Raw genomic sequence first — 85296 nt, forward strand, 5'->3', positions numbered from 1 at the left:
CTTGTAGCCGCAATCGGCAGCCCACTTGGTGATCGCCGCAAACGAGTTGAACGGCGCCGCATCCCCGGCAAACTGCGCAAGAAACAGACCGGGGCCCTTAATCGTTTTCATCGCAAACATCCTCCTGATGATATGGCTACCGGCAGAGCCGGCCGGTTCGGCCAACGACAGGAAGAAGCGGACGAAAGCTTCATTTTCGCTGCAGCTGAAGCACCTGAAACGTTGCAGGCGCCGAAGCTAGCAGATTTTCTGTATGGAGCAACCGGTTGGGACGAGAATTTCGGGAGGCGTCCTCCTGCGTTCACAGGCGCCGAAATGCCAATCCGGAAACTGACTGCGGTGCGCCTCACCGGCACGACGAGGCACCAGTAAAAAAACCGGCCGCAGCGGCGGCCGGTTCTTCAATCAGCGTTGATCGCAGCCGCTCAGACGTAGCGGTTGACGACATTCTCCAGCAGCTCCTGCTTGCCGGACTTCGGTTGCGGGTTGAGGTCGGACTTCAGCACCCAAGCTTCGATCTCTTCCAGCGAGAAGCCACCCTCGAGCATCTTCTTGGCTTCCGGCACCTGCCAACCGGCGTAGCGCTGATCAAGCGGAGCCGACAGCGCCTTGTCTTCGATCATCTGGGCGGCCGCCTTGATGCCGCGGGCGCAGCAATCCATGCCGCCGATATGGCCGATCAAGAGGTCCTCGGGGTCGAGCGACTGGCGCCGCAGCTTCGCGTCGAAGTTGGTGCCGCCCGACTTGAAACCGCCGCCTGCCAGCACCTGATAGTAGGCGAGCGCCATTTCCGGCACGTTGTTGGGGAACTGGTCCGTATCCCAACCCGACTGGTAGTCGTTGCGGTTCATGTCGATCGAACCGAAGATGCCAAGCGCATTGGCAAGAGCCAGTTCGTGCTCGAAGGAATGGCCGGCGAGGATCGCATGGCCCTGCTCGATATTGACCTGGACTTCCTTCTCCAGACCGTACCTCTTGAGGAAGCCGTAGACCGTGGCGACGTCATAGTCATACTGGTGCTTGGTCGGCTCCTGCGGCTTCGGCTCGATCAGGATCGCGCCCTTGAAGCCGATCTTGTGCTTGTAGTCGACCACCAGATTGACGAAGCGGCCGAGCTGGTCGAGTTCTCGCGAAAGGTCGGTGTTGAGCAGCGTCTCGTAACCTTCGCGCCCGCCCCACAGCACGTAGTTCTCACCGCCGAGACGCTGGGTGGCATCTAGGCAGGTCTTTACCGTCGCGGCTGCAAAGGCAAACACATCCGGATCCGGATTGGTGGCGGCACCCGACATATAGCGGCGATTGGAGAAGAGGTTGGCGGTGCCCCAGAGCAGCTTGACGCCGGTGTCGGCCTGCTTCTTTGCGAAATAGTCGACGATCTCGTTGAGGTTCTTGGTGTTTTCGACGAAGTTCCGGCCCTCGGGGCGCACGTCGGCATCGTGGAAGCAGTAGTAGGGAACGCCGAGCAGCTGGAAGAATTCGAACGCAACATCCGCCTTCAGCTTGGCCGCATCCATCGTGTCCTTGAACCATGGGCGCTCGAACGTCTGGCCGCCAAAGGGGTCTCCGCCCGGCCAGACGAAGGTGTGCCAATAGGCAACCGCGAAGCGCAGGTGATCTTCCATGCGCTTGCCGAAAACGACCTCGTCCTTGTTGTAGTGGCGGAAGGCGAGCGGATTGCTGCTCTCCGGTCCCTCATACTTGATCTTAGCGATATCGCCGAAAAATCCCGTGCTCACGGTCTGGCTCCTCTCAAGGCTGGTGTGCCGGCGCCGCGACTGCAAAACGCCCGGTCATTACGTGGAAGGTAATTGGTTTCATTCCCTCGTGCGGCGATACCTGCGGCATCGAAACGCCAAGCCAAAGGAATAGTCAGATGAACGATTTCAACCGGATCGCCGAGGCCTACATCGCCGCCTGGAACGCAGAGGTCGGCAGCCGCAGCGTGTTGATCGAAGCGGCCTTTACCGTCGACGTCGCCTATCGCGACCCGATCATGCAGGGTGACGGGCATGCGGGCATCGGCGGCTTGATCGCCGGCGTTCAGGGCCAGTTTCCTGGTTTTCGCTTCACGCTCAAGGGCACGCCGGACGGCTTTGCCGACACGATCCGCTTCTCCTGGGCGCTTGGCCCAGATGGCGACGAATCCGTGATCGAGGGCACCGACGTCGGCCTCATCGAGAACGGCCGGCTGAAACAGGTCACCGGCTTTATCGACAAGGTGCCGGCGCAATAGGCCCGGTCGATCGAAAACAGCCATGGAGGGGCGCGGTGCGGTCACGTCGTCGCGCCCTTGATGGCGGGATAGAGACGCCGATAGCTCTGGTAGGCTTCGTCGTAGGCCGCCACAAAAGCCGCTTCGGGCGCGATCGTTTCCGCCGTTTTCGGTGCATGGCAAATCGCGACTGGGTCGGCGCCGGTCGCCGCGATCAGGCCGAGACGCGCAGCACCGAAGGCGGCGCCGAAATCGCCATCAGCAGGCAGATCGACCGGCAGGTCGAGCGCGGTCGCGATCGACTTCAGCCAGTAGCGCGAACGCGATCCACCACCGATCGCCGTCACCCGCGAAAGCGTCGTGCCGGCGGCACGCAAAGCTTCGAGGCTGTCACGGATGGCGAAGGAAACGCCTTCCATGACCGCCTGCGTCAGCACTACCCGGCTGCTCTCGTGGCCGAGCCCGGCAAATGCGCCGCGGATCGTTGCATCATTGTGGGGCGTGCGCTCGCCGGAGAGATAGGGAAGGAAGGTCACGCCGCTTGGCGCCTTCAGCGTATCGCCGAGCTCGGTGCTGAGGTCGGCGGCGCTGCGACCGGCGATTCCGGAATACCAGTTGAGCGCATCGGTCGCCGACAGAATGACACCCATCTGATGCCAGGTATTCGGCAGAGCGTGGCAGAAGGCGTGAACGGCGCTTTCCGGATTGGGCAGGTAGCTTGCATTGGCGGCAAACAGCACACCCGACGTGCCCAATGAAACGAAAGCATGGCCTTCGCCGACGGTGCCCATACCGCAGGCAGACGCCGCATTGTCGCCCGCCCCCCCGGCAACGACGACGCCGGCATCCATGCCCCAGCGTGACGCCAGCTCGGGCCGGAGCCCGCCCGCCCGATCCGTGCCTTCGACGAGATCCGGCATCTGCCGTTCCTCCATGCCGGTGGCCGAAAGCAGGCTTTCTGACCAGCGGCGCTTGGCCGTATCGAGCCAAGCCGTGCCGGCCGAATCCGACATCTCGGACATATGCTCACCCGTCAGCCACAGGCGCAGATAGTCCTTCGGCAACAGCACCCACCGCACCTTGGCAAAGAGATCCGGCTCGTTTTCACGCACCCATGCGAGTTTCGGCGCGGTGAATCCGGGGAAGACGATGTTGCCGGTGATGGCGCGGAATTGCGGCTCGGCATCGAGCGCCGCTGCCTCGCGAAAACTGCGGGTGTCGTTCCAGAGGATGCAGGGCCGCAGCACCTTGTCGTCGGCGTCAAGCAGCGTCGCGCCATGCATCTGGCCGGAAAGGCCGATGCCGCGCACGGCGGCAAGGGCTGAAGGATGTGCCGCCTTCAGGCCTGATATCGCCTCCTCGGTAGCCCTGATCCAAGCGGCCGGGTCCTGCTCCGACCAACCGGGATGCGGCCGCGAGACGTCGAGTGCGCCGGATGCCGAACCGACAATACGCTGATCGCCATCCATCAGCATCGCCTTGACGCCCGACGTGCCGAGATCCAGTCCAAGATACATGCGTGCCTCCATTGGGCAATTCCGGGGAAAGCGTGCAACGGTTTTCCGTCAGGAATTGTGTAAATTCAAAGCATTACACCGGTTCGACCGGCAGGTTGTCTTTGAGGAAAATGTCGATGCGGATGCGTTCCTGCGCCTCTATCATCGAGAGCCCATCGGCGCGGGCCTTCAGCACGCGAATGGCGCTGCGCACCTCGTGACCGGCATCCTGGTTGAGCAGCGCATCGATGGTACCCGAAACGAGTGCAGCACGACTGTACGGCGTCAATTCGTGCGCGATCGCGCAGATCTCGGACTGACGTCCGGCCTTCTCCAGCGCCGCGATCAGGCCGCGGTTGCCGGCGCCGAGGCTGTAGATGCCGGTAAGGTTCGGATGCGCGGCGAGCAGATCCTGCACCAGATTTTCGACTTCCGACGGGTCATCGTGGCCCTCGACCACGGGCAAAAGCTGCCGCTTGGCGGCACCTTCATTGACGGCAGCGCTGAAACCCTCAAGCCGATCCCGATGGTCTCGCACCAGCATCGATCCGGCGACGATGGCAACGGGCCCGTCGCGGCCGCCGACAAAACGCCGCATCAGACTGCCGGCCGTGCGTCCGGCGGCAATATTGTCGACGCCGGCGAAATGCTCGCGCTCGGAGCCGGTCAGGTCGGACACGAGGGTGACGACGGCAATGCCGTCCTCGCGAAGCCGCCCAACGGCCGCAACCACTTCAGGCGCTTCGACGGCAACGACGGCAACGCCGGCCGGTCCGCGTCGGCGCGCTTCGTCGAGCGCATCGGCCAGCGCCGATGCATCGAAGGCGGGAACGGAGAGGATGCTGACATCGGTCCGCTCGACGGCGGAGCGGGCCATTGCGGACTGGACCTCGGCCTCGAGCCCGCGCATGAAGGCGTTTTCGCCTTCGGGCAAAATGAAGATCAGCGGATAGCTGCGGCTCTTGGCAAGGTTGGCCGCCGCCACGTCCCTGATATAACCGAGCGTCGCGATCGCGCGCTCGACCTTGTCGCGCGTGACCGTCCGCACACCCGGGCGATTGTTCAAAACCCGGTCGACGGTCGCAAGGCTGACGCCTGCTTCTGCAGCGATGTCGTGGACTGTAGGGCGCATCATTTCCTCCCGCAAACTGCCTTAGAGGAATTTTTGATGTACGTAAATCAAAAACACGCAAGGAAAGACCGGCCGCTGTTTTCGCTGGCTAAAAACGCTTGCTGAATGCTTGCGTGAAAGTGACCTCGCCGTGGCCCTTCCCGGCCTCGGCAAGCACCACATCCATGAAGCCGTCGGTCACGCGCACGAGCGCGAAACCGCCCATATAGGCCGCCTTCGGCTTGAACAGATCCAGCCCTTCGCGGCGATAGATCATCGCGGTTTCGTGCTGATGGCCGTGAAAGAGACCGATGACATTATAGCCCTTGACGGCATCAACGAGCGCCTGCCGCTCGCCAGGACTCCACCAATGCGGCGGGCCATTGCCCTGGTCGTCGAAGGTCCTGGCGGCAGCGTCCCAGACCTCCGTCGAGAAGGCATCCCAGCCATAGTGCTGGAACAGGATCACCGGTCGGCCGTCAGCGGCATAGGTTGCCAGATCCTGCTTCAGCCACGGCAGCGCATCCACCGCACCCTTGCTGACGTCGCCACCGAAGCGTTGGAGCTGAACGAGATGCAGCCCGCCCCAATCCCAGGAATAGCAATCCGACAGCGGGTCGTAGTTCGTCACCGGCACCGGAGGCTTGTAGAACACCGACTGCCGATGATTGAGCTCGACATAGTCGCGCAGTTCGCGGCGATACCAGTCGACATGCGGCGGCGGCCCGTCCTGGTCGAGGTCATGGTTGCCGAGCCCGACATAGACGGGGAAGTGCACGCGGTCGGCACCCGGTCCTTCCTGATAGCGGCTCGAAAACTGCTGCAGCTGCCGTCCCTCACGCGGCTGGCGCACCTGTCCGCCGCCGTCATCGGTCACGTCGCCACCGAGCACAAGACCGAGCGGCCGGCCGATCCGCCGGCCGGTGCTGCCGAGCCCGCTTGACTGACCGCCGACGGTTTCCGGCCAGTGCATCGCCGGCAGGGCATTGAGCGCTGCCACGTGGCGAAGCAGATTCGCGTCGGTCTTGCCTTCGGCCGCACAGTTCGGCGCAAGGCCCTCGGTCGAGACGAGGCAGGCGTGGATATCGTTCGAAAACAGGAAGGTAGCATCGATGGGCGGGCGTCCGGCTGCGCGCATGGGCGTGGCCAACAGTGTCGCGCCGATGCCGGCGGCGGCGGCAAGGAAGGAGCGCCTGGAGATGCCGAAGTGTTGGTATGCCCGCATGAACGGCCCCGTTTCCAACCCGGCCAGGTGCCGGATCGTCGATCAGGGTTCGGCCGGACGTTGCTTTCCGGCCGGATTGTGCCGCAACACGAAGACGGCGTAAACCGCGCGTGGGCCTAGTGCCCGCCGCCGCTGGGTCCGACGCCCTGCGGTTTCTTGATCATCATCACACCCAGGATCAGCGACAGGAACAGCACGGTCAGGATGACGAAGATATCGCCGAACGACAGGATCATCGCCTGCTTCTGGGCCATCGCCGCAAGCTGCTTGATGGCGATCGAAGCACCATCGAGACCATGGGCGTTGAAGGTGGCGGCCATGTTGTTGAACCGCTCCATCGCCTCGGGGTTGCCCCACTGGATGTGTTCGGAGAGCCGGGCATAGTGCAGATCCTGGCGCTGGGTCAGGATGGTGTTGATCACCGCCAGGCCAACAGCGCCGCCAAGGTTGCGCGTCAGGTTGAAGAGGCCGGATGCGCCGCGCATGCGTGCCGGCGGCATGGTGCCGAGCGCGATGTTGTTGATCGGCACCATGCACAGCATCAGCCCGACGCCGCGCAGGATCTGCGGAATGAACAGCTCGTAGAAGTCCCAGTCAGCCGTCAGATGTCCCATGATCCAGGTGCCGCTGGCAAAGCTGGCAAAGCCGATGGTCATCAGCACGCGCGGATCGAGTTTGCCCGACAGGAAGCCGGCGACCGGCGCCGTGAAGAACATGGCTAGACCCGAGACAAACATCGTCTCGCCGATCATCAGTGAATCGTAGCCGCGGATGCGCCCGAGATAGAGCGGGTAGAGATAGGTGAGACCATAGAGCCCGATGCCCATGACAAAGGAGAACATCGAACCGAAGGCGAAATTTCGGTTTGAAAACGCCCTGAGGTCGACCACCGGGAATTCCACCTTGAAGGCCCGGTAGAAGAAAATCACCGCGGCGATCACGGTGGCGACGGCACCCATGACGATATGCTCGTCGTTGAACCAGTCGTTGGCGTTGCCTTCTTCCAGGACATATTCGAGCGAGCCGAGGAAGATCGCCATCGAGGCGAGCCCCCACCAGTCGAACTTCTTGAACAGACCAAGCTCCGGCTTGTCGAAATCGATGAAGGTCCAGGTCAGCGTCGCAACGATGATGCCGGGAATGACATTGACCAGGAACAGCCAGTGCCAGGAGAAGGCGTGGCTGAGGTAGCCGCCGACGGTCGGGCCGATGGTCGGCGCGAGCGTGGCGATCAGACCGATGATCGGCGAAACGATGTTGCGCTTCGACGGCGGAAAAATGGTGAAGGCAGCCGCAAAGACTGACGGAATCATGCCGCCACCGATGAAGCCCTGGATCGCCCGGTAGACGATCATCTGGTCGATATTGGTGGCTGTGGCGGCGAGCGCGCTTGCCGCGGTGAAACCCGCAGCCGATACCGAAAACAATACCCGCGTCGAGACGATACGCGCCAGCGTGCCCGAAAGCGGGATCATGATGACTTCGGCAATGAGGTAGGAGGTCTGCACCCAGCCGATTTCGTCGGAGCCGGCCGACAGGCCGGCCTGGATTTCGGCAAGCGATGCCGAAACGATCTGGATGTCGAGGATCGCCATGAACATGCCGACGACCATGGCGAAGAAGGCGATCAGCCTTCTCGGGTCCATATGTTCTTCGACCTTCGGTGCGGCTGCCGCCACCGAGCCTGCTGTTGCCGTTGCGGCCATCTGAGCCACTCCCTGCGTGTAAAGGCGCATCGGCGCGTTCAAAAGAACACGCCGGCGCGTCAGGCCCGATTACTTCGTGGCGGCGACCTTGGTCTCGTCGGGCGCCGTGCGCGTGTCGACATCGACGACGACGCTCAAGCCCGCCCGCAGATGGCCTTCCGCCAGCACATCGGCCGGCAGCGTGATGCGCACCGGCACACGCTGGATCACCTTGGTGAAGTTGCCGGTGGCGTTTTCCGCCGGCAGCAGCGAGAACACCGAGCCGGATGCCGGCGCGATCGAGGCAACCGTGCCTTCGACCGCGTGCTCGTCATAGGCGTCGATATGGACCTTGACCTTCGAGCCGGGGACCAGATGGGCGATCTGCGTCTCCTTGAAGTTGGCGTCGATATAGAGCTGGTCGACAGGCACGAGCGCGGCCAGTCGCTGGCCAGCGGAAACGAGGTCACCGACCTGGACGGCGACGTTGCCGATGACGCCGTCATAGGGCGCCTTCAAGACGGTGAAGCCGAGGTCGCGGTTGGCCTTGTCACGGGCAAGTTCGAGCGAGCGGATCTGGCTTTCCGCCTCTGAGCGCTGCGCCTGCAGCACGGTGATGTTGGCGTTCGCAGCCGCGATGTTGGCATCGGCGCCGGCAAGGTTCGCCCGAGCCTGATCCAGAGCCACGTCGGCATTGTCGCGCGAAGCAACGGTGCCGACGTCCTTGGACTGGAGGTCGCTCGCGCGCTTCTGCGCGAGTTCGGCGCCGCGCACCGTTGCTTCGAGAGCGTTCTTCTGGGCTTCGGCCTGGGCAAGGCTCGCCATCGCCCCTGCGATCTGCGCGTCGAAACGGCTGAGCGCCAGCTTCTGGGTGGCGATCTGGGCTTCGGTCTGCTCGGCCGCGATACGGTAGTCGCCGTCATCGAGCGTGACCATGGGATCGCCGGCCTTCACCTTCTGGTTGGCGACGACGTCGACCTTGGCGACATAGCCCGACACTTTCGGAGAGATCGTGGCAATGTCGCCTTCGATATAGGCGTCATCAGTCGAAACCATGAAGCGGCCATTGGTCCACCAGTCATAGCCATACCAGCCGGCGCCAGCGAGCGCGACAAGGCCGAGAACCGGCAAGATCGGGCTGCGCTTCTTCTTTTTCGAAGCGGCCTCGACAGCAGGCTCTTGCACCGCTGCCGGCGCCTCGGCAGTCGCCCCCTTGGCCTCGGGCTCGGCCTCATGGGTCTGCGGAACTTCAAAATCCTCGCCGACAGGGCGAACGCGAGCGGCGCTGGACGTTTTGGATGCGGACATGGATACCGGCCTGGTTAATGAGGGGTGACTGAACTGAACCGTTCGGTTCGATCGAAGCTTGACTTAGTCGCTTTGACGTCGCATATCAAGAGGGAATCGAACCGGGTAGTTCGATGGACGAGAATTAATGCGAACGGGACGGGTGCAGACGGCAATCATGGAACCAGCAAAGACCGAGCAAAACGAGACCTTCCGGCCTGATAACGGCGCGGACGACCAGCTTGGTCCCGGCAGCGGACGCCATGCGGCGGGTGAAGACCCTGCCAAGCGCCAACAGATTCTCGAGGGCGCGCGGCGGGTCTTCATGAGCCAGGGCTTCGACGCCGCCAGCATGAACGATATCACCCGCGAGGCCGGCGTCTCGAAGGGCACGCTCTACGTCTACTTCGAAAACAAGGAAGACCTGTTCAAGGCGCTGATCATCCAGGGCAAGACCCTGGTGATCCAGACCGCCAAGCATGCACTCAACGACCACGAAGACGTCGAGGAGGCGCTCTACGATTTCGGCGTCACCCTGACGAGCAGCATCACCTCCGAGGCCACGATCCGCTCCATGCGCATGGTGATCGGCGTGATCGACCGGATGCCGCATCTGGCGGAACGCTTCTTCAGCGAGGCGCCCGAAAACGGCTATACGGTCCTCAAGACCTATCTCGACCGGCAGGTTCCAACAGGCACGCTCGACATCGACAACACGGAAGTAGCGGCCAGGCAGTTCATCGAGATGGCCCAGGCCGGGCTGTTCAAGCACCGCCTGTTCGGCGGAATGTGCTCGGCGCCGCCGCGAGAGCAGATCGAGGGCACGGTTGCCGCGGCCGTCCGCGTCTTCATGGCCGCCTATGGACCGAAGAAGAAGACGGACTGAGCCAAGCCAAGGGGCTCATTCGTTCGGGCTAGCCTTCAATCCAGCAATTGCGATCAAGCACGCCTTGCGGCAAGACCCTATGAGCATGGGCTGTCTGCCACGGGAGTGAACATGAGTGCTATCGGAAGGGCGATCTGGTTCATCGAGAGCCATTTCGCCAGGGATATATCGCTGGAGGAGATCGCCGAGGCTGCCGGCCTTTCGCGCTTTCACCTGTCGCGCGTCTTCGGACTGGTGACCGGTCGCTCCATCAGCGCCTATATCCGTGCGCGGCGGCTGAGCGGCGCCGCACGAAACCTTGCCGACGGCTCGTCCAGCATTCTCGCGGTGGCCCTCGAAGCGGGCTACGGCTCGCACGAGGCTTTCACCCGTGCCTTTCGCGAGCAGTTCGGCGTCACGCCGGAGACCGTGCGCAAGCAAGGGCACCTCAGCAACATCGCACTGACGGAGCCTATCAGAATGGACGACACCCGCCTCCTCAAACTGGACCCACCGCGCTTCGAAGACAGCCCGCCTTTGCTTTTGGCCGGCCTTGCCGAAACCTACGCCTATGGCCGCACCGAAGGCATTCCCTCGCTGTGGCAGCGCTTCAATACCCACTTCGGCAACATCCCCGGACAGAAGGGCAACGTCGCCTACGGCGTCTGCAGCCAGAGCGATGGCGAAGCCGGGACATTTCGCTATATGGCGGCAGCAGAAGTCGACGACGCCGGCGCCCTGCCCGCCGGCTTTACCACCATGAAGCTGCCGAAGCAGCGTTACGCCGTGTTCCTGCACCGCGGCCATATCTCGTCGATCGCCACGACGGCGCACCATATCTTCGGCACCTGGCTGCCGGAGTCCGGTCTTCAGCATGGCCAAACGCCTGATCTCATCGAGCGTTATGATGATCGTTTCGACCCGCATTCGGGCATGGGGGTGGTCGAAATGTGGATTCCGATCCAAGCGTAAACGGTAAAGCGCCGCCGCAAATGGCCGGCGGCGCTTGTCACTTTCGCAATGTTGCTTAAATACTGCCGCGATTCTTGCGCGACGACGCGCCACCGAAAAAGGAAAGATCGCCGATGCAGGGGATAATGTCGCTTGCCCAGGACCCAGCCGCCTGGGTCGCCCTCATAACACTGGTTGTCATGGAGGTGGTTCTCGGCATCGACAACCTGATCTTCATCTCCATCCTCACCAACAAGCTGCCGGCCGAACACCGCGAGAGGGCCCGCCGCATCGGCATTACCCTGGCGCTCGTCATGCGCCTCGCCCTGCTCGGCACCGTCGCCTGGATCGTCAAGCTGACCACGCCGGTGTTCGAGGTCTTCGGACACGGCTTCTCGTGGAAGGACATGATCCTGATCGCCGGCGGTCTTTTCCTCGTCTGGAAGGCGACCAAGGAAATCCACCATAGCGTCGATCCGAGCGACCACGGCGAAGACTTCATCGCTTCTTCGGCGATCAACAGCTTCGGCGCGGCGATCGGCCAGATCCTGCTGCTCGACCTCGTCTTCTCGGTCGACAGCATCATTACCGCCGTCGGCATGACGCCGCATCTGCCGATCATGGTCGTCGCCGTCCTAGCCGCCGTCACCGTGATGCTCGTTGCCGCGACGCCGCTTGCCAACTTCATCGAGAAGAACCCGACGATCGTCATGCTGGCGCTCGCCTTCCTCTTGATGATCGGCACGACGCTGATCGCCGAAGGCATGGGCCTGCACGTGCCGAAGGGCTACATCTACGCCGCCATGGCCTTCTCGGCGCTGGTGGAGGTTCTCAACATGGTGGCGCGCAATGCGCGGCTGCGAAAGAAGGCCGCCGGCAAGCTGCACTGAGGCGTTGCCACGAACAAAACTGGAAAGGCGGGGCCACCAGCCCCGCCTTTTCGTTGCGCCGAAAAAAGACCTGCATCACAGGGGATGCAGGCCATCTTGCTGCGGGCGTTTGTGAGAACGCTACAGCGCCGCGCGTCTTACGAGACGCGCAAAGGTCGCTGTCGCGCTTTGAATTGCTGCATGTTTTGATGCTTATATCGAATAGCATTTAAGGAAACATGCAGTGGCGCTCGACTGCCGTTTCGTTGGCCACGGGAAGAAATCGGAAAAATTCCCGTGTTCTCCGCCTTCGTCATGTCCGATTGGCACAGCCCGCGCCTCTCGAACGGATAACGCCTCATCCGGTAAATCGTTCCGGTTGCTTCAGGCGTCGGGACGTTGCCCAATCTCCACGAGGATGTTGCCGGGTATGACCATATAGAAGACATAGGCGCCATGCCGCTCTTCCGGTTCGGTGATGCGGATGCCGCTCGGCAGGATGCGCCGATAGGCATCCTCGACTGCCAATCGCTCGGGCAGCAGGAAGCCGATATGGTAGGTCTGAAGACCGAGGCTGACCTGGTCGCCACCGCCAAGCTTGGCGATCGGCGGGCTGATCACCAGCACCATGCCGGCATCGTCTGCCAGGCGATAAAAGGCATCCTTGCCGCGCGTTTCGACAAGCGTGAAGCCAAGATGTTCGATGAAGAATGTCGCCGTTTCGGTAACGACGGGGCTGTGAAGGTCGAGATGGTTCAGTCGCATATGCAGTCTCCGTGTTTTGAGAAACGCGGCGGACTGCGTCTGATCTGGATACACCCCGCCGCGGACCGATGCGGATGCATCGGAACCACGCCGCGGGTTCGAACGATCAGGTTCGAGCAGAGCTTCGCAACCGCTCGTACGGTGACGAAGGGACCGGGCTTACCATATCCGGTCCTGCCTTTTTCGACACGGGATGTGTAGCGCAGCCAAGCTGCGCCAGCAAGATCGCTGAGATCAGTTTTTCCCGGCGTCCGGATCCACCTTCTGCAACTCCTGCAGATAGGCGTCGAGACGATCAAACTTCTCTTCCCAGAAGCGGCGGTAGCTGTCGAGCCAGCTGTTGACGTCGCGCAAGGGTGCCGCTTCGAGCCGGCAGGGGCGCCATTGCGCCTCGCGGCCGCGGCTGATCAGCCCGGCGCGCTCGAGAACTTTCAGATGTTTTGAAACCGCCGGCAGGCTCATCTCGAACGGCTCCGCCAGTTCGCCGACAGAGGCCTCGCCGAGAGAGAGCCGGGCGAGAATCGCCCGGCGCGTGGGGTCGGCAAGGGCTGAGAGCGTGGTCGACAGGCGATCTTCCGGCATTTCCTAAAAAACCTTTCAGTTAAATAACCTCACGGTTCAATATAACCAGCCATCGGCAGTGTCAACAAAAACCGGCGTGATCCACTTTCCGTTGACATGCTCCATGTTCTATGGTCTCACGCGAGCCGACTGGAATAGCCCGCCGATACCGCTGGTGCGGCACCCCTACGGGCCTTTCCTTCCCATAAAATGCGCGCCCGGCGGCCGGACTTGTCTTCCGGCAAGGGGCGAGAAGCACGTCAAACGGGCAAAGACCATGGCAGATTCAGCAGTTCGGGTACGCATCGCACCCTCCCCCACCGGCGAGCCGCATGTCGGCACCGCCTATATCGCACTGTTCAACTATCTCTTCGCAAAGAAGCACGGCGGCACCTTCATCCTTCGTATCGAGGATACCGACGCCACACGCTCGACGCCGGAGTTTGAGCAGAAGGTTCTGGATGCGCTGAAATGGTGCGGGCTCGAATGGTCGGAAGGCCCTGACGTCGGCGGCCCCTATGGCCCCTACCGCCAGAGCGACCGCAAGGACATCTATCTCGACTACGTTCGCCAGATCGAGAACAACGGCCACGGCTTCCGCTGTTTCTGCACACCGGAACGGCTCGAACAGATGCGCGAGGGCCAGCGCGCCGCCGGCAAGCAGCCGAAATATGACGGCCACTGCCTGAGCCTGACAGCCGAAGAAGTGACCCGCCGCGTCGATGCCGGCGAGCCGCATGTCGTGCGCATGAAGATCCCGACCGAGGGCTCCTGCAAGTTCACCGACGGCGTCTATGGCGACGTCGAGATCCCGTGGGATTCGGTCGACATGCAGGTGCTGCTCAAGGCCGACGGCATGCCGACCTACCACATGGCGAACGTCGTCGACGACTACCTGATGAAGATCACCCACGTCGCGCGCGGCGAGGAGTGGCTGGCCTCCGTGCCGAAGCACATCCTGATCTATCAGTATCTCGGCCTGACGCCGCCGGTGTTCATGCACCTGTCGCTGATGCGCAATGCCGACAAATCGAAGCTGTCGAAGCGCAAGAACCCGACGTCGATCTCCTACTACTCGGCGCTCGGCTACCTGCCGGAAGCGCTGATGAATTTCCTCGGCCTGTTCTTCATCCAGATCGCCGAAGGCGAGGAACTGATGACGATGGCCGAGCTTGCCGAAAAGTTCGACCCCGACAACCTGTCGAAGTCGGGCGCGATCTTCGACATCCAGAAGCTCGACTGGCTGAACGGCCGCTGGATCCGCGAGAAGCTGAGCGACGACGAATTCCTCGGCCGGGTGCTTGCCTGGGCGTCCGAGAACGATCGCCTGAAGCAGGGCCTGAAGCTGTCGCAGTCGCGCATCTCCAAGCTCGGCGAACTGCCGGCCCTTGCCGACTTCCTGTTGAAGTCCGACCTCGGCCTCGAGCCGGCGGCCTTCGCCAAGATCAAGTCGAGCCCGGAAGAACTGGTCGAGATCTTCAACACGGTACAGCCGGATCTGGAAAAGATCCTCGAATGGAACAAGGAAACGATCGAAGCGGAACTACGCGCGATCGCCGACCGCATGGGCAAGAAGCTCAAGGTCGTGCTGGCACCGCTGTTCGTGGCGGTTTCCGGTTCGTCGCGGTCGCTGCCGCTCTTCGACAGCATGGAACTGCTCGGCCGCTCGGTCGTGCGCCAGCGGTTGAAGATTGCAGGCCAGGTCGCCGCCTCGATGGCCGGCAGCGGAAAGTAAGGACAGGACGATGAACGACAAGACCGAAACAACAGCCCTCTCCTCCGATGTGACGGAAGTGCGCGCGCAGAAGCTGAAGCTGCTCCGCGAACAGATCGGCGACGTCTATCCGGCGCATTTCCACCGCACGATGACCAATGCCGAACTTGCGGCGAAGTACGAGAACCTGGAGCTGGACACCGAGACGCAGGACGTCGTCACCGTCGCCGGCCGCGTCTACTCGTCGCGCAACTCCGGCATGTTCATGGATATCCATGATGCCTCCGGCAAGATCCAGATCTTCAGCCACAAGGACACCACGCCTGAAGACGCACGCGCACTGCTGCCGATGATCGACATCGGCGACATCATCGGTGTCACCGGCGTCGTGCGCCGCACCAAGCGCGGCGAACTGACGATCAACGCGCAGACGATCACCATGCTGACGAAGTCGCTGCTGCCGATGCCCGAAAAATGGCATGGCTTGTCGGATATCGAGCTGCGCTACCGCAAGCGCCACCTCGACATCATGACCAACGAGGAATCGAAGCTGCGCTTCCAGCAGCGCAGCAAGATCGTTTCCGGCATCCGCCGCTTCATGGAAGACGACGGCTTCATGGAAGTCGAAACGCCGATGCTGCATTCGGTCTATGGCGGTGCGACGGCCGAGCCGTTCAAGACTCACCACAACACGCTGAAGCTCGACATGTTCCTGCGCATTGCGCCGGAACTGTATCTGAAGCGCACGCTGGTATCTGGCCTGACCGACAAGGTGTTCGAGATCAACCGCAACTTCCGCAACGAAGGCGTCTCGACCCGGCACAATCCCGAATTCACCATGATGGAATGCTACTGGGCCTATGCCGACTACGAGGACATCATGGACCTCGTCGAGCGGCTGTTTACCAAGCTCGCTCTGTCGATCCACGGCTCGACCGAATTCATGTTCGGCGACAAGGAAATCTCCTTCAAGGGTCCGTTCCGCCGCGTGCCGATGCCGGATGCCGTCAAGGAAGCGACCGGTATCGACTTCCTGGCGATGAAGACCGACGAGGAAGCCCGTGCGGCCGCCAAGGCTGCCGGGTTCGAAGTCGAGAAGGACTGGACCTGGGGCGAGTGCCTCGCCTTCATCTTCGAAGAAAAGGTCGAGCCGACGCTGATCCAGCCGGCCCACGTCACGCATTTCCCGAAGGACATCTCGCCTTTCGCCAAGGAAGTGCCGGGCGAGCCGCGCCTCGTCGAGCGTTTCGAGACCTATTGCAACACCTGGGAACTCGGCAACGCCTTCTCGGAGCTCAACGATCCGGAAGAGCAGCGCGCCCGCATGGTCGAGCAGCTGGAGCAGGCCCATGCCCGCGGCGAAAAGGCAAAGCAGCTCGATGACGAGTTCCTTGATGCCATCGACCAGGGCATGCCGCCGGCAGGCGGCCTCGGCATCGGCGTCGACCGCCTGATCATGCTTTTGACCAACGCGCCGTCGATCCGCGACATCATCCTGTTCCCGGCGCGCCGCAACAAGGCCGACTGATCAAAGTCATAACGGCACAAGACAAAGCCCGGCGCGATTGCGGCGGGCTTTTTTTCATTTTCAATGATGGAGTGACAGCGCGCTGCGCGAGAACGGCGCTTCAGTGGCCTGCAGGCGCTTCGGCGCTCTCGACCTTGTGCTCTTGCGCCGTGGCGTCCGGTGCCGCCTCGCCCTCGACGGCGACAGCATTCGGATCGATGCAGGGCGACCGATCGTCCATGCCGGCCATCATGCCGCGGATGTCACCCACGGAAAGATCGATGGTGTTGCCATGAAAGAAGCCGGCCGAGTTTGCCGTGCCGTCATTGTAGGACGCGCGGAACGGTTCATCCATACCGGGCACGCTCTGCGGGCCCGGTGCAAAGAGAACTTGCGCGCCGATCGCCGCACCCCGAACCTGGGCGCGCTCTTCCGGTCCGGCCGCATCGAGAACGACCACCTGGTAAAGCTCGGCATTTTCCGTCTTGGAGAGAGCACCGACCACGCGAAGCGCCGTGCGCATGCGCGCTTCGCCGTCGGCACGATCCGTCTTGATGTGCATGCGGACCCAGCGCTGACCGTGATGGCCGAGCTTGATGGTTCTGACCAGGGTGCATTCGAGGCCGGAGGTGGCGGGCTTGGAAATCCGCTCCATCAATGCGTCGCGGCCGACATAGACGGCGGCAGCACCTGAGGCAGCCGACACGCCGAACGCCGCGGCGAGGATGACGACCAGCCTCTTCGATGGGCGCAAGTTGCCGAGAATAGCCTTCACGAGAATGGCTCCGCTGTCATTTCAGGAACTGTAACAAAAGCCCGAAGGCGCCTTGCAAGGATAGGCGCTGCACCTTTCAGAAAGTTTAAGCGCCGCGCGCCATAGACGAACGGGAAGAACAGAGGAGCTCGCCCAAAAGACATCTTCAGCTTCGACATCGGGCGTGTTCGATAGGGATCGAAGGGTGATTGACTTTCGCAGGCATCTTGCCTCCATTGCGACCCGTCAAACGCAAGAAAAAGAAAAGAAGAACACATGCACAAGGTTATCTTTGATACGGATCCGGGCATCGACGATGCGATGGCCCTCCTCTTCCTCCACCGCCACCCGGATATCGACCTCATCGGCATTACGACGGTCTTCGGCAACGCCTCGGTCGAAACGACGACGCGCAATGCGCTGTTCCTGAAGCGCGAGTGGGGCATTAAGGCACCGGTCGCAAAAGGTCTCGACAAGACCTTCAATCCGGATCGGCCGCATGTCGGCTGGCCGACCTTTATTCATGGCGATGACGGCCTCGGCAACATCGACGTGCCCGAGACCATCGACCTGCCCGTCGATCCCCGCCCGGCGCACCGCTTCATCATCGACACCGTCCGCGCCAATCCCGGCGAAGTGACGCTGATTGCCGTCGGTCGCATGACCAACCTGGCGCTGGCACTGCGCGAAGATCCGGATTTTGCGCCGCTGGTGCGCGAAGTGGTGATCATGGGCGGCGCCTTCGACGTCAACGGCAACATCACGCCGGCCGCCGAAGCCAATATCCATGGCGACCCCGAGGCAGCCGACGTCGTCATGACGGCGCCGTGGCCGGTTACGGTCGTCGGTCTCGATGTCACCACCAAGACGGTGATGACCAAGGCCATGCTCGCCGACATCGCCGCACGCGGCGGAGCGCCGGCACAGCTGCTCTCCGACATCTCGCAGTTCTACATCACCTTCTACGAGCAGCATGTGCCTGACGGTATGGTGGTGCATGACAGCTGCGCCTGTGCCTATGTCGTGGCGCCGGACCTGTTCAAGGTGCGCAGCGGCGTCATCCGCGTCGTCTGCGGCGGCCTTGCCGATGGCCAGACGATCCAGAAGCCCGACAGCCGGCTGTTCCCGCCGAGCCCGTGGGACAACCTGCCGAGCCAGAAAGCTTGCATCGACATCGATGCAGCGAAAACCCTGAAGTTGATCGGCGACACGCTGGCGCTGCACGACTGATGTCACCCCGAACGGACCGGCTTGTCCAACCGTTCGAAAAACTTTGCTGCGATAGCTGGCGGACATGCGTTCGCCGGCTATCTTTATGGCCATGAAACCGGACGCCCTGCTCTATCCAGCCCCGAAAGGTCTCTATTGCGAGATCGGGGATTTCTACATCGACCCGGTGCAGCCGGTCGATCGCGCCCTGATCACCCATGGCCATTCCGACCACGCTCGCGCCGGCCACGGTCAGGTGCTCGCCACCCGCGAAACGCTCGATATCATGCGCATCCGCTATGGCGACGGTTTCTGCGGCACGAGCCAGGCCGTTGCCCTGGGCGAGACGATGGTCGTCAACGGCGTCGAGGTGCGTTTTCACCCCGCAGGCCATGTGCTCGGCTCGGCGCAGATTTCGGTGATGGCGAAGGGCACGCGCATCGTCGTCTCGGGCGATTACAAACGACGCCGCGACCCGACCTGCCTGTCGTTCGAACCGGTTCCATGCGACGTCTTCATCACCGAGGCCACCTTCGGCCTGCCGGTCTTCCACCACCCGGACGACCGCACCGAGATGCAGAAGCTGCTGACGTCGCTGAAGCAGTTTCCCGAGCGCACCCATGTGGTCGGCGCCTATGCGCTCGGCAAGGCGCAGAGGGTGATCGCCCTTCTGCGCGAGCAGGGCTACGACCAGCCGATCTACATCCACGGCGCCTTGCAGAAGCTCTGTGATTATTATCGTGGCGAAGGCATAGATCTCGGTGAAATCCGCCCGGCGACGCTTGCCGCCGACGAGAAGCAGGATTTTTCCGGCACCGTCGTCATCGGCCCGCCCGCAGCCTTCGCCGACCGCTGGGCGCGGCGCTTCGTCGATCCCCTGGCGATCTTCGCTTCAGGCTGGATGATGATCCGGCAACGGGCCAAGCAGCGCGGCGTCGAGCTGCCGCTGGTGATCTCCGACCACTGCGACTGGCCAGAACTGACGCAAACGATCCGTGAGATCGGCCCGGCGGAAGTCTGGGTTACCCATGGCCGCGAGGAGGCGCTGGTGCGCTGGTGCGAGCTCGAAGGCATCGCCGCGCGACCGCTGCATCTCGTCGGCTATGACGACGAGGGAGAGTGAGCGATGAAGGCCTTCGCCGAACTGCTCGACCGCCTCGTGCTCACCCCGCAGCGCAACGCCAAGATCCGGCTGCTGGCGGATTATTTCCGCACTACATCTGATCCGAGCCGCGGCTATGCGCTCGCCGCGATCGCCGGCACGCTCTCGCTTGCAACCGTCAAGCCGGCGATGATCCGTGACCTTCTGCTCGAACGCATGGACGAGGTGCTGTTCCGCTATTCCTACGATTATGTCGGTGACCTTGCCGAGACCGTGTCGCTGGTCTGGGAGCCGCCTGCAGGCGTGGTGCTCGACGACATTCCGCTCGGCGACGCGATCGAAAAGCTGCAGGCGACCGGCCGCGCCAATGTGCGCAGTGTCGTTCGCGACATGCTCGACCGGCTCGACACATCGGCGCGCTTCGCCTTCCTGAAACTCGTGACCGGCGGCCTGCGCATCGGCGTCTCCGCCAAGCTCGCAAAGCAGGCTCTGGCCGAGATGGGTGGAAAGGACGTCAGCGAAATCGAAACTCTCTGGCACGGGCTCGCTCCGCCCTATCTGCCGCTCTTCCAATGGCTGGCGGGAGAGGCGGAAAGGCCGGTGCTTTCGACGCCCGCCGTCTTCCATTCGGTGATGCTTGCCACTCCTGTCGGCGAAGGCGACCTCGACGGGCTCGACCCGAAGGATTTTGCCGCCGAATGGAAGTGGGACGGCATCCGCGTGCAGCTCGCCAATATCGGTGGGACCACACGGCTCTACTCGCGCAGCGGCGACGAAATCTCCGGTGCCTTCCCTGATGTGCTGGAGGCGGCCGACTTTTCCGGCATCATCGACGGCGAACTGCTGGTCGGAGGCACCGCCCGCACCAACCGTGCCACCCGGACCTTTTCTGACCTGCAGCAACGGCTGAACCGCAAGTCCGTCAGCCGCAAGATGCTGGACGAATACCCCGCCTTCATCCGCGCCTACGACGTGCTCTTTGCGGGCGAAACCGACGTTCGGGCGGAGGGTTTCCTGGCACGACGGGCGATATTGAGCGACCTTGTCGAACGGGCCTCGCCGCAGCATTTCGACCTGTCCCCGCTCGTGCCGTTTTCCTCCTGGGAGGAACTCGACCAGCTCCGATCCGATCCGCCCGATCCCGTCATCGAAGGCATCATGCTGAAGCGGCTGGATTCGCCCTATACCGCCGGCCGCGCCAAGGGTCCCTGGTTCAAATGGAAGCGCGCGCCCTTTAACGTCGATGCGGTGCTGATGTATGCGCAGCGCGGCCACGGCAAGCGCTCCAGCTACTATTCCGATTTCACCTTCGGCGTCTGGACTAAGATCGACGGCACGGAAACGCTGGTGCCGGTGGGCAAGGCCTATTTCGGCTTTACCGATGCCGAACTGGAAATTCTCGACCGCTTCGTCCGGGATAATACCATCGAGCGCTTCGGCCCGGTCCGGGCCGTGCGGGCCGAACCCGATTTCGGCTTCGTCGTCGAGGTCGCCTTCGAGGGGCTGAACCGGTCGACCCGGCACAAGTCGGGCGTTGCCATGCGCTTTCCCCGTATTGCACGGCTGCGTCAGGACAAGCTCCCGCATGAGGCCGACCGGCTGGAGACCTTGCAGGCGATGATCGATGGCAGATCGTGATCGACTGCATAATTCCTTAAATCGGATCCGGTTTAAGGATAAAATTATGTAGCAAATTTAAAGCGTTACAGCGTCCTTCGCGCGTCTTATTTGACGCACGGCGCTGTAAAGCGCGGAACCGGCGCGATCGATCGGCGTTTGAGCTATTCGAACGCACGCAAGGAGATGCGACATGCCTGCAAAATCCAAGGCACAGCAAAAGGCGGCCGGTGCAGCCCTTGCCGCCAAACGCGGAGACATGAAGAAATCCGAACTCAAGGGCGCGTCACGCGAAATGGAAAAATCCATGACCGAAAGCGAGCTTGAAGAACTTGCGGAAACCAAGCGCAAGAAACTGCCCGAGCGGAAGACGGCAAAATGACCTCCCGGCAAGCATAAAAGCCGGAACTAAAACACAATTGTTAATACCAATTTGGGATCATCCCGGTCGTTTCGTATCATTCGCACACCGCCGGGGTGATCTTGTGCTTGCCAGACATATCTTCCACCTCGGGAAGAAGAAACTTTCCAGAGTTCTGACGCCGAACTACCTTCCCGCGATCATCGCCTCTTTCGTTGTTCTCGCGGCCGGCATTCTTGCGGACAATCAGAACCAGGTGGTCTCCGAAGCCCGCATGCGATCTCAAGTCGCCGACGAGCTCAACCCGATCCGCTCCAAACTCGAGGCCAGCATCAACGGCAATATCCAGCTCGTACGGGGCCTGATCGGCACCATCGTGACCGAACCGGGTATGGACCAGGAGCGTTTTGCAGCTCTTTCGCGCAGCATCTTCACAGAGCGCTCGCAGCTGCGCAGCATCGCCGCGGCGCCGAACCTCATCGTGCGCATGGCCTATCCCTTGCAGGGCAATGAAAGGGCGATCGGGCTCGATTACCGCAAGAACGATGCCCAGCGCGCCGCCGTCATGAAGGTAAGGGACACCGGCAAGATGGTTCTCGCCGGCCCGGTGGATCTCGTGCAGGGCGGGCGCGGACTGATTGGCCGCTTCCCGGTATCGATCGATGCCGGCGGAGGCAGCAATCGCTTCTGGGGCATCGTCTCTGCCGTCATCGATGTCGATCGTCTCTACAATGACAGCGGTCTCCTCTCTTCCAAGCTGGGCATTGATATCGCGATGACCGGCCGCGACGGGACGGGCAGCAGTGGAACGGCCTTCTTCGGCGACCCCAAGGTTTTTGGTCAGGCGCCGGTTGATATGACCGTCCTGCTTCCCGGCGGCTCCTGGCACATCGCCGCCGTTCCCAAAGGCGGCTGGCCGCACACGCCCCGCAATGCCTGGTTCATCCGCGCGCTGATCGTTGCCGGCGGCCTGATGATCATCCTGCCGATGCTGCTGACGGGCCGGCTGATGAGCGAGCGGCAGAACAATATTCGCGCCCTCAGGCACAGCAAGGCGCAATTGCAGGAACTGTCGCACCGCCTGAAGATCGCGCTCGACAGCTCGCAGATCGGCATCTGGGAACTCGACATCGCCAGCGGCAAGCTGCTCTGGGACGAGCGGATGAAGGAGCTCTACGGAAAGACCGGATCGGTGCGCAAGGCCTATGACGACTGGAAGACGACCTTGCATCCCGACGACATTGACCGCGCGGAAGAGGAGTTCGCCGAAGCCCTTGCGGCGGGCAGCGCCTACAATTCCGAGTTTCGAATCCGGCTACCGGATGACACCATCCGGCATATCCGCGCCATCGGCTCGACCTATGACGGCGCCGATGGGCGCAAGAAGATCGTCGGCGTCAACTGGGACGTGACCGCCGACATCAAGACCCGCGCAACCCTGTCGGAAGCCAAGCGCCAGGCCGAGGCGCACAGCGCCGAACTGGAGGCCGCGCGCTACCGCATGGAGTTCAATGCCCTGCACGATCCGCTGACCGGCCTGCCGAACCGGCGCTTCCTCGACCAGGTACTCGCAGACAGAAGCCATCACTTCGAAGCGGAGGCAAGGCTCAGCATCTTTCATATGGATCTCGATCGCTTCAAACAGATCAACGACACGCTGGGGCATGCGGCCGGTGACGAAATCCTGCGGCATGCAGCCGAACTGCTGCGCACCAACGCCAAGGAGAAGGACTTTGTCGCTCGCATCGGCGGCGACGAATTCGTCCTCGTCCGCCCGGAGGACAGCGCCGAGCCCGACGCCCGGCTGGCGTCATGCATCATCGAGGCAATGAGCGTTCCGGTTCGCTACAAGGACCAGGAATGCCGCATTGGCGTCAGCATCGGCATCGCGGCGCAGACCAAGCCGACCGACGACCTGGCGCAGATCCTCGTCAATGCCGACATCGCCCTTTACGAGGCCAAGCGCCGCGGCCGCAATCGGCACGAGACCTTCACCGGCGACCTGAAGACTGCCGTGTTCAAGACCAAGCAGACCGCCGACGAGATCCTTCGCGGTCTGGAACACAAGGAATTCATCGCGCATTTCCAGCCGCAGTTCTGCCCGAACACGCTTGAGGTCATCGGCGTCGAGGCGCTTGCACGTTGGGACCACCCGACCAAGGGATTGCTGGGTCCCCACACCTTTCTCAAGACCGCCGAAGACATCAACGTCGTCGCCTCCATCGACCAGGCGATCCTGGAGCAGGCGCTGTTCCAGATCTATCGCTGGGAGGCCAATGGCATCCACATCCCGAAGATCTCGGTCAACCTCTCCTATGCCCGCCTGCACGACGAGGGGCTGATCGGCCGTCTCGAACAGCTGCAGATCCCGCGCGGCCGCCTGTCCTTCGAGTTGCTGGAATCGATCTCCTTCGACGAGAGCGACGTCACGGTGCTGTCCAACATTCGCCGGATCAAGGAACTCGGCATCGATATCGAGATCGACGATTTCGGCACCGGCTATGCCTCCATCCTCAGCCTGCTGAAGCTGACCCCGCGGCGCCTGAAAATCGATCGCCAGCTGATTTTGCCGATCCTGAACTCGCCGGCCGAAAGGCGCCTCGTCGAATCGATCATCGATATCGGCACCTCGCTCGGCATCGAGGTGATCGCCGAGGGCGTCGAAACGCTCGAGCACGCCCGCATTCTGCAGGAGCTCGGCTGCCACGGCCTTCAGGGCTATGCCTTTGCCCGGCCGATGAGCGCCAACGATCTTGCGACCTTTGTTTTCGAGCGTAGGTGGCAGGCCGCCTGACGCCACCTTCGGTCGGCTGCGACAGTTCGGCGCGCGCTCGAGCTGGCCAAAAATGACGCGATCTCACATTTTTCCCGCCATCGAGGCTTGGCAGCCCCCGGGAAAATCGTCATAAAAACATACGGCTGTTACCGCTATGCGGACCATGACGGCGTCGTCTGCGACCGTTGCGTCAGCGATGGTCCTTGAGGGGCTTCGGCACCCAATCTCCAATATGCCCAAGAGAAGGGAACGATACGATCGAATACGCGGGGAAATTGCTTTCTGTCTTCATCCTAGCCCCGTTTGCGGGGAGCCTCATTGCAATCTTCTTTCCGTCCGATCAACGCGGCGCAACGGCCTGGTTCGCAGGCGCGATCGCGCTGCTCTGCTTCCTCGTTGCGGTTTGCCTCTACCCCTTCGTCACCTCCGGCGGCGTTCTTCGCTATGAACTTGCCTGGATGCCCGAGCTCGGCCTCAACTTCACCTTGAGAATGGACGGCTTTGCCTGGTTGTTCACGGTGCTGGTGACCGCAATCGGCGTGCTCGTCGTGCTCTACGCCCGCTACTACATGGCGGCAGAGGATCCGGTACCGCGCTTCTTTGCCCTGTTTCTCGCCTTCATGGGGTCGATGCTGGGCGTCGTTCTCTCCGGCAATCTGATCCTGCTTGCGGTCTTCTGGGAGCTGACGAGCATCGTCTCCTTCCTGCTGATCGGCTATTGGCACCACAATGCCCACGCCCGCGACGGTGCGCGCATGGCGCTGACGATGACCGGCATGGGCGGGCTCTGCATGCTTGTCGGGCTTTTGATCATGGGCCGCGTCGTCGGCAGCTACGACCTCGACGTCGTGCTTGCCTCCGGCGATACGATCCGCAACCACCCACTCTATGTCACGATGCTGGTCCTGATCCTGCTCGGGGCCTTGACCAAGAGCGCGCAGTTCCCGTTCCATTTCTGGCTGCCGCACGCGATGGCAGCACCAACCCCCGTCTCCGCCTATCTGCATTCGGCGACGATGGTGAAGGCAGGCGTGTTCCTGCTCGTCCGGTTCTGGCCTGTGATGGCCGGCACCGAGGCCTGGTTCTGGATCGTCGGGCTCGCCGGCCTGACGACACTACTGCTCGGCGCTTACTTCGCCATCTTCCAGCAGGATCTGAAGGGGCTTCTGGCCTATTCGACCATCAGCCACCTGGGCCTGATCACGGTGCTGCTCAGCCTCGGAAGTCCGCTCGCGGCGGTCGCCGCCGTCTTCCACATCGTCAATCACGCGACCTTCAAGGCATCACTGTTCATGGCGGCCGGCATCATCGACCATGAGACCGGAACGCGCGACATGCGCAAGCTCGGCGGGCTCATACGCTACATGCCGGGAACCGCAATGCTCGCCATGGTCGCCAGCGCCGCGATGGCCGGCGTGCCGCTGTTGAACGGATTCATCTCCAAGGAAATGTTCTTCGCCGAAGCGATCGAGACGCACCAGGCCAATTTGCTCGATACGATGACGCCCTATGTCGCCACGCTCGCCGGCATGTTCGCGGTGACCTATTCGCTGCGCTTCATCCACAGCGTCTTCTTCGGCCCGACGCCGAGCGATCTGCCCAAGATCCCGCATGAGCCGCCGCGCTGGATGCGGGCGCCGATCGAGTTCCTGGTGCTGGCCTGCCTCGTCGTCGGCATTATCCCGGCCATCACCATCGGCCCGTTCCTGCACACAGCCGTCGTGTCTATCCTCGGTGCCAGCACCCCGCAGTACAACCTTTCGGTCTGGCACGGCTGGAACCTGCCGCTGATAATGAGCTTCGTGGCGCTTCTCGGTGGCATCGGCCTCTATTTCCTGATGGGGAACTATCTGGCGACCAGCACCGAAGGGCCGCCGGTCTTCCGCCTGCTGCACGGCCAGCGCATCTTCGAGCGGGTACTGGTGACCCTGTCGTGGAAGTGGGCGCGCTGGCTCGAACAGAGGCTCGGCACGCGCCGACTGCAGCCGCAGATGCGGTTCCTGGTCTTCGTCGCGATCGTCGCCGGCGCCCTGCCGCTGCTGCTCAATCATTTCGAACTGCCGCCGCTTCTGGTGCGCGGCATCGATCCGGCCTTCGCCCTGCTCTGGGCGATCGGCATCGCCTGCGCGGTTGGGGCCGCCTACCAGGCAAAGTTCCACCGGCTGGCGGCACTCGTGCTTCTCGGCGGCGCCGGTCTCGTCACCTGCATCACCTTCGTCTGGCTGTCGGCCCCCGATCTTGCGGTTACCCAGCTCCTCGTCGAGATCGTCACGACTGTGCTGATCCTGCTCGGCCTGCGCTGGCTGCCCAAGCGCATCGAGGACACGCAGGAATCAGAATTGCTGTCGCTGCGCGTCCGTCTGCGGCGCCTGCGCGACTTTCTGCTGGCCATTGTCGCAGGCGGCGGCGTGGCGCTGATCGCCTACACCGTGATGACCCGCCCAATGCCCGAAACCATCGCCAGCTATTTCCTCGAGCGTGCCCACAAGGAAGGCGGCGGCACCAATGTCGTCAACGTCATCCTCGTCGACTTCCGCGGCTTCGACACGCTCGGCGAAATCGCCGTGCTGGCGATCGTGGCCCTGACCGTCTTTGCACTGTTGCTGCGCTTCCGTCCTCAGGCAGACAGCCTTGAGGCGCCGGTACAGCAGCAGGTCCAAAATGCCTTCGACGACGATCATCCCGATCGCGCAAAGGGCGACAGCGTCGCCGAATATCTGTTCGTTCCATCTGTCATCATGCGCTGGATGTTCCCGGTCAGCGGCATGCTGGCCGCCTATCTCTTCCTGCGCGGCCACGACCTGCCGGGCGGCGGCTTTGCGGCCGGCATCGCCATGTCGATCGGCTTCATCCTGCAATACATGTCGGGCGGCACCCGCTGGGTCGAGGAGCGGCTGCGCATCCACCCGCTGCGCTGGATGAGCATCGGCATCATCGTCGCGGCGGCAACCGGCATCGGTTCGTGGCTGTTCGGCTATCCGTTCCTGACCTCGCACGCGCAATATGTCACCCTGCCGATCGTCGGCAAATTCCCGCTGGCAAGCGCAATCCTCTTCGACCTCGGCGTCTTCTCGCTGGTGGTCGGGGCAACCGTGCTCATCCTGATCGCGCTTGCGCACCAGTCGATCCGCGCTCCGCGTGCCCATGCCCGTGCCGTCCTTCGCGCCGGAAAGGAGGCGAAGTAATGGAGATCATCCTGTCTGCCGCCATCGGCGTCCTCACCGCCTCGGGCGTCTATCTCCTGCTCCGCCCACGCACCTACCAGGTGATCATCGGCCTGTCGCTGCTCTCCTATGCCGTCAATCTCTTCATCTTCAGCATGGGTCGGCTGCGCGTGAATGCGCCCCCCATTCTCGAGCCCGGCGGCGTCGGCGATCTCTCGCGCTACACCGATCCTGTGCCGCAGGCGCTGGTGCTGACCGCGATCGTCATCGGCTTTGCCATGACGGCGCTCTTCCTCGTCGTACTGCTCGCCTCGCGCGGCTTCACCGGCACCGACCATGTCGATGGAAGGGAGCAGCGCAGTGACTGATTGGCTGCACCACCTGATGATCCTGCCGATCCTCTTGCCGCTGATGGTCGGCGCGGCGATGATCCCGATCGACGAGCGCAACCGCATGGCCAAGGGCGTGATGGGCTTCGTCTCGACGCTCGCCCTCTTCGTGCTCTCGATGGTGCTGATGCGCGCTAGCGCCTCGACGGAAGGCTTTCTTGCGGGCACAAGCGTCTACCAGCTCGGCAACTGGCCGGCGCCGTTCGGCATCGTACTGGTGCTCGACCGGCTCTCCGCGCTGATGCTCTGCCTGACGAGCGGCCTGGCGCTCGCCGCCCAGGTCTATTCGATCGCCCGCTGGCACACCGCCGGCCATCACTTCCACTCGCTGTTCCAGCTGCTGATCGCCGGGCTCAACGGTGCCTTCCTGACGGGGGATCTGTTCAATCTCTTCGTCTTCTTCGAAATCATGCTCGCGGCCTCCTACGGCCTGCTGCTGCACGGCTCGGGCCCGCTGCGCGTCAAGGCCGGCCTGCATTATGTCGCGATCAACCTTGCCGCCTCGTCGCTGTTCCTGATCGGTGTCAGCCTGATCTATGGCGCGACCGGCACGCTCAACATGGCCGACCTCGCGGTCAAGCTTGCGACCATCTCGCCAGAGAACCGCCAGATGGTCGAAGTTGGCGCCGGCGTGCTCGGCGTCGCCTTTCTGGTCAAGGCCGGCATGTGGCCGTTGAGCTTCTGGTTGCCCACCGCCTATTCGGCGGCAACGCCACCGGTTGCGGCCGTCTTTGCGGTGCTGACCAAAGTCGGCATCTACGTCATCCTGCGGCTGTCGCTGCTCGTCTTTGGCGCCAATGCCGGGGTGTCCGCCGGCTTCGGCCAGACTCTGCTGGTGGTCGGCGGCATGCTGACCATCGCCTTCGGCGCCATCGGCGTACTCGCCTCGCAGGCGATGGCCCGGCTTGCCGCCTATTCGGTGCTCGTCTCTTCGGGCACGCTGATGGCGGCGATCGGCCTCGGGCATTCCAGCATGATTGCCGGTGCACTGTTCTACCTCGTCAGTTCGACGCTGACGATCTCGGCCTTCTTCCTGTTGATCGAACTGGTGGAGCGCGGCCGCGATGCCGGCGCCGACGTTCTGGCGGTGACGATGGAAGCCTATGGCGATGCCGACGAGGACGAGGAAGTCGATGAAGCGGGTGCCGCCATTCCCGGCACCATGGCCGTGCTCGGCCTCTGCTTCTGCCTCTGCGCGCTGCTGCTCGCCGGCCTGCCGCCGCTCTCGGGTTTCGTCGCCAAATTCGCGATCCTGAGCGGCCTCTTCGGCCTTTCCGGCCCCGAGGCCGCGCCGGCGATTTCTGCCGCCGACTGGACTTACGTCACATTGCTGATCCTGTCCGGCCTCTCCGCCATGATCGCCATGAACCGCGTCGGCATCCGCACCTTCTGGGCCTCGATCGAAAACACCGTGCCGCGCGTCTTCGTCATCGAGATTGCCCCCGTCGTCGTGCTGCTCGGCGCCTGCATCTTCCTGAGCCTGCAGGCCGGGCCGACGATGCACTACATGCAGGCAACGGCCGATTCCCTGCTCGACCCGTCGGGCTACACCCAGCGCGTCCTCAGGGCGCCACGTGCGGGAGGGCAGTAACCGATGCGCACCTGGTTCCCCTACCCGCTGCTGTCTGTCGGCCTGCTCATCATCTGGCTGCTTCTCAACCAGTCGGTCGCCCCCGGCACGATCGTCATGGGCACGATATTGAGCGTCGCGCTCGGCTGGGTGACGCTGAAGCTCAATCCCGCCCACTCGCATCCGCGCCGGATCCTGCGCACGCTGCGCTTCGGCGCCAGCGTCGTCGTCGACGTCATCCGCTCCAACATTGCCGTCATGCTAGTGATCCTGCGCGCCGGACGGCGGGCGCCGAACTCGGGCTTCCTGACGGTCGACCTCGATCTCGAAGACGAAAACGCGCTTGCTCTGCTCGCCTGCATCATGACGGCGACGCCGGGCACCGCGTGGCTCGAATACGACCGCCGCCGGAAGTCGCTGCTCTTCCACGTGCTCGACATGGAAAACGAGGAGATCTGGCTGCAGACGGTGAAGCGCTATGAGGCAGGTTTGAAGGAGATGTTCGGATGACTGAGCTTGCAATCATCTGGTCGATCCTGATCGCGCAGATCATGATCGGGCTTGCCATGGCCTTCGCGCTCTACCGCATGGTCAAGGGACCGCGGGCGCAGGATCGCATCCTCGGCCTCGATACGCTCTACATCAACGCCATGCTGATGCTGCTATCCTTCGGCATCCGCACCGCCAACAGCCTTTATTTCGAATCGGCGCTGATCGTCGCGCTGATCGGCTTCGTCTCGTCGATCGCCTTCGGCAAGTTCCTGATGCGCGGGGAGTTGATCGAATGAGCCATCTGACCGACCTTCCGACCTGGGCCGCCATTGTCGTCTGCGGGCTCGTTCTTCTCGGCGCGGCGATTGCGCTGATCGGCTCGCTCGGCCTGCTGAGGTTGCCGGATTTCTACACCCGCCTGCATGCGCCGACCCTTGCCACCAGCGGCGGCGTCATCCTCATCTGCACCGCCTCGATCATCTGTTTTGCCGTGCTGCAGAGCCGCTGGGTGTTCCACGAAGTGCTGATCATCGTCTTCGTCATCATGACCACGCCGGTGACGCTGATGCTGCTCGGCCAGGCAGCACTTTATCGCGACCGCGTCGAGCAACGCCGCGGCGTTCCGTTGAAACAGAAGCCGCTGCCCGAAGAGAGCGCAGAGTAGGCCTACTCGCGCCCGCGGAAGCGGCGCTGATAGGCGGGATCGTAGAGCGAGCTTTCGCGGAAATCCGACGCTTCCAGTCCCAGACCGACGAAGATCAGCGCGGTGCGCTCGATCGGCTCCTCGGCCACCTTGGCGGCGATGGTGCCAAGCGTGCCACGCACCACCCGTTCATCCGGCCACGACGCCTTGACGACGATCGCCACCGGGCATTCGGCGCCATAGAGCGGTGTCAGTTCCGCAACGACCTGGTCGAGCGCATGGATGGCGAGATGGATGGCAAGGGTCGAGCCGGTGGCGCCGAAGCCGGCAAGCGTCTCGGTGTTGGGCATCGGCGAGGCACGACCGGAAACCCGCGTCAGCACCAGGCTCTGGGCGACCGCCGGAATGGTCAGCTCGCGACCGAGCGTCGCGGCCGCGGCGGCAAAGGCCGGCACGCCGGGGGTCATGGTATAGCCGATGCCGTGCTTTTCCAGCCGGCGGATCTGCTCGGCAACCGCGCTCCAGACCGAGAGGTCCCCGGAATGAAGCCGGGCGACATCCTCGCCGACTTCCGCCGCGCGCACATATTCCGCCTCGATCTCGTCGAGCGACATCGGCGCGGTATCGACGATGCGGGCGCCGGGCGGACAATATTGCAGCAGTTCCGGCGAGACGATCGAGCCGGCATAAAGGCAGACCGGGCAGCGCCCGATCAGATCGCGGCCGCGAACCGTGATCAGGTCCGCCGCTCCCGGACCGGCGCCGATGAAGTGTACCGTCATGTGTCTCTCCGAATGTTTTGGAGCGTCCCCTTTGCACACAGCATCGTGGATCCACGCCATCTCATAATTGCGCAAGTCGGACGTAAAACGCTCCGCCCTTTTGCGCGAATGTTCTTTCGCGTGCCGTTGTCGCAAAACCGCGGTACACTTTTGCGCGACATGCTCTAGGCCTTGGTCCAGGACCATTGCGTCACCGGCATCGCCGGGCGCCATCCCGTCATGCCGCCGACCGGCGAGGCGCGGGCGATGTCGATGCGGATCAGCGATCCGCCGAGCCGCGCGTGGCGTTGAAGCAGCACCGCTTCCATTTCCGTCGTAACCGCGTTGGCGACAAGCCGGCCGCCGCTGCCAAGCGCCGCAACGGCTGCGTCCATGACGCCAGGCTCGCTGCCGCCACCGCCGATAAAGATTGCATCGGGACGCGACAGGCCTGAGAGAGCCGCCGGCGCCTTGCCTTCGACGACGGTAAGGCCGGGCACGCCGAATGCCTCGGCATTGCGGCCGACACGCGCCGCGCGCTCCGGCGAGGCCTCGATGGCGATCGCCCGCATGGCCGGATCGGCCAGCATCCATTCGATGCCGATCGAGCCGGAACCGGCGCCGATATCCCAGAGCAGCTCGCCCTTGCGCGGCGCCAGCGCCGAAAGGGTCAGCGCCCGCACCTCCCGCTTGGTGATCTGGCCGTCATGTTCGAACAGCGTGTCGTCGCGCCCGGCCGAAAGCGGCAGCACCCGTCCGCCCTGATCAGCGGCCACCTCGATGGCGCAGACGTTGAGCGGATGGACCAGACCCAGCATGAAGCGCGAGGCAATCTGCGTCGTCACGCGTTCGCCGGCGCCGCCAAGGGCCTCCAGAACCGTAAGCCTGGACTGACCGAAACCGCTTGTTGCGAGCAGCTCGGCGAGCGCCTTCGGTCCCGCCCCATCCGAGGTCAGAGCGAGCACCCTGTTGCCGGGCTGCAGGTGTGGCCGCACTAGATCGATCGGCCGGCCGTGCAGCGAAACGAGCGTTGCCTCCTGCAGTGCCCAGCCGAGACGTGAGGCGGCAAGGCTGAAGGAGGACGGTGCCGGAAGCGTGCGGATCTCAGGCGCGGCGACGCGGCGCGCAAGCGTGGCGCCGACGCCGAAGAAGAAGGGATCACCTGAGGCGAGCACGACCACCGGGCTGCCGCGACGCGCAACGATCTCCTCGACCGAGCGGCCGAACGGGCTTTGCCAGACGCGGCCCTCGCCCTTTATCAGCGAGTGCGTCAGCTCCATGTGGCGGGCACCGCCATAGACGACCGGCGCAGCGGCAATCAGCCGCTTGGCCTCGTCGCCGAGACCGGCTACACCATCCTCGCCTATGCCGATGATGGTCAACCAGGGGGAGACGATGGCCGGATCGCTGTTCGACACCTCAGCCATGGAAAAACCTCGCATTCTCATTCTTGGCGGGACGACCGAGGCCCGCGAACTGGCATCCCGCCTTGCCGGTGACATGCGTTACAACACCATGATCTCGCTTGCCGGCCGTACGGCCGATCCGCGCCCGCAGCCAGTCAAGACCCGCATCGGCGGTTTTGGCGGCGCCGAGGGGCTCGCAGCCTTCCTCAACGCCGAACAGATCGCGCTGGTCGTCGACGCGACACACCCCTTCGCCGCCCGGATTTCCCAAAACGCCGCCGCGGCGGTAAAGGCTGCGCGGGTGCGCCTGCTCGCCCTGCAGCGCCCGCAGTGGCAAGCGGAAGCCGGCGACAACTGGACCGGCGTCGGCACCGTTGCGGAGGCGGTCGTGGCCCTTGGCGACGCCCCGCGCCGTGTCTTTCTCGCCATCGGCCGGCAGGAGGCCTTTCATTTCGAGACTGCGCCGCAGCACAGCTACGTCATCCGCAGCGTCGACCCGGTGACCCCGCCCCTGAAACTGCCGGACGCGACGGCGATCCTTGCCACCGGCCCATTTGCCGAAACGGACGAGATCGATCTGCTTAGGGCTCATCGCATCGACGTCATCGTCGCCAAGAACAGTGGCGGAGCCGCAACTTATGGAAAGATCGCGGCTGCGCGCAGGCTGGGGATCGCGGTGATCATGGTCGAGCGCCGCAAGCCCACCGACGTGCTGTCGGTGAGCGACTGCGATGCCGCGCTCGAACGCATCGATCAATGGCTGTCTCCCGCATAGAAACGCGGCGTATAGACCAGATCCGGCTTGCCTTCGCGCGCAACGATGCGCGTTTCCGACGAACCGATGATGACGCATGTCGCCATGTCGGCGCGGCTGGCGTCGGCCTCGCCGAGCGGCATGACGGCGATGCGCTCATCCGGCCGGCCGGCGGCGCGACCGAAGATCACCGGCACTGTTGCCGGCAGCACGCCGCGCAGGATTTCGAAGGCCTCGCCGAGCTGCCAGGGCCGTGCCTTGCTGATCGGATTGTAGAGCGCGATCACCAGCCCGGCTTCCGCCGTGAGCTTCAGCCGCTTGGTGATGACCTCCCAGGGCTTCAGGTTGTCGGACAGCGAGATGGCGCAGAAATCATGGCCAAGCGGCGCGCCGATGCGCGCGGCAACCGCCAGCATCGCGGTGACGCCGGGCGTCACCACGAGATCGACGGACTTCCATTCCGCCGGTCCCTTGTCAATCGCTTCGCAGACAGCAGCCGCCATGGCAAAGACGCCGGGGTCGCCGCCCGATACCATGCAGACCTTGGCGCCGGCAGCAGCGCGCGTCAGTGCCGCCTGTGCGCGATCAAGCTCCTCGCGATTGTCCGACGCGATGCGCATCTGGTCGGGCCTGAGGTTGAGGCGATCGAGATAGGGGATGTAGCCGAAGAATTCCTGCGCGTTTGAGACCGCCTGCGCCGTCTCCGGCGTCATCTGCTCGGCATTGCCGGGGCCCGTGCCGACGACATAGAGCGTGCCGGTCATGGCCTGTCCTTCCACCCGGGAACGAGCACGAGCGAGAAGTATGGCGCCTCGTCATCGGGCTTTTCGGCAAGTGCCGTCATCGCCGCGTTCTTCATCGTGCCACGCTCGACATAGACGGCCTGGTCGAGCCGGCCGGAGGCGGCAAGCGCCCGGCGGATTTTCGGCAGGTTGCGCCCGACCTTCATGATGACGGCGGCCTCGGTATCGGCAAGGCGTCGTCCAAGCTCACCTTCCGCCATCGTGCCCGGCAGGACCGACAGGACGTCGTCGCCCTGGACCAGCGGCAAGCCGGCAAGCGACCAGCAGCCGGACATGGCGGTGATACCGGGGATGACTTCGACCGGGAAGCGCCCGGCAAGCCGCACATGCAGATGCATGTAGGAACCATAGAACAGCGGATCGCCCTCGCTCAGCACCGCAACGGTCCGCCCGACCTCGAGATGCCTGGCGACTGCGTCAGCAGAAGCGTTGTAGAAATCGGTGATCTGGCTCTTGTAGGCGCCGTCGTCCTTGTCGATCTCGGTGGTCACGGGATAGTAGAGCGGCAATTCGATGAGACCGGGCTTCAACAGCCCCTCGACAACAGCGCGGCCATTGCCGCTGCGGCCTGCCTTGGCGAAATAGGCAAGCACATCCGCCTCGCCCAGCGCCTTGACGGCCTTGACCGTCAGCAGCTCCGGATCGCCGGGGCCTGTGCCGACGCCGATCAACCGGCCCATGCCTGCCCCGCTCACAGGCCCGGCCTCGCTAGCGAATTGAGTGCTGCAGCCGTCATGGCGCTGCCGCCGAGGCGACCGCGCACGATGGCGAAGGGCACGCCATAGGAATTCTCGGCAAGCGCATCCTTCGATTCCGCAGCACCTACGAAACCGACCGGCATGCCGATGATCGCAGCCGGCTTCGGCGCGCCATCGCGCAGCATTTCGAGCAGATAGAAGAGCGCCGTCGGCGCGTTGCCGATCGCGACGACCGCACCAGCCATGTGCTCACCCCAGAGCTTCAGTGCCGCAGCCGACCGGGTATTGCCGATCTCGGCTGCCAGTTCCGCGGTGCGCGGATCGCGAAGCGTACAGATCACCTCGTTGCCTGCAGGCAGGCGCGCCCGCGTTACGCCCCGCGCCACCATCTCGGCGTCGCAGAGGATCGGCGCGCCGTTCTTCAGGGCGCCGCGGGCAGCGGTGACGAAATCGGGAGAGAACACGAATTGCTTCGACGCCTCGACGAGGCCGCAGGCATGAACCATGCGCACCGCGAGATCGGCTTCCTCCTCGGAGAAGGCGGAAAGGTCGGCTTCTGCCCGAATGATGGCGAAGGAACGCTCATAGATGGCGTTGCCATCCCGGATGTAATCATACTCAGGCATTTCTATCCCTGTTCGAACGCAGCCGAGACGCGCGCGGCACCCAGCCGTGTAAGACAGGACCGCGCCGATTCGCCAGCGTCTTTGTTTTCCCGCACCAGGCCAGCCAGCCGTTCCAGCGCGGATTTCATTCCATTTTCATCGGTGTAGGCATTCGCGCCATCCTTCGCCGCCCCATTTACGACAAGCGCATATCCTGATGGCGCACCCACCAGCGTCAACGCCGACGCCTTCGGACGGGCGCAGCCCTTGACGCAACCGGAGAGGTGCACCGTCAGCGAGCCGTCGAGCAGATCCGGCGCCGTTTCCACCCATAGCCGCGCCATCGCCTTGGTGTCCATCCATGCGGAAGCGCAGCCGGTGCTGCCGGCGCAGGTGGCAATGTGGTTTCGCGGGTCATCCGCTGCAATACGAAAGCCCTGCGCCAGCGCCAGCCGCTGGACGATTTCGGCCGCTTCCGGCTCCAGACCCAGCATGAAGAAACTGTGGCCGGGCGCAAGCCGGATTTCTCGCGCCCCAAGCTCCGCGGCTTGCCGCAGAAGGGCGATGAGGCTGATAGCGTCGATTTGGGCGAAGGCGAGCCCAAGGCCAAGGACAGCACCAGTCGAGCCGAGATCGTGGATACCGACGACCGGAGACACCGACATCGGAGCCGGAACGATCTCGACAAAGTCGGCGCCCACCGGACAGAGCATCTGCACCGCATCGATCTCGAGATCCCGGCCACGCGCAGCCGGCCCGATGTCGGTCAGCGCTGCAAGAATCCGGATAACGATCGGCACGACCGCCTCGGTTCGAAGCGCGCAAATGGGCTTCGCCGTTGCAGCGGTTCCCGCAAGCGATAGGTTCCACCAGACGTCCCCGCCGCGCCCGACAGCCTGCAGACGGAGATCGGCAACCGTATCGCCGAGGTGGAACCGGCCGCCGCCATCGACGATGATGGCGAGCTTCGGCGCCAGCCGCAGTGCAGCGCCTCGTGCGGCGATCTCTTTGCGCAGCACGGCAGCGAGGATCCGTGGGTCGATGATCTCTTCCGGATCGATGCCGGCAAGCGGTGGCGTCTCGATGGCAACTCCATCGGGGACCACGATCGCCGCTTCGCCGATCGCTTGGGCAAGGCCGGGAACGGTCGATGCCGTCAGCCTGCGGACCTGCAGATTGCCGCGCGCGGTAATTTCCAGGATGCCATTGCCGAACTGCCGGGCGGCCTCAGCGACATCAGAGAACTGGGAAAGCGTCAGGCTGCCGTCGAGCGGCCGCAGCCGCACCAGCAGGCCATCGCCGGTCGGCATCGGTGCTGCAAGCGACGGGCACGCACCCCGGCGCATAGAGGCGGCGGCATCCATTGTTTGCGATGTCGGCACGGCGCAACTGCTCATAGTCTTGTCTCGGTCGCTCCCAGCGGTCGCCCTCTCGTTGGGCTTTTTTTTTCACCAGACGCTATAGCACAGCCACCGACGTTGAGAGAGATCAAAGACGACGGGAAAAGCCTGGAGAAAGCAGGCACAACAGCGGCTATTCCTCGAAATCGGCACCCTTGCGCAAGAGGTAGATATCCATGATCCACCCCATGCGCTGGCGTTCCCTTGCGCGGGTCGCCAGGATCTCGTCCTTGACGTCGGCCAAGCGGCCGGAGATGACGATTTCGTCTGGCGTTCCGAGATAGGCGCCCCAGTAGATCTCGGCGTCCGGATCGTCGATCCGCTGGAATGCCTGCTCGCCATCGAGCATGACGACCGACGTCTGGCTGCGCTTCGGAAAACTTTCGGACAGGCGGCGCCCGGTGGTGATCTCGACCGGTTTGCCGACAAGGTTCAGCGGAATGCGGTGGCTGGCGCAAAGCGCCTGCAGGCTGGTGATGCCGGGAAGAACGTCATAGTCGAACGCGACCTTGCCACGCGCCTTCACCCGTTCGACGATGCGGATGGTGCTGTCATAGAGCATTGGGTCGCCCCAGACGAGAAAGGCGCCGGTTCCGTCTTCGGTCAGTTCGCCATCGATCAGGCGCTCGTAGATTTCGGCGATGCGGGCATGCCAGTCGTCGACGCTGCCATCATAGCTGACGCCCTCGGTGCGGCGGACCGGCACAGCGAATTCGACCGTGCGGCTGTCGGCGCGCGTGACGTAGCGCGCGCAGATCTCGCGGCGCACCTCCGCAAGCTCGGTCTTTTTCTCACCCTTGGTCGGGATGAACAGCACGTCGGCGCGGTTGAGCGCATTGATCGCCTGTACAGTCATATGCTCGGGGTTGCCGGAGCCGATGCCGATGATCAGAAGTTTTCGCACGCGGTCCTCGCCTTTGTTATCTGCAGCAGATCAAAGTGTTGCAGTGTCTTTGGCGGATTGCCGATTGAGACACAAGACCCGCCCGCGACACGCTCCCAGCCGTCGGCGTCATTGCTTGGCGCGCGCGCTTAAGGTGCCTCCGGATTTTCCGGCAGCGTCCAGTCGATCGGCTCAAAGCCTTTCGAGGCGAGGAAGGCATTGGCCTGGGAAAAGTGCCGGCAACCGAGAAAGCCGGAATGCGCCGAGAGCGGCGAGGGATGCGGCGCCCGCAAAACGAGATGGCGCGAGCGGTCGACGAAGGCGGCTTTCTTCTGCGCGTAGGAACCCCACAGCAGAAACACCACCGGGTGATCGGCCTCGTTGACGGCGCGGATGATCGCGTCGGTGAAGCGCTCCCAGCCCCGCCCTTGATGTGAAGCCGCCTGCCCGCGCTCGACCGTCAGCACGCTGTTGAGCAGCAACACGCCTTGTTTCGCCCAACTTTCGAGAAAGCCGTGACGAGCCGGTGGAATACCGAGGTCGGCGTTCAGTTCCTTGTAGATGTTGACGAGCGAAGGTGGCGTTCTGACGCCCGGACGCACGCTGAAGCAGAGCCCGTGCGCCTGGCCGTCACCGTGGTACGGGTCTTGCCCCAGGATGACGACGCGCACCTTGTCGAGCGGCGTCAGATCGAGCGCCCGAAAATATTCAGGTCCCCGCGGAAAGATCTGCCGTCCTTCGCTGCGCGCGCCGACCAGGAACTGCTTGAGTTCGCCCATATACGCGCTGGAAAATTCGGGCTCCAACGCCGCCTTCCAGCTTTCTTCGAGCTTCACTGCCGTTTCCATCACGCCTCCGGTCCGTTTCATCCGCTTGCCGCCCCGGAATTTAGAGCGATCACCCGCAGCCGCAAGCGCTAACCGCGCGACGAGCCGCTTGTTTCACGGCTTTTACTAGCGCTTTCGAGCAGCATTGTATTTCAATGGATACAACGCTAATCAGGATGAGATATCGTTATATCCTGAAAAATATCACGAACTTGATGGAGGCAAGACTGATGATGCAACGCAGACAATGGCTGAAGGGGCTGGTGCTCGCCCTTGGCGTCGCCTGGGCCGGCGCGACCTTCGCGCCAAGCGCCGCCATGGCCGAGGACAAGGTAACCGTTTTTGCTGCCGCGAGCCTGAAGAACGCGCTCGATGCGATCAATGCCGAATGGCAGAAAGAAAGCGGCAAGGAAACGACCGTCTCCTATGCGGCCAGCTCCGCGCTCGCCAAGCAGGTGGAACAGGGCGCACCGGCTGACGTCTTCATCTCCGCCGACCTCGCCTGGATGGACTATCTGGCCGAGAAGAAGCTGATCAAGGACGACACCCGTGCCAACCTGCTCGGCAACAGCATCGTTCTCATCTCGGGCAAGACAGACGCGCAGCCGGTCGACATCAAGCAGGGCTTCGATCTGGCAACGCTACTCGGTGACGGTCGCCTGGCGATGGGTGCAGTCGATTCCGTGCCGGCCGGCAAATACGGCAAGGCAGCGCTTGAAAAGCTCGGCGTCTGGTCGAGCGTCGAACAGAAGGTTGCGGGCGCCGAGAGCGTGCGCGCCGCACTGCTGCTCGTTTCGCGCGGGGAAGCGCCCTATGGCATTGTCTACCAGACCGACGCTGCAGCCGATCCGGGCGTCAAGATCGTCGGAACCTTCCCCGAGGACAGCCATCCGCCGATCATCTATCCGATCGCAGTCACCACGGACAGCAAGAACGCCGACGCGACCGCCTATGTCGACTTCATCAAGTCCGACAAGGCAGCGCCGCTCTTCGAAAAGCAGGGCTTTACTATCCTGAAATAGCGCGTGCGGCGCCTGTCCAGAAACGGGCGAAGCATCTATCTTTCTCCAGCGCCGCGCGGACATCGCGCGGCGCTGGGCATTTCGACCGGGAGTGGGATGACTTTGGATTGGTTGGAGTTGAGCGAGGCGGAATGGATGGCGATCCTGCTGAGCCTGCGCGTGGCGACGGTTGCGATGGTCTGCAGCCTGCCGTTTGCGCTTGGGGTCGCCATGCTGCTTGCCCGCGGACGCTTCTGGGGCAAGACGGCGCTAAACGGCCTCGTTCACATGCCCCTGATCCTGCCCCCCGTCGTCACCGGCTTCCTGCTGCTGCTGCTGTTCGGCCGTCGCGGACCGATCGGCGCCTTTCTCGCCGAGAATTTCGGCCTCGTCTTTTCCTTCCGCTGGACCGGCGCGGCACTCGCCTGCGCCGTCATGGCCTTCCCCTTGATGGTTCGCAGTATCCGGCTGTCGATCGAGGCGGTCGACCGCAAGCTCGAGGATGCCGCAACCACGCTCGGCGCCGGGCCGGTCTGGGTGTTCTTCACCATCACGCTGCCCTTGATCCTGCCAGGCATCATCGCCGGCATGATCCTCGCTTTCGCCAAGGCGATGGGCGAATTCGGCGCGACCATCACCTTCGTCTCCAACATCCCCGGCGAAACGCAGACGCTGTCGTCTGCGATCTACACCTTCACCCAGGTGCCGGGCGGCGATGCCGGCGCCATGCGCCTGACGATCATCTCGGTGATCATCTCCATGGCGGCGCTGATGCTCTCGGAGCTGCTGGCAAACGCCGCCGCCAAGCGAACGGTTGCCGCATGAGCCTTCTCGTTGAAGCCCGCCATCGGCTCGGGGATTTCTCCGTCGACGCCACCTTCACCTCCGACGGCGGCGTCACCGCGCTGTTCGGCCGCTCGGGCTCGGGCAAGACCTCGCTGATCAACATCATCGCCGGACTGATGAAGCCGGAAAGCGGCCGCGTGGTGCTGGACGGCGACATCATCGCCGACAGCGAACGACGGATCTTCACGCCGGTGCATCGCCGCCGCTTCGGCTATGTCTTCCAGGAAGCTCGGCTGTTCCCGCACTTAAGCGTCGGCAGCAACCTTGCCTATGGCCGCTGGTTTGCCGGCAGGTCAGGAAAGGCGGCCGACATGGCGCGTGTCGTCGACATGCTCGGCATCGGCCATCTGCTCGAGCGCAACCCCTCGGCGCTCTCGGGCGGCGAGCGGCAGCGCGTCGCCATCGGCCGCGCTTTGCTTGCCGCCCCCCGCCTGCTGCTCATGGACGAGCCGCTTGCCGCGCTCGACGATGCGCGTAAGGCCGAGATCCTGCCTTATCTCGAGCGATTGCGCGACGATGCGGGCGTGCCGATCGTCTATGTCAGCCACTCCGTGAGTGAGGTCGCGCGCCTGGCGCAACGGGTCGTCGTGCTGGAGAACGGCCGCGTAAAGGCATCGGGCGCCGCCGCCGAAGTGTTGAGCGCGCCGGCGGCGGCACTGGCAACCGGCCGGCGCGAAGCGGGCGTGTTGCTCGAAGGCGTGGTCGAGATGCACGACGCCACCCACGATCTGACAACCGTCCGGGTCGGCGACCGGCTGATCCGGGTGCAAAGGATCGACGTGGCGCCGGGGCACGCGCTGCGCCTGCATATTGCCGCACGCGACGTCATGCTGGCGACGGTTCGTCCTGAAGGCATCAGCGCTCTAAACGTGCTGGAGGGAACGATCGTCGACCTGACAGTGGGCGAAAACGGCAGTGTCGATGTGCGGGTGGACTGCGGAAGCGCGACGATCGCCGCCCGCATCACCACCTTTTCACGCGATGCGCTCCAGCTTTATCAGGGCAAGCCGGTCCACGCGATCATCAAGTCCGTGGCGATCGATCACTGACAGGCGCACTCGCCTGCTCCCGATCGCGGACTGCCTCCAGCCAGGCGAGATCATCGGCGATGGCGGCCTTCGCCTTCGCCTCCATTTCGCGATAACGGCGGATCAGCGTTTCGCCGAACGGTGTCAGCATCGCACCACCACCCTGTTTGCCGCCACGCTGGCTTTCGACCGACGGTTCCCGGAACATCCGGTTCAGCGCATCGACCAAAAGCCACGCCCGGCGGTAGGACATGTCCATAGCGCGGCCGGCAGCCGAGATCGATCCGGTCTCGCGGATGAGTTCCAAAAGCATGATCTTGCCGCGCCCAAGTCGGTCCCCTGGCGGAAAGTCGATGCGCAGAATAGGGCGAAGGTCGTCGGGTCGGTCACTCATGCGCGAAACATAGAAGTTTGCGCGCCAAATCGAAAGTCGGTCTGAAGCCAGGCCCGGCCGATTCCACATCGGCCGAACCGGGCAAAACATCAAGGGTGCAGAAAGGCTAGAATCCGGGCCTTGATCTGGCGATGCCGGCATGTACCGATGGCGCGTCCGCAAAACCCCGCCTGAAAGCTTGCCCTCATGCCCGGTCCCCCTCTCGATGCCGTCGAAACCGATCAGATCCAACCGGCGAAAGCCGATGTCGTCATCGTCGGTGGCGGCATCATCGGTGCCAGCACCGCACTGTTTCTCGCCGAACGCGGCATCGATGTTGTGCTCTGCGAAAAGGGTGTGCCCGGAGCGGAACAGTCGAGCCGCAACTGGGGTTGGGTGCGCGTCATGGGCCGTGACGAACGGGAGATACCGCTGGCGATCGAAGCGCTGAAGATCTGGGATACGCTCGATGCCCGCGTTGCAGGCGAAACCGGCTTTCGCCGCAGCGGCATCCTCTACATCTCCGAAAACGATGCCGATATCGCCAACCGCGATGCGTGGCTTGCCATGGCAAGACCCTATGGCGTCGACAGCCGGCAGATCGGGGCCGAAGAAACACAAGACCTGATGCCGGGCGCAGGCATCCGCTACTGGGGCGCGCTGCACACGCCGAGCGACGGCAGGGCCGAACCGCAAAAGGCGGTACCGGCAATCGTTGCCGGAGCCAGGCGCGCCGGCGCCCGCGTTCTGTCCGGCTGTGCCGTCCGCGGTGTCGAGAGGACGGCCGGCCGGATCAGTGCCGTCGTCACCGAGAAGGGCCGGATCGAAACCGCGACCGTGGTCGTGGCCGGGGGCGCCTGGTCACGCCTCTTCCTCAAGGGGCTCGGCATCCGGCTGCCGCAACTGAAAGTGCGCAACACAGTGCTCCGGACCAGTGCGGTATCGGGCGGCCCCGAGGGCGCGGGCGCGACGGGCAGCTACGCCTATCGCAAACGCCTCGACGGCGGCTACACGATTGCCGACGGTGGCGCCAATCTGCACCCCGTTGTGCCTGATAGTGTCGCCTTTTTCCGCGATTTCCAACCGGCGCGGAAGGCCGAGGGCGATTCCGTCCAGGTCGGCCTCAGTGCCCAGAGCTGGCGCGAACTCTTCGAGATCGGTTCCGTTCCACTCAACCGCCCAGGCGCCTTCGAGCGGCACCGGGTGCTGGATCCGCAACCCGATCAGCATTCCGCGCTGCGCGCATTCGATGAAGCAAAAAAGGCATTGCCGTCCCTCCGCGACGCTCGCGTACAGCAGGTCTGGGCCGGCCTGATCGACGTCACGCCCGACGCCGTGCCGGTGATTTCTACGGTCGAAAGCCTGCCCGGCCTGGTCGTCGCCGCAGGATTTTCCGGCCATGGCTTCGGCATCGGCCCAGGGGCCGGACATCTGGTCGCCGACCTCGTTACCGGTCAAAAACCGATCGTCGACCCCACACCTTTTCGCCTCTCACGTTTCTCCGACGGCACCCCGATCACCATCGCTCCGCCGGTTTGATCATCCGAACGGCAAGTGGTCGCGCAAGAAAATTACGCGTGAGCCGGACCTGGAATCGCAGCCGCATCTGCCGCTGGCATGGCGATGGCAGGAATCTGTCTTTCTTCTGCTGCAAGCAGCCCGGGCGGCCGAAAGGCCTTCATAAGCCCCTGAACTCATGGCAGTCTGTGTGCATTCCCGTCGGGAGAACGGGCTGAGGAGGAAGGCGTGACGATCTGGGGCGGAGGAGCCCGCAGGTGGTCCCGCCCACTTTTGCCATGCGGCGACATCCCGTTTTCCCCGATGCTGACTGGTGCGCGTCGCGCACTCCGGAGGGAGGCCGGAAACCGCATGAGCGATCCCGATCGACTTAGCCTGCATGTCCCCGAACCGGCCGTCCGGCCGGGTGGCGAGCCGGACTTTTCCAACGTCAAGATTCCGAAGGCGGGCTCCGTTCCGAGGCCGGAAATCGATGTCGCCCCGGAAGAGATCCGCGACCTCGCCTATTCGATCATCCGCGTACTCAACCGCGACGGTGAGGCGGTCGGCCCCTGGGCCGGGCTGTTGTCGGACGACGAACTCTTGGCCGGCCTCAAGCACATGATGACGCTGCGCGCCTTCGATGCGCGCATGGTCATGGCGCAGCGGCAGGGCAAGACCTCGTTCTACATGCAGCATCTGGGCGAAGAGGCGGTCAGCTGCGCCTTCCGCAAGGCGCTGAACAAGGGCGACATGAACTTCCCGACCTATCGCCAGGCGGGCCTATTGATCGCCGACGAATACCCGATGGTCGAGATGATGAACCAGATCTTCTCGAACGAGAGCGATCCGTTGCGCGGCCGCCAGTTGCCGATCATGTATTCCTCCAAGGAACATGGCTTCTTCACCATCTCCGGCAACCTCGCCACGCAATATGTCCAGGCTGTCGGCTGGGCCATGGCCTCGGCGATCAAGAACGACACCAAGATCGCGGCCGCTTGGATCGGCGACGGCTCGACGGCGGAATCCGACTTCCACTCAGCGCTCGTCTTCGCCTCCACCTACAAGGCGCCTGTTATCCTCAACATCGTCAACAATCAGTGGGCGATCTCGACCTTCCAGGGCATCGCCCGCGGCGGCTCCGGCACCTTTGCCGCCCGCGGCCTCGGCTTCGGCATCCCGGCACTGCGCGTCGACGGCAACGACTATCTCGCCGTCTATGCGGTCGCCAAATGGGCGGCGGAGCGCGCCCGGCGCAACCTCGGCCCGACGGTGATCGAATATGTCACCTACCGGGTCGGAGCACATTCCACCTCCGACGATCCGAGCGCCTACCGGCCGAAGACGGAATCGGAAGCCTGGCCACTCGGCGACCCGGTCCTCCGGCTGAAAAAGCACCTGATCCTGCGTGGCGCCTGGTCGGAAGAGCGCCACACCCAGACGGAAGCCGAGATCGTCGACGCGGTGATCCAGGCGCAAAAGCAGGCAGAAGGCCACGGCACCTTGCATGCCGGCGGCAAGCCATCGGTGCGCGACATCTTCGAAGGCGTCTACGCCGAGATGCCGCCACATATTCGCCGCCAGCGCCAGAAGGCAGGATACTGATATGGCCAGAATGACAATGATCGAGGCCGTGCGCAGCGCCATGGACGTCTCCATGGGGCGCGATGACAATGTCGTCGTCTTCGGCGAGGACGTCGGTTACTTCGGCGGCGTCTTCCGCTGCACGCAAGGGCTTCAGGCGAAATATGGCAAGACCCGCTGCTTCGACGCGCCGATCAGCGAAAGCGGCATCGTCGGCACGGCAATCGGCATGGCGGCCTACGGGCTGAAACCCTGCGTCGAGATCCAGTTTGCCGACTACATGTACCCCGCCTACGACCAGATCACCCAGGAAGCAGCCCGCATCCGCTATCGCTCCAACGGCGACTTCACCTGCCCGATCGTGCTGCGCATGCCGACCGGCGGCGGCATCTTCGGCGGCCAGACGCACAGCCAGAGCCCGGAAGCGCTGTTCACCCATGTCTGCGGCCTCAAGGTCGTGGTGCCGTCCAATCCCTATGACGCCAAGGGCCTGCTGATCGCCTCGATCGAAGACCCCGATCCGGTGATGTTCCTGGAGCCGAAGCGGCTCTATAACGGTCCCTTCGACGGCCATCACGACCGGCCCGTCATCCCCTGGTCGAAACACGATCTCGGCGAGGTGCCGGAGGGGCATTACACGATCCCGATCGGCAAGGCGGAAGTGCGTCGCAAGGGCTCGGCCGTCACCGTCGTCGCCTATGGCACCATGGTGCATGTGGCGCTGGCAGCAGTGGAAGAAACCGGCATCGACGCCGAGGTGATCGACCTGCGCAGCCTGCTGCCGCTCGATCTCGACGCCATCGTCCAGTCGGTCGAAAAGACCGGCCGCTGCGTCGTCGTGCATGAGGCGACGCTGACATCGGGCTTCGGCGGCGAAATCGCCTCCCTCGTCCAGGAGTATTGCTTCTACCATCTGGAAGCCCCCGTCGTGCGCGTCGCCGGCTGGGACACACCCTACCCGCATGCCCAGGAGTGGGACTATTTCCCCGGCCCGGCGCGCGTCGGACGCGCGCTCGTCGAAGTGATGGAGGCCTGAGCATGGGCGAATTCGTAATCAAGATGCCGGATGTCGGCGAAGGCGTGGCCGAGGCCGAACTGGTCGAATGGCATGTGAAACCCGGTGATCCCGTGCGCGAGGACATGATCCTCGCCGCCGTCATGACCGACAAGGCGACGGTCGAGATCCCCTCACCGGTCAACGGCACGGTGCTCTGGCTCGGTGCCGAGATCGGCGACACGGTGGCGGTCAAGGCCCCTCTCGTTCGCATCGAAATCGCCGGCGAAGGCACGGAGGCTCTTGCGGCCGAAGAAAAGCCAGCGGCCAAGGCGGAGGAAAAACCGGTGCCGAAGACCGAAGCCCCGGCCGCAACACCGAGCCAACCGGCAAAGGTCGAGGCGAAGACGGCGGCCCCGGCCAAGAACGGCGTGCATGTTTCATCCGAGCGCCTGGAGAAGGCACTGGCCTCCCCCGCCGTGCGCCTGCGCGCCCGCGAAAGCGGAGTCGACCTGCGCCAGGTGACCGGCACCGGGCCTGCCGGGCGCATCACCCATGATGATCTCGACCAGTTTCTTGCCCGTGGCGCGCAGCCGGTGGCAGTCCCTGCCGGGCTCGTGCGCAAGACCGCCATCGACGAGATCAAGGTGACCGGTCTACGCCGCCGCATTGCCGAGAAGATGACGCTGTCGACCTCGCGCATCCCCCACATCACCTATGTGGAGGAGGTCGACATGACAGCACTCGAAGACCTGCGCACCATGATGAACCGCGATCGCAAGCCGGATCAGCCGAAGCTGACGATCCTGCCCTATCTGATGCGCGCGCTTGTGCGGGCGATCGCCGATCTGCCGGGTGTGAACTCCACCTTCGACGATGGCGCCGGCATCATCAACCGTCACCACGCGGTACATATCGGCATCGCCACGCAGACGCCGGCGGGCCTGACCGTGCCGGTCGTGCGCCACGCCGAAGCGCGCGGCATCTGGGATTGCGCCGTCGAGCTCAACCGGCTGGCGGAAGCGGCCCGTACTGGCACCGCGACCCGCGACGAGCTCACCGGCTCGACCATCACCATCTCCTCGCTCGGCGCACTCGGCGGCATCGTCACGACCCCTGTTATCAACCACCCCGAGGTCGCGATCGTTGGCGTCAACAAGCTGGCGGTTCGCCCGGTCTGGGACGGTGCGCAATTCGTACCGCGCAAGATCATGAACCTGTCGTCGAGCTTCGACCATCGCGTCATCGATGGCTGGGATGCGGCCACCTTCGTGCAGCGGCTGAAGGCTCTGCTCGAAACGCCAGCGCTGATTTTCGTGGAGGCATGAGGCGATCATGAAGGAAATTTCCTGCAAGCTGCTCGTCATCGGTGCCGGCCCCGGCGGCTACATCTGCGCCATCCGCGCTGGCCAGCTCGGCGTCGACACCGTCATCGTCGAGAAGGCGAAGGCCGGCGGTACCTGCCTCAATGTCGGCTGCATCCCGTCCAAGGCGCTCATCCACGCCGCCGACGAATTCCATAAGTTGCGCTCGGCTGCCTCCGGCCGCAGTCCGCTCGGCCTGTCGCTCGCCAACCCGACGATCGATCTCGCCCGCACCGTTGCCTGGAAGGACGGCATCGTCGGCCGGCTGAACGGCGGTGTCACCGGCCTTCTGAAGAAGGCAGGCGTTAAGGCCGTCATCGGCGTCGCCCGTTTCGTCGACGGCAAGACGGTCGATGTCGAGACCGAGATCGGCCTGCAGCGCATTCGCGCCGACGCGATCGTGATTGCCACCGGCTCGGCGCCGATCGAGCTTCCCGACATGCCGTTCGGCGGCTCGATCATTTCGTCGACCGAGGCGCTGTCGTTGAAAAGCGTGCCGGCCAGCGTTGCCGTCATCGGTGGCGGTTACATCGGACTGGAACTCGGCACCGCCTTTGCCAAGCTCGGCGCTCACGTCACCGTGCTCGAGGCGCAGACGCGCATCCTGCCGCAATATGACGCCGATCTGTCGAAGCCGATTGCCAAGCGGCTCGGCGAACTCGGCATCGAAGTGTTCACCCAGACAGTTGCCAAGGGGCTCTCCGCCGACGGCAAGAGCCTGCTTGCCGAGCACAATGGTCGGCCGATCGAGGTACCGGCGGAAAAGGTTCTGGTGACGGTCGGCCGCAAACCCGTGACCGAAGGTTTTGGGCTTGAAGAAATCGATCTCGACCGCGCCGGAAAATTCATCCGCATCGACGACCAGTGCCGCACGTCGATGCGCGGCATCTATGCGATCGGCGACGTCACCGGCGAGCCGATGCTGGCCCACCGCGCCATGGCGCAAGGGGAAATGGTCGCGGAGATCGTCGCCGGCAACAAACGCGCCTGGGACAAGCGCTGCATTCCCGCCGTCTGCTTCACCGACCCGGAGATCGTGACATCAGGACTATCGCCGGAAGAAGCCCGTGCCAGCGGCATCGAGATCAAGATCGGCCAGTTTCCCTTCCAGGCGAACGGCCGCGCCATGACGACGCTGTCGGAGGACGGTTTCGTGCGCGTCGTCGCGCGCGCCGACAACCATCTGGTCCTCGGCATCCAGGCCGTTGGCCACGGCGTGTCCGAGCTTTCGGCAAGCTTCGGACTTGCGATTGAGATGGGCGCGCGCCTAGAAGACATCGCCGGCACGATCCATGCTCACCCAACGCAATCGGAAGCGTTCCAGGAGGCGGCCCTCAAGGCTTTGGGCCACGCGCTGCATATCTGAACGGCGAGAGACGATCTCCTCTCACCTCATCCCTGTGCTTGTCACAGGAATCCAGCTACGGCGCGTCGGCGCCGTGAATGAATCGTCATCGCGCATTCAGCTCTTCGGAGGAAAGAAGCCCTTCAGCGCCGCAGACGCGGCGCTGCTGGATTCCTGTGACAAGCACAGGAATGAGGGCGGCGACAATGCCCCCCTTACTGCAACAACTCCAGCCCCACCGCCGTCGCCTCGCCGCCGCCGATGCAGAGGGAGGCGATGCCGCGCCTGACGCCCTTGGCGCGCATCGCGTGCAGAAGCGTCACGATGATCCGGGCGCCGGAAGCGCCGATCGGGTGGCCGAGCGCGCAGGCGCCGCCGTGGATGTTGACGATGTCATCGGAAAGGCCGAGGTCGCGGACCGCAGCCATGGCAACCACGGCGAAGGCTTCGTTGATTTCATAGAGCCCGACGCTGTTCTTTTCCCAATCGAGCTTTGACAGCAGCTTCTCAATGGCTCCGATCGGCGCGGTGGTGAACCAGGCTGGCTCCTGCGCATGACCGGCATGGCCGGCAACGATCGCAAGCGGCGTCAGCCCACGCTTCTCCGCCTCGCTTGCGCGCATCAGGATGAGCGCTGCCGCACCGTCTGAGATCGAGGAGGAGTTGGCGGCCGTCACGCTGCCGTTTTCACGGAACGCCGGCTTCAGCTTCGGGATTTTTGCCGGGTCCGCCTTTCCGGGCTGCTCATCGTGGTCAAGCGTTACGGTCTGTCGCTTGCCGGCGCCGTTGATCGCAACCGTCTCCTCGGCAAACGAACCATCCTCCAATGCCTTCACGGCGCGTTCCAGCGAACGCAGGGCAAAGGCATCCTGATCCTCGCGGGAGAACTGGTAGTGCTCGGCCGTATCTTCGGCATAGGTGCCCATCAGCCGACCGGAATAGGCATCCTCGAGACCGTCGAGGAACATGTGATCCTTGACTTCGCCGTGGCCGAGGCGAAAACCGCCGCGTGCCTTGGGCAGTAGATAGGGCGCATTGGTCATCGACTCCATGCCGCCGACCGCAAGCGCCGTGGCGCCGCCGGAAAGCAGCGTGTCATGGCCGAGCATCAGCGCCTTCATGCCCGAACCGCAAACTTTCGAAATCGTGGTCGACGGCGTTTCCATGCCGAGGCCGGCGCCGAGTGCCGCCTGGCGCGCCGGGTTCTGGCCGACGCCCGCGGGCAGTACATTGCCCATCAGCACTTCGTCGACGGCATCGAGGCCGGCGCGCGCAAGCGCCGCCTTCAGCGCGATGGCGCCGATCTCCGGCGCCGTCAAATCCTTGAGGCCGCCCTGAAAGGCGCCCATCGGTGTGCGTGCCGCCGAAACGATGACGACCGGGTCAAGCTTGTCCATGTCTTCCTCCTGCACCGCCTCTCTCGCGGTTGGAAGCGACTATAGCGCAGCGATTGTGCAGTGCAACGCGACTTGTTGGCGCCAGCGACCGGATCGGATTTTCACGTGTTCCACCGCCGGGACAACGCCCGGCGATGGCAGGTCGGGCTGCCGGCCGGCAATCAGCCCATGCGCTCGGAAGCATAGCTGCCGGGGCTCGCCGGGAAGACGACGACGCGGTTGCCGTTGATGAAGCAGCGATGATGGATATGGGCGTGTACGGCGCGCGCCAGCACCTGACTTTCGACGTCGCGGCCGATCGAGACATAGTCCTCGGCGCTCTGGGCATGGGTGATGCGGGCGATGTCCTGCTCGATGATCGGACCCTCGTCGAGATCCGCGGTGACATAGTGCGCCGTCGCACCGATCAGCTTCACGCCGCGCTCATAGGCCTGCTTGTAGGGGTTCGCGCCCTTGAACGACGGCAGGAAGGAATGGTGGATATTGATGATCCGGCCGGACATCTTCTTGCAGAGTTGGTCGGACAGAACCTGCATGTAGCGGGCGAGCACGACCAGATCGGCGTCCGTCTGCTCGACGATCTCCAGCATGCGTGCTTCGGCCTGCGGCTTGTTCTCCTTGGTCACCTTGATGTGGTGGAAGGGGATGTCGTGGTTGACGACCACCTTCTGGTAATCGAAGTGGTTGGAGATGACGCCGACGATATCGATCGGCAAGGCGCCGATCTTCCAGCGGTAGAGCAGGTCGTTGAGGCAATGGCCGAAACGCGACACCATCAGCAGCACTTTCATGCGCTCTTCGCTGTCGCGGATCTCGCAGGTCATGTCGAACCGCTTGACAACAGGCGCAAAGCCTTCCTTCAGCTCGTCGAGCTTGACGCCGTCCTGGCTGATGAAGGTCAGGCGCATGAAGAACAGGCCCGTCTGCAGGTCGTCGAACTGCGAACTGTCGGTGATATAACAGCCTTTTTCCGCGAGATAACCGGTAATGGCGGCAACGATGCCGCGGGTGGACTTGCAGGTGACGGTCAGCACATAGCTTTTCATCGGTATCTGTCTCTCGCTCCAGAGGTTTTTCCGGCCCCCCTTATACGGCCAGTCACCGCGAAAACTAGCGCGGCCTTCGCCCGGCTGTCGATCCATTCGCGACATCGGCTGGACGGAACCGGCCAGCCGGCACCGGTGCGGCTTTGTGAATGGCGCCTGGATTGGCTAGCGCGGGGTGCGATCGGGATGGGCGCGGGCAAACGCGTCGATCTCGGCGCAGCGCTGGTCGATGGCGACAAGTTTCGGGCAGGCGGAAAGATCGACGTCCCAGCGACGGGCATTGTAGACCTGCGGCACCAGGCAGAAATCGGCCATGCCGGGGCTGTCGCCGTGGCAGAAGCTCCCGGTTGACGGGTGGTCGAGCAGGCGCTCGAACGCCGCCAAGCCCTCGCCGATGAACTTGCGCATCCAGTCGCGGCGCGCGGCCTCGCCGTCTGCAGCATTGGCCATGACGAAGGATACGACGCCGAGATTGCAGACGGGATGGATGTCCATCGCGATCGCGTAGGACAGCGCGCGCACGCGCTGCCGCCCCACCGCATCATCAGGCAGGAAGCCGGCCGCTTCCCGCGTTTCCGCCAGATACTCGATGATGGCGAGCGATTGCGTGAACCGCTCGCCATCGATGTCGAGCACGGGCAAGAGCCCCTGCGGATTGCGGTCGAGATGTTCCGCTTGCCGATGGCCCCTGGCAAGCAGGTCCACCGGCACCGATCGATAGGTCTCGCCGAGACTGTTCAGCGCGATGCGGACACGGTAGCTCGCCGAGGACCGCCAATAGTCATAGAGATCGGTCTCGGCCATGCTGCTATCCTCGTCGCGTGCGCTGCCCACAATCAGGCCTTTTCGTAAGGCCCGACCGACTGCTCGATCGCACCGAAGATCGAATGGCCCGCCTTGTCCTTCATCTCGATGCGCACGATGTCGCCGAAGCGCAGGAAGTGCGTCTTGGGCGCGCCGCCAACGATGGTCTCGATCATGCGCAGCTCGGCAATGCAGGAGTAGCCGGCGCCACCTTCGGAGACCGGTTTTCCGGGACCACGGTCGAGCTTGTTGGAGACGGTGCCCGAACCGATGATCGTGCCCGATGCAAGCGGCCGCGTCTTGGCCGCGTGCGCAATCAGTTGGCCGAAATCGAAGGTCATGTCGACGCCGGCGTCCGCGCGGCCGAAAGGCTTGCCGTTGAGGTCGACATGAAGCGGCAGATGCAGCTTGCCGCCATCCCAGGCGTCGCCCAATTCATCCGGCGTGACGGCGACCGGCGAGAAGGCAGACGACGGCTTCGACTGATAGAAACCGAAACCCTTGGCGAGTTCGGCCGGGATAAGACCGCGCAGCGACACGTCGTTGACCAGCATCACCAGCCGAATGGCGGCGCGCGCCTCTTCGATCGAGGCACCCATCGCCACGTCGTCGACGACGACGGCGATCTCGCCTTCCATGTCGACGCCCCAGCTTTCATCCGCCATCAGGATCGGATCGCGCGGCGCAATGAAGCTGTCCGAGCCGCCCTGGTAGATCAGCGGATCGGTCCAGAAGCTCGCCGGCATCTCGGCGTTGCGGGCTTTTCGCACCAGCTCGACGTGATTGACGTAGGCTGAACCGTCCGCCCACTGATAGGCGCGCGGCAACGGCGAAAGCGCATCGTGCTCGTGGAAGCGGACCGTTGGCTGCGCACCGGTTTCGATGCCTTCGGCAACGCGCTCGAGCCGCGGCCCTGTATGTGCCCAGTCGTCGAGTGCGGCCTGCAGCGTGCGGGCAATGTGCCCGACCTCCGAGCAGCGGGTGAGATCGCGGGAGACGACCGCGAGTTTTCCGTCACGCGAGCCATCCTTGAGTGTCGCCAGTTTCATGCAATCCTCCCTCTACGCAGACGATTCGTCCGCAAGTTCCACAACAAGGCCGTCAGACGCGATCGTCAAGGCACCGGTCCAGCTTTTGCGCGTGGCAGCCGTCCAATGAGCGTGCGTGATTTCAGGATCGTCGGCCGGGATGAGATGATGCAGCACCAACCGCCCGACGCCGGCCGCCGTGGCAATCGCACCGGCCTCTCCGGCAAAACTGTGGCTTGCCAGCAGGTGCTCCTTCAGCCGCGCGCCGTTGCCGGTGCGCGCCACCAGCCGATCGACGCCCTCTGTCAGCATTGCCTCATGCACCAGAATGTCGGCACGATCAGCGAAATCGGCGAGCGGCGGGAAATAGGCCGTGTCGGCCGAAAATACCACGCTCGCCTCCGCATGGTCGAACCGCAGCGCGAAGCAATCGGTCACCGGCGGATGATCGACGCGCAGCGCCGACACCGCCAGGTCGCCTTCGGCCAGGACCGGGCCCTCGGCAAATTCGACGATGTCGACGAGTTGGCGCAGATCGGGCCGGCCCTCGTCGATGACGCGGATAACGATGTCGAATTTCATCGCCTGCAGAAAGCCGTGCCAGTAGTCGCGGGTTCCCGGCGGGCCGAAGACGCGCACGGTCGTTGCGAGACCGGCGGTCCAAGCGGTGTGGATCAAGGGCCCGAGCTCGAGCACGTGATCGGAATGCAGATGGGTGATGAAGATCAAATCCAGCGCTTTGAGGCTGACGCCGGCATCGGTGAGGCCGCGGGTGACGCCGAGGCCGCAGTCGACAACCACAGTGCGGCCGCCGATTTCAAGCAAGGACGAGGTCGGCGAAGGGCCGCCCGGACGGATTGCCGGGCCACCCTTGCTGCCGAGCAGAACCAGGCGTGCTCTCAAGACCAGTCGCCTTCCGGCGTGCCGTTGAAGCGCTTTTTCAGATCGGTCCAGCAATCGATGTAGTTGTCCTGCAACGTCTCCAGTTCGGCGGCGAAGCGGGTCAATTGCTGCGGAAAGCGGGTTTCGAACATGAAGGCCATCGTATGATCGAGCTTCACCGGTTTCAACTCGCTGTTTGTCGCCTTGTCGTAACCTGATGCGTCCGGCCCGTGGGCCAGCATCATGTTGTGCAGGCTCATGCCGCCGGGCACGAAGCCCTCCTCCTTGGCATCATAGCGACCATAGATCAGGCCCATGAACTCGCTCATGATGTTGCGGTGATACCAGGGCGGCCGGAAGGTGTGTTCGGCCACCAGCCAGCGCGGCGGGAAGATGACGAAATCGACATTCGCCGTTCCCTCCTCGCCCGACGGCGCGGTGAGCACGGTGAAGATCGACGGATCAGGATGATCGAACAGGATCGCTCCAACAGGCGAAAAGGTCCTGAGATCGTATTTATAGGGCGCGTAATTGCCATGCCAGGCGATGACGTCGAGTGGCGAATGGCCGATCTCGGTGACGTGGAAGGCGCCGCACCACTTCACATGCACGCGGCAGGGCGTTTCCTTTTCTTCATATGCAGCTACCGGCGTCTTGAAGTCGCGCGGATTGGCAAGGCAGTTGGCGCCGATCGGACCGCGATCCGGCAGTGTGAACTTGGCGCCGTAGTTTTCGCAGATGTAACCGCGCCAGACCTTTTCGTCGCCAAGCCTGGTCACCTTGAACATGGTGCCGCGCGGCACCAGGCAGATCTCCGAAGGCTCGACATCCATCTTGCCGAGTTCGGTGAACACCTGGATGGCGCCGCATTCCGGCACGATCAAAAGCTCGCCGTCGGCGTTGAAGAAATAGTCGTCGACCATATCGGCGTTGAAGGCATAGGCGTGGGCTGCCATGCCGCCCTGCGTCAGCGCGTCGCCGGCCGTCGTCATGGTGCGGATGCCTTCGAGGAAGTTCAATTTTTCCGACGGCGCCGGCAGCGGCCCCCAGCGCAACTGGCCAAGAGCCAGCGAATGATCGGCCACATGCGGCCCGGTCTTCCAGTACGGATAGTCGATTTTCTGGAACCGCCCGGTGTGACGCACGCTCGGGCGAATACGGTAGAGCCAGGAGCGCTCATTGGTGCCGCGCGGCGCGGTGAAGGGCGAACCGGAGAGCTGTTCGGCATAAAGACCGTAGGCGCATTTCTGCGGACTGTTCTGGCCCTGCGGCAAGGCGCCCGGCAGGCTTTCGGTCTCGAAATCGTTGCCGAACCCCGGCATGTAATCAAGCGACTGATCAGCAGTCGACCCGGCGCCCGCCTGCTTCTGTGCCTTGTCCAACATGACCTCAACCTCCTCCTCTGGTGCCTGCCCATCGAGGATCACGGCTGATCCCGGAAGTCCACGGCACGTTCTATACATATGGGCGCCGCCCCAAATCCGAATGGACGGTGGCGCGCTGCCGCCCTATTAGTTGCAATCGTAACTATCGATTTTGTAACTATCAAGGATGCCACAGATGGCGGCCGATGGCTTCGAGCTCAACGCATTCCTGCCCTACCGACTGAACCGCGCCGCCGAGTTCGTCGCCGTGCGCTTCGCAGCCGAATACAAGGCGCGCTATCAGTTGACGCGCCCCGAGTGGCGCACGCTGGCGGCGCTTGGAAGCTCGGCCCGTGCGATGACGGCGACGGAAGTCGGCACCCATTCGGCCATGCACAAGACCAAGGTCAGCCGCGCCGTCTCGGCGCTTGAGGAGCGGCGCTGGCTGAAGCGCAGCGAGGACGAAGACGACCGCCGGTTGGAACATCTGGAACTGACCAGGGCCGGCCGGCTGGCCTATGGCGAACTCACAGGACTTGCGAGCGTCTACCAGGCGCACCTCAACGAACTGATCGGCGCCGGCGGCTTGAAGGCGCTATGCGCCGGCCTTGAAGCGATCGAACGGGCGATCGACAGGGCCGAGAAGCGCCCTTCCCGCAAATGAGCCTTGTACCAGCCGGCGCTGATATCAGCCTTTCATGCGTTCCGGGATCGGCACGCCCTGGAAACTCTTCAAGGTGTCGAGCACGATCGACGTCTTGACGTGCTGCACGCTGTCATGCGGCAGCAGCACATCGTTGACGAAGCGCGAGAGGCCGGCGAGGTCCGGCGTCACCACCCGCAGGTGATAATCCATTTCGCCGGTCAGCGCGTAAGCCTCCAGAACCTCGGGCAGAGCCGAGATCAGCTTGCCGAAGCGCTTGGCGTTGTCGCGGTTGTGGGTGGCGAGCGTCACCGAAATCACCACCATCAGATCGAGTCCGAGCTTCTGCCGGTCGATCTGCGCCTGATAGCCCGTGATGAAGCCTTCCGCCTCCAGGCGGGTGCGGCGGCGCGAGCATTGCGAGGGCGAAAGGGCGATGCGCTCCGATAGCTCGTTGTTGGTGAGATGTCCGTCGCGCTGCAGTTCGCTGAGGATCTTGAGATCGAACCCGTCAAGCTGCTCCATTCATGCATCCTTATACAGTATTTCGCACGTTTTGTGCGGCATCCTGCTCAAAACGCACAAGAATACAAGCATCATGCATCGAATTTGCGTCATACTCCAGCAAAGTTTGGAGGCCAGAGAAATCTGGAGAACTTAAAGAGGAGACTTCCGATGGGCCCGTTCCCGCATGACGCCCCGCCCGCAACGATTACCGCGGAGAACCCGGCTGGTACGGATGGCTTCGAATTCGTCGAATTCGCCCATCCGGAGCCGGAGAAGCTCGCCGAGCTCTTTACCCGCATGGGCTACAGCCCTGTCGCGAGACACAAGAGCAAGAACATTACCGTCTGGCGACAGGGCGATATCAATTACATCCTGAATGCCGAGCCGGGCTCGCATGCCATGCGCTTCGTCGACGAGCACGGCCCCTGCGCCCCGTCGATGGCCTGGCGCGTCGTCGACGCCAAGCACACCTTCGACCACGCGGTCTCCAAGGGAGCCATCCCCTACGAAGGCACCGACAAATGTCTCGATGTTCCTGCGATCGTCGGCATCGGCGGGTCGCTGCTCTATTTCGTCGATACCTACGGCGCCAAGGGCTCGGCCTATGAGGCCGAATTCGAATGGACCGGCGAGCGCAATCCGAAGCCGGAAGGCGTCGGCTTCTATTATCTCGACCACCTGACGCACAACGTCTATCGCGGCAACATGGACAAGTGGTGGGCCTTCTACCGCGAGCTGTTCAACTTCACCCAGATCCATTTCTTCGACATCGACGGCCGCATCACCGGCCTCGTCAGCCGGGCGATCACCTCGCCCTGCGGCAAGATTCGCATTCCGCTGAACGAGTCCAAGGACGATACCAGCCAGATCGAGGAATATCTGCGCAAATACAAGGGCGAAGGCATCCAGCACATCGCCGTCGGCACCGAAGGCATCTACGACGCCACCGACAAGCTGGCGGACAATGGCCTGAAGTTCATGCCAGGCCCGCCGGAAACCTACTACGACATGTCGCATGACCGTGTACACGGCCATGACGAACCGATCGACCGGATGAAGAAGCACGGTATCCTGATCGATGGCGAAGGCGTGGTGAACGGCGGCATGACGAAGATCCTGCTGCAGATCTTCTCGAAGACCGTCATCGGACCGATCTTCTTCGAGTTCATCCAGCGTAAGGGTGACGAAGGTTTCGGCGAGGGCAATTTCCGTGCCCTGTTCGAATCGATCGAGGCCGACCAGATCCGCCGTGGCGAACTCGGGCCGCAGGCGGCCGAGTAGCACGGACAGCGCCTCCATTCTCTTGTGGTGGCGCTATTCTCGAGTCTTACAAAAGCCTCTCGCCCGCTGGCGAGGGGCTTTTTTGGTTCCGGCACTGTCGCCGCACTCAGTTCGTGGCGTCGTTGACCACGCGCCAGTTCGGCCGACCGAGTTCATGCGGCCATTCATGCACGTCCCGATCGTTGAAATAGACGACCTCGGCTAGGTTTGGGAAATCCGGGTCGGGCTGTGTGGCGGTGTCGATCCAGGACTGCATGTAGGGCGCGCCGCCCTGCCAACCGAGCTCGGCGACCCAGATCGGCTTGTTGTATTTGGCGACAAGACCGTAGCCGGGTTTCAGCGCCTGCTTGAAGGTGTGAGGCCCGCCGTATTCGATCGCGTCGAACTGTTCGAGACCGAACACCGAAAGACCGACGAGATCGACATAGTCGTCGCCCGGATAGTACTCGCCGAGGTTCGGCATGCCCTTGGGCGACCACATCAGCTGGACATTGGGTACTCGTTTGCGCACGATATCCATCGCGTGCTTGTAGGCTTTGACGTAGTCCTGCGGCGCCCATCCGGCCCAGGAGAACCGTCCCGATGTGTCCTCCATCTCCTGCCCCCAGCGCACGATGACCGGGCTCTTCAGCTCGGCAAGCATGCTGGCGATCGCTTCCATGTTGGCGTCGTAGTCGCCCCTGAGTGTCCGGTCGCGCAACTGGTCAGGCGTCAGCTTCCAGTCGAGCGACCATGACCACGGCTCGATGGTAACCAGCAGCTTGCGCTTGCGCTGAAGCGCGTAGGCGTCAGCCAGGCGCAACGATTCCAGATCCACGTCTTCCCATGGCAGGAACAGATGCTCTGTCGAGACATCGGTCTGGTCGCCGAAATCGCCATGCGGATCATAGGCACCGAGCCGCGTTCCGCCGGGGTGGATGACGGGGCGCTTGTCGGCCATTGTCTGTGTCTGACCTGCATTACCATTGGCGGCAAGATCGGCCTTCTCCTGTGCCAACGCTGATACCAGGCCCGCGCCGGACCCCAGATTGAAGGCGAGCGCAGTGCATAGGGCGAATGCCAATTTGCGTTTCATGTCATCCTCCTGTGGCGGTTCGACCGCTCTTCTTGACCAGGTATTGGTCCTTCAGGCGTAACGCCTTTTCCGTGATTGCGTCGGAAGCAACGAGTTTCCTGTATTCGTCGCCGGGCTTGGGCTTGGCATGTTTGAAGACGTACCACTCGCCATTCGGCACGCGCCGCTGATAAATCGTGTCGCCAATCTTGCTGTGCCCGAAACAGGTGCGGGCCGGACCGGAGCCATCGAGCGCCGTCCATTTCGCCTGCATGCACATCATACCGAGATCACTGACGTACCAGTTGCCTTCCGCAAACGAGCGTTTGCCCTTGTCGTTCACGAAGGCGACCAGCTTCCTGTCATGCGCGGTGAAGCGGGCGCCGCCCGTCGGCCATTGCCAGGTCTTGTTCCGGTAGAGAGAATAGACCTCGTAGGCGCTCAAGGGGATCGGCTTGATCTCCGTCTTCGCCCTGGCGGGTTGCGCGCCGGTATAGACCGCAAAGGCTGCGAGAGGCAGCAGAAGCGGCAAAAGCAATACATTCATGGACCGTTTCATCATTTTTTCTCCTCGCTTGAGGGCCTTTTGCGGTGCGAGAGGCCTGCGGCACGCTGCGCTACAGCGATGCCTGAAGCCGCCCGACCTTGCCTGTCACCCTCGTCTCACGCACCTCCGGCAAGCCGGAGCCTTTCCGCAGCCCGTCTGTCGCGGACGACGAAAACCCTTTCCATTTCAGGCGAAAACGAACGACCCTGAGGTCCGATCCACCCTGCCCGGCACCGGCGACCGAAAACTTCGCTTCGGTGAGCCCGACGAAACCGAGTCCCTGCGAGAGCGCCTCGGTGGCCTCCGCGCCATGGCGGATGGCCGACTGTCCCGACAGCACCGAAATGACCACGAGACAGCCAGCGGTCAGCGCCGTCATGGCCGTACGGGGAACGAGGGCAAGGCGGTTCTCCCGCGCATGCTGGGCGTGGATGGTGGCAGCCAGCCCGGCGTAAACAAGGGCATTGATGCCGGTAAAGATGTAGAAGCCGCGCGCCGTGCCGGCGTCGGAGACGAGCCAAAGCGCAAGCGCTGAGCCGAGCGATAGCAGGAGGTAGGGCATCATGACGCGCAGCGGCAGGGGGGCTGCCGGTCCTGCGCCCTTGGGCGTGATGCGGAAATCGACAAAGGAGCCGCTGACGTGATCGCGCACAGCCGCGGCGCAGCCGAGCAGCGACCAAGGCCAGCGGGCAAAGAGAAACAGCATGCCTTCCCAGCTGAGAACCCGCGCATCAAAAGGACGGAACGTGCCGGTCGAGCGCCAGAAATAGGCAAGCCCGATCAGAACCAGCGACAGCGGCGCGAAGTGCAGCAGGAAGTCGGGATAGGTGGCGGCGACGAAGCTCCGCCCCATGACCAGCGCCATGATCGGCATGACGAACATCAACGCCATGAACAGGGAAAACAGCGGGTACCAGAGCTGCGAGAAGACGAACTGGAACTTCAGCCGCATCGGCAGCCTGGGCACATAGACCGGCGAATATTTGAGCAGGATCGTTACCAGGCTGCGCGACCACTGGAATTCCTGGATAACGAGATCGGCAAAGGTCGCGGGCCCATCCCCATGGGCGATCGCATGCAGGGCATGCACGCCCTTCCAGCCGCCGGCGTTCATCAGGAGCGTGGTCGAATGATCTTCGGCAAGCTCTGGCCCGAGACCGCCGACCTCTCTCAGCGCCTTGGTGCGAACGGCATAATGCGAGCCGATGCAAAGCGGCGCCCAGCCGTTGTTGTAGCCCGCCTGCAACGAGCCGTGCAGGCTCGCTTCGGCGTGAAGGCGACCGCGCGCCGACCAGCTGCGCGCCGCATTGGCATCGCAGATGCTTGGCGCCGAGACGTAGCCGACCTTCGGGTCGTTGAACGGGCGCAGCACCTCGACGAGATAGGTCGGCTCCGGCACGTGATCGGCATCGAACTGGGCGACGAAATCATAGCGTTCATAGCCATAATGATCGTAGAAATAGGCGAGGTTTCCCTCCTTGCAGCGGGTGCGCCGCGGCCAGGTGGCGCGGTGGTAGTCAGCAACCCCCTTGCGCGTCGAAACGAGCACACCCTGCCGCGCGCACCAATCGATCGTCTCAGGCGACGGATCCTCGTCCGCCAGCCATACGTCGTAATCGCAGCCGATCTGATCGAGCATTGCCAGCAGCGTCTTGCGGACAACAGTGAAAGGTTCTGACGGCGCCTTGGTCACGACCATGGCGATCCGGCCGTTCGGGACGGCCCGGCCGTTCTTTCCCGCGACCTTGGCGCCTGCGAAGATGAAGATGAAATAGGCAGGCAGTAGTGTGATCCAGCCGACCACGATCGTAATCATGACGTAGGATGGCCAATGGGTGACATGGGCGGGATCAAGCCACCACGCCCAGAAGAACAGGAATGCGACAATCCAGGCTGCGATGCCGAAGCCGTTCGCAATCCGCATGCGTGTCGAAAAAAGCGCCACGAGCATCGCCGAAGCATCGCCGGCCGGCGCCGCCGTCAAGGCAGCGGACCTGGCGGATGGGGCGAATGACATCTTGCCTGTCATGACCGTACCTCCAGCCCGAAACCGGGGGCAGCCGTTCGGATGATGGTTTCGATATTGGACAGCGACGGCCGGAAGCCGAGCGTCCGGCGTGCCCAGGTGGTGTCGGCATACAGCACCGGCGGGTCGCCGGCGCGACGCGCCAGAAGCTGCACGGGAACCCGTCTGCGGGTCACCTGATGGATGGCGTCGATCACCTGCCGGACCGATGTGCCGTGGCCCGAACCGAGATTGGCCTTGAGCGGCTCGCCGCCGTTGCGCAGGTAGTCAACGGCGGCAACATGCGCCTCGGCCAGGTCCATGACGTGAATGTAGTCGCGGATGCAGGTGCCGTCGGGCGTATCGTAGTCGTCGCCGAAGACATCGAGCCTATCGAGGCGGCCGGCTGCGGCCATCAATGCCCGCGGGATCAGGTGGGTCTCGGGATCGTGCCGCTCGGTCAGCTGCCCATCGGGATCGGCGCCGGCGGCATTGAAATAACGCAATGCAACCGACCGGAACCCGTAGGCCCGGGCATAGTCGCCGAGCATCAATTCGATCATCAGCTTCGTGCGACCGTAAGGATTGACCGGAAGCTGGATCGTGTCCTCGGTGATCGGCAAACGCGGCGGCACGCCATAGGTCGCGCAGGTGCTGGAAAAGACGACGCGCGCCAGCCCCGCTTGACGGCAGGCCTCGAGCAGCGAAACGCTGCCGGCGACATTGTTGCGATAATACTTTCCGGGATCCTCGACCGATTCTCCGACGTAGGCGGAGGCCGCGAAGTGGATCAGGCATTCGGGTTTGAAGGTCCGTATAGCCTCGACGATCCGATCCGTGTCTTCGAGCCCTCCTTCGACCAATGGTCCCCAGCGGACATTGGTCCGGTGCCCCGTCGACAGATTGTCGTAGACAACAGGCAGGAAGCCGGCCTCATCGAGGCGTTTGCAGGTATGGCTGCCTATGAAGCCGGCTCCGCCGGTGACAAGAACGACGCGCGACATATCATACCGCCTCTCCCGCCACGGCGAGATCTGACGCGCCCAGGCGGCGATCGAAATAGGCAATGGCGCGTTGAAGCCCTTCGCGTAGCGCGACCTTGGGCTCCCAGCCGAGCTCCGCCATGGCCTGGGAAATATCCGGCCGGCGCTGACGCGGATCGTCGACGGCTGCCGCACGGTGCACGATGCGCGAGCGTGAGCCGGTCATCGTGCGGATCATCTCGGCAAGTTCGAGAACCGTGAACTCGCCTGGGTTTCCAAGGTTGATCGGGCCGATGCAGCCGTCATCCGAGATCGATAACCGTATGAAGCCCTCGATGAGATCGTCGACATAGCAGAACGACCGCGTCTGATGGCCATCGCCATAGATTGTGAGGTCCTTGCCGAGCAGCGCCTGCACCACGAAATTCGAGATGACGCGTCCATCGTCGGGGCGCATCCGCGGCCCATAGGTGTTGAAGATCCGCGCGACCTTCGTCTTTACTCCGTAGGTGCGGTGATAGTCGAAGAACAATGTCTCGGCCGATCGCTTGCCCTCATCATAGCAGGCGCGCGGCCCGATCGGGTTGACGTTGCCGAAGTAGCTTTCGCGCTGCGGGCTGTGCAGCGGATCGCCGTAGACCTCCGATGTGGAGGATTGCACGACCGTGGCCCCGGTGGCGCGGGCGTTTTCCAGCGCATTCATGGCGCCGAGCACGTTGGTCATCAACGTTCCCACCGGGTCGGCCTGATAGTCCGGCGGAGATGCCGGTGAAGCAAAGTTGAAGATGACGTCCACGTCAAAAAGGAAAGGTTTGCGGACGTCGTGCTCGACGATCTGGAAGCGGCTTGTCTCGCTGAGATGAGAGAGGTTTTCTCGCCGACCGGTCGAGAAGTTGTCGAGGCAGACAACGCTGTGCCCCAGACAAAGAAGTCTTTCGCAAAGATGAGACCCGAGAAATCCGCCGCCTCCGGTCACCAGTATTCGCTTGGGTATGCCTGCTACCTTCTTCAGAAAATCCTGCCCGCCGACAACCGGCAGCTGACCACGACCGACCTGACGCATTACACACCTCCAATTATTATACACACCATTGCACCTGGTGATTGGAGACGAGACGTGACTGAAAGCTACAATAAGGAAATATTCTTTATCAAGAATTCAAAACACGACCCGACAATATAAAAATAATATCCAGAAGGACCACGAATCCTTCTTCAGTAATTTATTATGTTAGATGATTAGCAAATAATTAATACATAGTCAACACGGAACTAAAATAACAATATATGATGCCATACACAATAAAGTTACAATCACAAAACATGTACCTAATTTGAACAAAAAATCAGCAGACATCACAAATTATAAACAGATAGCGAGAAGATATAATTACATCCATCGAAATATCTTCGTATAACTACATAACTGAAGAATAATTACTCAACCATCCGGCATCAACGACATATCGGATCTACGCCATACGGCCACGCTTCCTCGCACCTCTGTCTGCGACACGCGATACTCGCCGCCACGACAAAGCATGCGATGCCCGCCTGGGCCACCGCAACAAACATCACAGACGACGTGAGAGTACTTGGGTTAAACCGCGCCCAACGCAAACCGTCCCTCAAAGTCGCCAATTGGCGATGAGCAACGGAAGCATCATCCCCGACGTCTCACGGCGTCAGTTCTTCCAGCGCGAAGAAAACGGTCCCGCCGCGTGCTCGGAATCCGCATCGGTGGTAAAATAGCGCGATGCTGCTTCCGTCCGGTTTCGCACATTCATCTTCTTGTAGATGTTGCGGACGTGAACCTTCACGGTGTTTTCCGACAACCCAAGGCGATCGGCGATAATCTTGTTCTGGGTTCCCATGCAGATCAAATCGAGAATCTGCACTTCGCGGGTTGTTAACCCACCCAGACTTGCCTCCCGCCGCCGCTTTCCGGCATTCGCATAGACAGCAGCATCGGACGCTTCCGCCTGCCGACCATAGAGCTTGGCCGAGTTAAAGGGGTCTACCGACAGCCGCCGCAACAGTGCAGCCGGGAAATGCTCGCCCCCCTTCATCAGCAGATCGATCGCCGCAAGGCAGACATCAAGGTGCAGGTTGAGAGGAAGGACACCATGGATCAACCGCTCTTCAACAAAACCGGCGATCGACGGATCGAGTTCTTCGGCATTGTCCACCACCAGTCCGATCGAGGCCTTGGGATGGAACTCGTGAATGGTCCGCAGGATTGTCGGAAATGTCTTGGCAGACATGCGGTATAGCATGATCAAAGAAACATCGACGAGATTGCCGTCGAGCAAATTGTCGGGGTCGGAAAGACTAACGACGTCATGTCCAGAAAACCGGGAGCCGACCGCCTGCATCAAGCACTCGGCAAACAGGTCGATCTTGGCAAGCATGACAATCTTTTTCTTTTGCGACAAAGCCTTGTTGTTATCTTCAAAATCGCCCACGTTATGGCCTTCAGGATGCATTACGCCCTCCTCGGGTTTTCCCATTTATTCTTATGGGTGCGCCAGCCTGACTCGGAGTTACGCCCATCTCAGCAAATTGATTCGTGACCAGTGGATAGCGCGAACCCTCTCCACAGACGGAAAATTCGCACTAGCTAATGTATCGTAAAGGTAGGAGGGGTGAAACAACCCAAAAGGATTAGATGCCCTCCAGAAAGCCCCTTAAATCGTTCTAATTAGAACCATCTTTGGGCTAATTCTTAACCAAAAGTATAACAAGATCGTATCCGAAGCGTCTGAATGGGCTTTCAGCCTAGGCTACTCAGCCATCCATATCATCCATTTCCATCCGCAGCGTCGGCCGCACACCGTCCGTGCGCCGGCTCTCGCCACCAGAAATAGCTTCTCTCCAGAGAGAACCTTAGGCATATACCTAATAATACTTCCTAGGAGCTATCTCTCGGGGTGAGCATTGCACTCCCCGTGATGGCTGACAAGACCTCTCTGCGCTCTAAAGCGCAACTTGCCCGCGAGCACCAGAGGTTGCGCCAGGTCGATTTTTGCAAAGATTAACAAACCCTTGCGATCCCTAAAACCCCAAAAAATCCCGAAAAAACGCCGATAATTCGCCCAAAAATGGCATGCTAGCTCCAATTGATGTCTATCGTCCCGTCGTATTCAGAGCCACACTCCTCTCATCGCACTTGAGTTTCGTGTGATCCGAGCCCGGTACCTGTGTGTGCGTTCTGGCTCGCGGCCCGTGTGAATGTGTAAGCGTAGTGAAGCGTAAATCAGTATTAAACCAAAGACATAATCACACGTAATGATTGAGTGCAGGAACTAACCTGCCGCAATTCGATACTTAAAACAACATTGAAATATATTGAGACCCCACAGATGAATATCCCGCGGGAGCATCATCTGAAATTCAAAAAAGAGCCAGCTCCGGATAAAAACCTCATAAAGATGTAGGGGTTTCGGTGCTGGCTCCTTCTCAGGAGGAGAACCACATGTCCGCACTTCTCGACGATAGCATCAAGGCCGATGATGATCTGAAAGTCGGCGCTCTCGCCGATGGACTGGCAACCAGTGCTGCCAATGATCTGAACGTTGACGACGGGTCAACGAGCAACGTTGGCATCGCCAACGGCAATGACCGCAATAACTACAGCGACAGTTCGCAGGACAACGACACCCACATCAAGACGGATGTCGACACCGACATCAAGACCGAGGCCAATGAAAACGGCGACAACCGCAACAACTACTCCGACAGCTCGACCGACTACAATTACGACTACGATTACAAGGACAACAGCAGGGTCGAAACAGATATCGACCAGAAGGCCAACGGTGACAACCGCGACAATTCCTATGAATGGGATTATGACAGCAAGGTTACCACCAAGACAGACATCGATACCGACATCAAGACGGAAGCCAACGACAACGGCGACAATCGCAACAACTACTCGTCATCCGACAACGACATCATCACCAAATCGGACGACGACTTTGCAACGCTGAAGGACGTCAAGGACTTCGACAATCTCGGCATCGCCGGTGGGGACCTCACCTTCAATCTCGGCGACGACTTCTCGTTTAATCTGAACGTCGACCACATCCTCAACAACTCGCTCGAAGGCGCCGGCAACGATACCGGTTTCAGCGTGGTACAGGCCAACAACCTTGCCGATCAGGACCAGGCCTACGACGTCAGGATGAACAACTCGGACGCCAACAACGACCTGCGCGCCGACGGCGGGCACTCGGATGGCGGCGATGGTCTGAACTTCGACACCAAGTCGGATTGGGACCTCAAGGCCGGTGACGGCATCAACGGCAGCACGACCTCCGACTCGTCGGCGATCCTGGCAAATTCCGGCTTCCATCAGGAAATCGTCCAGGGCGCGAACCTTGTCAGCAACACCGTCGACTCCAGCGTCATCGGTGGCAATTCGCAAACTACGGATGTCGGTCACGACACCGACAGCTGATCGATCCGTTTCACAAGAGAAGACTGCACCGGCCCCCCGCGCGGCCGGTGCAGTCGCGCAGATTTGATTTCGGATCGGTTCGTTTCTTTTTTACCGGGGCATTCCTGTCTAGGCCCACCGAAGTCTCCCTTTGATGCGGAAAAAAGGGAAGGATCGGGACAATGCATACGGAAAGAGTGAATGAAATCATTGCACATTTCATCGGCCTGTTCGAAGCCGATACCGATGAAGCACGGCTGAGGCAGAAGCAGCTCGAAGGCGGTGATCTGAAGGAAGTTGCGCAGCAGCTCGAAGACGGCGAAGCAAAGCCGTCCGACTTTACATCCTCATACCAGCTGGTCGACTATGATCCTGAAGTGCTTTATCGAGCGCCCTCCCATGACATTGCCGATGTGGACCTGTTCGGCCGGATCCGCGGCTTCGGCGATCATTTTGCCGATGCTGTCGCCCAATACGGCAATACCGTACCGGTGAAGCTGTTCGCCAACCTCGGCCAACCCGACGGGGCACCTGTCGAAGACAAGTTGATTGTCCACGACGGCCCCGGCTCGGTCATCGCCCATGTGGTCCAGGCCAATATGGTGCGCGACGACGACGCCCTGAACATGACGGATTCCGAGGTCGCCCCGCGCGACACGACCTACGTCAGCTACAAACTTGCCGAATTCAGCGCCGAGGCAGCCGAAGCCACTCCATTCGCGCACTACACCCGCGTCGACACCTTTGAAGGTCTCTCGAAAATCGCCGACGATCTGTCGGACTACGCCGCGGCAAACCGACTGCCGGAACCGCCAGCCTCAAGCAGCGAGCCCGCCCTCAACGCAGGCGCCGATGCTGGCACAACCATTGTACTCACCGAGCAACCCGCCACTACGGATCCGCTCGACGACGAAATCGACCTTCCCACGACCGTCTCTCCGGACGAATTGCCAAGGGATGACAACGGCAATTTCGCCTTGGCCGCCGACAGCATCGAGGGCGTCTACGTCAACGGCTGCCGCGTCGACGAAGCCCCGGTTCTTGCGGACTTCATGCCTGATCGTGGACTGGCGCAACCGGTTGCCGATCCGGAAGGCACCGACGGCCCGCTGCAGGAGGAAGACGACAAGAGCGGCAATTCCGTTTACGTCGAAGCCGGCGCCAACATCGTCGCCAATATCGTCAGCATCGTCGAGACCGGCGTCATCGCCCCCGTAACGGCGGTGATGGGCGGATACCATCAGATCGACATCATCTCGCAATCCTACGCCTATGCCGACAGTGACAGGCTGGATAGGGTTCTGAGTGAAAACTCGGCCGAATCTACGTCACGCACGGTTGCGATGAACATCGCCAATTTCGGCCGTGATGCCTATCATTCATCGTCTTCCGAGCAGGACGGCGATACGGCTCAATCGTCGATCTTCCCGAACGCCTGGCGCGTCAGCATGGTGGAGGGCGACGTTTCCTTCGTCCATTGGGTCGAGCAGTACAACTTCGTAAACGACAACGACACGGTGACCGTGACCACCACCGGCGTCCAGACAACGGCCCTGACCGGTGGCAACGTGGCGGTCAACCTCGCTTCCTTCCTCGGTTTGGGCGACCAGTACGACCTGGTGATCGTCGGCGGCAAGGTCCTGGACCTCAACATGATCACCCAGGTCGCCGTCTTCTACGACAACGACCACATCAGTGGCATTGCCGCCGGCAACGGCATGACCGTAAACGAGAGCGGCAACCTGATCTGGAACCAGGCGTCGATCCAGAACATCGGCGCGAATGACCGCTTCGAAGCGATCCCGGACTATATCCAGAAGGCCGTCGACAACATCAACGACCGCATTGACGAACTGCCCTCAGGCTTTTCGCATGACCTCAATTTCCAGGGCTATGAAGGCCTGAACATTCTTTACATCACCGGCAACCTGTATGACGTCAATGTCATCAAGCAGATCAGCATTCTCGGCGACGCCGATTCCGTCAGTTACGTCGCCAGCAAGATCCTCAGCGACAATCCGGATGCTGACATTACCATCCACACTGGTGCAAACGCCGTCGTCAACAGCGCTCAGATCATCGACTACGACAGTTTCGGCCACACGACCTATGTCGGCGGCCAGGTCTATTCCGATGCGATCCTGATCCAGGCCGGCCTTGTCGACCACGACACCGATACCCATGACGTGACGCCCAAGGGCGACCGGCTCGCCAACGAAGTCATCGCCTTCATCGGCGACGACGACGCACCGTCACATCCGACCGAAACAGTGATCGACGCCGGCAATGACTTGTCCTGGTCCAACGGCCAATGGAACGACGTCATGCACACGGTGCTGACCTAACAAGAACACGAACGGGGGAAGGCATGAACGATCTTTCTAAGTGGCGTGGCAGCGGCAGCAAGGCGCCTGCACGGGAAGAGCCGGCTCCGGAGGTCGTCGACGAACTCGAAGCAGCGTTGACCAACCGATGCATCGCCGCGATCAACGAGGCCGTTGAAGGCCTGCGAAAGGTCGGCCTGGATATCCGCACGACACGGAAAGGGCACGCGCCGGCACCGAAAGCGATGTCGGAACCCGCGAAACTCGCCGATGCCCCCGCCCCCCGCGACCAAGACGATTCCGACGCAGAGTTTCTCGCCCTCGCCCGCTCGATGGCAAACCCCATCCGCCATACCGAGAAGAAGCAGGCCAGTTATCACTTCGGCCCAAGGCGCGACGGCGCCCGGTGGCAAGACCGCGAAAGCGCACCGCTGGAGGAAGTTGAGCGTCAGGCAGCGCCGGTCGTCGCGGCAATCGCCGAGATGCCGATCGCAAAGGCGGCGCCGGCGGAACTGCCGGAAAACAGCTCGACTGCGCAGCAGCAAGCACATCGTCGTGGCAACGACAGCGACCCGGCCGATGAATTGAAGGGCCGACCGGGTCGCGCTCTCCCGCAGACGATCGACAACGATCCAGGCCCGCTGAAAGAGAATGACCGCCGTCCGGCCGTCCGCGACGGCGGCGGCGCCCCGACCGATGGCGGCGGTGGTGGTGGTGGCGACAAGCACACCTTCCACAAGCGCATGGGACCGGTCAATTTTGCCGCCAGCCTGCGCAACGGTATGGCCGTCGTCCGCCGCAACATGATGATCGTCATCGCGTTTACCATCGCGATCAACGTTCTGGTCCTTGCCATTCCGATCTACCTCTTCCAGATCTCCGATCGGGTGCTGACCAGCCGCTCGCAGGATACGCTGGTGATGCTGACGATCGCCGTGCTCGGTGCCATCGTCCTGCAGGTCATCCTCGATTCCATCCGCCGCTTCATCCTGATGCGCACTGCCGTCGAAATGGAGGTCCAGCTCGGCGCGCCTATCTTGAGTGCGGCCGCGAGAGCGTCACTGCACGGCAACGGTCGCGACTATCAGGTGTTGAGCGACCTCCAGCAACTGCGCTCCTTCATCGTCTCCGGCACCCTGATCTCGTTCCTCGACGCGCCGCTGATGCCGTTCTTCGTGGTGGTCGTCTATATGATCCAGCCGCAGCTCGGGTTGATCGTCATCATGTGCTGCGTGGTGCTGTTCGTGATCGCGTATCTCAATCAGAAGGCGACGTCGCAGCCCTTCAGCGAGGCCAACGCCTTCCTCAGCCGCGCCAATTTCCACCTGGATTCGATGTCGCGCAACTCACAGATCATCAACGCACTGGCGATGATCCCGGAAGCAGTAAAGATGTGGGGCCGCGAGACTGCCGGTTCGCTGAAATCGCAAGTCTATGCCCAGGACCGCAGCATCATCTTTACCGGGGCATCAAAGGCGGTGCGCATGTTCACCCAGGTCGCCCTGCTTGGCTGGGGCGCGCATCTGTCGATGGACGGGCACCTCACCGGCGGCATGGTCATTGCTGCCTCGATCATCTCGGGGCGGGCGCTTGCGCCGGTCGAAGGGGCAATCGAGGGTTGGAACCAGCTCAATCATTCACGTGCCGCCTATGGCCGGATCAAGCAGTTGCTGGTCAACTCGCCCTTGAACTTTCCGCGCCTGCGACTGCCGAACCCGGAGGGCCGGCTCGATGTTGAACGCATCCTCTTCGTGCCGCCGCCGCAGAAGCGCGTGATCCTCAACGGCATCTCCTTCTCGCTCAACAAGGGGGAGTCGCTTGCGGTTATCGGTAATTCCGGCTCCGGCAAGACGACGCTCGGCAAGATGCTCGTCGGTTCGATCGTGCCGACCTCAGGCAATGTCCGCCTCGATCTCATGGATTTGAGAAACTGGGACCAGCGGCAGTTCGGCGAAAGCATCGGCTATCTGCCGCAGGACGTGCAGCTGTTTCCCGGCACGATCAAGGCCAACATCTCGCGCATGCGCGACGATGTCGAAGACAGCGCGATCTTCGAAGCGGCCGTACTCGCCGACGTGCACGAGTTGATCGCGTCGTTCCCGCAGGGCTACGAGACGATCGTCGCTGCGGACGGTGCGCCGCTCTCGGGGGGCCAGAAGCAACGCATTGCGCTGGCACGCGCCTTCTTCGGCAACCCAAAATTCGTGGTGCTGGACGAGCCCAATTCCAATCTCGACACCAATGGTGAGGCAGCGCTTGCCCGCGCACTGGTGCATGCCAAGAAGCAGGGCATCACCACCGTGACCATCACCCAGCGTCCCTCCTTGCTGCAATGCGTCGACAAGATCATGCTTCTGAACGAGGGAACCGTTGCCATGTTCGGTGCGCGCAATGACGTGCTTGCAGCCATCGGCGCCAAGCCGAAGGACGAAAAGTCCGCACCCCGTATCGCCGGAGAATGACCATGAGCCGCGAGAAGAAGAATGCCGCCGAAGAACATGCCGTCGAGTGGTACTCGGAGGTGCCGCGATCGATCAAGCTGCACAGCATGGTCGGCCTCGCGTTGATCGTCGCTTCATTCGGCGGCTTCGGCTACTGGGCCTTCGCAGCCCCTCTGGCAGCGGCAATTATCGCCCAGGGCAGTTTCGTCGCCAACGGCAACAACAAGATCATTCAGCACCTCGAAGGCGGCATCATCGAGCAGATGCTGGTGGCCGAAGGCGACAAGGTCAAGACCGGCGATATCCTGGTCAAGCTCGACCAGACGCCGTCGCGCGCCAACGAGCGCGCCCTCAACCTCAAACGCCTGCGTCTCGAGGCGGTGGTCGCACGGCTGCGTGCCGAAGCCATGGGCAGCGATACATTCAAGATCCCCGACATCGTCAAGAACGAGGCCAGCGATCCGGATATCCACGCGATCATCGAGAGCCAGAACGTCAATTTTCACAGCAAGAAGATCAAGCTCGACGACCAGCTGAACCTCATCGACCAGAACATCAGGTCGCTGGAGTTCCGAGCCCAGGGCTACCAGCGCCAGCAGGAATCGTTCAACAAGCAGCTGGATATCCTCAACGAGGAGCGGGACGCCAAGAGCAAGCTTGTCCAAGGTGGACTGACCAAGAAATCCGAACTGATGGCGCTCGACCGCGCCGCGGCCGATGCGATGGGCGAGATCGGCAGGCTCGACGCCGAGGTCAAGGAGAGCCTGTCGCAGATCGACCGCTATCGCCAGGAGGCGGTCATTGCCGTCAACGCCAACAAGCAGGCGGCGCTCGATGGGCTTGAGGCCGCAGAAGCCGATCTCGATGGCGTGCGCGAGCAGTTGCGCGAGGCAAGCGAAGTTCTCGGCCGCGCCACCATCCGTTCGCCCGTCGACGGCACAGTGGTGCGCAGCTATTTCCATACCGCCGGAGGGGTGATCGCGACCGGCAAGCCGATCATGGAAATCCTGCCGGCCAATGTGCCGCTGATCATCGAAGCGCAGGTGCTGCGAACCTCGATCGATCAGTTGCGGGTGGGCGAGGATGCGACCATCCGTCTCTCGGCGCTCAACCGCCGCACGACTCCGGTGCTGAGCGGCAAGGTCTTCTACGTCTCGGCGGACTCGGTTGAAGAAGTGAGCGGCGGCCAGCAGCGCGATGTCTATATCGTCCGCGTCGAGGTTCCCGTCAGCGAGATCCACCGCATCCACGGCTTCCATCCGGTGCCGGGCATGCCGGCGGAAGTGTTGATCACGACGTCGGAGCGCACGTTCTTCGAGTATCTGACAAAGCCGATCACCGACAGCATGTCACGCGCCTTCAAGGAAACCTGAGGCGAAGTACGGGGGGTGGGGATGACGAAGGGGCTAAGCAGAATGGGGCGGCAGCTTTCGCTGTTTCACCAGCAATCTGCCAACGCCTTGAAGGCTCGGTCATTTCCGTCAAAATGGTTTGCGCCGGCAATGGCAGCGCGTCATCGATGGCGCACAGAGGAGACGTTCGATGGCAGCGATACACGAGGTGCTTCTGCTTGTCGGCCGCCTCAACTATGTCTGGACCAATACCGAAAGCCTGCTGATCTATATCATCGCCCACCTGTTGAATGTCGACAAGGAGCGGGCGATCGTGGTCTTTCTGACCTTGAACACGACGCGCGCCCGCATCGATCTGACCGAGCGCCTGGCCAAGCTGCCGGTCACGCCGGTCGACACGCGCGACAGCGTTCTTTCGATCATGGACCGGCTGAAACAGCAGTCGAAGATGCGCAACAAATACAATCACTGCATCTATTCCTTCGACGAGCAGGGCGAGATCTCCAGTACACAGCTGATGCGCCTGGTCGAGGGCGACAAGGACATTCGCTACGGCAAGGTCGAGCAACTGGACGCCCGGGAACTGGAGCGGCTCGAAGCCGCCATCCAGGAGATCACCGAAATCAGCAAGAGCCTCTGGGCCTTCATTCGCTCACGGCCGAACTTCGACGAGCGTTCGATCTAGACGAGATTGCCACAGCCGGCAGGCGACATCCTGCATTCGGATAATATCCTTGGTATATAATGGCTAAATATTGACTATAAGCTAAAGTTGTTTCGAAGAAATTCTGGCTTGAAATACGCTAAACTAAAAATACTTCTCAGTTGCGTAAGAGGGCGTTATGAAAATAGATATTATTGATACTTTAGAATATTTTGAGAAAGTTCGCGAAGATTGGGATCTGATCTACCTAGAAGACCCGGAAGCTCATCTATTTCTTTCCTGGGAGTGGCTGCAGAAATATCTGTCGCACCGACACCGCTGGTTCATTCTTGCCCTCAAGCAGGAAGACGATGGGCGGTATTGCGCCTTCCTGCCATTGAAAGTGTCGACCTACCAGGACGACACGACCAAGCTTTTCTGCGACGAGATCCGGATGGCCGGCAACTATGGCGCCGACTATACCGGCTTCCTGTGCCGGCCCGGCCTGGAGGATGCTGCGGCCGATACCTTTTCTGCCCACATCGGCAAGGAGAACTGGACGACCCTCACGTTCGATTATTTCTCTACGGCCTCTTCGCGGCTCGATCGTCTGCTCGGCGCCTTTCCCGAAGACCAGTTCGTCCAGACCAGCAACGAGCGCAGCAATCCCGACAATATCGACAATACGATCTGCCCCTATGTGAACCTGCCCGAAAGCTGGGAGGACTATCTCGCCACGCATATGAGCGCCCAGACGCGGCAGAAGCTGCGTCGCTTCATGCGGATGGTCGAGGCATCACCCGATTACCGCATTACCCACGCGACAAAAGACACGATCGAAAGAGACCTCGACACGCTGTTCCGGCTGTGGCGCATCAAATGGGCAGAGCGCAAAGGCAGCAAGGTCGATCGGCTAATCACGTTCACACGTGAGATGCTGCTGGACGCCTTTAACCAGGGCGCGCTCGATGTTCCCGTTCTGTGGTATCAGGACCAGCCGCTCGGCGTGCTTGCCAATCTGCTCGACCGGCAGAAGAAGACCGTCCTGTTCTACATCACCGGCCGCGACGAGACGTGGACGACCCCTTCCCCGGGGCTTCTGCTGCACGGCTTTGCCATTCGCAATGCGATCGCCTGGGGATATCGGGTCTACGATTTCCTGCGCGGCAACGAAGCCTACAAATATTCCTTCGGGGTTGAAGAGCGCCGCATTCGCAGCATGCGTGTCAAAACGCGATCAGGCCGCAATCTGCGCAACTGCCTCAACCCGCGCAGCATCGAACATGTCTACGAGCGCGCGGTGGAACTGCACAGCCAGGGGCGACTGGACAAGGCGGAACCCGGCTACCGGCAGGTCATCCACACCGTGCCGACACACACCCGGGCTCGCTACGGCCTCGCCCAGCTTTTCGACGACAAGGGCGAGCACGACGAGGCCGAATATCTTTACAGAAGCCTGCTTGCAACGATGCCGGGCGCTGGCAAGATCCAGCATCGGCTCGGCGACAGCCAGATGGCGCAAGGGCACTACGCTGAAGCGGCCGAGACCTTCGAGGCCCTGCTGGCCCGCCATCCGCTCGTAAGCCTCGTGCGCTACAAGCTCGGCGTCGCCCTCTGCGCGACGGGCCGAGGCGAAGAGGCCCTCAGCATCTTCAGCAGCTTCGAGGATATCCTTTCCGACGATCCGGATCATGTGCGCTGCAAGCTCAAGGCGCAGGAAGCCGTCATACGTCTGAAGGCAGCCCTGCAAACGCCGCAGCAGGACGAGGTTCCCGAACCGGAGCAAACGCCGGTATCGATCCCGCCGCCGCAGAGAGTGTTGGTGTCGCCGAAACGAGCGCTTGATGCATCCGTGCGCCTGCCGACCGCGCCACCCCTGCTTCAGCCGTCCCTGCCATCAGGCATATCGGCGCACCTGCAGTCGCGATCGAACAGGCCGGGCGAAACAGGTTCACGGATCAAGCATTAAATATATCGATTGCGAGGTGGCCGACCGCTCACTCGGCGGTGTCGGACCAGTCGAGCGACGTCAGCTCCTCGCGAAATGCGAAGCGGATGATGTGGCGTTCGATGACGTCCTTACATTCCGCCAGCGCCTCGGCATCCGGTGATTCCGCGACGAAAGATAGCTGATCGCCGCGCGCCGTCATGCGCGCGGTGCTCGCCCCTATCGTCGCCACAGAATCCGTCTCGGTATATTCGACCGTCGTCTTGTGGGCGAAATGCTTGGACAGCTGCTGCAGGTATTGCGACGCGCGCGCGGTGGTAATACCGCTCGTGGCTTTCAACATGTTCTTCTCCACACTGCATGGGGTCGGTGGGCAGGCCAATGAAAGAGAAAAGGCGCCATGATTGCTCCTACCGCCCTTATCGGAACCTCAAGCCTACTTCTTGCTCAGTGCTTCGGTGAGCTGATCGACGATATCCTGCTCGGACTTCAGGCCCGAACTCGTCAGGTAGAGCTTGGCGGAATCGAGATAGACGACCCGCTCGTTCTTCCAGGCCTTGGTCTGGCGCACCAGCTCGTTGTCGAGCAGCGCTGCGGCCGGCTGGCCTTCCTGGCCGATCGCCGCGTCGCGGTCGACGACGAAGATCCAGTCCGGATTGGTCTCGAGGATATATTCGTAGGAAACGGCCTGGCCATGCGTCGCGACCTGCAGCTTCGGATCAGCCGGTTCCACACCGAAGATGTCGTGGATTTCGCCGAACCGCGAACCCTTGCCATAGGCGCTGATCTTGCCGCCGGTCGTCAGCAGCACGAGGCCGGTGCCGGCACCCTTGGCAACACCCTGCAGCTTTTCGATCGAGGCGTCGAGTTTCTCCGAAGCTGCCTTGATCTCCGCTTCCTTGCCGAAGATGAGGCCGAGAATAGCGGCGTTCTTCTTGACGCTGCCGATCAGATCCTTGTCGTCGGAGGTGAGGTCGATGGTCGGCGCGAGCTTGGCAAGCTCGGCATATTTCGACTGCGAACGACCACCGACGATGATCAAATCCGGTTCGGCGGCATTGACCGCCTCGTAGTCGGGCTCGAACAGCGTGCCGATCTTCGGATAGGTGTCGGACTTGTATTTTTCGAGTGACGGCGGGATCGCAGAGCCGGGAACGCCCGCCACGGGAATGCCGAGCATGTCTAGCGTTTCCAGCATTCCGAAGTCATAAACCAGCACGGTCTTCGGATTCTTTTCGACATCCGTCGTACCGCTGCTGTGCTCGATCTTCAACGTTTCAGCGCTTGCGGCAGGCGCCAGAGCCAGGACGGCAGCGACTGCAACACTACGAAGACCATTAGAAAACAGAGATATATTCATGACTTTTTCCCTCATCTTTTCGATCGTCCTAGCGCGATTTTCCAAAGAGGGCAACAAGGCCGTTTGCCGTCCTTGCAAATGCCGTGCGCCAAACCGCGGCCCATGAACGTGTGCGAGCGCCACCAAAAATGTCCTGGACCGATCCACAGGCCAGCCTGCGCTGGCATCGGCGACGTCGAGCGAACTGCCGCAGCGGATGCGACGAAACTTGACTAGCCATGTCATATATATGAATGAAGCTCAGCTCCAATCCGGCGCTGGGCGGGGCAAGCTTTTAGCGGTGCCGGGAAAGACGCAAACAAAACCTGTCCCAAGCTGCTTGGAGGCGACGGAAGAATGAACGGCAACAAGTCGACAAAGAAGAGCCAATCACCAAAACGCCGGCGCGCCTAAAGACCGATCGATGAAACCACTTCTGATTGCCGTTCCCGTCATCTTTGTGCTTGCCGTCATCAGCGTCATGACCGGCGTCGGCAGCCTCGCTTCAGGACTTGAGAGCGATGGTCGCGGCTGGCTGTTAATCGTCGAAAGCCGGGTGCCGCGCACACTCGCACTGATGCTCGCCGGAACCGGTCTCGCCGTCGCCGGCACCATCATGCAGATGCTCGCCCGCAACCGCTTCGTCGAACCATCGACCGCAGGCACCGCCGAATCCGCCGCCCTTGGCATGCTGCTGACGATGATCTTTGCGCCCACTCTGCCGGTCGCCGCCAAGATGGGCGTCGCGGCGCTCACCGCGCTCGCCGGTACGGCGTTGTTTCTAAAAATCCTGCGCCAGATCCCGTTGCGCTCGGCGCTGATGGTGCCACTGGTCGGCATCATGCTCGGCGGCGTCATCAGCGCCGTCACCACCTTCGTTGCCTATCGCTACGACATGATGCAGTCGATGGGGGCGTGGATGTCAGGCGATTTCTCCGGCGTACTGCGCGGTCGTTACGAGTTGCTGTGGATCGCACTTGTTCTGACGTTGATCGCCTATGTCACCGCTGCCCGTTTTACCGTCATCGGCATGGGCGAGGAGATCGCCCGCAATGTCGGCCTCGACTTCAACAAGGTGGTGACGCTCGGCCTTGGCATCGTTTCGATGGTGACGGCCACGGTCGTTGCCACCGTCGGCATGGTGCCGTTCCTCGGACTGATTGTGCCGAACATCATCAGCCTCTTGGTCGGCGACAATCTCAGGCGCACCCTGCCGTTGATCGCCGCAACCGGGGCCGGGCTGGTGCTCGCCTGCGACATCGTCGGCCGCATCGTGATTGCGCCCTACGAGATCCCGGTCGGAACGGTCATGGGCGTCGTCGGCAGCGTCGTCTTCCTCTATCTGCTGCTTTCGAGGCGCGCCCATGCAGGCTGACATTAAAAGGGTTTCACCCTCCGGCATGCTGCTCGTCACAGCTATGCTCGCGCTCCTGTCGATGCTGGCCTTCATGACACTCGGTGCCAGGGGAAGCTGGGCCTTCATCCTCTCCTTCCGCGGCACCAAACTTGCGGGCATGGTTCTCGTCGCCTATGCGATCGCCGTCTCGACCATCCTGTTCCAGACGATCTCCGGCAACCGCATCCTGACGCCATCGATCATCGGCTTCGATGCGATGTATGCGCTGCTGCAGACGGTCATGGTGTTCTTCCTCGGAGCCGCCGGCGCCACCGCCGTCGACCCGCGGTTTCAGTTCATCATCGAAGCCGCGGCGATGGTCGGTTTTTCCGTACTCCTGTTCCGGGCGCTGTTTTCCGGAGGCACCCGCAGCCTGCATCTCCTGATGCTGGTCGGCATCATCCTCGGCGGGCTGTTTCGCAGCCTTTCGTCCTTCCTGCAGCGGATCCTCGATCCCAACGAATTCGTGGTGCTACAGGACCGGCTGTTTGCCAGCTTCAACACGGTCAACGCCGACCTTCTCGGCATTTCCGCCGTCGCCGTCGCAGCAGTTACCTTCGTTCTCTGGCGGCTGTTCCCAACCTTCGACGTGCTGTCACTCGGCCGCGAAAGCGCCATCGGGCTCGGTGTCGACCATCACCGCACCCTTACCATCCTGCTCGTGCTCATCGCCGTTCTCGTTTCCGTCTCCACCGCGCTTGTCGGCCCGGTGACGTTCTTCGGTCTTCTGGTCGCCAGCCTCGCCTGGCAGATCACCCCGACGGCCAGCCATCGCTTCGTGCTGCCGATTGCCGTGTGCCTGGCCATCGTCACGCTCGTCGGCGGCCAGGTGATCCTGGAGCGGCTGTTCGCTTTCAACACCGCGCTCAGCATCGTCATCGAATTTGTCGGTGGTCTTGTCTTCATCTTCCTGCTTGTTCGAGGCTCCGCCCGATGATCGAAATCCGCGACGTGACCAAATCCTATGGCAGCAATGCGGTCGTCGACCGGGTCTCGATGACCTTGCCGGCCGGCGGCCTCACTTCGATCATCGGCCCGAACGGCGCCGGCAAATCGACGCTGCTGTCGATCGTCAGCCGGCTGATACCAATGGATGAGGGACAGGTTCTGGTCGACGGGCTCGATGTCAGCAGGACCGCCGGCGACGTGCTCGCCCGGCGCCTGTCGATCATGCGCCAGGACAACCACATCACCGCGCGCCTCAGTGTGCGCGATCTCGTCGCCTTCGGCCGCTATCCCTATTCGAAGGGTCGCCTGACGGCGGTTGACGTCGAGCATATCGAGCGCTCGATCGCCTATGTTGGCCTGCACTTCCTGGAACACCGGTTCCTCGACGAGCTATCGGGCGGCCAGCGCCAGCGCGCCTTCATCGCCATGGTGCTCTGCCAGGATACCGATTACATGCTGTTCGACGAGCCGCTCAACAATCTCGACATGAAACATGCCGTCGAGACGATGAAGCTGCTGCGGCGCCTGGCCGACGATTTCGCCAAGACCGTTGTCGTCGTGCTGCACGACATCAACTTCGCCTCCGCCTATTCGGATCGCATCGTCGCCATGCGCGACGGCAAGCTCGCCTTCGAGGGCGCACCGAAGGAGATGATCGAGCCGTCGCGCCTGCAGGCGATCTTCGACGTCGACTGCCGCGTTCACGCCGTCGGCGAAACGCGGCTCGTCAACTATTTCGAATAGGCCGGTCGGCTCAATGGGAAGAGCCAGATGCGAGCGGGCGGCCTTTGCGCGCGGCATCAGCGATCTTGTCCTCATCTGTTACCGATGACAGCCGCTTCAGCCGGCGCCCCAGGCGAACGCTGACATCATCCATCACCGTGAACATCACCGGCACGAAGACGAGGCTCAGCATCGTCGATGTGATCAAGCCGCCGATCACGGCGATCGCCATCGGCGCGCGGAAGGCTGCATCCGCACCAACGCCGATCGCCGCCGGCACCATGCCGGCGACCATGGCGATCGTCGTCATGATGATCGGCCGTGCACGGGTCGTGCCCGCCGTCAGCAAGGCCGTTCGCCGGTCCGCCCCTTCCTTGCGGCAGACGATCGCATGGTCGACCAGCAGGATCGAGTTCTTGCAGACGATGCCCATCAGCATCAGGATACCGATGGTCGAGGACAGATCGAGCGCCGCCCCAAACAGGATGAGTGCCAGCGCAGCGCCGCCGATCGACAACGGCAGGGCAATCAGGATGGTGATCGGCTGCAGGAAGTCCTTGAATAGGAGCACGAGCACCGCGGTGACCATCAGGATGCCGGCAAGCAGAGCAAGCGCGAAATTGCGAAACATTTCCGACATGTATTCGGCTTCGCCGTAACTGGCCTGCGAAACCCCCGCCGGCATCTTGGTCATGGCCGGCAGGGCTGAAACTGCCTCGAATGCCGTGCCAAGCGTGATGCCGTTCAGATTGGCCTCCACCGCCATCAGGCGTTTGCGGTTGAGGCGTTCGACGCTGCCCTCCTCCGCGCCAAAGGAAATGTCAGCCACCGATGTCAGCGGCACCAGCTTGCCGGAGTTGGTGCCGACGCGCAAATTTCGCAACGTGTCGAAATCCGCCCGCGCGGTTTCGTCGAGCATCACCCGGATTGGCACCTGCCGGTTGCCGAGATTGAACCGTGCCGAATTGCTTTCGCTATCGCCCATCGTGGCAATGCGCGCGACCGTGCCGATCGACGTTACCGAGACGCCAAGCCGGGCAGCCTCGTCGAGGCGAGGCTTCACCAACAGCTCAGGCGACAGCAAGGGCTCGGTCGACTGGACGTTGACAAGGCCCGGCATCGCCCGCATCTCGTTTTCGAGCTGGCGCACGGCCTGGGTCAATGCCTCCGCGTCATCACTGGTCAGATAGATCGACAGATCCTTGGCGCCCTGGTCGGACGCAAAGGTCGCCTGGATATCCGGCGTCTCCGCAAGCAGCGGCCGCAAAGAAAGCTCGAACGCCTTGCGGCCGAGCGCACGCTCCTTGCGCGGACGAAGCTTGATCAGCAGGTCGACCCGGTTGAGGCTGTCGGCAGTCGCAAGCGCGCTGTCGACCTCCGGCCGCGCTTTGATCTTGCGCGTCAGCTCATCCGAAACACGCGCCGTTTCCTCGAGCCGCGTGCCCGGCGGCAGAGTGACCTTCAAGGTCGAGAGGTTGCTGTCGCTCCCCGGTATGAAGCCGGTCGGCAACATGGTCAGGAGCGCGATCGAACCGACGAAGATCAGGGCAACGATGGAAAGCGCCGTCTTGCGATGATCGAGCGTCCAGCCGAGCATCCGGACATAGGTATCGGCGATGCGCGAGCGCTTGACCTCATGGCCATGCCCCGCCTTCGGACGAAGCAGATAGGCCGCCATCAGCGGCGTCAGCAGGCGGGCGGCCGCCAGCGAGAACAGGACAGCGATGGCGACCGTCAGGCCGAACTGCTTGAAATATTGTCCGACGGCGCCGCCGATGAAGCTGACGGGCGCAAACACCGCCACGATCGTCAGCGTCGTCGCCACGATCGCCAGCCCGATCGCATCAGCGGCATCGATCGCGGCAAGGAACGGCCGTTTGCCCATGTCCACATGCCGCTCGATATTCTCGATCTCGACGATGGCGTCATCGACCAGAATGCCGATGACGAGCGTCAGCGCCAGCAGACTGATGCTGTTCAAGGTGAAGCCGAGCAGATCCATGACCATGAAGGTCGGCAGGATCGATAGCGGCATGGCCAGCGCCGAGATCAGTGTTGCCCGCCAATTGCGCAGGAACGCGAACACGACCACGACGGTCAGCGCCGCCCCTTCGAGCAGCGCCGTCACCGCCGCGTCGTAGCTGTCCTTGGTGTACTCGACCAGCGAGATCAACTCCTTGATCTCGACGCCGGGTGTACGCGCCTGGATTTCCACAAGCCGCGTGGCAACGCGATCGGCAACCACCGTGTCGCTCGCGCCCTTGCTGCGCGACACCGAGAAGCTGACGACCGGCTCGCCGTCGAGCCGGGCAAAATTGCGTGGTTCGGACGAGGTGTCCTCGATTTTCGCCACATCCGAAAGCTGGACCCAACGGCCGCCCGAAATCGGTATCGACAGGCGCGAAAGCTCCTCGACGGAGGTGGCGCTGCCAATCGTTCGGATCGACTGCTCGCGCCCGCCGATCTCGCCACGCCCGCTCGGGACATTGGTATTGAGCTCGCGCATCGCGGTGTTGACCTGGTCGGCCGTCACGCCAAGCGCCAGCAGGCGCTCCGGATCCAAGGAAACGCGAACTTCGCGGCTGACGCCACCGAGACGCTGAACCTTCTGGACGCCCGGAAGCGTCAGAAGCTCGCTGTTCAAGGTATCGTCCACGAACCACGACAGCTCGACCGCGGACATGTTGGGTGCGCGCACGGTGTAGTAGATGATGGCGCTGCCATCAACGTCGAGGCGCGAGACCACCGGTTCCTGGATCGACTGCGGCAGATCGGAGCGGATCTGGGCGACCGCTTCGCGCACGTCGTTGGCGGCACGGTCAGGGTCCGTGCCGATCTTGAACTCGACCGTCGTTGTCGAGACACCGTTGGTAACCGTCGAGCGAATGTGGTTGACGCCGACCAAGCCGGCGGCCACCCCCTCGACGCGCCGCGTGACCTGCGTCTCCATTTCCGCCGGCTGGGCGCTCGGCTGGGTGATTGTCACGGTGACGACGGGAAACGACACGCTCGGATTGGCGTTGACGGGCAGACGCAGGAACGAGGCGATGCCGACAAGGGTCAGAACAACGAACAGGACGAGCGTCGGTACGGGCTTTCGGATCGCCCAGGCGGATATATTGCTGGTCATTTCTGCGCGCCTGCCTGAGCGGGTTCAATGTCTTTGGTGGCAACGGCCTCACCCTCACGAAGAGAGACGCCGGCCTTGGCAACAACGCGTTCGCCGGTATTTAGCCCCGACACGATCTCCACCTTGCCGTTCTGGCGCATCCCGGCCTGGACGGTCTTGCGCTTGACCTTGCCGTCCTCGACAATGAACACTGAGGGCATTCCGTCCGGCGTGCCGTAAAGCAGCGCGGAATCGTCGACCATGATGGCCGGACGTTCCGCAACAACGATTTCCGCGCGGCCGAACGTTCCGGCATAGGGCGGCTTGTCGGTCATGAGCGCAATCTTGGCCGTGCCAAGTCGTGTCTCGCTATCGATCTTCGGATTGATCACCCGGACATGACCCTCGATCGTGTCCGTGCGTCCGGAAAGCTTGACCTTCACCTGCTGACCGACAGCAAGCAGGGGTAGCTCGCTTTCCGGTATTTCAGCGGCAAGCTCGATCTCGCCGTCACGGATCAGCCGCATCAGCGGTTCCGTTCCGGCCAATGCACCGGCGCGGGCAAGGCGCTCGGAAACGATGCCGGTGGAAGGGGCGACGATCACGGCGCGTTCGAGCTTGCGCCGCGCCTCCGCCTGGAGCGCCTGAGCCTGTGCGTCCTCGGCGCGGGCGACTTTGACCGCCTCGTGCGCGATGGCCACTGCCGAAACACGCTCTTCAAGGAAAGTCTCGGCTTTCAGGTGCCGCAGTTGGCGTGCACGGTCGAGCTTCTTTTCTTCCTGTCGAACGGTCTCTTCCTGTTGAGCAACCGCCGCACTGGTGCGGGCGACGCGCCCTTCGGCTTCCCGCAGGAGGTTTTCCAGCATCTCGGTTTCCAGTCGGGCAAGAACCTGGCCGGCGACCACTCGATCGCCGACCTCGACCTCGACCTTGGCGATCCGCTGCTCGGTCAACGTCGTGCCGACGGCGATTTCTTCGCGTGCGACGAAGATGCCGGCAAAGGACCGCATCCATTTCTGTGGCTGCCTGTCGGCCACAAGCGTCGAGACGGTGCGGGTTGCGGCTGCGACATCGGCGCCCACCGATGCGGCAGCCTCGTTGGCAAGCAGCTCGCCTGCAGTGGCAGCAAGCAGGAACGTGGCAATTGCTGCGCTCAGAACTGGGGAACGTCTCATTCTGGTTGGCTTTCGCTGACGGGAATGGATGTCGACCAATCCTCTTGAGGATCGCATCGCGTCGACAGGTCCCTGATTATCGCGTTCAGAAGGAATTATTTCTTCGATTAGTCAATCTACTAATTCCATCAGCTGAACACGTCAATAGTAAGGCGATCGCATGCAAGCATTGCGGGAACATGGCGCTCTTGGCACCAGACCGCTTCTATTGACTCTGCAAGACCCGCATCGCATATGAGATCGATCAGTCTATTAAAGAATGATGGCCACTGGGAGCAGGCACGATGCGCAAGATCGACCCGGAAAAACATGCCGCAAGGCGGCAAGTCATCCTCGACGCCGCAATCGTCTGTTTTGCCCGTAAGGGATTCCACGGCACTTCGACTGCGGAAATCTGCGCCGAGGCAGGCATGAGCCCGGGCAATCTCTTCCATTACTTTCCGACCAAACACGCCATCATCGCCGCGATCGTGGAGGTCGAACGTCAAGAAACGGCGGAGTTTTTCCGTGAACTCCATGAAGCGTCGGATCTTTTTGCCGCCCTTCTGGGTTTTATGGACGTTGTCCTGCGGCTGGCGGCCGATCCGGTCTTTTCCAGCCTGGCGCTGGAGATCGCCGCCGAGGCCACGCGCGACGAACGCATCGGCGAACTGGTGGCGGCGAATGACGCTGACCTGCGCACCGCCCTTGCCACTGTGATCAAAGCGGCGCATGAACGCGGACAGATCGATGCCGCCATCGATCCCGAGGGCGGCGCACGCTGGATTGCAGCGATCATCGACGGCATCTTCGGGCGCATCGCCGTCGATCCGGGTTTTAAGCCGCTGGAAGAGGCGCCGATGCTGCACCTGCTGCTGACGCGTTTTCTCTGTCCAACAGGCTGAGCGGTGCAAGATTTTACAGTGAGTTGATTTGTGCGGCCGCCGGTGCGTGGCCGCCGACGCCTTCAAGGCCGGGTCGCATCCTGGCTCATCAGAGCGACATCCCAGGGGGCTTCCGATTTAGACGGAACCGCACAAACGCTCTATCTCTTTGTTTTTACGCATTTCCTCACGGAAACCGCTTCGCACTTTTCCTAGAAATGCTCTATGCCGGATCCTCGCCATGTTACGGCGCCTGATGCGACCGTCAAAACCGTCAGAACCGACGCCCTCTTCCAAGACGATGCTGGTTCGAGCCTTTGCCGTTGACGCACGTGTATGCGGTTTACGCGTCTCGCATTCATTTGCCCTTGAAGGTCCGTGTTTTCCTGGACTTTGTTTTGGGCGAGTTTGGCGGTTAGCCGGTTTTGTTTCTTTGCCCCAGAACGCCAAAAAGCCCGCCGGATTTACCTGGCGGGCTTTTTTTTTGATTTGGTTGCGGGGGCAGGATTTGAACCTGCGGCCTTCAGGTTATGAGCCTGACGAGCTACCGGGCTGCTCC

73 protein-coding genes and 1 pseudogene are annotated in these 85296 nt (G+C 62.3%); 38 read left to right on the forward strand and 36 right to left on the reverse strand.

What is annotated here, in order from left to right:
* Both ASD03_RS39035 and xylA read right to left on the reverse strand, forming a co-directional pair.
* Positions 1-111: pseudogene (locus ASD03_RS39035) on the reverse strand (sugar phosphate isomerase/epimerase); the annotation flags it as partial.
* A gap of 314 nt (positions 112-425) precedes the next feature.
* Complete coding sequence (gene xylA / locus ASD03_RS17930; RefSeq protein ID WP_025424906.1) at positions 426-1736, reverse strand: xylose isomerase; 1311 nt, start codon at positions 1734-1736, stop codon at positions 426-428.
* 137 nt (positions 1737-1873) lie between these two features.
* Here xylA and ASD03_RS17935 point away from each other — a divergent pair, with 137 nt between their 5' ends.
* Positions 1874-2233, forward strand: a complete 360-nt coding sequence (locus ASD03_RS17935; protein ID WP_025424907.1) for a nuclear transport factor 2 family protein — start codon at positions 1874-1876, stop codon at positions 2231-2233.
* Between the two features lie 41 nt (positions 2234-2274).
* On the opposite strand, the gene xylB is transcribed toward ASD03_RS17935, so the two are convergent.
* The 5 genes from xylB to ASD03_RS17960 all read right to left on the reverse strand — a co-directional run bounded on the left by xylB (position 2275) and on the right by ASD03_RS17960 (position 9037).
* Positions 2275-3729 carry a xylulokinase gene (gene xylB / locus ASD03_RS17940; protein ID WP_025424908.1) on the reverse strand — a complete coding sequence of 485 codons (1455 nt, stop codon included), beginning with the start codon at positions 3727-3729 and terminating at the stop codon, positions 2275-2277.
* A 73-nt stretch (positions 3730-3802) separates the two neighbouring features.
* Complete coding sequence (locus tag ASD03_RS17945) at positions 3803-4840, reverse strand: LacI family DNA-binding transcriptional regulator (protein WP_025424909.1); 1038 nt, start codon at positions 4838-4840, stop codon at positions 3803-3805.
* A gap of 88 nt (positions 4841-4928) precedes the next feature.
* Positions 4929-5957 carry a metallophosphoesterase gene (locus ASD03_RS17950; RefSeq protein ID WP_162174738.1) on the reverse strand — a complete coding sequence of 343 codons (1029 nt, stop codon included), beginning with the start codon at positions 5955-5957 and terminating at the stop codon, positions 4929-4931.
* A gap of 203 nt (positions 5958-6160) precedes the next feature.
* Positions 6161-7750, reverse strand: a complete 1590-nt coding sequence (locus ASD03_RS17955) for a DHA2 family efflux MFS transporter permease subunit (RefSeq protein ID WP_025424911.1) — start codon at positions 7748-7750, stop codon at positions 6161-6163.
* Between the two features lie 69 nt (positions 7751-7819).
* The gene (locus ASD03_RS17960) at positions 7820-9037 is read right to left on the reverse strand and encodes an HlyD family secretion protein (RefSeq protein ID WP_025424912.1); all 1218 of its coding nucleotides are present in this window, start codon (positions 9035-9037) and stop codon (positions 7820-7822) included.
* Positions 9038-9194: 157 nt separating this feature from the next.
* On the opposite strand from ASD03_RS17960, the gene ASD03_RS17965 reads away from it, so the two are divergent.
* From ASD03_RS17965 to ASD03_RS17975, 3 genes are all read left to right on the forward strand, one after another.
* A complete protein-coding gene (locus tag ASD03_RS17965; RefSeq protein ID WP_025424913.1) occupies positions 9195-9902 on the forward strand; it encodes a TetR/AcrR family transcriptional regulator in 708 nt (235 codons plus the stop codon).
* 111 nt (positions 9903-10013) lie between these two features.
* Positions 10014-10853, forward strand: coding sequence for an AraC family transcriptional regulator (locus ASD03_RS17970; protein WP_025424914.1), 840 nt, complete (start codon positions 10014-10016; stop codon positions 10851-10853).
* Between the two features lie 113 nt (positions 10854-10966).
* Entirely contained in the window at positions 10967-11722 is a 756-nt protein-coding gene (locus ASD03_RS17975; protein WP_025424915.1) for a TerC family protein, read from the forward strand.
* Positions 11723-12085: 363 nt separating this feature from the next.
* On the opposite strand, the gene ASD03_RS17980 is transcribed toward ASD03_RS17975, so the two are convergent.
* Positions 12086-12466, reverse strand: a complete 381-nt coding sequence (locus ASD03_RS17980; RefSeq protein WP_025424916.1) for a VOC family protein — start codon at positions 12464-12466, stop codon at positions 12086-12088.
* Positions 12467-12700: 234 nt separating this feature from the next.
* Entirely contained in the window at positions 12701-13048 is a 348-nt protein-coding gene (locus tag ASD03_RS17985; RefSeq protein WP_025424917.1) for a metalloregulator ArsR/SmtB family transcription factor, read from the reverse strand.
* 256 nt (positions 13049-13304) lie between these two features.
* On the opposite strand from ASD03_RS17985, the gene gltX reads away from it, so the two are divergent.
* Together gltX and lysS are read left to right on the forward strand one after the other, a co-directional pair.
* On the forward strand, positions 13305-14762 hold the full coding sequence (gene gltX / locus ASD03_RS17990) for a glutamate--tRNA ligase (RefSeq protein ID WP_057210080.1): 1458 nt from the start codon (positions 13305-13307) through the stop codon (positions 14760-14762).
* Positions 14763-14772: 10 nt separating this feature from the next.
* Positions 14773-16269, forward strand: a complete 1497-nt coding sequence (gene lysS / locus ASD03_RS17995; protein WP_025424919.1) for a lysine--tRNA ligase — start codon at positions 14773-14775, stop codon at positions 16267-16269.
* Positions 16270-16369: 100 nt separating this feature from the next.
* On the opposite strand, the gene ASD03_RS18000 is transcribed toward lysS, so the two are convergent.
* Positions 16370-17023, reverse strand: a complete 654-nt coding sequence (locus tag ASD03_RS18000) for a hypothetical protein (protein WP_025424920.1) — start codon at positions 17021-17023, stop codon at positions 16370-16372.
* 255 nt (positions 17024-17278) lie between these two features.
* Here ASD03_RS18000 and ASD03_RS18005 point away from each other — a divergent pair, with 255 nt between their 5' ends.
* The 11 genes from ASD03_RS18005 (at position 17279) to mnhG (ending at position 30346) form a co-directional block, all read left to right on the forward strand.
* On the forward strand, positions 17279-18232 hold the full coding sequence (locus ASD03_RS18005) for a nucleoside hydrolase (protein ID WP_025424921.1): 954 nt from the start codon (positions 17279-17281) through the stop codon (positions 18230-18232).
* Positions 18233-18323: 91 nt separating this feature from the next.
* On the forward strand, positions 18324-19334 hold the full coding sequence (locus ASD03_RS18010) for a ligase-associated DNA damage response exonuclease (RefSeq protein ID WP_038576510.1): 1011 nt from the start codon (positions 18324-18326) through the stop codon (positions 19332-19334).
* 3 nt (positions 19335-19337) lie between these two features.
* Positions 19338-20951: a cisplatin damage response ATP-dependent DNA ligase gene (locus ASD03_RS18015; protein ID WP_025424923.1), complete on the forward strand. Its 1614-nt coding sequence runs from the start codon at positions 19338-19340 to the stop codon at positions 20949-20951.
* Positions 20952-21123: 172 nt separating this feature from the next.
* Positions 21124-21312 (forward strand): DUF3008 family protein, encoded by a 189-nt coding sequence (locus tag ASD03_RS18020; RefSeq protein ID WP_025424924.1) that lies wholly within the window; start codon positions 21124-21126, stop codon positions 21310-21312.
* Positions 21313-21415: 103 nt separating this feature from the next.
* Positions 21416-24085 carry an EAL domain-containing protein gene (locus tag ASD03_RS18025; RefSeq protein WP_025424925.1) on the forward strand — a complete coding sequence of 890 codons (2670 nt, stop codon included), beginning with the start codon at positions 21416-21418 and terminating at the stop codon, positions 24083-24085.
* 239 nt (positions 24086-24324) lie between these two features.
* Positions 24325-27252: a monovalent cation/H+ antiporter subunit A gene (locus ASD03_RS18030; protein ID WP_337797751.1), complete on the forward strand. Its 2928-nt coding sequence runs from the start codon at positions 24325-24327 to the stop codon at positions 27250-27252.
* Positions 27252-27599, forward strand: coding sequence for a Na+/H+ antiporter subunit C (locus ASD03_RS18035; RefSeq protein ID WP_025428214.1), 348 nt, complete (start codon positions 27252-27254; stop codon positions 27597-27599). The genes ASD03_RS18030 and ASD03_RS18035 overlap by 1 nt, the downstream gene beginning before the upstream one ends.
* Positions 27568-29211: a monovalent cation/H+ antiporter subunit D gene (locus ASD03_RS18040; RefSeq protein WP_025424927.1), complete on the forward strand. Its 1644-nt coding sequence runs from the start codon at positions 27568-27570 to the stop codon at positions 29209-29211. The genes ASD03_RS18035 and ASD03_RS18040 overlap by 32 nt, the downstream gene beginning before the upstream one ends.
* A gap of 3 nt (positions 29212-29214) precedes the next feature.
* Complete coding sequence (locus tag ASD03_RS18045; protein ID WP_025424928.1) at positions 29215-29700, forward strand: Na+/H+ antiporter subunit E; 486 nt, start codon at positions 29215-29217, stop codon at positions 29698-29700.
* A complete protein-coding gene (locus tag ASD03_RS18050) occupies positions 29697-29978 on the forward strand; it encodes a K+/H+ antiporter subunit F (RefSeq protein WP_025424929.1) in 282 nt (93 codons plus the stop codon). Before ASD03_RS18045 ends, ASD03_RS18050 begins: the two co-directional genes overlap by 4 nt.
* Positions 29975-30346, forward strand: coding sequence for a monovalent cation/H(+) antiporter subunit G (mnhG, locus tag ASD03_RS18055; RefSeq protein ID WP_025424930.1), 372 nt, complete (start codon positions 29975-29977; stop codon positions 30344-30346). The genes ASD03_RS18050 and mnhG overlap by 4 nt, the downstream gene beginning before the upstream one ends.
* A 2-nt stretch (positions 30347-30348) precedes the next feature.
* Here mnhG and cobM read toward each other — a convergent pair whose 3' ends face one another.
* Together cobM and cbiE are read right to left on the reverse strand one after the other, a co-directional pair.
* The gene (gene cobM, locus ASD03_RS18060) at positions 30349-31107 is read right to left on the reverse strand and encodes a precorrin-4 C(11)-methyltransferase (RefSeq protein ID WP_025424931.1); all 759 of its coding nucleotides are present in this window, start codon (positions 31105-31107) and stop codon (positions 30349-30351) included.
* Positions 31108-31271: 164 nt separating this feature from the next.
* Entirely contained in the window at positions 31272-32513 is a 1242-nt protein-coding gene (gene cbiE / locus ASD03_RS18065) for a precorrin-6y C5,15-methyltransferase (decarboxylating) subunit CbiE (protein WP_107028392.1), read from the reverse strand.
* Between cbiE and ASD03_RS18070 the strand changes: the two genes are divergently transcribed.
* Positions 32482-33267: a cobalt-precorrin-6A reductase gene (locus ASD03_RS18070; RefSeq protein WP_038576517.1), complete on the forward strand. Its 786-nt coding sequence runs from the start codon at positions 32482-32484 to the stop codon at positions 33265-33267. The two genes, cbiE and ASD03_RS18070, sit on opposite strands and share 32 nt — an antisense overlap.
* On the opposite strand, the gene ASD03_RS18075 is transcribed toward ASD03_RS18070, so the two are convergent.
* The 6 genes from ASD03_RS18075 to ung form a co-directional block, all read right to left on the reverse strand.
* A complete protein-coding gene (locus ASD03_RS18075; RefSeq protein ID WP_025424933.1) occupies positions 33246-34010 on the reverse strand; it encodes a precorrin-3B C(17)-methyltransferase in 765 nt (254 codons plus the stop codon). The two genes, ASD03_RS18070 and ASD03_RS18075, sit on opposite strands and share 22 nt — an antisense overlap.
* Entirely contained in the window at positions 34007-34744 is a 738-nt protein-coding gene (locus tag ASD03_RS18080) for a precorrin-2 C(20)-methyltransferase (protein ID WP_025424934.1), read from the reverse strand. The genes ASD03_RS18075 and ASD03_RS18080 overlap by 4 nt, the downstream gene beginning before the upstream one ends.
* Positions 34741-35373 (reverse strand): precorrin-8X methylmutase, encoded by a 633-nt coding sequence (locus ASD03_RS18085; RefSeq protein WP_025424935.1) that lies wholly within the window; start codon positions 35371-35373, stop codon positions 34741-34743. The genes ASD03_RS18080 and ASD03_RS18085 overlap by 4 nt, the downstream gene beginning before the upstream one ends.
* Before the next feature lie 2 nt (positions 35374-35375).
* Positions 35376-36749, reverse strand: a complete 1374-nt coding sequence (gene cobG / locus ASD03_RS18090) for a precorrin-3B synthase (RefSeq protein WP_025424936.1) — start codon at positions 36747-36749, stop codon at positions 35376-35378.
* A gap of 136 nt (positions 36750-36885) precedes the next feature.
* The gene (cobF, locus tag ASD03_RS18095) at positions 36886-37656 is read right to left on the reverse strand and encodes a precorrin-6A synthase (deacetylating) (RefSeq protein ID WP_025424937.1); all 771 of its coding nucleotides are present in this window, start codon (positions 37654-37656) and stop codon (positions 36886-36888) included.
* A gap of 128 nt (positions 37657-37784) precedes the next feature.
* Positions 37785-38483 (reverse strand): uracil-DNA glycosylase, encoded by a 699-nt coding sequence (ung, locus tag ASD03_RS18100; protein ID WP_025424938.1) that lies wholly within the window; start codon positions 38481-38483, stop codon positions 37785-37787.
* Positions 38484-38692: 209 nt separating this feature from the next.
* On the opposite strand from ung, the gene modA reads away from it, so the two are divergent.
* From modA to modC, 3 genes are all read left to right on the forward strand, one after another.
* A complete protein-coding gene (modA, locus tag ASD03_RS18105; protein WP_025424939.1) occupies positions 38693-39484 on the forward strand; it encodes a molybdate ABC transporter substrate-binding protein in 792 nt (263 codons plus the stop codon).
* Positions 39485-39586: 102 nt separating this feature from the next.
* Positions 39587-40288, forward strand: coding sequence for a molybdate ABC transporter permease subunit (gene modB, locus ASD03_RS18110; RefSeq protein ID WP_057214688.1), 702 nt, complete (start codon positions 39587-39589; stop codon positions 40286-40288).
* The gene (gene modC / locus ASD03_RS18115; protein WP_025424941.1) at positions 40285-41358 is read left to right on the forward strand and encodes a molybdenum ABC transporter ATP-binding protein; all 1074 of its coding nucleotides are present in this window, start codon (positions 40285-40287) and stop codon (positions 41356-41358) included. Before modB ends, modC begins: the two co-directional genes overlap by 4 nt.
* On the opposite strand, the gene ASD03_RS18120 is transcribed toward modC, so the two are convergent.
* Complete coding sequence (locus ASD03_RS18120; protein WP_025424942.1) at positions 41333-41731, reverse strand: winged helix-turn-helix domain-containing protein; 399 nt, start codon at positions 41729-41731, stop codon at positions 41333-41335. The genes modC and ASD03_RS18120 overlap by 26 nt on opposite strands.
* Before the next feature lie 186 nt (positions 41732-41917).
* Between ASD03_RS18120 and ASD03_RS18125 the strand changes: the two genes are divergently transcribed.
* The 5 genes from ASD03_RS18125 (at position 41918) to lpdA (ending at position 48515) form a co-directional block, all read left to right on the forward strand.
* Positions 41918-43249, forward strand: coding sequence for an FAD-binding oxidoreductase (locus ASD03_RS18125; protein ID WP_025424943.1), 1332 nt, complete (start codon positions 41918-41920; stop codon positions 43247-43249).
* 330 nt (positions 43250-43579) lie between these two features.
* A complete protein-coding gene (locus ASD03_RS18130) occupies positions 43580-44812 on the forward strand; it encodes a 3-methyl-2-oxobutanoate dehydrogenase (2-methylpropanoyl-transferring) subunit alpha (protein ID WP_057214685.1) in 1233 nt (410 codons plus the stop codon).
* Between the two features lies 1 nt (position 44813).
* The gene (locus ASD03_RS18135) at positions 44814-45827 is read left to right on the forward strand and encodes an alpha-ketoacid dehydrogenase subunit beta (protein WP_025424945.1); all 1014 of its coding nucleotides are present in this window, start codon (positions 44814-44816) and stop codon (positions 45825-45827) included.
* A 2-nt stretch (positions 45828-45829) separates the two neighbouring features.
* Positions 45830-47113 (forward strand): dihydrolipoamide acetyltransferase family protein, encoded by a 1284-nt coding sequence (locus ASD03_RS18140; RefSeq protein WP_025424946.1) that lies wholly within the window; start codon positions 45830-45832, stop codon positions 47111-47113.
* Positions 47114-47120: 7 nt separating this feature from the next.
* Entirely contained in the window at positions 47121-48515 is a 1395-nt protein-coding gene (gene lpdA, locus ASD03_RS18145) for a dihydrolipoyl dehydrogenase (RefSeq protein WP_025424947.1), read from the forward strand.
* A gap of 194 nt (positions 48516-48709) precedes the next feature.
* On the opposite strand, the gene ASD03_RS18150 is transcribed toward lpdA, so the two are convergent.
* The 6 genes from ASD03_RS18150 to hmgA form a co-directional block, all read right to left on the reverse strand.
* Positions 48710-49891 carry an acetyl-CoA C-acyltransferase gene (locus ASD03_RS18150; RefSeq protein WP_025424948.1) on the reverse strand — a complete coding sequence of 394 codons (1182 nt, stop codon included), beginning with the start codon at positions 49889-49891 and terminating at the stop codon, positions 48710-48712.
* Between the two features lie 161 nt (positions 49892-50052).
* Positions 50053-50937: a formyltetrahydrofolate deformylase gene (purU, locus tag ASD03_RS18155; RefSeq protein WP_025424949.1), complete on the reverse strand. Its 885-nt coding sequence runs from the start codon at positions 50935-50937 to the stop codon at positions 50053-50055.
* Positions 50938-51102: 165 nt separating this feature from the next.
* Positions 51103-51741, reverse strand: coding sequence for a maleylacetoacetate isomerase (gene maiA, locus ASD03_RS18160; RefSeq protein ID WP_025424950.1), 639 nt, complete (start codon positions 51739-51741; stop codon positions 51103-51105).
* 32 nt (positions 51742-51773) lie between these two features.
* Entirely contained in the window at positions 51774-52790 is a 1017-nt protein-coding gene (locus tag ASD03_RS18165; protein WP_025424951.1) for a fumarylacetoacetate hydrolase family protein, read from the reverse strand.
* Between the two features lie 12 nt (positions 52791-52802).
* On the reverse strand, positions 52803-53672 hold the full coding sequence (locus tag ASD03_RS18170) for an MBL fold metallo-hydrolase (RefSeq protein ID WP_025424952.1): 870 nt from the start codon (positions 53670-53672) through the stop codon (positions 52803-52805).
* Entirely contained in the window at positions 53669-55036 is a 1368-nt protein-coding gene (gene hmgA / locus ASD03_RS18175; protein WP_025424953.1) for a homogentisate 1,2-dioxygenase, read from the reverse strand. The genes ASD03_RS18170 and hmgA overlap by 4 nt, the downstream gene beginning before the upstream one ends.
* A 175-nt stretch (positions 55037-55211) precedes the next feature.
* Between hmgA and ASD03_RS18180 the strand changes: the two genes are divergently transcribed.
* Positions 55212-55679 carry a MarR family transcriptional regulator gene (locus ASD03_RS18180; protein WP_025424954.1) on the forward strand — a complete coding sequence of 156 codons (468 nt, stop codon included), beginning with the start codon at positions 55212-55214 and terminating at the stop codon, positions 55677-55679.
* A 24-nt stretch (positions 55680-55703) separates the two neighbouring features.
* Here ASD03_RS18180 and ASD03_RS18185 read toward each other — a convergent pair whose 3' ends face one another.
* Complete coding sequence (locus ASD03_RS18185) at positions 55704-56183, reverse strand: Lrp/AsnC family transcriptional regulator (RefSeq protein WP_025424955.1); 480 nt, start codon at positions 56181-56183, stop codon at positions 55704-55706.
* A gap of 150 nt (positions 56184-56333) precedes the next feature.
* Here ASD03_RS18185 and hppD point away from each other — a divergent pair, with 150 nt between their 5' ends.
* On the forward strand, positions 56334-57446 hold the full coding sequence (gene hppD, locus ASD03_RS18190; RefSeq protein WP_025424956.1) for a 4-hydroxyphenylpyruvate dioxygenase: 1113 nt from the start codon (positions 56334-56336) through the stop codon (positions 57444-57446).
* Positions 57447-57552: 106 nt separating this feature from the next.
* Here hppD and ASD03_RS18195 read toward each other — a convergent pair whose 3' ends face one another.
* The 6 genes from ASD03_RS18195 to ASD03_RS18220 all read right to left on the reverse strand — a co-directional run bounded on the left by ASD03_RS18195 (position 57553) and on the right by ASD03_RS18220 (position 64521).
* Positions 57553-58521, reverse strand: a complete 969-nt coding sequence (locus ASD03_RS18195) for a glycosyl hydrolase (RefSeq protein ID WP_025424957.1) — start codon at positions 58519-58521, stop codon at positions 57553-57555.
* A gap of 1 nt (position 58522) precedes the next feature.
* The gene (locus ASD03_RS18200; RefSeq protein ID WP_225906473.1) at positions 58523-59059 is read right to left on the reverse strand and encodes a DUF995 domain-containing protein; all 537 of its coding nucleotides are present in this window, start codon (positions 59057-59059) and stop codon (positions 58523-58525) included.
* 58 nt (positions 59060-59117) lie between these two features.
* On the reverse strand, positions 59118-60998 hold the full coding sequence (locus tag ASD03_RS18205; RefSeq protein ID WP_107028396.1) for a glycosyltransferase family 2 protein: 1881 nt from the start codon (positions 60996-60998) through the stop codon (positions 59118-59120).
* Positions 60999-61072: 74 nt separating this feature from the next.
* Positions 61073-62056, reverse strand: a complete 984-nt coding sequence (galE, locus tag ASD03_RS18210) for a UDP-glucose 4-epimerase GalE (RefSeq protein WP_025424960.1) — start codon at positions 62054-62056, stop codon at positions 61073-61075.
* 1 nt (position 62057) lies between these two features.
* Entirely contained in the window at positions 62058-63098 is a 1041-nt protein-coding gene (locus tag ASD03_RS18215; RefSeq protein WP_025424961.1) for a UDP-glucuronic acid decarboxylase family protein, read from the reverse strand.
* A 622-nt stretch (positions 63099-63720) separates the two neighbouring features.
* Positions 63721-64521, reverse strand: coding sequence for a response regulator transcription factor (locus ASD03_RS18220; RefSeq protein WP_025424962.1), 801 nt, complete (start codon positions 64519-64521; stop codon positions 63721-63723).
* Between the two features lie 989 nt (positions 64522-65510).
* On the opposite strand from ASD03_RS18220, the gene ASD03_RS18225 reads away from it, so the two are divergent.
* The 6 genes from ASD03_RS18225 to ASD03_RS18250 all read left to right on the forward strand — a co-directional run bounded on the left by ASD03_RS18225 (position 65511) and on the right by ASD03_RS18250 (position 75205).
* Positions 65511-66497, forward strand: coding sequence for a hypothetical protein (locus ASD03_RS18225; RefSeq protein ID WP_025424963.1), 987 nt, complete (start codon positions 65511-65513; stop codon positions 66495-66497).
* Positions 66498-66658: 161 nt separating this feature from the next.
* A complete protein-coding gene (locus ASD03_RS18230) occupies positions 66659-68821 on the forward strand; it encodes a hypothetical protein (protein WP_025424964.1) in 2163 nt (720 codons plus the stop codon).
* A 224-nt stretch (positions 68822-69045) separates the two neighbouring features.
* Entirely contained in the window at positions 69046-71262 is a 2217-nt protein-coding gene (locus ASD03_RS18235; protein WP_162174740.1) for a type I secretion system permease/ATPase, read from the forward strand.
* Positions 71263-71264: 2 nt separating this feature from the next.
* Positions 71265-72614, forward strand: a complete 1350-nt coding sequence (locus tag ASD03_RS18240) for an HlyD family type I secretion periplasmic adaptor subunit (protein WP_025424966.1) — start codon at positions 71265-71267, stop codon at positions 72612-72614.
* A 169-nt stretch (positions 72615-72783) separates the two neighbouring features.
* Complete coding sequence (locus ASD03_RS18245; RefSeq protein ID WP_025424967.1) at positions 72784-73278, forward strand: hypothetical protein; 495 nt, start codon at positions 72784-72786, stop codon at positions 73276-73278.
* Positions 73279-73435: 157 nt separating this feature from the next.
* Positions 73436-75205: a GNAT family N-acetyltransferase gene (locus tag ASD03_RS18250; RefSeq protein WP_025424968.1), complete on the forward strand. Its 1770-nt coding sequence runs from the start codon at positions 73436-73438 to the stop codon at positions 75203-75205.
* A 28-nt stretch (positions 75206-75233) separates the two neighbouring features.
* On the opposite strand, the gene ASD03_RS18255 is transcribed toward ASD03_RS18250, so the two are convergent.
* Complete coding sequence (locus ASD03_RS18255; RefSeq protein WP_025424969.1) at positions 75234-75524, reverse strand: DUF2218 domain-containing protein; 291 nt, start codon at positions 75522-75524, stop codon at positions 75234-75236.
* A gap of 96 nt (positions 75525-75620) precedes the next feature.
* The gene (locus tag ASD03_RS18260) at positions 75621-76544 is read right to left on the reverse strand and encodes a siderophore ABC transporter substrate-binding protein (protein WP_025424970.1); all 924 of its coding nucleotides are present in this window, start codon (positions 76542-76544) and stop codon (positions 75621-75623) included.
* Between the two features lie 403 nt (positions 76545-76947).
* Here ASD03_RS18260 and ASD03_RS18265 point away from each other — a divergent pair, with 403 nt between their 5' ends.
* From ASD03_RS18265 to ASD03_RS18275, 3 genes are read left to right on the forward strand one after another with little or no spacing between them, the layout of a single operon-like run.
* Complete coding sequence (locus tag ASD03_RS18265; RefSeq protein WP_025424971.1) at positions 76948-77898, forward strand: iron chelate uptake ABC transporter family permease subunit; 951 nt, start codon at positions 76948-76950, stop codon at positions 77896-77898.
* Positions 77888-78856: an iron chelate uptake ABC transporter family permease subunit gene (locus tag ASD03_RS18270; RefSeq protein ID WP_025424972.1), complete on the forward strand. Its 969-nt coding sequence runs from the start codon at positions 77888-77890 to the stop codon at positions 78854-78856. The genes ASD03_RS18265 and ASD03_RS18270 overlap by 11 nt, the downstream gene beginning before the upstream one ends.
* The gene (locus tag ASD03_RS18275) at positions 78853-79611 is read left to right on the forward strand and encodes an ATP-binding cassette domain-containing protein (protein WP_025424973.1); all 759 of its coding nucleotides are present in this window, start codon (positions 78853-78855) and stop codon (positions 79609-79611) included. Before ASD03_RS18270 ends, ASD03_RS18275 begins: the two co-directional genes overlap by 4 nt.
* A gap of 10 nt (positions 79612-79621) precedes the next feature.
* Here ASD03_RS18275 and ASD03_RS18280 read toward each other — a convergent pair whose 3' ends face one another.
* Both ASD03_RS18280 and ASD03_RS18285 read right to left on the reverse strand, forming a co-directional pair.
* Positions 79622-82720, reverse strand: coding sequence for an efflux RND transporter permease subunit (locus ASD03_RS18280; RefSeq protein WP_025424974.1), 3099 nt, complete (start codon positions 82718-82720; stop codon positions 79622-79624).
* The gene (locus ASD03_RS18285; protein WP_025424975.1) at positions 82717-83874 is read right to left on the reverse strand and encodes an efflux RND transporter periplasmic adaptor subunit; all 1158 of its coding nucleotides are present in this window, start codon (positions 83872-83874) and stop codon (positions 82717-82719) included. Before ASD03_RS18285 ends, ASD03_RS18280 begins: the two co-directional genes overlap by 4 nt.
* 284 nt (positions 83875-84158) lie before the next feature.
* Here ASD03_RS18285 and ASD03_RS18290 point away from each other — a divergent pair, with 284 nt between their 5' ends.
* Positions 84159-84758 (forward strand): TetR/AcrR family transcriptional regulator, encoded by a 600-nt coding sequence (locus ASD03_RS18290; protein WP_025424976.1) that lies wholly within the window; start codon positions 84159-84161, stop codon positions 84756-84758.
* Positions 84759-85296 lie beyond the last annotated feature (538 nt).

The sequence above is a fragment of the Ensifer sp. Root127 genome (assembly GCF_001425225.1).
GTDB classification, from domain to species: domain Bacteria; phylum Pseudomonadota; class Alphaproteobacteria; order Rhizobiales; family Rhizobiaceae; genus Ensifer; species Ensifer canadensis.

Bases quoted from the DNA above. Each gene is read 5' to 3' on its own strand.
- ASD03_RS18180 (WP_025424954.1), top strand. From the start codon at position 55,212: ATGGCGGCCGATGGCTTCGAGCTCAACGCATTCCTGCCCTACCGACTG.
- ASD03_RS18275 (WP_025424973.1), top strand. From the start codon at position 78,853: ATGATCGAAATCCGCGACGTGACCAAATCCTATGGCAGCAATGCGGTC.
- ASD03_RS18260 (WP_025424970.1), bottom strand. From the start codon at position 76,544: ATGAATATATCTCTGTTTTCTAATGGTCTTCGTAGTGTTGCAGTCGCT.
- ASD03_RS18125 (WP_025424943.1), top strand. From the start codon at position 41,918: ATGCCCGGTCCCCCTCTCGATGCCGTCGAAACCGATCAGATCCAACCG.
- cobG (WP_025424936.1), bottom strand. From the start codon at position 36,749: ATGAGCAGTTGCGCCGTGCCGACATCGCAAACAATGGATGCCGCCGCC.
- ASD03_RS18250 (WP_025424968.1), top strand. From the start codon at position 73,436: ATGAAAATAGATATTATTGATACTTTAGAATATTTTGAGAAAGTTCGC.
- ASD03_RS18010 (WP_038576510.1), top strand. From the start codon at position 18,324: ATGAAACCGGACGCCCTGCTCTATCCAGCCCCGAAAGGTCTCTATTGC.
- ASD03_RS18130 (WP_057214685.1), top strand. From the start codon at position 43,580: ATGAGCGATCCCGATCGACTTAGCCTGCATGTCCCCGAACCGGCCGTC.
- ASD03_RS18195 (WP_025424957.1), bottom strand. From the start codon at position 58,521: ATGAAACGCAAATTGGCATTCGCCCTATGCACTGCGCTCGCCTTCAAT.
- purU (WP_025424949.1), bottom strand. From the start codon at position 50,937: ATGAAAAGCTATGTGCTGACCGTCACCTGCAAGTCCACCCGCGGCATC.
- ASD03_RS18050 (WP_025424929.1), top strand. From the start codon at position 29,697: ATGACTGAGCTTGCAATCATCTGGTCGATCCTGATCGCGCAGATCATG.
- ASD03_RS18150 (WP_025424948.1), bottom strand. From the start codon at position 49,891: ATGGACAAGCTTGACCCGGTCGTCATCGTTTCGGCGGCACGCACACCG.
- ASD03_RS18185 (WP_025424955.1), bottom strand. From the start codon at position 56,183: ATGGAGCAGCTTGACGGGTTCGATCTCAAGATCCTCAGCGAACTGCAG.
- ASD03_RS18235 (WP_162174740.1), top strand. From the start codon at position 69,046: ATGTCGGAACCCGCGAAACTCGCCGATGCCCCCGCCCCCCGCGACCAA.
- galE (WP_025424960.1), bottom strand. From the start codon at position 62,056: ATGTCGCGCGTCGTTCTTGTCACCGGCGGAGCCGGCTTCATAGGCAGC.
- ASD03_RS18205 (WP_107028396.1), bottom strand. From the start codon at position 60,998: ATGCTCGTGGCGCTTTTTTCGACACGCATGCGGATTGCGAACGGCTTC.
- ASD03_RS18265 (WP_025424971.1), top strand. From the start codon at position 76,948: ATGAAACCACTTCTGATTGCCGTTCCCGTCATCTTTGTGCTTGCCGTC.
- ASD03_RS17970 (WP_025424914.1), top strand. From the start codon at position 10,014: ATGAGTGCTATCGGAAGGGCGATCTGGTTCATCGAGAGCCATTTCGCC.
- ASD03_RS18215 (WP_025424961.1), bottom strand. From the start codon at position 63,098: ATGCGTCAGGTCGGTCGTGGTCAGCTGCCGGTTGTCGGCGGGCAGGAT.
- ASD03_RS18290 (WP_025424976.1), top strand. From the start codon at position 84,159: ATGCGCAAGATCGACCCGGAAAAACATGCCGCAAGGCGGCAAGTCATC.
- maiA (WP_025424950.1), bottom strand. From the start codon at position 51,741: ATGGCCGAGACCGATCTCTATGACTATTGGCGGTCCTCGGCGAGCTAC.
- lpdA (WP_025424947.1), top strand. From the start codon at position 47,121: ATGAAGGAAATTTCCTGCAAGCTGCTCGTCATCGGTGCCGGCCCCGGC.
- ASD03_RS17980 (WP_025424916.1), bottom strand. From the start codon at position 12,466: ATGCGACTGAACCATCTCGACCTTCACAGCCCCGTCGTTACCGAAACG.
- ASD03_RS18225 (WP_025424963.1), top strand. From the start codon at position 65,511: ATGTCCGCACTTCTCGACGATAGCATCAAGGCCGATGATGATCTGAAA.
- ASD03_RS18120 (WP_025424942.1), bottom strand. From the start codon at position 41,731: ATGAGTGACCGACCCGACGACCTTCGCCCTATTCTGCGCATCGACTTT.
- ASD03_RS18075 (WP_025424933.1), bottom strand. From the start codon at position 34,010: ATGACCGGCACGCTCTATGTCGTCGGCACGGGCCCCGGCAATGCCGAG.
- ASD03_RS18045 (WP_025424928.1), top strand. From the start codon at position 29,215: ATGCGCACCTGGTTCCCCTACCCGCTGCTGTCTGTCGGCCTGCTCATC.
- mnhG (WP_025424930.1), top strand. From the start codon at position 29,975: ATGAGCCATCTGACCGACCTTCCGACCTGGGCCGCCATTGTCGTCTGC.
- hppD (WP_025424956.1), top strand. From the start codon at position 56,334: ATGGGCCCGTTCCCGCATGACGCCCCGCCCGCAACGATTACCGCGGAG.
- ASD03_RS17960 (WP_025424912.1), bottom strand. From the start codon at position 9,037: ATGTCCGCATCCAAAACGTCCAGCGCCGCTCGCGTTCGCCCTGTCGGC.
- ASD03_RS17950 (WP_162174738.1), bottom strand. From the start codon at position 5,957: ATGCGCGCAGCCGGACGCCCGCCCATCGATGCTACCTTCCTGTTTTCG.
- ASD03_RS18280 (WP_025424974.1), bottom strand. From the start codon at position 82,720: ATGACCAGCAATATATCCGCCTGGGCGATCCGAAAGCCCGTACCGACG.
- ASD03_RS18270 (WP_025424972.1), top strand. From the start codon at position 77,888: ATGCAGGCTGACATTAAAAGGGTTTCACCCTCCGGCATGCTGCTCGTC.
- ASD03_RS18135 (WP_025424945.1), top strand. From the start codon at position 44,814: ATGGCCAGAATGACAATGATCGAGGCCGTGCGCAGCGCCATGGACGTC.
- ASD03_RS18020 (WP_025424924.1), top strand. From the start codon at position 21,124: ATGCCTGCAAAATCCAAGGCACAGCAAAAGGCGGCCGGTGCAGCCCTT.
- ASD03_RS17965 (WP_025424913.1), top strand. From the start codon at position 9,195: ATGGAACCAGCAAAGACCGAGCAAAACGAGACCTTCCGGCCTGATAAC.
- ASD03_RS18245 (WP_025424967.1), top strand. From the start codon at position 72,784: ATGGCAGCGATACACGAGGTGCTTCTGCTTGTCGGCCGCCTCAACTAT.
- ASD03_RS17945 (WP_025424909.1), bottom strand. From the start codon at position 4,840: ATGCGCCCTACAGTCCACGACATCGCTGCAGAAGCAGGCGTCAGCCTT.
- ASD03_RS18140 (WP_025424946.1), top strand. From the start codon at position 45,830: ATGGGCGAATTCGTAATCAAGATGCCGGATGTCGGCGAAGGCGTGGCC.
- gltX (WP_057210080.1), top strand. From the start codon at position 13,305: ATGGCAGATTCAGCAGTTCGGGTACGCATCGCACCCTCCCCCACCGGC.
- ASD03_RS18035 (WP_025428214.1), top strand. From the start codon at position 27,252: ATGGAGATCATCCTGTCTGCCGCCATCGGCGTCCTCACCGCCTCGGGC.
- ASD03_RS18165 (WP_025424951.1), bottom strand. From the start codon at position 52,790: ATGAAACTGGCGACACTCAAGGATGGCTCGCGTGACGGAAAACTCGCG.
- xylB (WP_025424908.1), bottom strand. From the start codon at position 3,729: ATGTATCTTGGACTGGATCTCGGCACGTCGGGCGTCAAGGCGATGCTG.
- ASD03_RS17935 (WP_025424907.1), top strand. From the start codon at position 1,874: ATGAACGATTTCAACCGGATCGCCGAGGCCTACATCGCCGCCTGGAAC.
- ASD03_RS18200 (WP_225906473.1), bottom strand. From the start codon at position 59,059: ATGAAACGGTCCATGAATGTATTGCTTTTGCCGCTTCTGCTGCCTCTC.
- ASD03_RS18240 (WP_025424966.1), top strand. From the start codon at position 71,265: ATGAGCCGCGAGAAGAAGAATGCCGCCGAAGAACATGCCGTCGAGTGG.
- modA (WP_025424939.1), top strand. From the start codon at position 38,693: ATGATGCAACGCAGACAATGGCTGAAGGGGCTGGTGCTCGCCCTTGGC.
- ASD03_RS17985 (WP_025424917.1), bottom strand. From the start codon at position 13,048: ATGCCGGAAGATCGCCTGTCGACCACGCTCTCAGCCCTTGCCGACCCC.
- ASD03_RS18230 (WP_025424964.1), top strand. From the start codon at position 66,659: ATGCATACGGAAAGAGTGAATGAAATCATTGCACATTTCATCGGCCTG.
- ASD03_RS18015 (WP_025424923.1), top strand. From the start codon at position 19,338: ATGAAGGCCTTCGCCGAACTGCTCGACCGCCTCGTGCTCACCCCGCAG.
- ASD03_RS17975 (WP_025424915.1), top strand. From the start codon at position 10,967: ATGCAGGGGATAATGTCGCTTGCCCAGGACCCAGCCGCCTGGGTCGCC.
- ASD03_RS18085 (WP_025424935.1), bottom strand. From the start codon at position 35,373: ATGCCTGAGTATGATTACATCCGGGATGGCAACGCCATCTATGAGCGT.
- ung (WP_025424938.1), bottom strand. From the start codon at position 38,483: ATGGAAACGGCAGTGAAGCTCGAAGAAAGCTGGAAGGCGGCGTTGGAG.
- cbiE (WP_107028392.1), bottom strand. From the start codon at position 32,513: ATGGCTGAGGTGTCGAACAGCGATCCGGCCATCGTCTCCCCCTGGTTG.
- ASD03_RS18040 (WP_025424927.1), top strand. From the start codon at position 27,568: ATGTCGATGGAAGGGAGCAGCGCAGTGACTGATTGGCTGCACCACCTG.
- ASD03_RS17955 (WP_025424911.1), bottom strand. From the start codon at position 7,750: ATGGCCGCAACGGCAACAGCAGGCTCGGTGGCGGCAGCCGCACCGAAG.
- ASD03_RS18285 (WP_025424975.1), bottom strand. From the start codon at position 83,874: ATGAGACGTTCCCCAGTTCTGAGCGCAGCAATTGCCACGTTCCTGCTT.
- lysS (WP_025424919.1), top strand. From the start codon at position 14,773: ATGAACGACAAGACCGAAACAACAGCCCTCTCCTCCGATGTGACGGAA.
- ASD03_RS18005 (WP_025424921.1), top strand. From the start codon at position 17,279: ATGCACAAGGTTATCTTTGATACGGATCCGGGCATCGACGATGCGATG.
- modC (WP_025424941.1), top strand. From the start codon at position 40,285: ATGAGCCTTCTCGTTGAAGCCCGCCATCGGCTCGGGGATTTCTCCGTC.
- ASD03_RS18070 (WP_038576517.1), top strand. From the start codon at position 32,482: ATGGCCGGATCGCTGTTCGACACCTCAGCCATGGAAAAACCTCGCATT.
- hmgA (WP_025424953.1), bottom strand. From the start codon at position 55,036: ATGTTGGACAAGGCACAGAAGCAGGCGGGCGCCGGGTCGACTGCTGAT.
- cobM (WP_025424931.1), bottom strand. From the start codon at position 31,107: ATGACGGTACACTTCATCGGCGCCGGTCCGGGAGCGGCGGACCTGATC.
- ASD03_RS18220 (WP_025424962.1), bottom strand. From the start codon at position 64,521: ATGCATCCTGAAGGCCATAACGTGGGCGATTTTGAAGATAACAACAAG.